We start from the raw sequence: 110,603 nt of genomic DNA, 5'->3' as shown, positions 1-110,603 counted from the left end.
GAGCTGCCCGCACCCCCGCGCCGGATCGAGGTCTATGACAACAGCCACATCATGGGCACCAACGCGGTCGGCGGCATGATCGTCGCGGGGGCCGAAGGCTGGATCAAGAACCAGTACCGCAAGTTCAACATCAAGGGCACCGAGATCACTCCCGGCGACGACTTCGGCATGATGAAGGAGGTGCTGACGCGCCGCTTCACCCGTCTGCTGAAGGACGATCCCGACCGCCAGACCGAGGCCTGGCCGGACCTGCTGCTGATCGACGGCGGCGCGGGGCAGGTTTCGGCCGTCCACGAGATCATGGCCGAACTGGGCGTCGAGGACATCCCGATGATCGGCGTCGCCAAGGGCCAGGACCGCGACCACGGCAAGGAGGAGTTCCACCGCCACGGCCAGCGCCCCTTCGCGCTGCGCATGAACGACCCGGTCCTGTACTTCGTCCAGCGCCTGCGCGACGAGGCGCACCGCTGGGCCATCGGCACCCATCGCGCCAAACGCGCGAAATCGCAGATGGCCAACCCCCTGGACGAGATCGCGGGCATCGGCGCGTCGCGCAAGCGCGCCCTGCTGCAGCATTTCGGCAGCGCCAAGGCCGTGGGCCGCGCCGGGCTGACCGATCTGCAAGCGGCGCCGGGCATTTCCGCGGCGATGGCGCAAAAGGTCTATGACCACTTCAACGCCAAGGGATGACAGGTCCGGATCACAGCTTCGCCAGCGGCGCGTTGGCCCTTTCCAACGCCCGCGGCAGGGACTAGCGTGCGGCCATGCGTTGGAACCTTCCGAATATCCTGACCCTTCTGCGTCTGCTGGCGGCCCCCGGGGTCCCGCTGATGTTTCTGTACTTCCACAGGCCCTGGGCCGACTGGGCGGCGCTGGCGCTGTTCATGGGCGCGGCGATCACCGACTGGATCGACGGCTATCTGGCCCGCGCCTGGAAACAGGAAAGCCGCTTTGGCGCCGCGATGGACCCGATCGCGGACAAGGCCATGGTGGTCATCGCGCTGGTGGTCATCACCGGGTATTCCGGGATGAACCCCTGGCTGATCCTGCCGGTGACGATCATCCTGTTCCGCGAGGTCTTCGTGTCCGGCCTGCGCGAATACCTGGGCGACAAGTCGCGCCTGCTGGCGGTGACCAAGCTGGCGAAATGGAAGACGACCCTGCAGATGGTCGCCATCTCGATCCTGTTCCTGGCCACGGGCCTGGCCTATGTCGAACACGGCCTGGCCCCCCGCGTGGGCGAGGTCGGGCTAATCTGGTCGGGCAGCTGGGCGGCGCTTGCCACCTATGCCGGCCTGACGCTGATCTGGATCGCCGCGGCGCTGACGGCCTGGACGGGCTGGGACTATTTCATCAAGGCGCTGCCCTATCTGAAGGATTCCCGTCGTGACGGTTGAGATCCTGTATTTCGCCTGGCTGCGCGAACGCATCGGCCACCCCCGCGAAACCGTGCAGACGGAGGCCGCGACCCCGCGCGCGCTGATCGCCGAACTGGTCGCACAGTCTGACGGGCATGCCGCGGCCTTTGGCGACATCGCGGCCCTGCGCTGCGCCGTGGACCAGCAGCTGACCGATCTGGACGCGCCCCTGGCCGGCGCCCGAGAGGTCGCGTTCTTCCCGCCGATGACGGGCGGCTGATGAGCGCCCGCGTCCAGTCCGACCCCTTCGATCTGGCGTCCGAACTTGCGGGCTTTGGCGCGGGGGCCGGGGCGGTCGTCACCTTCACCGGCATCGTGCGCGACGACGGCGGCCTGCTGGACGCGCTGGAGATCGAGCATTACCCCGGCATGACCGAACGCGCGCTGACCGATCACGGGCTGGCCGCCGCATCGCGCTTTGGGCTGGCCGACTGGCGCATCGTCCATCGCCACGGCCGCATCCCGGTGGGGGGACAGATCATGATGGTCGCCACCGCCGCCCGCCATCGCCGTGCGGCATTCGACGCGGCCGATTTCCTGATGGATTGGCTGAAATCCCGCGCCCCCTTCTGGAAGCGCGAGATCGCGCGCGACGGCACCACGGGCTGGGTCGCCGCCCGCCCCGAGGACGAGGACGCGCTGACCCGGTGGTGAACGTCTTCGTCATCCGAATACCCATGCCCGGCCGCCGCCCGTGATCCGGCCTGAGCTGCGCAACCTGCTGCGCACCCACTCCGAACTGCTGATCTTTGCGGCGCTGGCCTTGGCCGCGCTGTGGGTGGCGTTTTGGGGTGGCTGGTTCTTTGCGGTCCTGGGCGGGGCAGGGGCATTGGTTGCGGGCAGCCTGGCCCTGGGGGCGCTGCGCCGCACGCCGTTTCGTCGCCCCGTCGCCGCCCCCGGCGTGGTCGAGATCGTCGAGGGGGCGATCCGCTATTACGGCGCGACCGACATGGGCGGAGAGATCCCCCTGCGCGACCTGGTCGAGATCCGCCTGTTGCGGCTGGACGGTCATGCGCATTGGCGCCTGCGCAGCCAGTCGGGCGAGGCGTTGCTGATCCCCGCCGACGCGGCGGGGGCCGGGGCGCTGGCCGATGCCTTCACCGCGTTGCCCGGTCTGGACATGGGCGCGGTGTCGGCGGCACTGGCACAGGTGGCCCGACAGCAGGATGCGATGCGCACCGTTTGGCGGAGGCCGGGCTGAGGCGGCTTGACTTGGCCCGTCCGCGTTGCCACCTGTGACCGACCGGAAACCCTTGAAAGGCCTCATCGTCCATGTCCATTCCCCAGCAGGGCGGAGGCCCCATCGAACATCGTGACCAGCTGGCCGCCTATATCGCCAGCGGCGAGAAGCCGAAGGACGCCTGGCGCATCGGCGTCGAGCACGAGAAGTTCGGCTATGACGACGCGCGCAAGATGCCGCTGCCCTATGAGGGTCCCGTGTCGATCACGGCCATGCTGGAGGGGTTGCGCGACCGCTTCAACTGGACCCCGGTCCTGGAGGCCGGCAAGCTGATCGGGCTGGAGCGCGACGGCGCCAATGTCAGCCTAGAGCCCGGCGGCCAGCTGGAACTGTCCGGTGCGCCCCTTGAGACGATCCACCAGACCTGCGACGAGGTGAACGGCCATCTGGCCGAGGTCGAGGCTGTCGCCGCCGATATCGGCGCGGGCTTCATCGGCTTGGGTGCGGCGCCGATCTGGGGCCAGGATGACATGCCGATGATGCCCAAGGGGCGGTATCGGCTGATGACCGACTATATGGGTCGGGTGGGCACGCTGGGCACGCAGATGATGTACCGGACCTGCACGGTGCAGGTGAACCTGGATTTCGCGTCCGAGGCCGACATGGTCCGGAAGATGCGCGTGGCCCTGGCGCTGCAACCGGTGGCCACCGCGCTGTTCGCCAATTCGCCCTTCCTGGACGGCAAGCCCAACGGGATGAAATCCTGGCGCGCGCATATCTGGCAGAACCTGGATGCGGCGCGGACCGGCATGCTGCCCTTCGTCTTCGAGGAGGGGTTCGGCTATGAGGCCTGGGTGGACTACGTCTTGGACGTGCCCATGTATTTCGTCTATCGCGACGGGAAGTACATCGACGCCCTGGGCCAGAGTTTCCGCGATTTCCTGAAGGGCCAGCTGCCGGCCCTGCCGGGCGAGGTGCCGACCCTGTCGGACTGGGCCGATCACATGACCACCGTGTTCCCCGAGGCGCGCGTCAAGAAGTACATCGAGATGCGCGGGGCCGATGGCGGCCCGTGGCGCAGGCTGTGCGCGCTGCCTGCGCTGTGGGTCGGGCTGACCTATGATCAGGGGGCGCTGGATGCGGCCTGGGACCTGGTCAAGGGATGGGACGCCGAGACCCGCGAGGCGCTGCGCCGGTCCGCGGGCCGCGACGGCCTGCAGGCGCAGGCGGGGGGCGTGAGGATGCACGACCTGGCCCGCGAGGTCCTGGCCATTGCCGAGGGCGGGCTGAAGGCCCGCGCCCGGTCGGGAAACGACGGCCTGGTCCCCGACGAGACGCATTTCCTGAGTGCGCTGAAGGAAAGCGTCGACAGCGGCAAGGTCCCCGCCGACGAGTTGCTGGAGAAGTATCGCGGCGCCTGGAACGGCGACCTGACGCGGATCTACGACGAATATTCCTACTGATCGCCGATTGCGTCCCGCGACGTGCCGGGGGGACGTCCCGTCCCCCCGGACCCCCCTTGGGTGTCCCGCATGACGGATGCCGACGCACGCGAGTGTGAGCCGCGCCCGTCCGCGATGTCTTGATCTGGGCCGCCGGTGGTGGCACCCCGGCGAAAAAGATGCGGGGGCATGCGATGCGCGGTGATGTGATGCAATGGGTCGGCCGGTTGGTGGCCGCGGTCTTTGGGCTGGGGGTGCTGGCGCTGCTGGCGGCGGTCGTGCTGCTGATCCGGCAGGCCGAGGGGGTGCCGCCCTGGCCGATCCTTCTGGGGCTGGTGGGTCTGGTCGCACTGATCCTGCTGGCGGGGGCCTGCCTTGCACTGATCTCGATCGCGGTGTCGGCGCGGCGGGGTGTCGATGCGCTGCAGCGGTTGGGCGGCACGCTGCCCGTCGCCGCCGTCGAGCCAGAGGCCGCCCCGCCGATGCAGGGGCCGTTCACGCCCACCGGTCTGGCCGCCGCGCCCGTGCGCGCCGTGCGTCCGGGACGCGGGCTGGTCGCCAAGCGCTGAGGATTACTTGCGGCCGATCCGGGGTTCGGTACCGGCCAGGAGGCGGCTGATATTGGCATGGTGCCTGATGAAGATCAGCACCGCCATGAAGGCCGCGACCGCCGCGATGTCGGTCCGCCCAAGGCCCCAGGCGAAGACCGGGGCCAGTGCGGCCGCCAGAAGCGCGCTGAGGCTGCTGATCCGGGTGATTGCGGCGGTCAGCGCCCAGGTCGCGCAGGCGATCAGGCCCAACGGCCAGTTCAGCGCGATCACCGTCCCGAGGAACGTGGCGACGCCCTTGCCGCCCTTGAAGCGCAGCCAGACCGGGAAGCAATGGCCCAGGAAGGCCGCGCCGCCGGCCAGAATCGCCGCCGCCTCTCCGCCGAAATGGCGGGCCAGCAGGACCGCGATGGCGCCCTTGCCCGAATCCAGCAGCAGCGTGGCCAGCGCGGCGCCCTTGTTGCCCGTCCGCAGCACGTTGGTCGCGCCGATGTTGCCCGAGCCGATCTGGCGCAGATCGCCCAGGCCCAGGGCGCGCGTGATGACCAGGCCGAAGGGGACAGAGCCCAGAAGATAGCCGAAGATCGCCCAGAGGATCATGCCTGCTCTCCGAAGACGGGGGTGCCCGCGACCCAGGTGCCCAGGACGCGGCCCTGCATGCGCGCGCCGTCGAAGGGGGTGTTCTTCGATTTGGACAAAAGCGCGAAGCGGTCCAGCACGAAGGGTGCGTCGGGGTCGAACAGCACCAGATCGGCGGGGGCGCCGTCGGACAGGCGACCCGCCGAGAGGCCCAGCCTGCGCGCCGGGTTCAGCGCCATGGCGCGGAACAGCTGCGGCAGGCTCAGGCCGCCCTGATGATACAGGCGCAGGGCCGCGGGCAGCAGGGTCTGCAGGCCCACGGCGCCGGGGGCCGCGGCCTCGAAGGGCAGGCGTTTGGATTCCTCGTCCTGGGGCGTGTGAAAGCTGGCGATGGTGTCGATCAGCCCCTGGGCCACGGCATCGACCATGGACAGACGGTCATCCTCCGACCGCAGCGGCGGCGTGAAGCGGAAGAAGGTCCGGTAATCGCCCACGTCGAACTCGTTCAGCGTCAGGTGGTGGATCGAGATGCCCGCCGTCACGTCCAGCCCCGCATCGCGTGCCCGCGCCAGGGCCGGCAGGCTGGCGGCCACGGTGATCTGGTCGGCGTGATAGCGCCCGCGCGTCATCGCGACCAGGGCCAGGTCGCGGTCCAGGCCCATCACCTCGGCCATGGGGGAGACGGCGGGGATGCCATAAAGGGATGCGAACTTGCCGCTGGTGGCCACAGCCCCCGCCGACAGGGACGGGTCCTGCGGATGGCCCACGATCAGCGCGTCGAGGCCCCGCGCATAGGTCATGCAGCGGCCCAAGAGCTTGGTGTCGCGCACCACGCGCACGCCGTCGGTGAAGGCCACCGCGCCCAGATCGGTCAGGAAGCCGATCTCGACCATCTCGCGGCCTTCGCGGGCCTTGGTCAGGGCTGCCATGTGGCGGATGTGGACGGGCGCGTCGATGGCGCGGCGGGCGACGAATTCCAGCGCCTCGGGCGTGTCGATGGGGGGCGTGGTGTCGGGGCGCGCGATGATCGTGGTGACGCCGCCCGCCGCAGCGGCACGGCCCGCGCTGCGGAAGCTTTCCTTGTGACGTTCGCCCGGTTCGCCGATCTTGACGCCCCAGTCGATCAGGCCGGGCGCCAGCGCGCGGCCGCGACAGTCGATGACGGTGGCGCCTTCGGGGGCGGCTTCCTCGGGCGCGCCGCGTCCGGCGATGCGACCGTCGGTGACGCGCAGGCTGCCGATGTCGTCGGTCTGGGCCTCTGGGTCGATCAGGCGGGCGTTGCGGAAGATCAGGTCCATCACGATTCTCCGGCGGCGGCGCGGCCACGGCTGGCGCGCAGGTTGCGGGCCAGCAGGTCCAGGGCGGCCATGCGGACGGCAACGCCCATCTCGACCTGGTCCTGGATGACGCTGCGGTTGATGTCGTCGGCGATGGTACCGTCGATCTCGACCCCGCGGTTCATGGGACCCGGATGCATGACGATCGCGTCGGGCGCGGCCAGGGCCAGCTTTTCCGCATCCAGCCCGAAGCGATGGAAATATTCGCGTTCGGACGGGATGAAGCCGCCATCCATCCGCTCCTTCTGCAGGCGCAGCATCATGACGACGTCGGCGCCGCGCAGCCCCTCGCGCATGTCTTCGTACAGTTCGACCCCCATGTCCGCGACGCCCGCGGGCATCAGGGTCGCGGGGCCGATCAGGCGGATGCGGTTCTCCATCTTGCCCAGCAGGATCAGGTTCGACCGGGCCACGCGGCTGTGGGCGATGTCGCCGCAGATGGCGATGGTCAGGCGCTGCAGCCGCCCCTTGGCGCGGCGGATGGTCAGCGCGTCCAGCAGGGCCTGGGTCGGATGTTCGTGCCGCCCGTCGCCCGCGTTGATGACCGCGCAGTTGACCTTCTCCGCCAGCAGGTTCACCGCGCCCGAATGCGGATGGCGCACCACCAGCAGGTCGGGCTGCATCGCGTTCAGCGTCAGCGCCGTGTCGATCAGCGTCTCGCCCTTCTTCACCGACGATTGCGCGACGGCCATGTTCATCACGTCCGCGCCCAACCGCTTGCCTGCCAGTTCGAAGCTGGCCTGGGTGCGGGTCGAGTTCTCGAAGAACATGTTGATCTGGGTCATCCCGGCCAGCGCATCGGAATGCTTCACCGTGCGACGGTTCAGGCTGACGTAATCCTCGGACAGATCCAACAGCGACACGATCTCGTCGGGCTTGAGATGGTCGATGCCCAGAAGATGGCGGGCGCGAAAGCTCATCGGGGGCCTCCTGGGGTCGGTGTTCGCGCGATCTATCGCAGATGGGGGCAGGGGCGGCAAGCCGCGCGGACCCGCCCCGCCGCCGCCTTTCCGCCGATGCGGCGCGAAATGTTGCAGGGCGTGCAATGCCGCCCCTTGCCGCATTTTGCGGCTACGGATATGGCAGGACGATGCACAGCCGATACCGCCCCCATGTTCTTGCGACCCTGTCGTTGGGCCTGCCGCTGATCGGCAGCCACCTGGCGCGCATGGCCATCGGCGTGGGCGACACGGTCATGGTCGGCTGGTACGGGGTCGAGCCGCTGGCCGCCCTGGTCATCGCGACCAGCTTCTTCCACATCCTGTTCTTTCTGGGCATGGGCTTCGGCATCGGCGTGCTGGGCCTGATCGCCGCCCATGTCGCCGCCGGCCGAGAGACCGAGGTCCGCCGCGGGGCCCGGATGGCGCTGTGGCTGTCGGCCGGCTATGCCCTGGCCGTGATGCCGCTGATGTGGTGGTCCGAACCGATCCTGCAGGCTCTGGGCCAGACCGACACGGTCAGCGCGCTGGCGCAGGATTACCTGCGCATCGCGGGCTGGGGCCTGGCGGTGGTCCTGGGCCAGCTGACCCTGTCGTCCTATCTGGCCGCGCTGGAGCGGACGCAGGTCGTCATGTGGGTCACCCTGGCCGGGCTGCCGCTGAACCTGGCGCTGAACTGGGTGCTGATCTTCGGCAACCTGGGCGCGCCCGAACTGGGCGTGCGCGGCGCCGCCATCGCCAGCGTCACCGTCCAGGTGGTCCAGCTGCTGGCCCTGATCGCCTATGCGGGCTGGGTGCCCGTCGCGCGCAAGTACAACCTGTTCCAGCGCTTCTGGCGCCCCGACTGGCAGGCCATGCGCCAGATCGCGCGGATCGGCTGGCCCATCGGCCTGACCATGGTGGCCGAGGGCGGGCTGTTCGTCGCCTCGAACATCATGATGGGCTGGATCGGGACGCCCCAGCTGGCCGCCCACGGCATCGCGTTGCAGATCACCTCGATCACCTTCATGGCGCATCTGGGGCTCTCCAACGCCGCGACCGTCCGGGTGGGCCAGGCCAAGGGCCGCGGCGATCGCGCCTGGATGCGCGATGCGGCGGTCACGGTCGTGTGGATGTCGCTGGCCTTTGCCGCCGTGGCCATCATGCTGTACCTGCTGTTCGCCGAACAGCTGGTGCGGCTGTATCTGGACCCGACCGATCCGCAGGCCCCGCAGATCGTGGCGCTTGGCGCGATGCTGCTGATGTATGCCGCGCTGTTCCAGCTGACCGATGCGTTCCAGGTGATCGCCCTGGGCTTCCTGCGCGGGGTCCAGGACACGCAGGTGCCGATGTGGATCGCGGGCTTCAGCTATTGGGTCGTGGGCATGCCGGTGGCCTGGGCGCTGGCCTTTCCCCTGGGCTTCGGCCCCGCGGGCCTGTGGCTGGGCCTGTGCGTCGGGCTGACCTTTGCCGCGGTGCTGCTGATGCGGCGGTTCTGGCGCGGCCACGCGCGCGGGGACTGGACCCGCGCCGCGGCCACGGTCTAACCTGCCCCCAAACAGGAGCTTTTTCATGCGCGCCGTCTTCGTCCAGTTCCGCTGCGAGCCCGGCAGGACCTATCAGGTCGCCGAGGCCATCTACGACCGCGAGGTCGTCAGCGAGCTTTATTCCACCTCCGGCGATTTCGACCTGATCGCCAAGGTCTACATCCCCGAAGACCAGGATGTCGGCCGCTTCCTGTCAGACCGGCTGTTCGACATTCCGCATATCAGCCGCACCCTGACCACCATGACCTTTCGCGCGTTCTGATGCCGCCCTTTGCGCCCCTGGTGGCGGGCCTGCCCGCGACCGTGCCCTTTGTCGGCCCCGAAACCCTGGAACGCCGCCGCGGCGTGCCCTTCGCCGCCCGCCTTGGCGCGAACGAGAGCGCGTTCGGACCCAGCCCGCTGGCCGCCCGCGCCATGCGCGAGGCCGTGGGCCAGGTCTGGAAATACGGCGACGCGCCCAGCTTTGATCTGTCCCGCGCGCTGGCGACCCATCACCGCACCACCCCGGACGGCATCATGGTCGGAGAGGGCATCGACGGCCTGCTGGGCAACCTGGTGCGGATGATGGTCGCGCCGGGCGATGCGGTGGTCACCTCGGACGGGGCCTATCCGACCTTCAACTATCACGTCGCGGGCTTTGGCGGGGTGCTGCACAAGGTTCCCTATCGCGACGACGCCGAAGATCCGGACGCCCTGGTCGCGCGCGCCCATGCCACCGGCGCGCGGCTGCTTTATCTGGCCAATCCCGACAATCCGATGGGCACCTGGCACGACGGCACGGTGATCGCGGCAATGCTGGACCGGATGCCGGCCGACTGCCTGCTGGTGCTGGACCAGGCCTATGCGGAACTCGCGCCGGCCTCGGCCATTCCCGACATCGCGGCGGACGATCCGCGGGTGATCCGCATGCGGACCTTCTCCAAGGCCTATGGCCTGGCCGGCGCGCGCATCGGCTATGCGATCGGCGCGCCGGACCTGATCGCGGGCTTTGACCGGGTGCGCAACCATTTCGGGGTGAACCGCATCGCCCAGGCCGGGGCGCTGGCCGCGCTGGCCGACCAGGGCTGGCTGGCCCATGTCGTGGCCGAGGTTCAGGCCGCCCGGCTGCGCATCGCCGATATCGGCGCCGCCAACGGCCTGACCGCGCTGCCCTCGGCCACGAATTTCGTGGCGCTCGACACCCATCGCGATGGCGCCTTCGCCCGCGCCCTGATCGCCGCACTGGAGCGCGAGGGCGTGTTCGCCCGCATGCCGGGTGTCGCCCCCCTGGACCGCTGCATCCGCATCAGCGCCGCACCGATCCACGAACTGGACGTGTTCGAGGACGCGCTGCCCCGCGCGCTGGCCGCCCTCAGTCCCGCATGAAGCGGCGTCGGGCCTCCTCGGCGATGGCCTGACGCATCTGCAGCCGGGCGATCTCGGCCAGCAGGGCCGCGCGTTCCGGGCCCTCGGGCATGTCGGACAGGCGGGCCCGCGCGGCGATCACCTGCTTCTTCAGCACGATCTCGGGCGGCAGCACCCCGGCCTGCGCCATGATCCGGAACCCCGCCGCCGTGGAGTCCGTCTCGATGGGCCGGTCAGGCAGGGGCCTGCCCTCGCCCTCAATCCCCGTCAGCTTGCCCTCGGCGCGGGCCTTCAGCATCATCCGCTCGGCGATCCGCTCCAGCCAGCCCATCCGCGCCTCCCTTGCGCCTCTCTCTTGCCGTAAGAGCCGTGGCCCGGCCAGCCCGACGGGGCAGGCCGGGCCGCAGGCTCACATCGCCGCCAACTGCGCCAGCGCGGCCTGCAGGCGGGCGATGTCGTCCTCCAGCGCGGCCAGCTTGCCGGTGGTCTCCTCGATCACCTCGGCATCGGCATTCTCGACGAACTTGGGGTTCGACAGGCGCTTGGACAGGCCGTCGGCATCCTTGCGGAGCTTGGCCTCCGCCTTCTGCAGGCGCGCGGTCTCGGCCGCCACGTCGATCACGTCGCCGATGGGCAGCGCGAAACTGGCCCCCTGCACCGACACGGCGATCATCCCCTTGCCGGCGACCCCGTCGGCGGCCGGGTTCACCCGCGCCAGCCGCTCGATCAGCGGACCGTTGGCGGCCAGCGCCGCCCGGGCGGCCGCGTCTGCCTCGGTCACGACCAGGTCCAGCTTGGCGCCCGCCGGCACGCCCATCTGGGCGCGGGCGGACCGCACGCCTTCGATCAGCGCGATGACCCAGTTCATCTGCCGGTCAGCCTCTGCGTCGATCAGGCCCGCGCCCAGTTCCGGCCAGTCGCCATGGACCAGCATGCGGTCGCGGTCCCCGGTCAGCGCCCACAGCTCCTCGGTGACGAAGGGCATGATCGGGTGCAGCATGGCAAAGCACTGGTCCAGCACCCAGCCCATCGTGGCCCGCGTCTCCTCGGCGTGATCGCCGTCGAACAGCGGCTTGGCGAATTCCACGTACCAGTCGCAGACCTTGCCCCAGACGAAGGCGTAAAGCCCTGTCGCCGCATCGTTGAAGCGATAGGCGGCCAGCGCCTCGTCGACAGCCATCAGGATGCGCGCGGTCTCTCCGATGATCCAGCGGTTCACGGTATGGCTGGGCTGCGGACGCACCCCCCCGCCCCGCACGCCGTTCATCTCGGCGAACCGGGTGGCGTTCCAGATCTTGGTGACGAAGTTGCGGTTCACCTCGACATGCTTGGGCCCCAGCTTGGGGTCGCGGCCCATCGCCGCCATGCTGGTCAGCGTGAAGCGCAGCGCATCCGCGCCATAGGCATCGACCAGCGTCAGCGGGTCGATGACATTGCCCTTGGACTTGGACATCTTGGCGCCCTTCTCGTCGCGCACCAGCCCGTGGACATAGACGGTCCTGAACGGCACATCGCCCACGACCTCCAGCTGCATCATCATCATCCGGGCGACCCAGAAGAAGATGATGTCGAAGCCCGTGACCAGCACGTCGGTCGGGAAATACTTCTTCAGCTCCTCGGTCGGCTCGGGCCAGCCAAGCGTCCCGATGGGCCACAGGCCCGAACTGAACCAAGTGTCCAGCACGTCCGGGTCGCGATGCAGTGTCTTGCCGGGCGCCATGGCCTGCGCTTCTGCCTCGGAGGGGGCACAGTACTGGTTGCCCTCAGCGTCGTACCAGACCGGGATCTGGTGGCCCCACCACAGCTGGCGGCTGATGGTCCAGGGCTCGATGTTCTCAAGCCAGTTGAAATAGACCTTCTTGTGCTGCTCGGGCAGGATCTCGGTTCGGCCCGACCGCACGGCCTCCAGCGCGGGTTCGACGATGCGCTTGGTGTCCACGAACCACTGGTCGGTCAGCATCGGCTCGATCACCACGCCGGACCGGTCGCCAAAGGGCTGCATGATCGGCTTGGCGTCGATCACGGGACGGCGTTCCAGATGCTCGGCGCCGGTTTCGGGCTCGATCTCACGGTGCAGATAGGTGACGGCCAGGCCCTCGGCAGTGATCGCATCGATCACGCGCTTGCGGGCGTCGAACCGGTCCAGGCCGCGCAGGTCGTCGGGCACCAGGTTCACGGCGGTGACGTCGCCCACATCCTCGCCCGCGGCGGCGCGGGAGGCGATGGCGGCGCTGTCGGCATAGGACAGCCCGTCGGCGCGCATCGCGCCCTTGCCGTCCATCAGCGCATAGAGCGGGATGCCGTTGCGCATCGCCACGCCATAGTCGTTGAAATCATGCGCGCCGGTGATCTTGACCGCGCCGGACCCGAAATCGGGGTCGGGGTATTCGTCGGTGATGATCGGGATCAGGCGGCGGTGTTCCTTGGGGCCGACCGGGATCTCGACCAGCTTGCCGACGATGGGGGCATAGCGCGCGTCTGACGGATGCACGGCAACCGCGCCGTCGCCCAGCATGGTCTCGGGGCGGGTCGTGGCGATGCTGATGTAATCGCGCGTCTCGCGCAGGGTCACGCGGCCGTCTTCGTCGCGTTCCACGTATTCATAGGTCTCGCCACCGGCCAGCGGGTACTTGAAGTGCCACATGTGGCCCGGAACCTCGCGGTTCTCGACCTCCAGGTCGCTGATCGCGGTCTCGAAATGCGGGTCCCAGTTCACCAGCCGCTTGCCGCGATAGATGATGCCCTTGTTGTAGAGATCCACGAAGACCCGGATCACCGCGTCATGGAAATTGCCCTCCTCGCCCGCGGGGGCACCGGGGGCCCCGGACATGGTGAAGGCATTGCGCGACCAGTCCGCGCTGGCGCCAAGGCGCTTCAGCTGGTTGATGATCGTGTCGCCGGATTCCCGCTTCCAGTCCCAGATCTTGGCGGTGAAGGCGTCGCGCCCGATCTCGCGCCGGCCGGGTTCGCCCCGTTCGGCCATGCGGCGTTCGACGACCATCTGGGTGGCGATGCCCGCATGGTCCTGACCCGGCTGCCACAGCGTGTCAAAGCCCCGCATCCGGTGCCAACGGACCAGGATGTCCTGCAGCGTGTTGTTCAGCGCGTGGCCGATATGCAGGCTGCCGGTGACGTTGGGGGGCGGGATCATCACGGTGAAGGTTTCCGACCGCCGGGCATTGGCCCCGGCGGCAAAGGCGTTCCGGCGTTCCCATTCGGCCGCGATCCGGGCCTCGGCATCCGCCGCATCAAAGCTTTTGTCCATCGTCATCGCATCACCCCATCTGTTGCAGCGGGATTAGCGAATGCGGGGCCAAAGGCCAAGCCCGTCGGCACCGGGCATGTCATCCGGGGCGGTTCGCGGCCGGGCCCGTCAGCGCAGGTCCACGATGGGGGCAAAGCCGCCCCAGAACATGCGCGCCCCGTCAAAGGGCATGTCGGCCATATCGGGGTGGTCCTCGGTCATCATCGCGGCCCATGCGGCATCCGCGGTGGCACGGTCGGGCCATTCGATCCAGGACAGCACCGGGACCTCGTCGCCGGAGGCCTCTGTCGCGCGATAGAAATCGGTGCGCTTGCCGTGGGGCACGTCCTCGCCCCAGCATTCGACCAGGCGCAGCGCGCCGTGACGCTTGAACGCCGGCCAGGCCCTGGTCGCGTGATCGGCATATTCGTCGCGCTTGTCCGCGGGCACGGCCAGCACGAAGCCGGAATAATAGCTCATCGCATCCTCCCTTGCGTCGGTGGGCACAGTGTCCGCCCGCAGGGGATTCGAGGCAACAGGCGTCGCGCCTAGACGGCGCGATCCAGCTTGGTCGCCAGGTGGATCAGGCTTTCGGACGACCGCACGCCCTCGATCCCGCCGATGCGGTCCAGCGTCTCGTCCAGTTCGGTCGTCGAGGATGTGGCCAGCTGCAGCAGCAGGTCGACCCGGCCGCTGGTGGTGTGCACACGCTCGACCTGGGGCAGGGACTTGAGCCGCGACAGCACGCCGGGCTGGGCGCGGGGCTCGATGCCCAGCAGGACGGTGGCGCGGATGCGGGCCCCGCGCGCGGCCTCTCCCAGGCGCAGCGTGTATCCGGCGATGGCGCCGGTGCTCTCCAGCCGCTCCAGCCGGGCCTGCACGGTCGAGCGCGCGACGCGCAGGCGGCGGGCCAGCACCGCCACCGACATGCGCGCGTCGCCCGACAGCTGCGCCAGAATGTTGCGATCCAGATCGTCCAAAGCCGCGCCTGCCTGCCTGTTTCGTCAAAATGACATGAACTGCGTCATAATAACCGGGATGACATGCGATTCTAGCCTTTTCATCGGTGAAATCGGAACTCAAAAGCGCCATTCCGGGTTGCAGGACCGCAACCCATCATCCAGCCTTGTGCGAAAGGAACCGCAATGGGACAACAGAAGACCGTCTGGGAAAATCCGGCCGAGGTCATCCGACATCTGGCCCCGGAACATCCGGTCATGGTCTTCGCGCCGACAGTCTTGCAGGACCGTGCGCGGCAATTCATCGACGGCTTTCCGGGGCTGGTGACCTATGCGGTCAAGTCCAACCCCGACGAGGCCGTGATCCAGAACCTTGTCGCCGCCGGCATCCGCGGTTTCGACGTGGCCTCGCCCTTCGAGATCGACCTGATCGGCCGCATGGCGCCGCATGCTGCGCGCCATTACCACAATCCCGTCCGCGCCCGGTCCGAGATCGCGCACGGCGTGTCCCAGAACATCCGCGCCTGGTCCGTGGACAGCCGGTCCGAACTGGACAAGCTGTTCGATCAGGTGCCGACCCAGGTCGACGGCAAGGGGGTCGAGATATCGCCCCGCTTCAAGCTGCCGGTGCTGGGCGCGGCCTATGACTTCGGCTCCAAGTTCGGCGCATCGCCCGAACTGGCGGCCGAGCTGCTGGCAGAGGTCGCGCGCCGTGGATACGTCCCGTCGCTGACCTTCCATCCGGGCACGCAATGCACCGATCCGATCGCATGGGAAAGCTATATCCGCGTGTCCAAGGACATCTGCGACATGGCGGGCGTGCGCGCGGTGCGCCTGAACGTGGGCGGCGGTTTCCCCTCGCACCGCGTCGTGGGCGTCGAGCCCGACCTGACGTCGATCTTCCAGGAGATCGCCGACACCGTGACCGAGATGTTCGGCGCCGACGCGCCCGATCTGGTCTGCGAACCGGGACGCGGCATCGTGGCCGACGCCTATGCGCTGATCACCCGGGTCAAGGGCGTGCGCGACGGCGGCCACGTGTTCCTGAACGACGGCGTCTATGGCGGCCTGGCCGAGCTGCCGATCATCGGCAACATCGACCGCATCGAGGTCCTGACCCCCAAGGGCACCCCGCGCGAGGGCGAGGCCGGCGGCCGCGTCATCTTTGGCCCGACCTGCGATTCGGTTGACCGCCTGCCGGGTGAACTGGCCCTGCCGGACACGATCCAGGAAGGCGATTTCGTGATCTTCCACGGCGCGGGCGCCTATTCCACGGTCACGAACACGCGATTCAACGGTTTCGGCGCCATGACCAACGCGACCGTGATGCGCCTGTCGTAACGGTTTGCTCATGCCCCCATGCTAGGCTTGGGGGCATGAGCGTGACCAGACCACCCACCATCCATGTCGTGCTGATGGACGGCACCTTCGCGTCGCTGGCCGATGGCAGGCGCAGTTCCATCGGCCGCATCCACCGCCTGCTGACGGGCCAGCTGGGCGCCCTGCCGCCTGGACGCATCCGCGTCCATTACGGCATGGGACAGCAATGGACCCGCTGGCGCACGCTGCCCGATCTGGTCATGGGCCGCATCCTGGAAACCCGCATCACCGATGCCTATGGCTGGCTGGCCAGCGGCTATCGCCCCGGCGACCGGATCTTCATGCTGGGCTATTCCCGCGGGGCCTTCGCGATCCGCAGCCTGGCGGGGATGATCAGCCGCGTGGGCCTGCTGCAGGCGCAGGCGGCGACCGAACGCCACATCCGGCTGGCCTGGCGCTATTACCACCATGGGGGAACGCCGCAGGCGATGGCCGCCTTCCGGCGCAGGCGCTGTCATGCGCAGGCGCCGATCCGCATGGTCGGTTGTTTTGACACGGTGATGGCCCTGGGCCTGCGGCTGCCGGTGCTGTGGATGCTGACAGAGCCGCGGTTCCGCTTTCACGACGCGCATCTGGGGCAGGGAATCGAGCACGGGTTCCAGGCCCTGGCCCTGGATGAGACCCGCGCCGCCTTTGCGCCGCTGCTGTGGGACGATGCCCATGCGGCGGGCCGGATCGAGCAGATGTGGTTTCGCGGCGCGCATCCCGACATCGGCGGACAGCTGTCCGGGTTCGAGATGTCGCGGCCCTTGGCGAATATCCCGCTGGTCTGGATGCTGGATCGGGCCGAACAGGTCGGCCTGCCGTTGCCGCCTGGATGGCGGGGGCTGTTTCCGGGAGATGCCGCGGCGCCGTCGATCGGGTCGTGGCGCAACTGGGGCAAGGCGTTCCTGGCGCGCACGCCCCGCCTTGCCGGCCGCTACATGACCGAGGCGCTGCATCCGACGGTGCCAAGACCCGTTGCCGGGCCGGCCCGCCTGACCGGACACCTGACTGCGCACCGCCCGCCGCGTCGCAGATCGCCCGCCACCATCGCCGCGCGCTGGCGCCGCCCGCCCGTCGATCCCGCCTAAGGGGTGGTCAGGCCACGGCCTCCAGCCCGGCCTTGGGGCGCACGCCCAAGGCGGCGCAGACGTCGCGGGTCAGTTCGGGACGGTTCAGCGTATAGAAATGCAGCTGGTCCACGCCGCCCGCGATCAGCTTTTCGCACAGGTCCACCGACAGGTCGGTCGCAAGCGCACGCTGTGCGTCGGGGCCGTCCAGGGCCGCAAGCTGGAACGCCTCCTCGGCCCAGTCCGGGACGGTGGTGTTGCAGGTCGCGGCGAACCGCTTGGTCCCGGCCCAGCTTTGGACCGGCAGCAGGCCGGGGATGATCGGCGCGTCGATGCCGGCCGCGACGCATTTGTCGCGAAAGCGGAAAAAGGTTTCGGGCTCGAAGAAGAACTGCGTGATGGCGCTGGTGGCCCCGGCCTCGATCTTGCGCTTCAGCCAGGTCACGTCGGCATCGCCATCGGCGCTGTCCGGGTGCGGTTCGGGATAGGCGCCGCAGCGGATCGTCATGTCGCCGCGCGCGGCGATCGCCTCGATCAGTTCGACCGAGTTGGCGAAGCCGTCGTCATGCGGGGTGAAGCGGTCGGCCCCCTTGGGCGCATCGCCGCGCAGTGCCACGATCTGGGTGATCCCGGCATCGGCATAGGACTGCACGATCTCCATCGTCTCGGCGCGGGTGGCCTCGACGCAGGTCAGATGCGCCGCGACCTGCAACCCGAACTGGCGGTTGATCGTGGTCACGGCCTCATGGGTCAGCTTGCGGGTCGTGCCGCCGGCGCCATAGGTGACCGACACGAAATCGGGGGCCAGCGGGGCCAGCACCTTGGCGGTCTCCCACAGCTTGAACGAGGCTTCCAGCGTCTTGGGCGGGAAGAACTCAAAGCTGACGTTCGGCGTGGTCATGGCGAATCCCTTCGTGTTGGCGGCTCTTGTGCCATGAGGCGCGGCGTGAGACAAATTCATAATCTTCAACATCAACGTGAGGGCGTTTCATCATGCATCTGGAACTGCGCCATCTGCGCACCGTGCATGCGATCCACGAACAGGGCGGCCTGGCCCGCGCCGCCGAGGTGCTGAACATCACGCAGAGCGCGCTGTCCCACCAAGTCAAGGCACTGGAGGAGCAGTCGGGTGCCCAGTTGTTCGTGCGTCGCGCCAAGCCCATGCGCCTGTCCGCCGCGGGCATGCGCCTGCTGCGCCTGGCCGAACAGGTCCTGCCCCTGGTCGAGGCGACCGAGGCAGAGTTCAAGGGCGTCGAGGCCGGGCGCATCGGCCGGCTGCACATCGCGATGGAATGCCACGCCTGCTTTGACTGGCTGCTGCCGGTCTTGGACATCTTTCGCCGCGCCTGGCCCGACGTGGACGTGGACATCCGCCAGCGCCTGGCCTTTGGCGCGCTGCCCGCGCTGGTGCGCGAGGAGGTGGACCTGGTGATCTCCTCGGACCCCGAGGATCTGGCGGGCGTCACCTTTCAGCCGCTGTTCGACTATGCGCCGACCCTGGTCGTGCCGGCGGGCCATCCGCTGGCGGCCAAGGGTCATGCCGATCCCGCCGATCTGGCCGCCGAAACGCTGATCACCTATCCGATGGACCGCGCACGGCTGGACGTCTTCAGCCAGTTCCTGACGCCCGCGAACATCGAACCCGCGCGCCAGCGCACGGTCGAACTGACCGCGGTGGCGCTGATGCTGGTGGCATCGGGGCGGGGCGTCGCGGTCATGCCGGACTGGGTCCTGCGGCGCGAGGCCGCGAACCCGGAACTGGTGCTGCTGCCGCTGGGGCCGCAGGGGATCCGCCGCCGCCTGTACGCAGCAGTGCGGTCGGACGACCTGTCGCAGCCCTACATGGCGCATGTGCTGCGCCTGTCGCGCACCGAACCCCTGCGGATGCTGCGCGGCCCGTCCAGCTAGGCCGGTGCGTGATGCTTGGCTTTCCGCCGCGTCTGCCCTATGACGCGGCCAACCCCAATTCCCGGAGCACCCGATGGCAAGCGCCAATCTGAACGTGATGATCAAGGCCGCCCGCAAGGCGGGTCGCGCCCTCGTCAAGGATTTCCGCGAGGTCGAGAACCTTCAGGTCAGCGTCAAGGGCGCCGGCGATTTCGTCACCCGCGCCGACCGCGAGGCCGAACGCCTGATCAAGGAAGAGCTGATGACCGCCCGCCCCAGCTATGGCTGGCTGGGCGAGGAGACCGGCAAGACCGAGGGCGACGACCCCACCCGCCGCTGGATCGTGGACCCGCTGGACGGAACGACGAACTTCCTGCACGGCCTGCCGCACTGGGCCGTCTCCATCGCGCTGGAGCACAAGAAGGAGATCGTCGCCGCGGTCATCTTCGACGCCGCCAAGGACGAGATGTTCGTGGCCGAAAAGGGCACCGGCGCCTATATGAACGACCAGCGCCTGCGCGTGTCGGGCCGCACCAAGCTGTCCGAATCGGTGTTCTCGACCGGGATCCCGCATGCCGGGACCGGCCCGCTGCCCGCGATGATCCAGGACCTGGCCCAACTGATGCCCGTCTGTGCGGGCGTGCGCGGTTTCGGGTCCGCGGCGTTGAACCTGGCCTATGTCGCCGGCGGCCGGTTCGACGGCTATTGGGAACGCGGCACGAAATCCTGGGACGTGGCCGCGGGCATTCTGATGGTGCGCGAGGCGGGCGGTTTCGTCCACGGCATCCGCGAGGGCGACGATCCGCTGGAATCGGGTCGCCTCATCGCGGCAAATCCCACCCTGCTGGACCCCTTCGCCAAGATCATCCGCGCCCGCGACTAGGCTGCAACAGGTCAGGGTTGCAGACCGTGCAACCCTGACCCTCGCTTGACCTTGCGGAATGGCGGGCGCAACAGGGGGCAACCCTGAAGGCGCCCGCTTATGTCCGACGACCGACCGACCCAGCCCTATGCCGCATCCGCCGCCGTCGCGGCGCCGCCCCCGGTTCCGCCGCAGGGGCAGGCCCCCGTGCGCGACCGCACTGGCCTTGCCATCGCCATGATGTGCGCGGTCAGCCTGATCTTCGCCTTCCAGGACGTGTTCTCTCGCATCCTGGGCGGAGGCTATCCGCCGGTGTTGATCGTGATGATCCGGTACTGGGTCTTTGCGCTGTTCGTGATCGCGCTGGTCGCGCGCCAGCCGGGCGGGTTGAAACGCGCCATCCGCACGAAACGCCCCCTGACCCAGATCGCCCGCGGCGTGATCCTGGCGCTGGAGGTGCTGATCATGGTCGAGGCCTTTGTCCGCCTGGGCCTGATCGAGACCCATGCGGTCTTTTCCGTCTATCCGCTGCTGGTCGCGGCCCTGTCCGGGCCGGTCCTGGGCGAGGCGGTCGGCTGGCGGCGCTGGACCGCCATCGCGGTGGGCTTTGCCGGGATCATCGTGATCCTGAACCCCGGCGGCGGGGTCATCAGCATGGCGGCGCTGCTGCCCTTTGCGGCTGCGCTGATGTTCGCGCTGTACGGTCTGCTGACGCGGCACGTGTCGCGCGACGATCCGGCGATGGTCAGCTTTTTCTGGACCGGCGTGTCGGGGGCGGTGGCCATGACGCTGGTGGGCATCTGGGACTGGCAGTGGCTGGCACCGATGGACTGGGTCTGGATGGGCTGCCTGTGCGTCTGCGGCATGACCTCGCATTACCTGATGATCCGCAGCTATGAGCTGGCCGAGGCGTCGGCCCTGCAGCCCTTCGGCTATACGCAGCTGGTCTGGGTCAGCATCCTGGGCGTGGTCCTGTTCAACGAGACCCTGCGCGCCAACGTGGTGATCGGGGCCGCGATCGTCGTCGCGGCCAGCCTGTTCACTCTGTGGCGACAGCGGATGCGGTCGCGCTGAACCAGCCTTCGGGCAGGCGCGGTCCGATGAAGGGCTTGGGCCGCGGCTTGGCCGACAGGGCCAGCGTCAGCCGCGCCGGCGGGGGGGGCACCGCACCGCCGCCCGACAGGTCCCACCGGGTGACGACCGGCGCGGGCGTGCCATGGATGCGCGCACGATAGATCGGCAGCGCCTCGGCCACGCGCATGACGTAATTGCGCGTCTCGTCGAAGGGAATCATCTCGACCCAGTCCACGGGATCGGCATCGCGGCGCAGGTCGCCGAAATCGTTCAGCCAACGCGCGGACCGCCCCGGACCGGCATTGTAGCCCGCCGCGATCAGCGCCACGGACGGGCCGAACCGGTCGGCCAAGTCGATCAGGTATTGCGACCCGATCCGCGCGTTGTAGCTGGCATCGCTGGACAGGCGCGCCAGGTCATAGGGCATGCCGATCTGGCGCGTGACCTGTTCGGCGGTGCCGGGCATGACCTGCATGAGCCCCTGCGCGCCGACCGGGCTGGAGGCGGTGTGGTTGAATTCGGATTCCTGGCGCGCGATGGCCATGACCAGTTCCGGGGGCGGGCCCAGATCCTCGCGCTCCAGCCCGGTCAGGGGGAAATGCGCGACGGGCCAGATCACGCCCTGGTTCGCCGACTGCTTGGCCAGGCGCAGCCCGTGCCAGGGGGTCCCGGCCTCGTACATCAGGCGCGACATGCGGGCGATGTCGTCGGGGGCCGCGGTTTCCGCCAAGTGCAGCAGAAAGCGCTGCGCATCGTCGCGCCGTCCGCTGGCAACCAGCCACAGGCTTGCGCGAAAGATCGGATTCTCGCGCAGCGCACTGCCGCGCCAGTCGGGCAGGGTGTCGATGGCCGCGTCGGCCACGGCGTAATCGGCGGGCAGGCTGCGGCCGACCTTCTCCATCGCCAACTGACCGTAATAGGTACCGGGCAGGTCGGCCGCCGCACCAAAGGCCGTGCGTGCGGCGGCATCGTCGCCCAGGGCCTCATGCGCGCGACCCTGCCAGTAGAAGGCGCGCGACTTGCTGATCGCGGCGCCGACGACGGTTTCCAGATGGTCGAAATGCGTCAGCGCGCGGGCCGCATCGCCGGTCTTCAACGCGGCAAAGCCCGCCAGCCATTCCAGGTCGGCGTAATGGCGGTTGTCGGGCGTCAGGAAATGCGGCGTGGCCAGGCGCAGCGCGCGGTCCCAGTCGCCGTTCCGCATGGCCAGCCGCGTGTAATCCACCCGCATCGACGCCCATCGCGCCGGAACGCGCAGCGCCTCCGCGCTGGTCGAGGATTCCAGCAGCAGGGCCTGGGCGCCCTCATGCTGCTTTGCCCCCACGCGCCAGTCGAAGCGGTCCATCGCCAGGCCCGGATCGGAGCGCAGGTCGGCAAGCAGCGCCAGGATCAGGTCGTCGACGCCGGCACGGCCCGCCTGCACGGCGATCCGGGCGCGGGGCAGGGGGCGGTCGGCCTCGGGCAGGCGGGGCAGCAGGCGTTCGGCCTGTGCCCATTCCCCCGCATCCAGCATCGCGGTGATGCGCGCGGGGATCAGCGGCAGCAGTTCGGGAAAGGCGGCCAGCAGGGCGGCCTCGTCCTTGGCCGGCAGGGGTTGCGTGGTGAAGAAGGCCTGGCGGGTGCGGGCGGCATCGGCGTCGGGCAGGATCGCGGTCAGCGCGTTCAGGCCGGCCCGCGTGGTGGGGCTGCGGCCGTCGAACCACAGGCGGATGTCGTCGGGATCGGCGCCGGGGCGCAGCCGCGTCTCTCCGCGCTGGATCAGCAGGTCAAGGCCGGGCCAGTCGGAATGGTTGCGCAGAAAGCCCGCGTAATCGGCAAAATCGCCGTGGCCTGCGCGCAGGGCGTGCCAGCCGACCAGCGCCTCGCCCAGGGGGCCTGCGGCGCGGGCGGCGTCACGGGCGGTCACCCAGTCCTGGACCTGGGTCGCGGCCAGGGCCAGCGCCATCGCGCCCGGATCCTCGGCCCGTGCGGGCAGGGCCAGGGACAGGGCCAGAAGGCCCGCCATCGTCATGTCACGCAGAAGTCGCATCACCACCCTGTGTCACCGTCAAACGCCCCGCGTGCAATTCACAACCTTGGCAAGTTCGCGGCCCTTGGTTAGGGATGGCCGCGCAATTGCCTGCTTTCACCAAGGATCATCATGGAGCGTGTCATGTTCAAAGGGTCGATGCCAGCCCTGGTCACGCCGTTCACCCCGGACGGCGAGCTGGATCTGGACACGCTGAAGAAGCTGGTCGAATGGCATGTCGAACAGGGCAGCCACGCCATCGTGCCCGTGGGCACCACCGGCGAAAGTCCCACCCTGACCCATGACGAGCATCGCACCGTCATCGAGGAGGTGGTGCGTGCGGTGAACGGTCGCATCCCGGTCATCGCGGGCGCCGGGTCGAACTCCACGCGCGAGGGCATCGGCCTCTTGCAGCACGCGGCCAGCGTGGGCGCGGATGCGGGTCTGGTCGTCACGCCCTATTACAACAAGCCGACGCAGGCGGGGCTGATCGCGCATTACACCGCGCTGACGGATGCCTGCGACCTGCCGATCATTATCTACAACATCCCCGGGCGGTCGGTCGTCGACATGATGCCCGAGACGATGGGCGTCCTGGCGAAGATTCCGTCGATCATCGGGGTCAAGGACGCGACCGGCAAGCTGGAGCGCGTGAGCTGCCAGCGCATGACCTGCGGGGCGGATTTCATCCAGCTGTCCGGAGAGGATGCGACGGCCCTGGGCTTCAACGCGCATGGCGGGGTGGGCTGCATCAGCGTGACCGCGAACGTGGCGCCGCGCCTGTGCGCGCAGTTCCAGGAGGCCACGCTGCGCGGCGATTACGCGGCGGCGTTGGAGATCCAGGACCGGCTGATGCCGCTGCATCTGGCGATCTTCGTCGAGCCGGGGCTGGTGGGCGCGAAATACGCGATGTCGCGCCTGGGCCTGTGCCACGAGCGGGTGCGCCTGCCGCTGACGCCGCTGACCGAGCCTACGCGTCATCTGATCGACGCGGCGCTGGAGCATGCGGGCCTGATCTGAGTGCGTCCCGCGACGGCGGGGGGCCAGCCCCCCGCACCCCCCGGTGTCGCGCGGTGCCGGTGTCTTAGCTGAGACCCAGGCCGGCCCGCATCATCATCCGGCGCACGGGTGCGATTCCGTACAACCCGCCCAGAGCCGCGGCGCGCAGGTCGCGCAGCGGGCGCAGCTGCGCCTGGCTGGCGCGGTTCAGGGCGTCGATGGCCAGGATGCGTGCATAGGCGTCCGGGCGGCGCGTGCGGTTGTATCGGGCAAGGCTGTCGGCGCTGCCCGGGTCGGCGCGGCTGAGCTCCAGCAGCGCCGAGAGGTCGGCCAGGCTCATGTTCAGGCCCTGCGCGCCGATGGGGGGCAGGACATGCGCGGCCTCGGCGATCAGCGCGGTGCGGGGGCCGGCGAAGCGGTCGGCGATCTGGCTGACGATCGGCCAGGCGGTCAGGGGGGTCGCCTGGCGCAGGTGGCCCAGCACCCCGGCGGAGCGGTCGTTCAGCGCGGCTTCGAAGCCTGGGGCGGGCAGGGCCAGCAGCGCGTCGATGGCGGCGGCGTCGTCCATCCAGACCACGGCCGAACCGGGCTGTCCGTCGCGGTCGGGCAGGGGGACCAACGTGAAGGGCCCGCCGGAGCGGTGCACCTCGGTCGAGACGTTATGGTGGGGCTGTTCATGCGTCACGGCAAAGGCCAGCGCCCGTTGTCCATAGCGCCAGGTGCGCGTGCCGATGCCCAAGGCGCCCCGGACCGCGGAATCGCGGCCGTCCGCGCCGATCAGCAGGCGGGCGCGCAGGCGGCGGCCGTCGGTCAGGGTCACGACCGCACCTTCGGATCGGGGCAGGACCGTCGCCGTGCCGGTGCCGTGGATCACCCGGACCGATGGCAGGGCCTGGGTGCGGGCCATCAGCTCGCGCCGCATCAGCCAGTTGGGCAGGTTCCAGCCGAATGGCTGGTCGCCGATCTCGGCCGCGTCGAAGTCGCGGGTCAGGCGCGGCGTGGCGGTGGCGCCTCCGGCATCGACGATGCGCATCACCTGCAGGGCGGTCGCATGGGGGGCGAGGCGCTCCCACAGCCCGATGCGTTCGAAAAGCGCGACCGAGGGCATCAGGAAGGCGGTAGAGCGCAGGTCGGCGCCCGCCGCGTCCTCCTCTGTCACCGGGGGGGCGGGATCGACGCAGAGGACCGAGAACCCCTGGGCCCCGAACGCGCAGGCGGCGATCAGACCGGCCAGTCCGCCGCCCGAGATCAGGATGTCGATGTCGTCGATGCGCGTGTCGGTCATGGCAGGCCCCTTCGGTTCCGGGTCAGACTGCCCCGCCGCGCGGGCGGGGGAAAGGGGCGGCGCTGTCGCAGTCAGACCAGGGCGCGCAGAAATCCGGTCAGGTCATGGGTGCGGTGCTGGACATGCGGGCCGACCCCCCCGGTCAGCGCGTCGGGCCCGTGGCGACCGTCGCCCACCAGTACGGTGCGCATGCCCAGGTCGTGCGGGACGATCAGGTTGCGCGGGTCATCCTCGAAGAACGCGGCCCGCGTGGGGTCAATGCCGGACGCGGCCAGGATCGGCGCATAGGCGCGCGGGTCGGGCTTGGGGTGAAAGCCCGCCTCTTCGATGCCGTATACGGCGTCGAACAGGTCCTCGGGCAGTGCGCGGGCGGCCAGCACGCGGCGGGCATAACCCGCGTCGCCATTGGTGTGGATGATCCGCCGCCCCGGCAGGGCCGCGATGGCCGCGGCCAGGTCCGGGTCGGGGGTCAGCACCGAAAAGTCGATGTCGTGCACGTCGGCCAGATAGGCCGCGGGATCGACCTGATGTTCGGCCATCAGCCCGGCCAGCGTGGTGCCGTGCAGCCGCCAGTAATCCGCGCGCAGGCGGTTCGCATGATCCTGCGGCACGTCCAGCGCGCGCATCATCCAGGCGGTCATCCGCACCTCGATCTGCGCGAAAAGCTGCGCCTCGGGCGGGTAGAGGGTGTTGTCCAGATCGAAGATCCAGGCGGTGACATGCGAAAAATCCATGGCAGAGGCATAGCTTGCGCGCTGGCCGCTTGCAATTCGGCGCGCGCGGGCCAATCGTTCGCGGATGAAAGACGCCTATTCCCTGATCCTGACCGCCATCGAAGGCGGCACATACCGCCCCGGCGACCGGCTGGTCGAATCCGAGCTGGCCGAGCGGTTCGGCGTCAGCCGCACCCCCGTGCGCGAGGCGCTGCAGCGGCTGGAGACCCAGGCCATGCTGGTGCGCGACGGGCGCAGCCTGATCGTGGCATCGCTGGACCACAACCAGCTGGCCGAGCTGTACACCGTGCGGGCCGAACTGGAGGCGCTGGCCGCCCGCCTGGCTGCCCGCCACGCGACGCCCGAGGAGGTGCGCGTGCTGGCCCAGATGGTCGAAGAGGACCGCCGCACCAAGGGCGACCCCGAGGCGCTGGCGCGGGCCAACAAACGATTCCACCGGCAGATCCACCTGGCGTCGCACAACCGCTATCTGGTGCAGCAGCTGGACCTGGTGCATCGGACCATGGCGCTGATGGCGCGGACGTCGCTGGCCGCCGAGGGGCGGGGCGAGACCGCGCTGGCCGAACATGCCCGCATCGTCGAGGCGATCGCTGCGGGCGACGGGGCGGCGGCGGACCGCGCACTGCGCCAGCATATCTCGATGGCGTGGGAGACGCGGCTGAAGCTGGAGGCGCAGGCGGGTGGCTGAGCCGCGCCTGATCCTGACGCAGGCCGACATCGACGAAGGGGCCGCACATCTGGCGGCCGTCTGCCCGGTCTGGGCGCGTGTGCTGCCCCAGCTTGGCCCGCTGCCCTTGCGCCGCCAGCCGGACGGGTTCGCGGCGATGGCGCAGGCCATCGTGGGCCAGCAGGTCTCGGTCGCGGCGGCGGCGGCGATCTGGGGGCGGCTGCAGGCCGCGGGGCTGGACCGGGAGGCGACCCTGCGAGAGGCCCATGACGACAGCCTGCGTGCCGCGGGGCTGTCGCGTCCCAAGGCGCGCTATCTGAGGGGGATCGCCGCGGCGGGGCTGGATTGGCAGGGCCTGCGCGATCTGCCCGATGATGAGGCCATGGCGCGACTGGTGGCCCTGCCGGGCATCGGGGTCTGGACGGCCGAGATCTATCTGAAGTTCGCACTGGGCCGCCGGGATGTTTTCGCTGCGGGCGACCTGGCACTGCAGGAGGCGGCGCGCGGCATGTACGGCTTGTCCGAACGGCCCGGGCCCAAGGCGCTGCGCGCGCTGGCCGAGCCTTGGGCACCGTGGCGCGCGGTTGCGGCGCGGGGGCTCTGGGCCTATTACCGCTGGGCCAAAGGACGCGAGGGAATATCATGACCGAACCGCTGCAATCCGCCCGCCGGGGCCCCGAGAAGGCCGGATCGGTCGTCGTCTTCCTGCACGGCTATGGCGCCGACGGGACAGACCTTCTGGGCCTGTCCGAGCCGCTGGCGCCGCATCTGCCCACGACGGCCTTCTATGCGCCCGACGCGCCCGAGCCGTCGCGCAACAATCCGATGGGGTTCCAGTGGTTCCCGATTCCCTGGCTGGACGGATCGTCCGAGGTCGATGCCCGCATCAGCATGGGCCAGTCGGTGACTGCGCTGAACGAATTCCTGGACACCGTGCTGGCCGCCGAGGAGCTGACCCCCGACCGGATGGTGCTGGTGGGCTTTTCCCAAGGCACGATGATGGCGCTGCACGTGGCCCCGCGCCGCGACGTGGCCGTGGCGGGGGTCGTCGGATTTTCGGGCCGCCTGCTGACCCCCGAGGTCCTGGCGGAGGAGGCGCGGGTCAAGCCGCCGGTCCTGCTGATCCATGGCGACCAGGACGAGGTGGTGCCCTTCGACGACATGTCCCTGGCCGGCCAGACCCTGCAGGAGGCGGGATTCACCGTCTATGGCCACGTGATGCAGGGGACCGGGCACGGCATCTCTCCGGACGGGTTGTCGGTCGCGCTGGCCTTTCTGAAGGAGCATCTGCCCGACTGATCGCGGGGGCGTCACGCTGCTGTCATCCTGGGCGTCTATGGGATGGTCCGTCGGGAATAGATGCGGGGGCTTGCCAGATCACCGCCGCCAGATATAGTCGACGCAACGGATCTGACGGGCGCCCCGGTCAACCCCACGGGGCAGACGGGAAGGCGCTATGCTGGACGACCATCTTCATTCCGATTTCCGAACGCAGTTCGTGCGCGAGCCGGCCAACCTGCGCCATTTCCCGGCGCTGGTCCTGAATGCCGATTACCGGCCGCTGTCCTATTACCCGCTGTCGCTGTGGCCGTGGCAGGAGGCGATCAAGGCGGTGTTCCTGGACAGGGTGACCATCATCGCCGAATACGACCACGAGGTGCGAAGCCAGCGACAGGCGTTCCGCATCCCCTCGGTGGTGGTGCTGAAGGATTTCGTCCGACCCCAGAAGCGCGTGGCATTCACGCGCTTCAATCTTTTTCTGCGGGACGAATTCTGCTGCCAGTATTGCGGGGCCAAGGGCGATCTGACCTTCGATCATGTCGTGCCGCGGTCGCGCGGCGGGATCACCAGCTGGGAGAACGTGGTCGCGGCCTGTTCGCCCTGCAACCTGAAGAAGGCCAACCGCAGCCTGCGCCATTCCGGCATGCAGCTGCGCAAGCCCGCACGCCGACCGTCGGCGGACGAGATGCATGCGATCGGGCGGCGCTTTCCGCCGAACCATCTGCACGACAGCTGGATGGATTTCCTGTATTGGGACGCCGAACTGGACAGCTGAGCGATCAGCCGTCGTGATCGTGGCGGTCGCGGTTGTTCAGATGCACCAGCACCGCACCGCTGAGCGCCAGCAGCAGGAAGGCGATCGGGGGAACGCCCGCCGACAGCCCTGCCCACAGCGTCACCGCGGCGGCCAGGATCGTCACGGCGATCAACGCGAGGAAATGGGTCAGCGGCATGGGACACTCCTTCTCCTGACATCCAATATGGGCTGCATGGGTCGGGTTGGGAAGGCCATGCGGAGAATGCGCGACGTTTTGACGGGGACGGGGCGGGATCGCGCCGAGATCCGGCGTCTTGACCGGGGGAATCAGGCGTCCTAGATGGGGCGGCAGAGGACGACCTCCCCCTGACGGGCTGACACTTCCGGGACGGCCCGGATCATTCGGAGGGTTCAGCCATGCCATGGCTTCTTCTGTTCACGGCCGGTCTTCTGGAAATCGTCTGGGCGACGGCGATGAAATATTCGGCCGGGTTCACCCGCCCCATCCCCACCATCGTGATGGTCGTCGGCATGATCGCGTCGTTCTGGCTGCTGGCGACGGCGATGCGGTCGCTGCCCCTGGGGACGGCCTACATGGTCTGGACGGGCATCGGCGCGGTGGGCAGTTTTGTCGTGGGCGTGGTGTTTCTGGCAGAGCCCGTCACCGCGATGCGCATGGCGGCGGCGGGGATGATCGTCGCAGGCATCGTCACGATGAAGCTGGCCTCCTGACAAGTCCCGAGGGCGGGGTGCGCTTGCGTCCCGCGACGGCCGGGGGCGCTGCGCCCCCCGGACCCCCCGCCACGTCGCGCCCTGCGGACAGAAAACCGCGAAATTCCCGCGTCGGGGGTAATTTCCTTCCGTGCCGAGGGGTGATAGACGCAATGCCAGCCAAAGGAGATCCGCCATGCCCGCCTATCGTTCCCGCACCACCACCCATGGCCGCAACATGGCCGGCGCACGGGGCCTGTGGCGCGCGACAGGCGTGAAGGACAGCGATTTCGGCAAGCCGATCATCGCCATCGTCAACAGCTTCACCCAGTTCGTGCCCGGCCATGTCCACCTGAAGGACCTGGGCCAGCTGGTCGCCCGCGAGGTCGAGGCGGCGGGTGGCATCGCCAAGGAATTCAACACCATCGCGGTCGACGACGGCATCGCCATGGGCCATGACGGCATGCTGTACTCGCTGCCCTCGCGCGAGGTCATCGCCGATTCGGTGGAATACATGGTCAACGCGCATTGCGCCGACGCGATGGTCTGCATCAGCAACTGCGACAAGATCACGCCGGGCATGCTGATGGCGTCGCTGCGCCTGAACATCCCCACCGTCTTCGTGTCGGGCGGGCCGATGGAGGCCGGCAAGGTCGTGCTGCAGGACGGTCGCGTCAAGGCGCTGGACCTGGTCGATGCCATGGTCGCGGCGGCCGATGATTCGGTCAGCGACGAGGATGTGCAGGCGATCGAGCGGTCGGCCTGCCCGACCTGCGGGTCCTGTTCGGGGATGTTCACGGCCAATTCGATGAACTGCCTGACCGAGGCCTTGGGCCTGTCCCTGCCGGGCAACGGATCGACCCTGGCAACCCACGCCGACCGCAAGCGGCTGTTCGTCGAGGCGGGCCACCTGATCGTCGACCTGGCCAAGCGCCATTACGAGGGTGACGACTTCAGCGTCCTGCCCCGCAACGTGGCCAGCTTTGCCGCCTTCGAGAATGCAATGACGCTGGACATCGCGATGGGCGGGTCGACCAACACCGTCCTGCACCTGCTCGCCGCGGCGCACGAGGCCGAGATCGACTTTACCATGTCCGACATCGACCGCCTGTCGCGCAAGGTGCCGGTGCTGTGCAAGGTCGCGCCCGCGAAATCGGACGTGCACATGGAGGACGTCCATCGCGCCGGCGGCATCATGGCCATCCTGGGTCAGCTGGACCGCGCCGGGCTGCTGGACACCTCGGTGGGCAGCGTCCATTCCGGCACGCTGGCACAGGCGCTGGACCGGTGGGACGTGTCGCGCACGACCGCGGCGTCGGTGCACGACTTCTTCCGCGCGGCGCCGGGCGGGGTGCCGACGCAGACCGCGTTCTCTCAGGCGAACCGCTATGACGACGTGGACCTGGACCGCGAGACGGGCGTGATCCGGTCGTCGGAGCATGCGTTCTCGCGCGATGGCGGGCTGGCGGTGCTGTATGGCAACCTGGCCGAGGATGGCTGCATCGTGAAGACGGCGGGGGTGGACGATTCGAACCTGACCTTCGAGGGGCCCGCGCATATCTTTGAAAGCCAGGACGACAGCGTCAGCGCCATCCTGACCGGCAAGGTCAAGGCCGGAGAGGTCGTGCTGATCCGCTATGAAGGACCGCGCGGCGGGCCGGGGATGCAGGAGATGCTGTATCCGACCAGCTATCTGAAATCCAAGGGCCTGGGCAAGGAATGCGCGCTGGTGACCGACGGGCGGTTCTCGGGCGGGTCTTCGGGGCTGTCGATCGGCCACGTCTCTCCCGAGGCGGCCGAGGGTGGCACGATCGGCCTGGTCGAGCAGGGCGACCTGATCCGCATCGACATCCCGAACCGCAAGATCGAGTTGGTGGTCGACGACGCGACCCTGGCCGCCCGCCGCGCCACCCGCGATGCGGAAGGCTGGAAGCCCGCCAAGCCGCGCAAGCGCAAGATCACCACGGCCCTGCGTGCCTATGCGGCGATGACCACCAGCGCGGCAAAGGGTGCCGTCCGGGTGATCCCGGAGTAAGTGGCGGGGCGCCGGTCACCTGGCGCCCTCCAATTCGCCGATCAGCGCCTCCATCTCGGCGATCTCGCGGCGCTGCGTCTCGATGATGCCATCGGCCAGCGCGCGGACACGGGGATCGGTGATCTTTGCCCGGGTGCTGGTCAGGATGGCGATGGAGTGATGCGGGATCATCGCCTTCATCCAGGACACCTGGTCCACCGTCGCCTGACTGCGCACCATCGCGACGCCCAGGCCAAGGACGACGGCCGCCCCCGCCAGGGCCGCGACATTGGCGCGGCGGTTCGCGAACATCCCCCACATCGCGGCCAGCATCACGATGGCCATCCCCCCCCCCATATACAGGGCCATCCAGGCGCGGGTCTGAATGAACCAGACATGCGACAGATTCCAGGTGTTCAGATACATCATCGCGAACATCGCAACGGTCGAGACGGCGATGGTCGCCAGAAAGCGGGCATGGGTCATGGCATGGCCTTTCATAAGAAGTGCCTGCCCCCAACAGGGGACCCACGCCGATGTTCCCTCAGCCCAAGGGACCGGGGCGGCGTTCCTCGGACAGCATCACGTTCGCCTCGACCTGGCCCACGCCGGGCAGGGTCATGATGCGTCGGCGCAGGATGCGTTCGAAATCGCTGATGTCGCGGGCGGTGATTCGCAGCCGGTAGTCGAACTGGCCCAGGACGTGCTGGACCAGCTGCACCTCGGGGATGGCGGTGACGGCGCGTTCGAAATCCTCAAGCCCGGTGCGGCCCTTGGCGGCCAGCTTGATCCCCAGGAACACGGTCACGCCAAAGCCGAGCGCGGCCGGGTCCAGCACCACGCGCCGGCCGGCGATCACGCCCTGATCCGTCAGCCGCCGGATGCGCCGCCACGCGGCAGGCTGGCCGATGCCGACCGCGCGCCCGATATCGGCGGCGCTGGTGGTCGCGTCGCGTGCCAGCGCCCGCAGGATGGCCAGATCGGTCGCGTCCAGGTCGGTCACAGGGCCAGGTCCTCGCTGTCCTTGATGGTCGCGACTAGCATCAGCGCGTCCAGTTCGGCGATATGCGGCAGGGTCAGGATGCGGTCGCGATAGACCTGCTGCCAATGCGCCATGTCACGGGCGATGACCGAGGCGCGCCAGTCGACGCTGCCCAGGAAGGACTGGATCTCTATCACCTCGGGGACCTGGCGCAGGGCTGCGACGAACTCGTCGAAGGCGCGCGGGTTGGTCTTGTCCAGCGTGAAGCGCAGGCTGACCTCGACCGCCCAGCCCATCGCGCGCCAGTCGATGCGGGCCTGCACGCCGCGCAGGATGCCCGCCTCGCGCATGCGCTCCATCCGTCGCCACAGGCTGGCCGCGGTGACGCCCGCGCGTTCGGCCAGCGTCGCATTTGCGGCGGCGGGATCGGCCAGAAGCTGGCGCAGGATGCGGCGATCGGTGGGGTCGGGCATGAAAGTCATGAGATTGGCATTATCATGGCATGATCTTTTCGCAAGATGCCTGAACCATTGATCGAATGCGGAGGTTCGAACCCGGTCCACAGGTTAGAACGGTATCAGCAAATCGAAAGGACTTCCCCATGCGCGTTTACTATGACCGCGATTGCGACGTGAACCTGATCAAGGACGCCAAGGTTGCGATCCTGGGCTATGGCAGCCAGGGCCATGCCCACGCCCTGAACCTGCGCGACAGCGGTGCCAAGAACGTCGTCGTGGCCCTGCGCGAGGGCAGCCCGTCCGCCAAGAAGGCCGAGGGCGAGGGCCTGAAGGTCATGGGCATCGCCGAAGCCGCCGCCTGGTGCGACGTCATCATGTTCACCATGCCCGACGAACTGCAGGCCGAGACCTACAAGAAGTACGTCCATGACAACCTGCGCGAAGGCGCGGCGATCGCCTTTGCCCACGGCCTGAACGTGCATTTCGGCCTGATCGAGCCCAAGCCCGGCGTCGATGTCATCATGATGGCGCCCAAGGGCCCCGGCCACACGGTGCGCGGCGAATACACGAAGGGCGGCGGCGTGCCCTGCCTGGTCGCGGTGCATCAGAACGCCTCGGGCAAGGCAATGGATATCGGCCTGTCCTACTGCTCGGCCATCGGTGGCGGCCGGTCGGGCATCATCGAGACCAACTTCCGCGAGGAATGCGAGACGGACCTGTTCGGCGAACAGGCGGTCCTGTGCGGCGGCCTGGTCGAACTGATCCGCATGGGCTTCGAGACGCTGGTCGAGGCCGGCTACGAGCCCGAAATGGCGTATTTCGAGTGCCTGCACGAGGTCAAGCTGATCGTCGACCTGATCTACGAGGGCGGCATCGCGAACATGAACTACTCGATCTCGAACACGGCCGAATACGGCGAATACGTGTCCGGCCCGCGCATCCTGCCCTATGACGAGACGAAAGCCCGCATGAAGGCCGTCCTGCGCGACATCCAGACCGGCAAGTTCGTGCGCGATTTCATGCAGGAGAACGCCGTCGGCCAGCCGTCGTTCAAGGCGACGCGCCGCATCAACGACGAGCATCAGATCGAACAGGTCGGCGCCAAGCTGCGCGAGATGATGCCCTGGATCTCCAAGGGCAAGATGGTCGACCGCGCGCGCAACTGATCTGTCGAAGCCGGGGGTTTCACACCCCCCGGACCCCCGTGGGGTATTTGGGCAAAGAAGATGTCATTCTCCTTTGTCCAAATACCCTGGGGGGAGTCCGAAGGACGGGGGGCAACGCCCCCCTTCCTCATGCCTGCAGCTTGTCCTGCGTCTTCGTCTGGAAATCCGACGCGTCATGGCGTTCATGCAGCTGTTTCGCGGGATCGCCGGACACGTTGTTCACCATGATGCCACGCTGAACCGCCGGGCGCGCCGCGATCTCGGCCTGCCAGCGATGCAGGTTGCGATAGCTTTCGGCATCCAGGAAGGTCGCCGCATCGCCGTAGGCGCCCCCCGTGATCAGTCGCCCGTACCACGGCCAGATCGCCATGTCGGCGATGGTGTAGTCGTCGCCCGCGATGAAGCGGCTATCGGCCAAGCGCTTGTCCAGCAGGTCAAGCTGACGCTTGACCTCCATCGTAAATCGGTCGATCGCGTATTCGATCTTGGTGGGTGCATAGGCGTAGAAATGCCCGAAGCCGCCGCCCAGATAGGGGCCCGCGCCCATCTGCCAGAACAGCCAGTTCAATGTCTCGGTTCGTGCGGCGGAATCCGTGGGCAGGAAGGCTCCGTATTTCTCGGCCAAGTAAAGCAGGATGGATCCTGATTCGAAGACCCTCTGCGGGGGGCTGACCGAATGGTCCATCAGTGCGGGGATCTTGCTATTCGGGTTCGCCGCGACGAAGCCGCTTCCGAACTGGTCGCCGTCACCGATCTTGATCAGCCACGCGTCATATTCAGCGTCATGGCCGGCCTCCAGCAGCTCCTCCAGCAGGATCGTGACCTTCTGCCCGTTGGGCGTTGCCAGCGAATAAAGCTGCAGCGGATGCTGGCCCACGGGCAGGTCGCGGTCATATTGGGCCCCGGCGGTGGGCTTGTTGATGCTGGCGAACTGGCCGCCATTCTCCTTGCCCGGGGTCCAGACCTTGGGCGGGGTATAGTCGTCACTCATCGGGATGTCCTGTGATTGCGTCGGATCAGAGATGTGGGCGGGCTTGCGGAACATCAACCGGGGGCTTGCGATGTTCTTATTATGTTCTATAATTGCAAGATGCTTCCGCCCCGTGATCCCGACCAGCGCATCAAGGCCCGTGGGGCCGACACTCGCCCCGCGGGGCGGTACGAACAGCAGGTCAGGACCCGCGAAGCCGACGACTGGGACATCGCCGAGGATCAATCCCTGCTGCGGACCGAGGTAACGGTCGAGCGCCCGCGCAGCATCATCACCCGCAATACCTCTCCGGACATCAGCTTCGACCGGTCGATCAATCCCTATCGGGGGTGCGAACATGGCTGCATCTACTGCTATGCGCGGCCGACGCATGCTTGGCTGGGCCTGTCGCCGGGTCTGGATTTCGAGACGCGGATCACCGCAAAGCCCGATGCGGCCGACCTGCTGGCGCGCGAACTGGCGCGGCCCAGCTATCGCCCCGCGCCGATCGCCCTGGGCACGAACACCGATCCCTATCAGCCGGTCGAAAAGCGGCTTGCGATCATGCCCGGCATCCTGCGGGTGCTGCGCGATTGGAACCACCCGGTGACATTGGTGACGCGGGGCCAGACAGTCCTGCGCGATCTGGACCTGTGGGCGGAACTGGCGGCACGCGATCAGGCCTCGGTGGGTGTCAGCATCACCACGCTGGACGCGGATCTGGCCCGCACGCTGGAACCGCGCGCGCCGGCACCCGCGACCCGTCTGCGGATGATCCGCGATCTGTCGCGCGCAGGCGTGCCCGTCCGCGTGATGGTCGCCCCGGTCATCCCCGTCCTGACCGAGCCCGAGATCGAGGCGATCCTGACCGCCGCGCGCGAGGCCGGAGCAACCACCGCCACGATGATCCCCCTGCGCCTGCCGCATGAGGTGGCGCCGCTGTTTCGCGATTGGCTGGAACGGCACCGGCCGGGGATGGCCGCGCATGTGATGAACCGCGTGCAGGACATGCGCGGCGGGCGCGACAACGACCCGCGTTTCGGCCACCGGTTTCGCGGAGAGGGCCTGCACGCGCAACTGGCCCAGCAGCGGTTCCGGCTGGCGCGAACCAGGTTGGGGTACCGCACGGGCGGGCCGGCGCTGGACTGTTCGCGGTTCGGGCCGCCGCCCAAGGCCGGGGACCAGCTATCGTTGTTCTAGTGGCGGCGGTCGTCCTCGCCGCAGCTGCTGAAGGCGCCCAGCTGTGCGGTGATCCGGTCCAGCGCGGGGCGGGGGCCGCGGGGCCGGGTCTCCAGCGCCTCGTGCATCGCGCGCAGATGCGCGGGTATGGTCCCGCAGCAGCCGCCGATGATCCGCACGCCCAGGTCGCGCGCAAGGCAGGCGTAATCGGCCATCAGCTCGGGCGTGCCGTCGTAATGAATATGGCCGTCCTGCAGATGCGGCACGCCCGCATTGCCCTTGGCGATGGTCGGGCGTTCATTGCCCGATGCGGCAAGACCGGTGACCGACCGCAGCAGGTCGGACGCGCCGACGCCGCAATTAGCGCCATAGGCCACGGGCGGATTGGGCAAACGTTCCACCGCGGCGGCCAGCTGTCCCGGCGTCACGCCCATGATCGTGCGGCCCGCGGTGTCAAAGCTGAGGCTGCCGCACCAGGCCATGCCGGCCAGGCGCGCGGCCTCGGCCGCGGCGCGCAGCTCCTCCAGCGAGGAGAGCGTCTCGACCCACAGGATGTCGGCGCCGCCGTCGCGCAGCGCCTCGGCCTGTTCGTGGAACATCTGGACGGCACGCGCATGGGTCAGGCTGCCCATCGGGGCCATGAATTCGCCGCTGGGGCCCATGCTGCCCGCGACGATGACGATGCGGCCCGCGCGGTCGGCCTGATCGCGGGCGATCTCGGCTGCGCGGCGGTTCAGTTCGGTGACGCGGGCGGCTGCGCCGTGGCGCGCCAGGCGGCTGGCATTCGCGCCAAAGCTGTTGGTCAGGAACAGATCGGACCCGGCCTCGATCGCGCTGCGGTGCAGGGCGGCGATGCGGTCGGGATGGGTGGCGTTCCAGATCTCGGCCGGGGTGTCGGCGTCCAGGCCCATGTTGAACAGGGCGGTCCCCGTCGCGCCGTCGGCCAGCACGTGCGGGCGGGTCTGCAGCATCAGGGACAGCGCGTCGGTCATCACCACTTCCTTGGCCACGGCCAAGGGGGCCGGGGCGATGTCGGGTCCAGTCATCAGGTCCATGTCGGGATGTGTCACAGCAAGGAGAATTTTGACAGGAACGAATGAAAAACCGCGCCGGTTTCCCGGCGCGGCAAAAAAGTCTGCGCTTGATCCGGTGGGATCAGTTGCGGTCGCGGTCGTCGCCTTCGCCGTCATCGGCACCGCCGATGTCGTCGAACAGTTCGGCGATCTCGAACTCGGCCTCGGCGTCGGCTTCGGCGGCCATGTCCTGGATGGACTTGCCCTGCGCCTGCAGCTCTGCCTCTTCGGCCGAGCGGGCGACGTTCATGGTGATCGTCGCCTCGACTTCCGGGTGCAGCACGACGGTGACGTCATGCAGGCCCAGGTCCTTGATCGGCTCGCGCAGGACGACCGACTTGCGGTCGACGGTGAAGCCGGCCTCGGTCGCGGCCTCGGCCGCGTCACGCGTGGTGACCGAGCCGTACAGCGCGCCCGAATCGGATGCGGAACGGATGACCACGAAGGTCTGGCCGTCCAGCTTGTCCGCGATCTTCTGGGCTTCGGCCTTCGACTCCGCGTTGCGGGTCTCCAGCTGCGCCTTCTGACCTTCGAACGCCTTGATGTTGGCTTCCGACGCGCGCATCGCCTTGCCCTGGGGCAGGAGATAGTTGCGTGCGAAGCCTTGCTTGACGTTCACGACTTCGCCCATCTGGCCCAGCTTGGCCACACGTTCCAGCAGGATGACTTGCATCGTTCAGGTCTCCTTACTTGACGACATAGGGCAGCAGGGCCAGGAAACGCGCGCGCTTGATGGCACGGGCCAGCTCGCGCTGTTTCTTGGCCGAGACGGCGGTGATGCGCGAGGGCACGATCTTGCCGCGTTCGCTGATGTAGCGCTGCAGCAGGCGGGTGTCCTTGTAGTCGATCGCAGGTGCGTTATCGCCCGAGAACGGGCAGACCTTGCGACGACGGAAGAAGGGTTTGTTGGCCATTCGTCAGATCCTCTCAGTTCCGCTCGCGGCGTTCGCCGCGGTCGCCGCCACGATCACCACGGTCGCCGCGATCGCGGTCGCCACGGTCGCCCCGGGGACGGTCGCCACGGTCACCGCGCTCGCCACGCTCTTCGCGCTTCTGCATCTGGACCGAGGGGCCTTCCTGATGCTCGTCCACGCGGATGGTCATCACGCGCATCACGTCATCATGCAGGCGGGCCAGGCGTTCCATTTCCAACACGGCACCCGAGGGGGCGTCGGTGCGCAGGAAGGCATAGTGGCCCTTGCGGTTCTTGTTGATCTTGTAGGCCAGGGTGCGCACACCCCAGTATTCGTGCTCGACGACCTTGCCGCCATTGTCGGCGAGAACGGTCGAGAAGTGTTCGATCAGCCCTTCGGCCTGCGTGTTCGACAGGTCCTGGCGGGCGATCAGCACATGCTCGTACAGAGGCATGGCGATCCTTTCGGTTTGAATGCGCATTTCATCGACGGGCCGTCCCTTCCGCACCCGTCACGAGAGGCTGCGCCGTTACAGTCAAGCTCAGGCGGAAGGATGGCGTGTCATAGCAGCGAACCGCGCGGATGCAAGGGTTTTCGCCCCCGGCCGCGTCCGGCGCCCCTTGCGCCCGTCCATGCGCGCGGCCAATCTGGCCGCCGGCACGACAGGGGGAGCGGCGATGGCGCTGGAAGATGCGAAGACCCAGGTGGATCAGGCCTTCACGCGCGACAGCCTGCGCGGGCTGTCCTTCGAGAACGCCTTTGGCGGGGCCACCAGCTTTCTGCGCCGCCGCTATACCAAGGACCTGGGCGGCGTCGACGTCGCGGTGACGGGCATCCCCTTCGACCAGGCGGTGACTCACCGGCCCGGCACACGCTTCGGACCGCGCGCGATCCGCGAGGCGTCCAGCCTGCAGGCCTTCGATCCGCCCTATGGCTGGGGCTATGATCCAATGGCGGTGCTGGACGTGGTCGATTACGGCGACATGGCGTTCGATTACGCCAATGTCCGCGAGGTGCCCGCCCGGATCGAGGCGCATGTCGGCGCGATTCTGGATGCGGGTGCGGCGCCGATCACCCTGGGGGGCGATCATTTCATCACGCTGCCGATCCTGCGCGCGGTCGCGGCGCGGCGGGGGCCCGTGGCACTGATCCAGTTCGATGCGCATTCCGACACATGGGTCGACGACGACCCGGACCGGATCGACCACGGCACGTTCCTGTACAAGGCGATCAAGGCGGGGATCGTGGCCCCGGCGGCCAGCGTGTCGATCGGCATCCGCACCGACAATCCCGACACGCTGGGCGTGACCATCCTGGATGCGCCGTCGGTGCATCGGGACGGGATCGAGGCGACGCTGTCGCGGGTGCGGGCGGTGGTCGGCGACCGGCCCTGCTATGTGACTTTCGACATCGACGCGCTGGACCCGGCCTTTGCGCCGGGCACCGGCACCCCGGTCTGGGGCGGGCTGGCCAGCTGGCAGGCGGCGGCGCTGCTGCGCGGGCTTGCGGGGATCGACCTGATCGGCGGCGACGTGGTCGAGGTCTCTCCGCCCTATGACACGACCGGGGCCACGGCGATCGCGGGCGCGCATGTCGCGCTGGAGCTGATCGCGCTGTTCGGCTGGTCGCGGCGATGAGTTGCGTCCCGCGCCGCGCCGGGGGGCTGCGCGCCCCCCGGACCCCCCCGGCGTCGTGCCGGAATGCAAGGGCGCTTGTACGGTCCGGGGCCGGGGGGTAAGCCGCATCCATGTTGCCCCAGGACCGCCTTGACCAGATCGCCGCCCGCTTCGAGTTTCTCGAGGCGCAGCTGAATGCCGGCCCCGCCGCCGACCAGATCGCCAGGATCAGCCGTGAATATGCCGAGCTGAAGCCGGTCGTGGCCCAGATCGACCGCTGGCGCGCCGCCCAGGACGGGCTGGTCGAGGCCCGTGCCCTGCTGGCCGATCCCGAGATGCGCGACCTGGCCGAGGACGAGCTGCGCCGTCTGGGCGCATTGCTGCCCGCGCTGGAGCAGGACCTGCGGCTGGCGCTGCTGCCGCGCGATGCGGCGGACGCGCGCCCCGCGATTCTGGAGATCCGCCCCGGAACCGGGGGCGACGAGGCCGCGCTGTTCGCGGGCGACCTGCTGGAGATGTACCGCCGCCACGCCGAGGCCCAGGGCTGGCAGTTCCAGACGCTGGAGCTGACCCGGACCGAGCTGGGCGGCATCAAGGAGGCCATCGCCCGGATCGAGGGCGAGGGCGTCTTTGCCCGCCTGAAATACGAATCCGGCGTGCACCGGGTGCAGCGGATCCCCTCGACCGAATCGGGCGGGCGCATCCATACCAGCGCGGCCACCGTGGCCGTCCTGCCCGAGGCCGCCGAGGACGTCGAGATCGACATTCCCGCGACCGACATCCGCATCGACACGATGCGCGCGTCCGGCGCGGGCGGCCAGCATGTCAACACGACCGATTCGGCCGTGCGCATCACCCACCTGCCCACCGGCATCGTCGTCACCAGCAGCGAGAAGTCGCAGCACCAGAACCGCGCCAACGCGATGGCCGTGCTGCGCGCCCGTCTCTATGACATGCAGCGCGCCGCCGCCGATGCCGAACGATCCGCCGACCGGCGCGCGCAGGTCGGCAGCGGCGACCGCAGCGAGCGCATCCGCACCTATAACTTTCCGCAGGGCCGCATGACCGACCACCGCATCAACCTGACGCTTTATGCCCTGGACCGGGTCATGGCCGGCGACCTGGCCGAGATCATCGACGCGCTGACCGCCCATGACCAGGCCGCCCGCCTGGCCGAGGCGCAGTGAGGCTGTCGGACGCCCAGGCCCAGGGCACGGCGCTGCTGCGCGCGGCGGGCATCGCGGGCGCGTCGCGTGATGCCGACCGCATCCTGGCCGCGGTGCTGGAGATAGAGCCGGGCCAGCTGCGCATCACCGACGACCGCGCGCTGACCGACGATCAGGCGACGCAGTTCAACCGCGGCATCGCGGCCCGCGCCCTGCGCCAGCCCGTGGCCCAGATCACCGGTTTCCGCGATTTCTGGGCGCATCGTTTCAAGGTCACGCGCGACACGCTGGACCCGCGCCCCGAGACCGAGGCGCTGGTCGAGGCGGCACTGGCGCGGCCCTGGCGGCGGGTGCTGGACCTGGGGACGGGGACGGGGGCGATCCTGATCTCTCTTCTGGCGGCGCGTCCGGGGACGACGGGGCTGGGAACCGACATATCCGAGGCCGCGCTGCAGGTTGCGCGTCACAATGCCCGGCGGATCGGCGTCGACGCGCGGTTCCGCCAGGCCGACTGGCTGGACGGGGTCGAGGGGCCGTTCGACCTGGTCGTGTCGAACCCGCCCTATATCGCGGCGATCGAGATGGCGCTGCTGGACCCCGACGTGCGCGACTGGGAACCCCGCCATGCGCTGACGGATGAAGGCGACGGGCTCGGCGCCTATCGCACCATCGCGGCGGGCGTGCGCGGCCTGCTGTCGCCAAAGGGCGCCGCCCTGGTCGAGATCGGACCGACCCAAGGCGCGGCGGTCGCGGCGCTGTTCCGGGCGCAGGGCGCGCAGGTCCGCGTGCTGCCCGATCTGGATGGACGCGACCGGGTGGTGCTGGCGGATTTCGCGCCCGCTGCGGCGGTTTGACGCCCATTTCGGCGTGGTTTTCGCAGTTTTCCCTTGTCTGGCCCGTCATTGCATGGTTAGTCGGCAGCGTGCGACAGGCCCTAGCCGTCGCATGGGTCAGCCTGACAACTGCCGATACCGAAGGGGTGCATCTGGTGCGCCGCGGTTGGGCAAGGCAGGGCTGAACGGAGTGGTCACAGCCCCCGTATCCGTCCGACACCGCCGTCCAGTTCACGCTGGCATCCCGACGCCCGGAAACATTACAGACAAGACTGATGAGATCATCAAAATCCCGCTCGCGTAGCAAATCGAACCGCCAGCGCACGCTGGGGAACATCACCAATCGCGTCTTTGACAGCTCGGGGCCCGAGGGCAAGGTGCGTGGCACCCCCCAGCAGATCATCGAGAAATACCTGACGCTGGCGCGCGACGCGCAGCTGTCCCATGACCGCGTCGCGGAGCAGAGCTTTCTGCAGCACGCCGAGCATTACACCCGCATGCTGGGCGAAGCGAACCGCGAGATGGCCGAACGCCAGGGCCGCCCCGACGATGACGGCTATCAGAGCAACATCGGCAGCCATGGTTATCACCAGGGTGGCCAGAACGGCGGTCAGAACAACGGTGGCCAGAACAACGGTGGCCAGAACAGCGGCGATCGGAACAATGGTGGCCAGAACGGCAACCAGGGCCAGCAGGGCGAGGGCAACCAGCGCCGCGACCATCAGCAGCGCGACGGCGGACAGCAGCGGGACCAGCAGCGCGATGGCGGACACCAGCCCCGCGACGGTCAGCGCGATCACCAGGCCCGCGATGGTCAGCCCCGTGACAACCAGGGTCGCGACAGCCAACCCCGCGATAATCAGAATCGTGACAATCAGGCCCGTGACAATCAGGCCCGTGACAATCAGGGTCGTGACAGCCAGCGCGACAACCAGCCGCGTGAGCAGCGCCTGCGGTCCGAGCCGCGCCAGGACGCGCGCGTCGAGCCGCGTCAGGACCCGCGTCCCGACCTGTCCGAGGAGAACGCGCCGCAGTTCCTGCAGCAGCCCAGCCTGCCCGAGGTGATGCCTGCCACTGAGGACGACGGCGGCGCCGCCGTCCGCACGCCCGAGGCGGAAGCCCCGGCCAAGCCCGCACGGACCCGCGTCTCGCGTCCCCGCGCGCCGCGTGCCGTGGCCGAGGACGGGACGCCCGCGCCGACCCGCAGCCGCCGCAAGCCCGTGGCCGAGGCCGAGCGTCCGGCCCCTGTCCGCCCCGAGGGCGATCAAGACTGATCCGGGCCGATCATCGGAAAGATGGGAAAGGGCGCGCCAGATCGGCGCGCCCTTTGTCGTGATCGGTCAATGACCGCCGTCAAGTTGGAGTGTACGCCGCGTCGATGCCAGCCCGATGGCGCGGGATCAGCCTTGCCGGGCCGCCTGAAGCGCGCGGGCCAGGGCGCAGAAGCGTTCAAGCTCGATTTCCTCGGCGCGGGCGGTGGGGGGGATGCCGACGCTGTCCAGCAGCGCCTCGATCTGGGGGTGCAGGCCTTTCAGGCTGGCGCGCAGCATCTTGCGGCGCTGGTTGAAGCCGGCCCCCGTGATCTGTGACAGGATCGCCGCATCGGCGGGGAAGCGCGGCTGGGGCAGGGCGGTCAGGTGGACGACCGCGGAATGGACCTTGGGCGCGGGCACGAAGGCCTCGGGCGGCAGGGACATCACGATCTGCGCGTCCGCCCGCCACTGCGCCAGCAGCGCCAGCCGGCCATAGGCCTTGGAGCCGGGGCGGGCCACGATGCGTTCGGCCACCTCGCGCTGGAACATCAGCGTCAGCGATTGCCAGAAGGGTGGCCAGTCCCGGGGCGTCAGCCAGCGGATCAGCAGTTCGGTTCCCACGTTGTAGGGCAGGTTCGCGGCCACGCGGATCGGCGGTGTCAGGTGCGCCAGCGGGTCGATCTGCAGCGCGTCGCCGGTGATGACCGTCAGGCGGCCGGGATAGGCGTCGGCGATCTGTTCCAGCGCGGGCAGGGCGCGGGGGTCCTTTTCGATGGCCAGCACGTGGCGTGCGCCGCAGGCCAGCAGGCCACGGGTCAGACCGCCGGGGCCGGGACCGACCTCGAGGACGTCGCATCCGGTCAGGTCGCCCGCCTGCCGCGCGATCTTGTGCGTCAGGTTCAGGTCCAGGAGGAAGTTCTGGCCCAGCTGCTTTTTCGCGCGCAGGTCATGGGTCGCGATCACCTCGCGCAGGGGGGGCAGGTTGTCGATCATCGCGAGGTCCTGGGGGCGGGGGCGCGCCAATGGGTATTTGGGCAAAGGAGAAACCTCATGCCCGGCTGTCCGCCATGGAGCGCGCCAGACGCAGCGCGGCGATGGTCGAGGAAGGATCGGCCAGCCCCTTGCCCGCGATGTCGAAGGCGGTGCCGTGATCGGGCGAGGTGCGGATGAATGGCAGGCCGAGCGTCACGTTCACGCCGCCGTCGAAATCAAGCGTCTTGATGGGGATCAGGCCCTGGTCGTGATAGCAGGCGACGGCCGCGTCATAGCGCGCCCGCGCGGTGGCATGGAACAGCGTGTCCGCCGGATGGGGGCCGGTGACGTGCAGGCCCTGATCGCGCAGACGGGCGATCAGGGGGGCGATCATGTCGCGGTCCTGGGTGCCCATCATGCCGCCTTCGCCCGCATGGGGGTTCAGCCCCGCAACCGCGATGCGCGGGGTGGGCAGGCCGAAATCGCGGATCATCGCGGCATGGGTCAGGCGGATCGCCTGTTCCAGTGCCTGTTCGGTCAGGGCCGTGGGCACGTCGGCCAGGGGGATGTGGATCGTCGCGGGCACCACACGGCAGGGCGGCGTCACCGTGGTCGAGGCCAGCATCATCGCCACCGGCACGTCGCGGGCCAAATGCGCCAGGAATTCGGTATGGCCCGGGAAGGCGAAGCCCGCGCCGCGGATCAGGGCCTCCTTGCTGATGGGGGCGGTGCAGATCGCGGCCACGCGGCCCGCCATCGCCAGATCGACCGCGCGGGCGATGACCGCGACGACATCGGCCGCATGGGCGGGGTCGGGGCGGCCGGGCGTGGCGGGGCCTGCGAAGTCATGGCGCAGCACCGGCAAGTGGCCGGGCGGAACGGCATCGTCGGGGTCCGCGACCGGGGTCCAGGCGGTGGTCGGAGGTAGGTGGTGCGGATCGCCCATCCAGACCAGGTCCACGCCCGCGGCCAGCGCCAGCGGCGCCAGTTCGGGGCCGATTCCCGCGGGTTCGCCGCAGGTCAGCAGGATGCGCGCCATCAGGGCCGCCGGATGATCGCGTCGGCCCGCAGATCGGCCAGCAGCCCCTCGGCGGCGGTGTTGATCTTGGCGTTGAACAGCCTGTCGCGGACGGCCTCGCGCGAGGGGATGCCCTGGACTTCGGGCTGGGGGATCGCGGCCTCGACCCCGTCATCGGGCAGGGCGGTGGTGGCCACCTGAGCCTGGGCGGCCAGCGCGGGCTGGCGCGAGCATAGAATCACCAGATCGGCCACCGCGCCCGACGGGACCACCCCGGCCTCGTTGGCGTCCAATGAGGCCAGGCGCGCGCCGATCATCTGCGGGATCGCGCCTTGGGACACGGTCTGGCGCTGGATCTGGGCGGCGGCCTCAGGGCCTGCCTGGACGTAAAGGTCGTCGCAGCTGGTGGCCCGCGCGGCCAGGCTGGCCGCATCGGTGACCGAGGCCAGCCGCAGGGTCATGTAGTCCAGCACCTGTTCCCGCGCGCCCGGGCGCAGCGTGCCTTGGGCGTCGCGCAGGAAGAACAGGACCACCGCGCCTTCGACCGGCAGGGGCGGCGTGGTCTGGCCGGGCTGCAGGCCGGCGATGATCGGACGCAGGCTGGGCGGCAGGTTGTCCAGCGCCAGCAGTTCCAGCCGCCCGCCCGCCTCGGCCGAGGGGGTCGCCGAATATTGCCGCGCAGCTTCGGCGAACTGGGCCTCGGTCGGGCGCGAGGCGGCGATGCGTTCGGCCAGCTGCAGGGCCTGTGCCTCCTGTCCCGGAGGGGCGGGGATGATCAGCTCCGACAGCAGGACGCGGTCGATGATCGGCGTCTCGATCACGCGCTGCAGCTCCTGGTCGACCTCGGCGTCGGTGACGTTGACGCGGGGCAGCAGGCGGGCGCGCACGACGTCGCGCCAGACGGTGCCGGCCTCGACGAAATCGCGGAACACGCCTTCCTCGATGCCGGCGCGTGCCAGCTGGGCGATGAAGCCTGCCGCGTCCAGTCCCGCGCGGCCTGCGAATTCCTCCAGCCCGGCCTGCAGCCCCTCGGGGGTGATCTCGACGCCGATCTGGCGGGCGGCCTGGATGCGCAGGCGGTCGTCGACCAGTGCCCGTTCGGCAGCGGTGGCACTGGCGTCGGGGGCGCCGATCACCTGCATGAACCGCATCCGCTGATCGACCTCATAGCGGGTGACGGCGCTGTCGTTCACATAGACGACGGGCGCGAACAGGTTCTGCGCCGCCGCCGGCGCCACGGCGCCCGTGGCGATCATCGCCGCCAGGGCGATACCCGAAAGAAATTGCCGCATGTCTGCCCTCATCTGGTCCTTGGCCCGCAGGTTAGCGCATGCAGTTGCGGCGCGCCACCGTGCCGGGGCCGTCTTCTTGTGCGCCGAACCCGCCAAGGCGGACCGACAGGTCGAAGCTGGTTTCCGCGCGCAGCAGGTCGCTGCTGCTGAAGCGCCGCGACAGGCCGCTTTCCAGCGTGATGCATTCGTTGCGATAGGCCACGCGCAAGGCCGCGCGCTGTGCCCGGTCGGCGGCGAAATCATACCGCGTCTCGGCCTCGCCCCACCAGCCGTCCGCGATCTGCCATCCGACATTGGCGGCCAGTTCGCTGGCGTTGACGACGCGACCCTCGTCCTCGTCGCGGTCGATCCAGATGTAGCCGGCCGACAGGTTCAGGTCCGGGCGCAGCCAGCCCACCCGCAATTCGTTGCGCGAGATGCGCGCCGAATCGTCGAACAGCGCGCGGTTGGCCACGGCCAGCCCGCCGCCATTGTCGAAGTTCGCGGCCAGCAGCCAATCCGAGCTGCGCCCGCCCAGGGGGCTGTCGGCGGCAAAGTTGTCGGCATCGCGTGCGCGCAGCACGCGCCCGCCGGTCACCCCGATCGACCAGCCTGTCGGATCGATCCGCGTCCAGGTGGCGCCGATATTGGCGCGCAGCCCGGTCTCGCGCACGTCCCAGCCCGGAAAGCGGTTGTCCGAGAACAGGTTGCCTTCGTCGAACTCGATCAGGCGGCTGTCCTCGTTCGGGATGTCCTGGTCGCGGCCGCGCGGCGAATAGAGGACCTGGACCACCGGCTCGACGATATGGGTGGCGCCGCCCGTGCCGCCGGCCAGGGGCCAGCGCAGTTCGAACCCGACCTGCGGATCGACGCGGGTCACGACGTCGTCGAACTGGTCGTCCTGCGCGATGCGGTACAGATCCGCGTCCAGCCCGGCCAGGGCGGCCGCGACGATCCCGCCGGGCAGGATCTGGTTGCGCCGCCAGTCCAGGCCCACGGATGCGCGCGCCACGTCGCGACCGACCAGGTCGCTGTCCGACGGGCGGCGATGGGCATGGGCCGACCATTCCAGCAGCGCCTCGCCGCCGATCAGACGTGGCGTCAGGCGGCGCATCCAGATGGCGTCGGCCACCTGCGCCGGAGAGGTCGCGTTGTCCTCGTCCTCGCGCAGGGTCTCATAGTTGCCGACGCGGCCCCAGAACAGCTTGTCGCGGCGCACGCGTTCGACGCTGACGCCGCTCCACAGGCGGTCGGCATCGGTGACGCCGTAATCCAGCAGATAGGCGCGGTCGCTGGCATGCTGGACCTGCAGCGCCAGGCGATAGTCGCGCGGCAGCAGGAACTGGGCCGCGCCGAACAGATAGCCGCGCGTCTCGCCCGGGCGCAGGTCGTCGCGGCTGATCGCGCCGTTCCATTCCGTGGCCCCGGTTGTGAAGGCCTGGCGATAGCGCAGCTCCAGCGTGCGGGTGCGGCTTTCGCTGACATAGGGGGTGACGGTCAGGTCGGTGCTGTCGCCCAGGGTCTGGAAATAGGGCAGCTTGACCCCGAACCCCAGGCCCGATGTCGTACGGATCTCGGGGCGCAGAAAGCCCGAGCGGCGCTCCACCGACGGGTCGGGCGCGGTCACGGGGAAGGGCACATAGGCCAGCGGCACGCCGAAGGCGCGCAGCTGCGGGCGGTCGAAGGTGATCAGCCGCGTGTCGGCGTCGTGGATGATGCTGCGGGCGCGGATCTCCCACAGGGGCGTCGGATCGGTCGCGCAGATCTGGCAGCTGGAGGCCACGACATTGTCCAGCTGGCTGATCCGTCCGTCCTCGCGCCGCTCCAGCCGGGTCGAGGCCAGCTGCAGTTCGCGGGCCAGCACCAGCCGCGCGCCCAGGACGATGCCGTCCTGCAGTTCGCTGTCCAGCTGGGCGCTGTCGGCGATCAGGATGGCGTCGGTCTCAGGGTCGGCGGCGCCGGGGCGGGACAGGTGGATCGGCCCCTCGATGGTCAGATCGCCGCTGTCACCGTCCACGACGATCCGGTCGGCAACCAGCCGGGCGCCCTGGTGCCAGACCACGACGCCGCCGGACGCGGTCAGGGTCTGGTCGCCCGCGACGTCGATCCGGTCGGCCAGCAGCGTGGCGGCCCCGGACTGCGGATCGCGCGGCCCGCCGCCGGGCAGGGTCACGTCGGCATCGGGTCCCACAACCATCGGGTTCTGGGGCGAGGGGGTGCGGTCGGCCACGGGCGCGCTGCCCAAGGCCACCGATTCGGGCGCCAGGGCCGTCACGCCGCTGTCGGCGGACATGCTGCCCGGCATGCCCGTCAGCGGCTGCACGCCCATGCCGTCATCGGCATCGAACATCGACTGGGCGGCCAGCGGACCGGACAGCGCGATCAGCGCCACCCCAGCCCGCAGCAGGCCCCGGCTTACCATGCGCGCGCTCATCCGTCCTCCCGTCTCAGGATCAGCCCCAGGGCCAGCATCGCGCCGACCAGGGGCGGCGTCCAGGCCGCCATCGCGGGCGGGATCTGCCCGTTATCCCCCAGAACCTGCGCCAGGTTGCGCAGAAAGAACAGCGCGATCCCCGCGCCGAACGCCATCAGCACGGCACCGCCGGTGTTGCGGCCCCGCACATGCTGCATGGTGAAGGCCGCGGCGATCAGCACCATCGCGGCCATCAGGAACGGGCGTGCCAGTTCGGTCTGGAACCAGACCTTGTGCCGGGCGGCGGAAAAGCCCGCGCGTTCCAGCCCGGCGATGAACTGCGGCAGCTGCCAGACCGGCACCGATTCGGGACGACCGAACCCCTCGCGGATGCGCTGGGCGGTCAGGTCCGACGCCAGGGTCATCGCGGCGCTGCGGGTCACGGCCGCCTGCGGATTGGGCTGATCCAAGGGAAAGTCGCTGACATCGCGCAGGTCCCAGGCCCCGGGGGTCAGCCGCGCCTCTCGGGCCTCGATGCGGCGGATCGGACCGGCCTCGGCGCCGAAGACCAGGAAGCTGGCGTCATACAGGGTCACGGCATCGGGGCTGGCGCGGCTGGCGCGGATCACGATCTGGCCGGCCTCCTCTCCGCCCTGCTGGACGGCCTGGCGCAACCATACGGCGCTGTCGCCCAGGCTGACGGTCTGGCTGCCGGCGCGGTCGATCTCGGCCACGGCGTCGTCGTAAAGCGAGCCAGTGGCGGCGACCAGCGGGTTCAGCAGACCAACGGTCAGCGCCCCCAGCACGATCGCGGTGGCCACCGGGGCGCGCACCACGCGCAGCGCGGACCGGCCCGATGCGCGGATCGCCACCATTTCCGAACTGCGGGCCAGGCCCAGGAACAGCGTGATCCCGGCCAGCACCGTCATCAGCGGCAGGATGGAATAGAAGCTGCCGGCGATGTTCAGCCCGGCCAGCCGCGCCGCCCCGCCCAGGCCGATGTCGCGGCCCGAAAAGCGGCGGATGATCTCGATCATGTCGATCAGGAACAGGATCAGCAGGAACACCCCCGCGATCATCAGAAAGGCGCGCAGGAAGCGGCGCGCGACGTAAAGAGCCAGGATCATCGGGCGACCTCGCGTGGTCCGCGCGGTCGGGCGGCCAGCCACAGGAAGGCCAGGCACAGCCCCGCGCCCAGGACGGCGGGCAGATACAGGAGCGGCCACAGCGCGGCATCGCGGCCAACCTGGTTCGCGGCCGCGTTGGTCAGGAACTGCACTGCGATCAGCGACAGGGTGGCCCAGCCCACCTGCCGCCACACCCCGAACCGCGAGAACCCGCCGATCAGCAGCGTGGCAAAGCCCAGCATCGCGGCGATCGGCGACAGCAGCGGCTGGGCCAGGCGCTCATGCGCCTCGCGCTGGGCGTCGGCGGCGGTCGCGCCGGTGGCCTCCAGGACGGCCGGGTCGGCCTGCAGCAGCGCCAGCGTGCCGAAATCGCGCAGGTCGCGGCCCCGGCTGCCGCCGCCCGCGAACATCGCCCCCACGTCATAGCTGAATTCGTCGAAACGGGTCACCGACAGGACCGGGCCGTCGGGGCCGGGGCGCAGGTTCTGCGCCATGCCCTCCAGCAGGATCAGCACCGGGCCGGTATCGTTCCGGACGACCAGCGCCTCCTGCGCGGTATAGGTGACCTGGTCGGCGGGATCGCGCGAATCCTCGATGAACAGGTCCAGCAGGCGACCGTCGCCCGCCACGTCGCGGATGAACAGCGTGACCCCGCGCGCCGGGTACTGGAAGCTGCCGGGGCGCAGGAACTGCGCGGTCACGTTTTCGGCAATCTCGGCGCTGCGGTCGGCCAGGCGGGCGCGGGCGATGGGCACCAGCCCGTGAACCAGCACTGCCACCATCACGCCGACGAAGACGCCGAAGATCAGCACTGGCCGCGCCAGCCGCCACGGCCCCAGGCCCGCCGACTGCATCGCCACCAGTTCGGATTCGCCGGCCAGGCGGTTGGTGCCATAGGCGGTCGCCGCGAATGCCGCCACCGGCAGCACGACCGAGATGACCAGCGGCAGCGTCAGCGCCGTGAACTCCAGCACCACCAGGGCGGTCTGGCCGTCGTTCAGCAGATCGTCGAACAGGCTGACCGCCCGGTTGATCCAGTAGACGGAGACCAGCACCAGGGCAAAGAACCCGAACAGCGTCAGCAGCTGTCCCAGGATGTATCGGTCGATGCGCGGCATGGATGGTCCTTGGCGTGACGTTCCGTCCTGCTTAGCGGCAAGGGCGGCTCTGGAAAAGGGCCGGGCGGGGGTCTAGGGTCGGCGCAACCAGACGTGAGGACCGTTTTGCAATGACCCAACCTGTCGAAATCAACTTCACCGAGGTCGCGCTGGACAAGCTGGCCGATCACCAGGGCCGCGTGGCCCTGATCATGACCGACGCGTCCAAGCTGCCGGGCAAGCTGCCCCGCGTGATCCGCGACGCCGCGACACGCGCGTTGGCCTCCAAGGCGGGCCGCGCGCTCAAGCCCGGTCAGGCGCTGGAGCTGGCCTTTCCCGCGGGCATGGCCGCCGACGCGCTGATCCTGGTCATGCTGCCCAATTCCGCCACCCAGGCCGAGGCACGCCGCGCGGGGGCCGCCCTGGGCGCCAAGCTGGGCACCGGGCACACGCTGGTTCTGGCGGGCAGCCACAAGCAGGCCGGACAGATCGCGTTCGGGCTGGCGCTGCGCGGCTATGATTTCTCGGTCTACAAGACCAAGCCCGCGACGCCGGACGCCGCCCCGGCCCAGGCCGAGGGGCTGATCCCCGAACAGCAGGCCGGACAGGACGACGCCGTCCTGGGCGATGCGCAGGCGACCGAGGCCCCCGACAGCGCCGATGCGCCCATCGGCGACAAGGCCCGCGTCACCGTGATGGTCAAGGACCCCGAGGCATTGGCGAAATCCGCCCAGGACGCCGCCGCGGTGGCCGAGGGCGTGTTCTTCACCCGCGACCTGGTCAACGAACCCGCCAACGTCCTGACCACCACCGATTTCGCCGACCGCCTGCTGGCCATGCAGGAGATCGGCCTGGACGTCGAGGTCCTGGACGAGGACCAGCTGGCCAAGCTGGGCATGCGCGCCCTGCTGGCCGTGGGCCAGGGCAGCGAATCGCCCTCCAAGGTCGTGGTGATGCGCTGGAACGGCGGCGGCGACGAGGCGCCGCTGGCGCTGGTCGGCAAGGGCGTCGTCTTCGACACCGGCGGCATCTCGATCAAGCCGGGCGCCGGCATGGAGGAGATGACCATGGACATGGGCGGCGCGGGCGTCGTCGCGGGCACCATGCGCGCCCTGGCGCTGCGCCGCGCCAAGGCCAATGTCGTGGGCCTGGTCGGCCTGGTCGAGAACATGCCCGACGGGCGCGCCTATCGTCCCGGCGACATCCTGAAGTCGATGAAGGGCGACACGATCGAGGTCGTGAACACCGACGCCGAGGGCCGCCTGGTGCTGGCCGACGTCCTCTGGTACGCGCAGGAAACCTATCGCCCCCGTGCCATGATCGACCTGGCGACCCTGACCGGTGCGGTCATCATCGCGCTTGGCCATGACAATGCGGGCGTCTTCTCGAACGACGACATGCTGGCGGGCCAGATCCTGTCGGCCGCCAAGTCGGAGGGAGAGGGCGCATGGCGCCTGCCCCTGGGCGCGGCCTATGACGGGCTGATCAACTGCCGCCTGGCGGACATGAAGAACTCGGGCGGGCGCGCGGCGGGCTCGATCACCGCGGCGCAGTTCCTGCAGCGCTTCGTCAAGGAGGGCCAGCCCTGGGCGCATATCGACATCGCGGGCGTGGCCCTGCCGCCGGGTGGCACCGACCTGGCGCCCAAGGGCGCGTCGGGCTGGGGCGTGATGACGCTGGATCGCCTGGTGCGCGACGGCTTCGAGGACGCGTGAGCCCCGCGACGTCTGCGGTGCACGTCTCGTGCACCGCCTGCGCACGCCCCGGACGCCCGCGATCGTCGGCGTCCGGGGCGACGGCACCCCTTGCCGGCGGGCGTGCCGCCATCGCCGGGGTGCTGCGCTGACATGGGCAAGGCGCTGTTCTATCACCTGACCCGGTCCCCGGCCGAGGCGCTGCTGCCGGTCCTGCTGACCAAGGCTCTGTCCGCGGGTTGGCGGGTCGAACTGTCGGCCCCCGACCCGGATCGTCTGGACCGGCTGGACCAGCAGCTGTGGCTGGGCGACGGCTTCCTGCCGCATGGCCTGTCCGGCGGCCCCCATGACGCGCGACAGCCGATCCTGCTGACCCTGCCCGATCAGCCCGCCGCCAACGACCCGTCCTGCCTGATGGCGCTGGACGGCGCCCCGGTTGCGCCCGATCGCGCGCAGGCCGTGCAGCGGACCTGCATCCTGTTCGACGGGGGCGACGCGCAGGCGCTGGAACGCGCCCGCGCACAATGGCGCGAGCTGACCGCCGCGGGCGTCGAGGCAGAATACTGGTCCGAAGAATCGGGCAAGTGGGAACGCAAGCGCTAGGGCAGGACGGTCATGTCCGTGTGCTGGCCTTCCGGGGGGTCAGGGGGGCTGGCAGCCCCCCTGCCACCGTCCGCGACGACGTCCTTCAGGCGCTGGCATGTCCCGCCAGGCGGGCGTGCAGGTCCGACCGCGCCAGATCGGATTTCGGCCCCTGCAGCACCGCGCGCCCGCGTTCCATGACTAGGAACCGGTCGCCCAGATCCCAGGCAAAGTCAAAGAACTGCTCGACCAGCACGATCGCCATGTCGCCCCGGTCGCGCAGCCCGGCGATCACCCGCCCGATCTGGGCGATGATGTTTGGCTGGATCCCCTCGGTCGGCTCGTCCAGCAGCAGCACGCGGGGTCTGGTGATCAGCGCGCGGGCGATGGCAAGCTGCTGCTGCTGGCCGCCCGACAGATCGCCGCCCCTCCGATGCGCCATTTCGGCCAGCACCGGAAAGCTGTCGAAGATCGCATCCGGGATGCGCCTGTCGCCGCGGGGCAGGCAGGCGAACCCGGTCTCAAGGTTCTCGCGCACCGTCAGCATCGGAAAGATCGCCCGCCCCTGCGGGACATAGCCCACGCCCATCCGCGCCATCCGCTGCGCCGACAGCCGGCCCAGGGGCTTGCCGTCCCAGGTGATGTCCCCGCCAGACCGGGGGTGCCTGCCGGCCAGCAGGTTCATCAGGCTGGTCTTGCCCACGCCGTTGTTGCCCATCACGCAGGTGACCTCTCCGGGGCGCGCCACCAGGTCGATCCCGTGCAGGATCTGGCTGCCGCCGTAATGCAGGGTCAGGTTCTTGGCCTCGATCATCTCATCGCCCCAGATAGACGTCGATGACGTCGGGATTGCGGGTCACGTGGTCCAGGCTGCCCTCGGCCAGCACGGACCCCTGGTGCAGCACGGTCACCTTGCAGTTCAGGCGGCGCACGAAATCCATGTCGTGTTCGACCACCACCACGGCACGCGTTTCCGCCAGCCGGCACAGCAGCGTCGTGGTCTGTTCGCGTTCCGCCAGGGTCATGCCGGCCGCGGGTTCGTCGACAAGCAGCAGCCGCGGGTCGGATGCCAGCAGCATCCCGATTTCCAGCCACTGCTTCTGGCCGTGGCTCAGCTCTCCGGCCGGGCGGGACAGCTGGTCGGCCAGCCCGACCTCGGTGGCCAGCTCGCTCACGCGGTCCCGCGACGCAGCCGTGGGCCGCCAGCCCAGCACCGCGAACGGGCTGCGGTCGGCCTTCAGCGCCATCACCAGGTTGTCGGCGACCGACTGGTCCTCGAACACGGTGGGGCGCTGGAACTTGCGACCGATCCCCTCGCGGGCGATCTGCGCCTCGGAGAGCTTCAGCAGCGATTTCGAAGTGGCCCCCCACAGCACCTCGCCCGTGTCGGGGCGCGTCTTGCCGGTCACGATGTCCATGAACGTCGTCTTGCCCGCGCCGTTCGGCCCGATCACCGCGCGCAGCTCGGCCGCGTTGATGGAAAAGGACAGGTTGTTGATCGCCTTGAACCCGTCGAAGGACTTGCTGATCCCGCTGACCTCCAGAAGCGCGCTCATGCCCGGTCTCCCTTGCGGCTGAACAGGTCGAACACCCCGGCGATGCCCTTGGGCGCGAACAGCGTGACCAGCACGAAGGACAGGCCCAGCAGCACCTGCCACCAGTCGACCCAGTTGACCACGTATCCCGGCAGGTGGATCGACGGTGCCCGCCCGCCGGTGAACCAGCTGGACAGAAGCGACACGACCACCGCGCCGATGACCGCGCCGTACAGCCGTCCGCGCCCGCCGATCGCCACCCAGACCGCCAGATAGATCGAGGCGATGGGCATCATTTCGGCCGGGTTGATGATCCCGGCTTGGGGATAGTACAGCGCCCCGGCGATGGCGGTGATCATCGCGGCCAAGGTGAAGACGACCAGCTTGAACCCCTCGACCGGATAGCCCAGGAAACGCACCCGCGTCTCGTCGTCGCGGATGGCGCGGGTGACGCTGCCGAACTTGCCGCTGACCAGCCAGGCGGCCAGGGCATAGAACAGCGCCAGCGCCGCGGCCGAGGCCCACAGGAACCACACCGACAGGGTCGCCTGGCCCACATGGTCCAGCCCCGGCAGGTTCTGCAGGCCCGACAACCCGTTGTTGCCCCGGAACCCGCTGTCGTTCTGGAACAGCCACAGCGCCAGGGCCAGCGTCATCGCCTGAGTCAGGATCGACAGATAGACGCCGTTGACGCGGCTGCGGAAGGCCAGCCAGCCGAAGACCAGCGCCAGAAGCCCCGGCACCGCCACGACCAGCAGCAGCTGCAGCCACAGCGAATGCGCAAAGGACCAGACCAGCGGCAGGTCGGACGACCCGACCACGCCGAAGATCTGGTTGGTGACCGCGTCGCGGACCTCCTGCGGGGTGGGGGGGATGGGCGATTGCGCCAGCTGCGGCGCGACGATGGCTTCGGTGCGCGCATACATCAGCCATTGCCCGATCATGTAGCCGCCAAGCGCGAAGAACGCCATCTGGCCCAGGGACAGGATGCCCAGGTATCCCCAGACCAGGTCCATCGCGACCGCCGCCAGCGCCAGGCACAGCGTCATGCCCAGGATCTTGACCGTCGATGTCGGCAGCGCGCCGGTGCCATAGGCCTGGCTGGTCAGCGTGACGGCCAGTGTCAGCACCGCCAGCACGGCCAGCATCGCCAGGACCGAGGGGTTCCTCAGGATAAAGGGGGTTCGGGTCATGTCTTACGCCTCGGCCGCGCGACCGCGCTGCGGGATGATCCCGCGCGGCCGGAACTGGATGAAGATGATGATGAACAGGATCATGAAGGTCTGGGCGGCCAGCGTGTTGGCGGGGTTCATGAACTCGATCACCTTGGACAGTCCGCCGATCAGGGTGGCCCCCGCCAGCGTGCCCCAGATGTTGCCCACGCCGCCCACGACCACGGTCATGAAGCTTTGAACGATGTATTGCTGGCCGATTTCCGACGTGACCTGCGCGAACAGACCGATCGCCACGCCCGCGATCCCCGCGATGCCGGATCCCAGACCGAAGGTCATCATGGCGATGCGGTCGGGGTTGATGCCCATGGATGCCGCCATGCCGGGGTTCTGGGTGACCGCGCGGACCTCAAGGCCCAACCGGGTGCGCTTCATGATGAACAGGAACAGCCCCAGAAACAGCAGTGCCAGCACGAAGATCGCCACCCGGATCGCGCTGATGCCGATGACGTCGTTCACGGTGATCGACCCCTCCAGCCAGGCGGGCGCGGTCAGGGGACGGGCCTGGGTGCCGAAGATGTTCTTGGCCAGCTGCTGCAACGCGATGGACACGCCGAAGGTCGCCAGCAGCGTCTCCAGCGGGCGGTTGGCCAGGTGCCGGATCACCAGACGGTACAGAACCACCCCCGCCAGCGCGGTCACCGCGAAGGCCAGGGGCAGCGCCACCACCAGCGACAGCGTGCGGTCCGCGATGACGGTCTGGACCGTGTAGGCGGTATAGGCGCCCATCATGATGAATTCGCCATGCGCCATGTTGATGACCCGCATGACGCCGAAGGTGACCGCCAGCCCGATGGCCGCCAGGAAATAGATGGATGCCAGCGACAGCGCGTCCAGCCCCAGGTCGATACCGGTCATCGCGCCAAGGCGCACCTGGGCGCGGATCTGGGCGGCCTTGGCCGCGTCCGTCACGGCGGGGTCGGGTTCGGCATAGACCTCGAAGAAGCGGCTGGCATCCAGAGCGGCCTGAATTTCGGTTTCCGTCGCGGCGGGGGGAACGGCACCTGCCGCCTCCAGCGCCTGATAGGCACGGTCGCGGGCGGCCTGGTCGGACAGCTGGTCGACGGGCACGCCCGCCACCGCCCCGTCGATGATGTTGGCGGCCAGCGCCGCGCGCTGATCGGCACCCGACAAGGGCGGCTGCAGCAGGTCCTGCTGGACCAGCTGGGCCAGGGCCGCCTCGCGCGACAGGCCCGCATCGCCGGGGGTCAGTTCGCGCGCGACATTGGCGCCGGGCGGCGTGTCGGGAGCCACCACCGCGCGGGTCACCAGAAGCGGGTTCAGCGCGGCGCGGAAATCCAGGCCGACGTCGCCCGCCATCTCCTCGATCGCGGCGACGCGGGCGGCGCTGTCGGGGTCGTGCTGGATGGTCAGCAGGCGTTCCAGCCGCGCCTTGCGCGCCGCCAGCACCGGGTCGGGATCGTCCAAGGCCGCCCGCAGCAGCGGCAGCTGGTCGGGTGCCGCGCCGCGTTCCAGCGACTGCAGCGCGGCCGCCCGCCGCGCGGGGTCGGGGTCGCTCAGCGCGCCCGCGGCCAGCGCCGCCTCGATCACGCCGCGCACGCCGGAATTGGGGCGCAGCATGCGCGGATCGGCCCCCGCGACCGCATCGCCGGTCACAGCGTCCGTGGCCGTGTCGTCGTCCATGATCAGAACCTGGCCGGTTTCCGTCAGGCCCAGGCTGCGGTCGGCCCAGGCCTGCAGCATCGCCAGGCCCTCGGGGCCGGTCGCCGCGATCTGGTCGACCAGCGGCCCGACCGTCTGGCGCGAGGGGCGTTCGATCTGGTCCAGGTTCGCGTCGATGACGGCCTGCAGGGCCGGGTTGGCCTGGGCCGACCACGGCAGGATCAGCGCAAGCGCGCAGGCAAGAAGACGATGGCGGATCACGGGGGCTTCCTTCGCACGAAGGGCCGGGCGGCGCGGGGCCGCCCGACCGTCACGTCAGTAGTTCGACTGGACCTGGACGCAGCTGTCCGTTTCCGTGTTGAACATGCCGCAGTCCTTGCCCGGCCAGTCGGCGTCCAGCACCGCCGATTCCGGCAGGAAGTCGGTCCAGGCATCGCCCGGCACGGGGTCGGTCTGGCTGACGATGTCGAACTGGCCGTCCTCGCGGATCTCTCCGATCAGGACGGGCTTGGTGATGTGGTGGTTGGGCAGGACGGTGGCCGTGCCGCCGGTCAGGTTCGGCACCTCGACGCCGACGATCGCGTCAAGAACCGGGTCCACCTCGGTGGTGCCCGCAGCCTCGACCGCAGCGACCCAGGCGTTGAAGCCGATGACGGTGGCCTCCATCGGGTCGTTGGTCACGCGGTCCGCATCGCCGGTGAAGGCCTTCCACTCCTCGATGAAGGCGGTGTTCGCGTCCGATTCGGCGGTCTGGAAATAGTTCCAGGCCGCCAGGTGGCCGACCAGGTTGGCGGTATCCAGGCCCGACAGCTCCTCCTCGCCCACGGAAAATGCCATGACCGGGATGTCGTCCGCCGACACGCCCGCCGCCGCCAACTCCTTGTAGAAGCCCACATTCGCGTCGCCGTTGATGGTGGACACGACGCCGACCTTCTTGCCGCCCGCGCCAAGCGCCACGACATCGGCCACGATCTTGGACCAGTCGGAATGCCCGAAGGGGGTGTAGTTGACGAAGATGTCCTCGGGTGCGGTGCCGTTATCCTTCAGATAGGCGTCCAGGATGTTGTTCGTGGTGCGCGGATAGACATAGTCGGTGCCCAAGAGCGCCCAGCTTTCCACGCCCAGCTCGTCGCGCATGTAGTCGACGGCGGGGATCGCCTGCTGGTTCGGGGCGGCGCCGGTATAGATCACGTTCTTGGACGATTCCTCGCCCTCGTACTGGACGGGATAGAACAGAAGGCCATTCAGCTCCTCGATCACAGGCAGGACCGACTTGCGGCTGACGCTGGTCCAGCAGCCGAAGATCGCGTCCACGTCGCTGACGGTCAGCAACTCGCGCGCCTTTTCGGCGAACAGCGGCCAGTCGGATGCCGGATCGACGACCACCGCCTCCAGCGGGCGGCCCAGCACGCCGCCCTTGGCGTTCTGCTGTTCGACCAGCATCAGGACGGTGTCCTTCAGCGTGGTCTCCGAGATCGCCATGGTGCCCGACAGCGAATGCAGCACGCCGATCTTGATCGGCTCGCCCTCCTGGGCATGGGCGGCGTGGGCCAGCGTCAGGGCGCTGGTCAGCATCAGGATCTTGGTCAGCTTGGTCATCGTTACCCTTTTCCCCCCGGCGCGTCGGCCGGTGTCCCTGTTGTCCTTGGGAAGGCGCGCGGCCTTCGCATGTGCAGAAAGAGGGGAAAATCGGGCAGTTGGACAGGATTTCAGCAGTCCCTGCGCGCCCCGCGCAGGCAGTGGCGCGGACTTCGGCAGTGGGCGGGGCAAATGCCCGCCCGCCGGGCAAAGTTACGCCGCGCGCGGCGTCAGGCCGCCCTGTTCGACCAGGAAATCGACGATCTGCTGCACGCCGCGGCCGTGACGCAGCTGGGCCATGACCACGGGACGGGGTCCCCGTGCCTCATGTGCATCCTTTTCCAGCAGTGCGGCATCGACGCCGACATGCGGGGCCAGGTCTGTCTTGTTCACCACCAAGAGGTCGGACCGCGCAAGGCCCGGGCCGCGCTTGCGGGGAATGTCCTGCCCCGCGGCCGTGTCGATTACATAGATCGTCAGGTCGGCCAGTTCCGGGCTGAAGGTCGCGGCCAGGTTGTCGCCACCCGATTCGATCAGGATCAGCTCCAGATCCGGGAAGGCCGCGTTCAGATCGGCGATGGCGGCGAGGTTGATGCTGGCATCCTCGCGGATGGCGGTGTGGGGGCAGCCGCCGGTTTCCACGCCGCGGATGCGTTCGACAGGCAGGACCTGGGCGCGCATCAGTGCCTCCGCATCCTCGCGGGTATAGATGTCGTTGGTGACGACGGCCATCGACAGGCGCGGCGCCAGCGCGCGGGCCAGCTGTTCGGTCAGCGTCGTCTTGCCGGCGCCGACGGGACCGCCGATGCCGACGCGGAGAGGGCCGTTATTGCTCATGAGCGGAAGATCCTTGTGGTCATGGTTTCGTGGGCCATCGCGGTGATGTCGGCGCCCCAGGTGGCGCTGGTCAGATCGTCGGGCGTGGCCGTGACGGCGCAGGCGGCGCGGTCCAGAATGCGCGGCTGCAGCGCGGCCAGTATCCGCTGTCCCTCGACCGGGCCCAGGGGCAGGAACCGCACCGCCGCGCTGATCAGCGCCGCCGCCTGCGCCTGCAGGAAGGCCGCGATGATCTCTGCCGGAGGCAGGGGCAGGGCGGCGCAGGCGCGGCCCATGGCGACGGGCAGGGCCACGGGCGGCTGCGGCGACCCGGTCAGCGCGGCCATGTTGGCGGCGAAGGCCGCGCCCTGCTCAGCGGTCTCGGCCAGGCGCTGGCTGCTCATGCAGGCCGCGCCGGCCAGGTCGTCCAGGTCGGCATGGTCGGCATCAGGCCGCAGGGCCAGCGACAGCAGCACCGCATCGGACCAGCCCGCGCCGTGATCCAGCCAATCGGCCAGCCATTGCGGCAGTGTCGCGCGCGTTACCCAGCCCACGTCCATCGCGTATTCCAAGCCCTGCGACCAAGCAAAGCCGCCCACCGGAAAGGCGGGCGACAGCAGTTGCGACAGCTGCAGGCGGGCGGCCTCAGGCGTGGTCATGCGCGTGGCTGTGGCTCTCGGCATGCGCATGGGAGTGGCTGTGGCTTTCCGCGTGGGAATGCGTGTGTTCGCCCGCGCCATGGGGATGGTGCGTGGCGGGACCGTGATCGTGGCCGAAGGTGCGGCCATGGCCATAAGCGCCGCCTTCGGGACGGAAGGGCATGTCCTTGCGGCACATGTCCGCGCCCAGCTGCTTCAGCATGGCCTCCAGCACGTGATCCTGGCGGATGACCAGGCGGTCGGCCTCGATCCGGCAGGGGGTGTGGCGGTTGCCGATGTGCCAGGCCAGCCGGGGCAGGTTGCCGCGGATGACCAGCACCGGTTCCGGCGCGGCGCGCACGACGACCTGGCGGCCGTCGGACAGCTCGAACGCGTCGCCGTCGTCCAGGCTGGTGACCTCGGGCAGGTCGACCATGAAGTCGCCCCCCTCGCAGGACAGCCGCTTGCGGCGCAGCAGGCGGCCTTCATAGTCCAGGCTGACCTCGGCGTCGAAGGGCGCGGGGGCGTTGCGGATGATGGAATGTGCGGTTGCGATCATGGTGGGGTCCTCCCTCTCAGAAGAGGAAATAGCGCTGTGCCAGCGGCAGTTCCGTCGCGGGCTCGCAGGTTAACAATTGTCCATCGGCCCGGACCTCGTAGGTCTCGGGATCGACCTCGATTGCGGGCATGGCGTCGTTCATCGCCATGTCGCGCTTGCCGATGTCGCGGGTGTTCTCGACCGCGATCAGGGTTTTGGACAGCGCCTCTCCGGCCCCGGCCTCCAGACCGGCACGCGACAGGAACAGCGCCGAAGCGCGGCGGTTGTGCCCCCACATGGGTCGTGAAAAGATCGGCTGCACCGGGATCGAGCCGTTCGGGTCGCCCATCTGCGCCACGCTGATCTGCCCGCCGACCAGCACCATCTCGGGTTTGGCCGCAAAGAAGGCGGGCGACCACAGGACCAGATCGGCGCGCTTGCCCGGGGTGATCGACCCGATATGGGCGCTGACCCCATGCGCGATGGCCGGGTTGATCGTGTATTTGGCGATGTATCGCCGGGCGCGGATGTTGTCGTTCTGGCCCTGTTCGTCAGGAAGGCGTCCGCGCTGCTGGCGCATCTTGGACGCGGTCTGCCAGGTGCGGATGATCACCTCTCCGATCCGGCCCATCGCCTGGCTGTCGGATGAGATTACCGAAAACGCGCCTAGATCGTGCAGGATATCCTCGGCCGCGATGGTCTCCTTGCGGATGCGGGATTCGGCAAAGGCCACGTCCTCGGGCACTCGGCGATCCAGGTGGTGACACACCATCAGCATGTCCAGATGCTCCTCCACCGTGTTGGCGGTATAGGGGCGCGTGGGGTTGGTCGATGACGGCAGCACGTTCGCCATGCCGACCATGCGGATGATGTCGGGGGCGTGCCCGCCGCCCGCGCCTTCGGTGTGATAGGCGTGGATGGTGCGTCCGCCGATGGCGGCCATCGTGTCCTCGACAAAGCCCGATTCGTTCAGCGTGTCGGTGTGGATCATCACCTGCACGTCCATCGTGTCGGCGACGCTCAGGCAGGTGTCGATGGCCTTGGGCGTGGTGCCCCAATCCTCGTGCAGCTTCAGCGCGCAGGCGCCCGCGCGGATCTGCTCCTCCAGCGGCGCCGTGATCGACGCATTCCCCTTGCCCGCGATGCCGATGTTGACCGGCAGGTCGGCGCAGGCCTCCAGCATGCGGGCGATGTGCCAGGGGCCCGGCGTGCAGGTCGTGGCCAGCGTGCCATGCGCGGGCCCGGTGCCGCCGCCCAGAAGCGTCGTGACGCCCGAATGCAGCGCATGGTCCACCTGCTGCGGGCAGATGTAGTGAATGTGGCAGTCAAAGCCGCCGGGGGTCAGGATGCGTCCTTCGCCCGCAATGATCTCGGTGCCGGGGCCGATGATCAGGGTCACGCCGGGCTGGGTGTCGGGGTTGCCGGCCTTGCCGATGCCCGCGATCATGCCGTCGCGGATGCCCACGTCCGCCTTGACGATGCCCTGGTGGTCAAAGACCACGACGCCGGTGATGACCGTGTCCATCGCGCCGCCCGCGCGGGTGATCTGGCTTTGGCCCATGCCGTCGCGGACGACCTTGCCGCCGCCGAACTTGACCTCCTCTCCGGGGATGGTCAGGTCGCGTTCGACCTCGATGATGATTTCCGTGTCCGCCAACCGGATGCGGTCGCCTTTCGTGGGGCCGTAAAGCGCCGCGTAATCGGCGCGGGACAGGGTGGTCACAGCGCACCCCCGATCTGACCGCGAAAGCCGTGCACGATGCGGTCGCCGGCATAGCCCACCAGCGTGACTTGACGCGACTGGCCCGGCTCGAACCGCACGGCGGTGCCTGCGGGGATGGCCAGCCGCATGCCGCGCGCCGCCGCGCGGTCAAAGTCCAGCGCGGCGTTGGTTTCCGCGAAATGGTAATGGCTGCCGACCTGGATGGGCCGGTCGCCGGTATTGGCGATCATCAGCGTGATCGTCGCGCGTCCGTCGTTCAGCGCGATGGTGCCCTCGGCGGGCAGGATCTCACCCGGAATCATGTCATGCCACCGTCAGCGCCAAGCCCGCCAGCGCGGTGCCGCCGCCCAGCACGCGCAGCTCCAGCCCCCGCGACAGCAGGCGGCCAAAGGCGATGCCGCCCAGATGCAGCGCCATGGTGGCCAGCGCAAAGCCCGCCGCATAGAGGGGCAGGCCGGTCGCCGGACCCTCGGCCCCATGCGCCCAGCCATGGGCCGCGCCGAAGACCGCGACCATCGGGACCAGCGCCGCCATCGGCAGGCGCGCGGCCATCGCAACCAGCACGCCCAGGATCACGACCGAGGCCAGGATCATCGGCTCGACCGCGGGGAACCCCATGCCGCCCGCGCCCATCGCGCCGCCCGCCAGCATCGCGCCCACGAAGGTCATGGGCAGCGCCCAGACCGCGCGCCCGCCCAGCTGCGCGGCCAGCAGGCCAAGCGCCACCATCGCCAGCAGGTGATCGGCCCCGCCGACCGGATGGGCCAACCCGTGCATGAACTGCGCCTCATCGTGGACATGGCCGGGATGGGCCAGCGCGGCCGAGGGCAGCAGGATGGCGGCAAGCGTCAGGCGTTTCATCAGGGCGTTCATTCTGCGGCCTCGCGGATGGGGTGGTGGACGGTGACCAGCTTGGTCCCGTCGGGAAAGGTCGCCTCGACCTGGACGGATTCGATCATGGCGGGGATGCCGGGCATGCACTGACCTGCCGTGATCACGTGGGCGCCCGCCTGCATCAGGTCGGCGACGGATCGTCCGTCGCGCGCGCCCTCGACCACGAAATCGGTGATCAGGGCGATCGCCTCGGGGTGGTTCAGCTTGACGCCGCGCGACAGGCGGCCGCGTGCCACCATGGCGGCCACCGAGACCAGCAGTTTCTCGCGTTCGCGGGGGGAAAGGTTCATCGTCAGACCTGCCAGATGCGGGGAAGGGGATCGGGGCGCAGGACGCGCAGCAGTCGGTTGATCTGCCGCCGCAGGGGCCAACCATCGGCGGCCAGCAGGCGGATGACCAGGCGGCCGGGGGGCGCGCTGGCGGCGGCCGTCACGCCGGGCTCGTCCAGAACGGCGCGGGCGGCGACCAAGCGGTCGGGCGCGTCATCCGCGATCATCGCCAGCGTGGCCAGCGCCGCGGCACCCGCGGTCAGGGCCGGGCCGCTCAGGCGGGCCAGCGCGTCATCGTCCAGCCCCAGCGCATCGTGGTGGATCACCCGGCCCGCGCGGCGCACCACGCGGCGGTCGCGCAGATGCAGCCGCGTCGGGCGTTCGCCCATGGCCAGGCGGCCCAGGACCAGCATCTCCAGCAGCAGGCAGCCCGCGCCGGGGGCCAGATCGACGGTCGTGTCCCGCTCCAGCCGAGCGTCGTCATAAAGGATCGTCTCCTGCGGCAGCCAGTCCAGCCAGCCGCCGGCCCCGACCGTCACCACGACGGAGGCCCGCGCAGGCGCGCCCGTCGCGCGATAGGCGCGTTCTGCGGTCTGGGTCGTGGCCAGGGCGCGCGTACCCGCCCGCAGATCGACACCAAAGGACAGCCCGTCGCCCGATGCCAACCCGCCCGCGGTGTTCAGGAACACGATCTCGGGCAGGCCCGCGGTCATGCGGGGCAGCATCGCCTTGGCCGACCCGCGTTGGGCCAGGTCGATCAGGCCGCGCGGCCCCATGACCACATGCGCCGCCCCGTGGCTGCGCTGCATGCGGATGGATGGGGCACCGGTGTCGAGCATGGGGGCAAGGGGCGCCGGACATCGGGCAAGGTCAATCACCGCCCCCGGCCATCCTGCACCCGCCAAGGGCAGATCGCCCGCATGTGCCCACGGTTTGGGCAGCGTGCCCGTTTTCGGGGCGGATGTCAGGCGGGCTGCTGGGCCAGCGCGTGCAGCAGGCGGCGGCGGGCGGGAGGGATGGCGCGGATCTCGACCCCGGTGAAGACATGCATGGTCATCAGCGCCGGATCGACGACGGCATGGTCGCTGACCCAGCCCCCCATTGCCAGATAGCTGCGCAGCAAGGGCGGCATCGTCTCTGCCGCGCGGCGGGGGTCGGGCTGGCGCAGGCGCAGGGCGCGGGCAAAGCGGAACACGGTCGGCGCCTTGACGCGCGGCCACCAGCGGCGTGGCGCCAGGTGGCGGTCCTTGAGCATGGCAAAGGCCTCGGCATGGGTCTCGGGGTCGAGGCCGCTGAAGCTGGAACAGCCGAACAGCATCTCGACCCCGGTCTCCTCGATAAAACGGGTCAGCGCGCCCCAGGCCAGGCGGATCACGTCCGGGTCGTGGCAGTCGGGATGCAGGCAGAACCGCCCCATCTCGACCATCGGACCGTCGAATCGGCCAAGCGCGGCCAGATCGTAGAACTGCGCCGAATAGCTGCGCGCGATCTGGGAACCGTCGGCCAGTGGCAGAAATCGGAAGCTGCAGACCAGCCGGTCGTCCCGCAGATCGTGGATCAGCATGTGGCGGCAGTCGTCGTCCAGATGGTCCGCGTCCAGTGACTGTCCGTCGTCGGACCGGCCCGTGCGCGCGACGAAGGCCAACCAGCGCAGCCGCTGTGATTCGCGCAGATCGCCCGGCGTTTCGGCTAGGCGGGCACGATAGCGGCCCTTGCAGAACGGTTGCATCGCGCGACCCCCGGTCAATGTCACCCGCAGCATAGGCCGATCATGTGTCGAAATCACGACCGGGCGTGCATCCGCGCACGTAAAAGTTGCATGCCCTGCCGCGCGATGCGGCAGGGGTTCAGTCCATGCGGTCGCCCAGCACGTCCTCGACATAGATGCGGCGGACCAGATGCATGACCACGATCAGCAGCGGCGTGGCCAGGATCACCGCGACCAGCCCGAACAGTGCACCGACCGCGACGATGGCCAGCACGGTCAGGGCCGGGGGCAGCTGGACCGCGTATTTCTGGATCATCGGCATCAGCACCTCGCCCTCGAAGACCTGGATGACGGTGAACAGCAGCGCGACGTAGATGGCCGTATCCAGCCCCTGCGGCGCCGCCACGACCACCGCGATCGCGCCCGAGAAGAACGGCCCGATGATCGGAACGATGTTGGTCAGGCCCGCAATCACCGCCAGGATGAAGGCCAGCGGCACGTCCAGCAGGTAAAGGCCGATCCCGGCCAGCACGGCGACGATGCCCATGTCCAGCGCTTGGCCCGCCATCCAGCGGCCCAGCTGTTCGCCCAGCTCGTCCATGATCTGCGCCGCCCGCGCGCGGCGGGGCAGGGACACCAGGCGCAGGGCGCCGCCGCGATACAGGTCCGCCTCCATCGCGATGTAGAGCGACAGGATCAGCAGCAGGAAGGCCGAGGACAGGCTGCCCAGGACCGAATTCAGGCCGCCCAGGACCATGCCGAACACGTCGGGCAGGCGCTGCGCCAGCTGCATGGCGTTGTCCTCTCCGGCGGCGGCCTCTCCGCGCTGGATCACCGTGTCGGCGACGGGCCACGATGACGCCCAGTCCTGGATGGCCTGCCACGAGCCGGGCAGGGCATCGGCCAGCTGACCGAACTGGTCCCCGACGGACGGTCCGGCCAGCCGCACCAGCAGGGCCAGCACCGCGACCACCCCCAGCAGCACGACCAGCACGCCCAGCTTGACGTTCAGGCCCAGAAGCCGGTTCAGCCCCCGTGCGCCGGCGCGCAGCGCGATGGCGATCAGGATCGCCGCAAAGGACATCAGCAGCAGGTTCGACCAGAACCAGGACGCCGCCAGCAGCACGGCCAGCGCCAGCGTGGCCACGATGGTGCCGGTGGTCAGGGATCGCCGGGCCGTCGGCGGGGCGGGCGCGGGGGCCGGGGAAAGCTGCGTCATGGGGTCTCCTGCAGGGTGCACGGGGACAAGGCGCCGATGCCGCCGGGGGTTCCGCCCTGCGCGCGCGCCTTGCCGGGGGCGGACAAGCCTGCTAACCGGGCGCGGATTTCCTTTCATGCGGGCCCGGCCCGCGCATCAGACAAGGTGAAGACCATGGCCATCGAACGCACCCTCTCGATCATCAAGCCCGACGCGACCCGCCGCAACCTGACCGGCAAGATCGCCGCCAAGTTCGAGGAGGCCGGCCTGCGGATCGTCGCGTCCAAGCGCATCCACCTGTCGCCCGCCCAGGCCGGCAAGTTCTACGAGGTCCACAAGGACCGTCCCTTCTATGGCGAGCTGGTCGAGTTCATGGCCTCCGAGCCGGTCGTCGTGCAGGTCCTGGAAGGCGAGAACGCCATTGCCAAGAACCGCGAAGTGATGGGCGCCACCAACCCGGCCAACGCCGACGAGGGCACCATCCGCAAGGAATTCGCGCTGTCCATGGGCGAGAACTCGGTCCACGGTTCGGACGCCGCCGACACCGCCAAGGAAGAGATCGCATTCTTCTTCTCGGGCCTGGAACTGGTCGGCTGATCGGGTCCACCGACCCTGACGTTTGAAAAGGGGCCCCCGGTGGCCCCTTTTTCTTTGCGCCGCCAACGGCTATGCCCATCTGCAACGCAATGATCACAGGGGGGACCGCCATGCGGGCATTCGTGTTTCCGGGGCAAGGCGCCCAGACCATCGGCATGGGCCGCGAACTGGCCGAGGCCTATCCGGCGGCGCGCGCCGTCTTCGACGAGGTGGACGAGGCCCTGGGCGAGAGCCTGTCCGCGCTGATCTGGGAGGGGGACGCCGACACGTTGACCCTGACGCAGAACGCCCAGCCCGCGCTGATGGCCACGTCGATCGCGGCGTTCCGCGCGATGGAGGCCGAGGGCCTGACCATCGCGAATGCCGATTTCGTCGCGGGCCATTCACTGGGCGAGTATTCGGCGCTGTGCGCGGCCGGGTCGCTGACGCTGGCCGACACCGCGCATCTGCTGCGCCTGCGCGGTCAGGCCATGCAGGAGGCCGTGCCGGTGGGCGTCGGCGCGATGGCGGCGATCCTGGGCCTGGACTTCGAGACCGTCGACCGTATCTGCCGCGAGATCGGGGGCGACGAGGTCGTGCAGGCCGCCAATGACAACGACCCTGCGCAGGTCGTGATCTCGGGGCACAAGGGGGCCGTCGAGGCTGCGGCCGAGGCGATGAAGGCCGCGGGTGCCAAGCGGGCGCTGATGCTGCCGGTGTCGGCGCCGTTCCATTCGGTGCTAATGCAGCCCGCCGCGGCGGTCATGGCCGATGCGCTGGCGGGCGTGGACATCCAGCCCCCCGCAGTGCCGCTGATCGCCAACGTGCGCGCCGAGGCCGTGACCGAGCCCGGCGCCATCCGCCGCCTGCTGGTCGAGCAGGTGACCGGGACCGTGCGCTGGCGCGAGTCGATCGCCACGATGGCCGAGGGCGGCGTCACCGAGTTCTGGGAGATCGGCGCGGGCAAGGCCCTGTCGGGAATGATCAAGCGGATCGCCAAGGACGTGACGGTGCGCAACGTGGGCACTCCTGCCGATGTGGCGGCGCTGAAGGGCTGACCGGCGGACCGGGGCGCCGCCCCGGACCCCGGGGGTATTTGGACAAAGAAGAAGAGGCTTGGGATGTTCGATCTGACGGGAAAGACCGCGCTGGTGACGGGCGCGTCGGGCGGGATCGGCGGCGCGATCGCCGAGGCGCTGCATGGGGCGGGGGCCACGGTGGCGCTGTCCGGGACGCGCGAGGCGCCGCTGCGCGCGCTGGCCGACCGACTGGGCGAGCGGGCGCATGTCGTGACCGCGAACCTGGGCGATGCGGAATCGGTCCTGGCGCTGCCGAAGGCCGCGGCCGAGGCGATGGGGTCGATCGACATCCTAGTCAACAATGCCGGAATCACGCGCGACAACCTGTTCATGCGCATGTCGGATGACGAATGGGCGCAGGTGCTGGACGTGAACCTGACCAGCACCTTCAAGCTGTCGCGCGCGGTGCTGCGCGGCATGATGAAGGCGCGGTGGGGGCGGATCGTCAACATCACCTCGGTCGTGGGGGCCACGGGCAATCCGGGGCAGGGCAACTATGCCGCCGCCAAGGCGGGCGTGGTCGGCATGTCGAAATCGCTGGCCTACGAGGTCGCCAGCCGCGGGATCACGGTGAACTGCGTGGCGCCCGGTTTCATCGAGACGCCGATGACCGAAAAGCTGACCGACGACCAGAAGGGCAAGATCCTGACCCAGATCCCCGCCGGCCGCATGGGCAGCGCCGAGGAGATCGCCGCCGCGGTCCTGTACCTGTCCAGCCCCGAGGCCAGCTATGTCACCGGGGCCACGCTGCACGTCAATGGCGGCATGGCGATGGTCTGACCCGGCGTCCGCGGCCGGGATTGCGCGCACGAAACCGTGCGAAATCGGTTGCATGAGGGTTCATGGGTGCTATATCCCCGCCTTTAGCAGCAGGGGAACCGCCCTGTGCTGAACCGGACCGCGTGTCCGTGCAAAACTTGGGCGGATGCCCGCGAGAATGAGGATATGACATGAGCGATATCGCTGATCGCGTGAAGAAGATCGTGGTCGAGCATCTGGGTGTCGACGAGGACAAGGTGGTCGAATCCGCTTCGTTCATCGACGACCTGGGTGCCGACAGCCTCGACACCGTCGAGCTAGTCATGGCGTTCGAGGAAGAGTTCGGGATCGAGATCCCCGACGATGCCGCCGAAACCATCCAGACCGTCGGCGACGCGGTGACCTTCATCAAGGGCGCGGTCTGATCCACGCTTTTGGCCGCGCCCCGGTGCGGCAGGATTTGCGGCGCCCCCGAAAGGGAGGCGCCGTTTTTCATGGCCGGGTGGGGGATCAGCGGCCGAGCTTGGCGTGCACCTCGTCCAGGTCGACCTCGCCCAGGGGCATCTTGTTGTCCGGATCGTCGAAGTCGTAGCGGAACAGCCGGAAGTCGTCCTTGTAGATCTCCCAGATCAGGTGCCGCGACAGGTCGTCGAAATAGTCGCTGACCTTGTGCGCGCGCTTGGGGCCGTGGCCTTCGGATTCGTTGAACCGGGGCACCTGGTCCAGGTCGATCGCGACCTTGGTGTCGGCGGCGGCCAGCACCTTTGCCATGCCCTCGTTGAACGCCTCGGTGAAGAAGATCTGGTCGTAGCGCCCGCCGTTCACGATGAAGGTCGAGATGTGGCCCGACATGGCCGACCAGTGGATGTCGGGCTCCATCGGCTTGCGGAACCGGACGGTGTCGCGCGCGAACAGCAGAAAGCGGCGGAAACTGGCGATCTGGTCGAATTCGAAGCCGTTGTCGGGGCTGCCCACGTCGATGCCGTAACGCTGCACCAGCTGCGGGACCAGGTTGCCGCGATAGCGGCGGCCGTTGCGCTGGATGCCCGCGATCTTGTCGAAGAACGACGACAGCAGCCGGGCATAGGGGTTGCGCACGCAGGTGAAGGTCACGCCCGAACGCGCCCGGACCGCCCGTTCGATCGGATCGTGGCTGTGGTCCTGGGCCCATTTGTGCAGCCCGTCGGTCGAATCGTGGATGTCCCCGTCGAAGAAGCGGCCATGGTCGGAATGGAACATGATCTGGCCGATCGTCGAGCAGGCGCATTTCGGCACCACCCGATAGATCAGGCTTTCGCTTTCCGTCATCCAGACACCGGGGAAACCCATCGTGACATCCACTTCGCTTGCGATCAACGGGTCAGAGGCCCTGGCGTCGGGCCGTCCTGCTTGTCCCACCGACAAAAAAGGTTACACATTCAAACCAAAACCCGCAGACATATTCAACGCCTTACGTCAAACTGCACCTATTTGGCCCCGGGGGACCGTCCAGCGCATGGCACGCATCGCCTTCATCCTGCTGATGCACAAGGACCCGCAGGGTGTGATCGATCAGGCGCGGCGTCTGACGGCGACGGGGGATTACGTGTCGATCCATTTCGACAAGCGTGCCCCGCGGGCGATGTTCCAGCAGATCCGCGATGCGCTGGACGACCATCCCCGCGTGACCTTTGCGGCGCGTCGGCGCAGATGCGGATGGGGGGAATGGTCGCTGGTCGCCGCCACCCTGGAGGCTCTGCGCGCGGCCGAGACGGCGTTTCCCCAGGCCACGCATTTCTACATGCTGTCGGGCGACTGCATGCCGATCAAGTCGGCGGAATTCGCGTACAATTATCTGGATGCCGAAGATTGCGACTACATCGAAAGCTTTGACTTCTTCAACAGCGACTGGATCAAGACCGGCCTGCGCAAGGAGCGGCTGATCTATCGCCACTGGTTCAACGAACGCGACCACAAGGCGCTGTTCTATGCCAGCCTGCAGCTGCAGCAGCGGCTTGGGTTGACGCGGCGGGTGCCCGACGACCTGCAGGTGATGATCGGGTCGCAATGGTGGTGCCTGCGCCGCCAGACGGTCGAGGCGATCCTGGACCTGATCCGCGCGCGCCCCGAGATCGTGCGCTTCTTCAGCACCACCTGGATCCCGGACGAGACGTTCTTTCAGACCCTGGTGGCCCATGTCGTGCCGCGCCAGCAGATCCGCACCCGCACGCTGACCTTCCTGATCTTCAGCGATTACGGGATGCCGATCAATTTCCACAACGACCATTACGACCTGCTGCTGCGCCAGGACTACCTGTTCGCCCGCAAGATAAGCCCCGAGGCGCAGGAACTGCGCGCCCGGCTTGGCGCGCTGTGGCAGGCCACGGGGCAGGATTTCACCATCTCGGCCGAGGGGCGGCGGCTGTTCAGCTTTCTGACCGGCCGCGGGCGCATCGGGCGCCGCTTTGCCCCGCGGTTCTGGGAGACGGACGGAAGTCTGGGCGCCGAACGCGTGGTCCAGATCGTGGTGGCCAAGAAATGGCACGTCGCCAAGCGGCTGACGGCCGCCATCCGCGCCGCCACGGACATTCCTGCGGTCGATTACGTGTTCAACGAACAGGACGCGCACCTGCCGGACATGGGCGGCGTGGCGTCGACCGTGGACAAACGCGAGCGTCACCGCCGCGCGCTGGTCAAGCTGATGTTCGAGCAGTTCGGCAGCGACCGGCTGGTGTTCTGCGTCGATCCGTCGGCGGTCAGCCTGATCGCAGATTTCGACGCCGACCGGGCGCAGACACGGGTGCTGTTCGTGGAAAGCCGGTTCGACGACGATTACGTCCGCGGCCATATGGGCAGGGTCGGCCTGGTCAGCCCGGACGCCCCGTCCGACATCGTCCACCGCTTGCTGCCCATCGTGCGCAACGACCTGCAGCACGAGGCGGACCGCCTCAGGGAGGCGGGGTTCCGCCATCTGGCGACCATTTCGGAATCCGCAGGGCCCGATCGCAACGCCGCGGCGCTGGCCGCGTTCCTTGGGGTGCCCGAGCCGCAGGCCCGCGCCCTGGCGGAGACGCCGCATCTTTTTGCCGACTGAAGGAAGACATTCATGGCCTATGACGACAGCAACATCTTTGCCCGCATCCTGCGCGGAGAGATCCCCAACGACACCGTGGCCGAGAATGATCACGCCCTGGCGTTCCGTGACATCGCGCCCAAGGCGCCCAGCCATGTCCTGGTGATCCCCAAGGGCCGCTATGTCGCCTTCGACGATTTCGCGGCCAACGCGTCCGAGGCCGAGATCGCGGGCTTCATGCGGCTGTGCGCCCAGGTCTGCGCGCTGGAGGGGGTGGGCCTGGATCGGGGCAACGGGTTCCGCGCCATCACCAATGCAGGCCATGACGGCGTGCAGGAGGTGCCCCATTTCCACCTGCACATCATGGGCGGGTCGATCATGGGGCCGATGATCGGGGCGCGCGGCTGATCTAGTCGCGGGTCAGTTCGACGAAGACGTCCTCCAGGTCGGGCTGTTCGGCGGCGACGTCCAGGATCGGCACGCCCGCGGCGCGCACCGCGTCCAGGATCTGGTCGGCGCGCAGCCGCGACGGAGGATAGGTGATCGCCAGCCGCCCATCGGGCCGAGTCTCTGGGCGCGCGCCCGCGGGCAGGGGCGGGTGCGGGACCGCGCCGCCCGTGTCCAGCACCAGCGTCTTGCCGTCAGTCCGCGACAGCAGGTCCTGGGTCGATTGGCGGACCACCACCTGGCCGTGGTTGATGATGGCGATCTCGTCGCACATCTGTTCGGCCTCCTCCAGGTAATGGGTGGTCAGGATGATGGTCATGCCCTGTTCGTTCAGGCGGCGGACATTCTTCCACAGCATCTCGCGCAGGGTGATGTCGACGCCCGCGGTGGGTTCGTCCAGGACCAGGATGTGCGGGCGATGGACCAGCGCCTTGGCCAGCAGCAGCCGCCGCTTCATCCCGCCTGACAGGTTCCTGGCATAGGCGTTGGCCTGGTCGGTCAGGCCCACCAGTGCCAGCAGCTCATCGGTCCAGCGTTCGGATTTCGGCACGCCGTAAAGGCCCGCCTGGACCTCCAGGCTGGCGCGAGGGGAAAAGAACGGGTCCATGTTCAGTTCCTGGGGCATGACCCCGATGGCGGCGCGCGACTGGCGCGGGTTCACGTCCTGGTCGAACCCCCAGATGGAAACCTTTCCGGCGGTCTTGTTCACCAGCCCCGCCAGGATGTTGATCATCGTCGACTTGCCCGCGCCGTTGGGGCCCAGAAGGCCGAAGATGCTGCCGGCGCGGATGGTCAGGTCGACGCCCTTGAGCGCGTCCTTGGCCGGGGCGTTGCCTTGGGCGGCATAGGTCTTGCGAAGACCGGTGATCTGGATGGCGTCGGGCATGGGGTGATCCTTGCAGAGCTTGCGAAGGCAGGCGGCGCTGCGCTAATGGGGTTAGACCAGATGATGCACGCCGCCACAAGAAGGCCAGCCATGACGCAGCACGTGACGCCCGAGACCCCCCTGTCGACCGAAACCGGGCCAGAGGCCACGACCCGCCCCGCCCCCGTGACCGAGGTGGTGACCCGCTGGCGCGTCAGCTGCGACGGCGATGATGCAGCTGGCCTGGGCCATCCGCGCGTCTGGCTGGCGATCAGCCCGGACATGGGGTTTGTCGATTGCGGTTATTGCGACAAGCGCTTCGTGATCGACCGCGATCACGCCCACGACGACCATTGACCCGCCGAGGATCGTCCCGACCCGCGTCGGTTTGCCGCCCCCATCGAGGGGGCCGTCAAACCGGGGCGGCCTTGCCGCCCGGCGCGTCCCCGCGGGTCTTGCCCTTGCCCCGGCAGCGGTCCGAGCAGTAGCGGACATTGTCCCAATCGCGTTCCCATTTCTTGCGCCAGGTGAAGGGCAGGCCGCAGGCCGCGCAGATCTTGGTCGGCAGGTCGGATTTGCGGCGCATCTTGGGCATGACGGTTTCCTGGGGGCATCGCGCTGGAAGATCGGTCCCGGTCGTGGCACAAGGCGGCCCTGACCAGCAAGGAAAGGTGATCATGGGCGAGCGTTTCGGCAAGGGCTGTCATCTGCATCTGATCGACGGATCGGCCTTCATCTTCCGCGCCTATCACGCGCTGCCGCCCCTGACGCGCAAGTCGGACGGGCTGCCGGTGGGCGCGGTCGCGGGGTTCTGCAACATGCTGTGGCGCTATGTGCAGACCGATGACGGGCATACCGCGCCGACCCATGCGGCGGTGATCTTCGATCATTCCTCCAAGACCTTCCGCAACGAGATCTATCCCGCCTACAAGGCGCAGCGCCCCGAACCGCCCGAGGACCTGCGCCCGCAATTCCCGCTGACCCGCGACGCGACCCGCGCCTTCAACATCGCCTGCATCGAGACCGAGGGCTATGAGGCCGACGACATCATCGCGGCCATGGCCTGCGCCGCGCGCAACGCCGGGGGCACGGCCACGATCATCAGCAGCGACAAGGACCTGATGCAGCTGATCGGCGACGGCGTCGACATGCTGGACCCGATCAAGAACAAGCTGATCGGCCCCGACGAGGTCTTCGAGAAGTTCGGCGTCGGCCCCGACCGCGTGGTGGACGTGCAGGCGCTCGCGGGCGACGCGGTCGACAACGTGCCGGGCGCGCCGGGCATCGGCATCAAGACGGCGGCCCTGCTGATCCAGGAATACGGCGATCTGGAGACGCTGCTGTCGCGCGCCGAGGAGATCAAGCAGCCCAAGCGCCGCCAGACCCTGATCGAGCATGCAGACCAGATCCGCGTCAGCAAGCGTCTGGTGCAGCTGGATTGCGACACGCCGCTGGACGTGACGCTGGAGTCGCTGGAGGTGAAGGCCCCCGATGCCGACCGCCTGCTGGCCTTCCTGTCCGAGATGGAGTTCCGCACGCTGACGAACCGCGTGGCGGAATCCCTGGGCGCCGAGGCCCCGGCCGTGCAGGCGGCCCCCGCCAGCGAGGCGCCCGCGGCCCCCGATCAACCCGCCATCGACATGGGCCTCTATGAGACCGTGACCACGCCCGAGGCGCTGGACGCATGGATTGCCGCGATCCGCGAGGCGGGGCAGGTCGCCATCGACACGGAAACCACGAGCCTGGACGAGATGCAGGCCGATCTGGTCGGCATCAGCCTGGCGGTCGCGCCGGGGCGGGCGTGTTACATCCCCCTGGGCCATGTCGCGGGGGGCGACGATCTGTTCGGCCAGTCCGCGCGGGTGGCGGGGCAGATGGACCCCGCCGCCGTCCTGGCCGCGCTGAAGCCGGTGCTGGAGGATGCCGCGATCCTGAAGATCGGGCAGAACCTGAAATACGACTGGAAGATGCTGGCCCGCCACGGGGTCCAGATGGCCCCGATCGCCGACACGATGCTGATGTCCTATGCGCTGAACGCGGGCACGCACAATCACGGCATGGACGAGCTGGCCGAACGCTATCTGGGCCACAAGTGCATCCCCATCAAGGAGCTGATCGGTTCAGGCAAGAGCCAGATCCATTTCGGCCAGGTCGCCATCGACAAGGCCGCGCCCTATGCGGCGGAGGATGCCGATGTCACGCTGCGCCTGTTCCAGCATTTCGCGCCGATGCTGCCGGTGGAGAAGGTCTCGACCGTCTATCACACGCTGGAACGCCCGATGATTCCGGTCCTTGCCCAGATGGAGATGGCGGGCATCCGCATCGACACCGATGTGCTGAAGCGCATGTCGAACGCATTCGCGCAGAAGATGGCCGGGCTGGAGGATGAGATCCACGGCCTGGCGGGGCAGAGCTTCAACATCGGCAGCCCCAAGCAGCTGGGCGAGATCCTGTTCGACAAGATGGGACTGAGCGGCGGCAAGCAGGGCAAGACCGGGGCGTTTTCCACCAGCGCCGACGTGCTGGAGGACCTGGCCGCCGAAGGACACGACCTGCCCGCGCGGGTGCTGGACTGGCGCCAGATCAGCAAGCTGAAATCGACCTATACCGACGCGCTGCCCACCTATGTGAATGCGGAAACGGGGCGGGTCCATACCAGCTATTCGATCACCGGGGCGCAGACGGGGCGGCTGTCCTCGACAGAGCCGAACCTGCAGAACATCCCGATCCGCACCGAGGAGGGCCGCCGCATCCGCCAGGCCTTCATCGCGCCCGAGGGGTTCAAGCTGGTGGCCCTGGACTATAGCCAGATCGAGCTGCGGATCCTGGCGCATGTGGCCGACATCCCGGCGCTGAAGCAGGCCTTCCGCGAGGGGATCGACATTCACGCCATGACCGCCAGCCAGATGTTCGGCGTCCCCGTCGAGGGGATGGACCCGATGATCCGCAGGCGGGCCAAGGCGATCAATTTCGGCGTGATCTACGGCATCTCGGGGTTCGGGCTGTCCAGAAACCTGCGCATCCCGCGGGCCGAGGCGCAGAGCTTCATCGACACCTATTTCGAACGCTTCCCCGAGATCCGCGCCTATATGGACAAGACCGTCGCCGACGCGAAGCAGGACGGATACGTCACCACGCTGTTCGGGCGGCGCATCAACACGCCGGGCATCAACACCTCGGGGCCGGCGGCCGGAGGCGCGCGTCGCGCGGCGATCAACGCGCCGATCCAGGGGGCTGCGGCCGATATCATTCGCCGCGCGATGATCCGCATGCCGGACGCCATCGCCGACCTGCCCGCGCGGATGCTGCTGCAGGTGCATGACGAACTGGTCTTCGAGGTGCGCGAGGATGCGGTGGACGACCTGATCGCCCGCGCCCGGACCATCATGGAGGCCGCGCCCGAACCGTCGGTGCGGCTGTCGGTGCCCCTGGTCGTGGATGCGGGGCAGGGAATGAACTGGGCCGAGGCGCACTAACCCCAAGCGTCGCTCCGGCCGGCGCTTCGTGACAGGCGAACGATTCGGTTCGCCTGTCGTTGCGCCGCGCACCCCATGGGCCTATCCTGCGATCACCATGCGCGCCCCCGTTCCGACCCAGGTTCAACCGTCAAGCCCCCTGCAAGGCGGTGCGCGCTGCGGCGACTGCCCCATCCGCTATCGCGCCGTCTGTGCGCAATGCGAGGGCGACGAGCTGGCCCTGCTGGAACGGATGAAGTTCTATCGCAGCTTCGAGGCCGGCCAGCCGATCGTCTGGGAGGGCGACCGGATGGATTTCGTGGCCTCGGTCGTCAGCGGGGTGGCGACGCTGACCCGGACGCTGGAGGACGGGCGCGCCCAGATGGTGGGCCTGCTGCTGCCCAGCGATTTCCTGGGCCGGCCGGGGCGCGACACGGCCGCCTACAACGCCACCGCCGCGACGGGGGTGGTGCTGTGCTGTTTCCGGCGCGGGCCGTTCGACCAGCTGATGCAGCGCATCCCGCATCTGGCACACCGCCTGCTGGAGATGACCCTGGACGAGCTGGACGCGGCGCGCGAATGGATGCTGCTTCTGGGTCGCAAGACGGCACGTGAGAAGATCGCCTCGTTCATCGCCATCATCGCGCGGCGGCAGGCGGCCTCGCAGAAGCGCCGCCCGGCGGGCCGCATCGTGCTGGAGCTGCCTTTGACGCGCGAGGCGATGGCCGCCTATCTGGGCCTGACAATCGAGACGGTCAGCCGCCAGATGACCGCCCTGCGCCGCGACGGCATCATCGAGATCGTGGGCAAGCGTGGCGTCACCCTGACCGATTACGCCCGGCTGATCGCCGAATCGGGCGGGACGGGCGACGACGGGGCGACCGCCTGAGGGCGGCGCTTTTCATCGCGTGCTCGCTCTGCTAAGTGGCAGCTTCCCGGTCGCAGCCTACCCGGGTCACAAAAACAAGGGTTCAAACATGCACACTGCACTTGTCTGCTCGGGCGGGCTGGATTCCGTCTCGCTTGCCCATGTCCTTGCGTCCCAGGGGCGCCTGTCGCGCATCGTCAGCTTTGATTACGGCCAGCGCCATCGCAAGGAGCTGGATTTTGCCCGCGCCTGCGCCCTGCGGCTGGGCGTGCCGTTCCACCTGGTCGACCTGTCGGGACTGGGCGCGGCGCTGTCGGGATCGGCGCTGACCGACGATCTGGCCGTGCCCGACGGCCATTACGCCGAAGAGACGATGCGGGTGACGGTGGTTCCCAACCGCAACGCGATCATGCTGACGGTGGCCTTCGGCATCGCTGCCGCCAATGGCGACGCGGCGGTGGCGGCCGCGGTCCACGGGGGCGATCACTTCATCTATCCCGATTGCCGGCCCGGTTTCACGGATGCCTTTGCTGCCATGCAGCGCGCGGCGCTGGAGGGGTATGCCGATGTCGCGCTGGACGTGCCCTTCGTTCACCGCACCAAGGCCGACATCGTGACCGCGGGCGCGGCCGCGGGCACGCCCTTTGCGCAGACCTGGTCCTGCTACAAGGGCGGGGCGCGCCATTGCGGACGCTGCGGCACCTGCGTGGAGCGGCGCGAGGCGTTCCACCTGGCGGGCGTGGCCGATCCGACCGAATACGACGATGCCGATTTCTGGCAGGCGGCGGTGGCCGCCCATGCCGCGGGGGGCGCGTGATGTTCCGCATCAGCAAGGAGTTCCATTTCAGCGCGTCGCACCGCCTGGACCATCTGGCGCCCGACCATCAATGCGCGCGGCTGCACGGGCACAACTATATCGTCGTGGTCGAATTGGCGGCGCCGGATCTGAATGCCGACGGCTTCGTGCGCGATTACCACGAACTGGCGCCGCTGAAGGCCTATGTCGACGGGACGTTCGACCACCGGCACCTGAACGACGTGCTGGACGTGCCCTCGACCGCCGAGAACCTGGCGCGGCATTTCTTTGACTGGTGCCGGGCACGCTGGCCCGAGACCAGCGCCGTCAAGGTCAGCGAGACGCCCAAGACCTGGGCCGAGTACCGGCCATGAAACCCCTGCGCATCGCGGAAATCTTTGGCCCCACCATCCAGGGGGAGGGCGCCCTGATCGGACAGCCCACGGTCTTTGTCCGGGCAGGGGGGTGCGATTACCGCTGTTCGTGGTGCGATTCGATGCATGCGGTGGACAGCGCCTTTCGCGACAGCTGGGCCGCGATGCAGACCGCCGAGGTCTGGGCGCAGGTGCGCGCGCTGTCGGGCGGGCGGCCGTTGACGGTATCCATTTCCGGCGGCAATCCGGCCATCCAGGACTTTGGGCCGCTGATCGCGACGGGCCGGGCCGAGGGCTACGGCTTCGCACTGGAGACGCAGGGATCGGTGGCGCGCGACTGGTTTGCGGACCTGACGCTGCTGGTGCTGAGCCCCAAGCCGCCCTCCAGCGGCGAGACGCCCGACCCGGCGGCCTTCGAGGCCTGTCTGGCGGCGGCGCAGGGCACGCGGACGGTGCTGAAGATCGTCGTCTTCGACGATGCCGATTATGCCTGGGCGCGCGATTGGGCGGGGCGGTATCCGGACCTGGACTTGGTCCTGCAGCCGGGGAACCCGGAGGTCGACCCGGACGTGCCCGTCGCGGCGCAGGATGTCGCGGACCGGCTGCTATGGCTGGTCGACAAGGTGATGGCGGACGGCTGGTTCCGGCCCCGTCTGCTGCCGCAGCTGCATGTCCTGCTGTGGGGCAACCGGCGGGGCGTCTGAGTTGCGTCCCGCGACGGCGGGGGGACTGGCCGTCCCCCCGCACCCCCCTGCGCGCATCCCCGCAAGGCGGCGTACGCCTTCAACGCGCCAGGAAGACCGGCACGCGCGCCTGTTCCAGCATGTTGCGCGTCGCACCGCCCAGGATCGCCTCGCGCAGGCGGGAATGACCATAGGCGCCCATCACCACCATGTCGGCATCGACCTCTATCGCGCGGCGGTTGATCTCGTCGCTGATGCGGGGGGCGGTGCGGGCCAGCACCGCGATCTGGGCGTGGACGCCGTGCCGCGTCAGCATCTGCGTCAGCGCCCCCCCCGGATCGGAGCGTTCCGGCCCGCTGCTGCGCGGATCGATGCAGGTCACCTCGACCATCTCGGCGGCGCGCAGCAGGGGCAGGGCGCGGCGGATGGCGGCCAGGGCCTCGGCGGACTGGTTCCAGGCGACCAGGATGCGGCGGGGCGCGGCAACCGGCTCGCAGCCCTGCGGCAGGACCAGGACGGGGCAGGCCCCCTCGAACAGCGCGGCCTCGGTGATCAGTTCGGCGTCGCCGGGCTGGCCCTTGGCATAGGGGCTTGCCAGGATCGCCAGGTCCGAGAACCGCGCCCGCAGGCCCACCAGCGATGCAATGCCCAGGGACTGGGTCACCGCGGCCTCGCAGGACCAGCGCAGGTCGTGGGACGCGGCCATGCGGTCGCGCACCTTTCGGTCCAGCGCATTGGCATCGGTCAGCGCGCTGTCGATCGCCTCCTGCCATCCATAGGACGTGCCGCCGGGAAAGAAGTACCCGGCCTGGCTGTGGTCTATGCCCAGGCAGAGGATGTCCAGATGCGCGTCATGCGCCGCGGCAAGCGCCGCGGCATCGTCCAGCTGCGGCACCTGGGACGGGTGGCTGAGGACTGTCAGGATCGTCTTGTAGGCCATGATCGCCTCCTGTTGCGGATAAGCCATCGTAGCGGTGCGGAGCGGGCGGCGCCTTGATCCTGATCAAACCCCGCGCGATGCGGAGCAGCGAAGGGACGCCGTCAATCGTGCCGCGGGGATCCATCAGGACGCTTGTCACGGCCGCGCGTTGGCCCTAGCAGCGCGCCGGCCCTGGTCGCGGGCAATGCGGGGCGCAGCGCTGCCAGCAATTAAGGAGCGATGCAGGAGTGCCGCGTCATCACGGATCCTGCCGTTCCGACGACGGTGGCGGCATGGGCACAGACCTGCCGCCTGGTTCATGACCTTGGTCCGGGGCCGTTCCGCATGTCGCGTGTGGCGGCAGGCCGGTCCGGACCCGGCGGATGACCCGGTCACAGACCCGAACGGGCCGCCCCGCCGCCGGGCTATGCGACCAGTTCGCCGTGCAGCGAGTTGCGCTGGCTGCCGATGATGCGCACGGGGCGCAGGTCACCGACCTGGACGCGGTCGGTGTCGACGAAGACGGAATGCAGATAGTCGGACTTGCCGATCATCTGCCCGGCCTCGCGGCCCGCCTTCTCGAACAGCACGTCGACGGTGCGACCGATCATGCCGTCCTGGACCGCATGCTGCTGACGGGTCAGCAGGGCCTGCAACTCCTGCAGGCGGGCGTCGGCCACGGCGGCGTCGACCTCGGGGCGGTCATAGGCGGGGGTGCCCGGACGCGGCGAATACTTGAAGCTGTAGGCCATGCCGAAGCCCACCTGTTCGATCAGGCGCAGGGTGTCGGCGTGATCCTGGTCCGTCTCTCCGGGAAAGCCGACGATGAAGTCGCTGGTCAGCAGGATGTCGGGACGCGCCGCGCGGATGCGGTCGATCAGGCGCAGATATTGGTCCGACGTGTGCTTGCGGTTCATCGCCTTGAGGATGCGGTCGCTGCCCGACTGCACGGGCAGGTGCAGATAGGGCATCAGCTGGGGCACGTCGCGATGCGCCTCGATCAGGTCATCGGCCATGTCGTTGGGATGGCTGGTGGTATAGCGGATCCGCAGCAGCCCGTCGATCTCGCCCAGGGCGCGGATCAGGGCGCCGAAACCGCCCGGGCCCCCATGCCAGCCGTTGACGTTCTGGCCCAGCAGGGTGATCTCGCGCACGCCGCGTCCGACCAGGTCGCGGGCCTCGGCCAAGATGCGTTCGGCGGGGCGGCTGACCTCGGCGCCGCGGGTGTAGGGCACCACGCAGAAGGCGCAGAACTTGTCGCAGCCCTCCTGCACGGTCAGGAAGGCCGCCGGCGCGCGACGGGTCGCGCGGGGGGCGGGCAGGTGTTCGAACTTGTCTTCCTCGGGGAAATCGGTGTCGATGGCGGGCGCCTCGCCGCGCACCATGGCGGGCAGGCGGTGATAGGTCTGCGGCCCGACGACCAGATCGACCAGCGGCATCCGGCGGATGATCTCGGCCCCCTCGGCCTGGGCCACGCAGCCCGCGACACCGACCTTCAGGTCGGGGCGCGCGGCCTTCAGCGGCTTCAGCCGGCCCAGGTCGCTGTACAGCTTTTCGGCCGCCTTCTCGCGGATGTGGCAGGTGTTCAGCAGGACCATGTCGGCGTCCGACTGATCCTCGGTCAGGACATAGCCCTCGGCGCCCATCGCCTCGGCCATGCGCTGGCTGTCATAGACGTTCATCTGGCACCCGTAGGTCTTGATGAACAGTTTCTTCGCGGCCGGGTTATGGGCGGTCATGTCATGCCTGTTCCTGAAGGTCGCGCAGCGATACAGGAAATGCAGGCTTTTGGAAAGGCACGGGATGGAGAGCGACCTGACCACCATCCGCAACATCGGCCCCGCCACCGCGCAGGCGCTGATCGCGGCCGGCGTGCCGGACGCGGCGGCGCTGCGGGCGATGGGGGCGGACGCGGCCTATCGCGCCCTGATGGACGCCGGAGAGCGTCCGCATTTCATCGGATATTACGTGCTGCACATGGCGCTGCAGGGGCGGCCGTGGAACGACTGCAAGGGCGCCGAAAAGGCCGCCCTGCGCGCGCGGTTCGACGCGCTGGTGGGCGATCGCCGCCCGATGACGGCGCTGGAGGCGGCGCTGGACCAGATCGGCCTGCGCCGCCCCTGACGGCCTACTGACCGGCGTTCTTGGTTTCGAACATCAGGCCCTTGGCGCTGCGTTCGGGAAAGCCCGGCCAATAGCTGTGGGCCGCATCGGGCGTGCCCGCGTCATCGACCGACCAGACCCCGTCCTCGGCATCGGGCACCAGGTCCAGGAAGGCGCCGCGATCCTCTCCCTTCAGGTGCTGGTCCAGGAAGGCCGTGGTGAAATGCTGCAGGACGTTGTTCATCCGAACGCTGTCCCAGACCGGATCGGCATAATGGTCGAAAGGCGCGCGGCCCAGGGATTCCGAGAAGGCCCACGCCTCGGCCGGGGCGGGGATCGGGGCGGCGGCGTTGTGGTTGGCATGATCGAAGGTCAGAAGGTGCCGTGTCGCCGCGGTCGTCTGATCGAATATCTGCCGGATCGCGTCATAGATCGACACGTCGTCATCGCTGCCCGCGACCAGCAGCAGCGGCTTGGTCATGCCGGCCAGCCCGTCCGCGTCCCAGAACTCGTGCTGGCGGCCCCAGGGGGCAATGGCCACGATGGCCTTGACGCGCGGATCGACCAAAGCGGCGTGATCCTCGCTGCCCGCGGCCAGCCGGGACAGCAGCTTCTGCGGCGGGATGAAGCGTTCGGGCTCGGTCCGGTCGATGGCGGTCTGCGACAGGCCCGCGCCGCCAAAGATCATCGCACCGTATCCGCCCATGGAATAGCCCACGACGGCCGCCGTGTCGGCATCGGTGATCGCGCCGATCTCGTCCTCCAGCCCGGCCATGCTGTCCAGCAGGAACCGCTGGTCCACCGCCCGGTTCACCAGGGTCGAGGCAAACGCCCCCATGTCGTCGTACGTGCTGTCGGGATGGTCGGCGGCGACCACGACATAGCCCTTGGAGGCCAGGTTCTCGGCCAGGTGGCTCATCAGATAGCGGTTGCCGGGATAGCCGTGCGACAGGATGACCAGCGGGAACGACCCCTCGGCCGGTGCTGCGTCGCGGGCGGCGCTGCCGGTCAGGGTGGTGGGCGTGACCCCGTCGCGCAGGATCGTGTCATAGGTGGTGCCGGGTTCGGTGCCGTCGGCCGCAGGATACCAGATCTCTGCCTGCAGGGTGCGTTCCGCGGTGGGGGGCGTGCCCGTGGAGGTGGTCGCGATCACGTCGATGCGGTCCGGGTCGGTGAAGCTGGCGGCGCGCACGCCGACCGGATGCGGGCCGCGCGCGGCCAGCTCCGGCGCGTCGGGGCGGATCAGGTCGATGCGGTTTTCGGACAGGGCGGGGGCGGCGCAGGCCAGGGTGGCGGCAGCGGCCAGCATCAGGTGTCTCATGGGGGCTCCTCCGGCGGTTCGGGCGAACTGTGCCCCGGTTGCACGATCTGCACAAGCGTCCCCCATTGAACGCCGCCCGGCGCCCGGCTAGCCTGCCCCCAAGATCCGGCAAGGAGACCGACCATGACCACCCCGCAAAGCTGGGAAGCACGCGCCGACGAATACTCGCTGTACGGCTTCACCGACCTGCCAAGCGTCCACAAGCGCGGCGCCGTCGTCCTGACCCATGGCGAGGGCCCCTATGTCGTCGACGTGAACGGCAACCGCTATCTGGATGCCAATTCGGGCCTGTGGAACATGGTCGCGGGCTTTGACCACAAGGGCCTGGCCCAGGCCGCCAAGGATCAGTACGACCGCTTTCCGGGCTATCACGCGTTCTTCGGGCGGATGTCCGACCAGACCGTGATGCTGTCCGAGAAGCTGGTCGAGGTGTCGCCGTTTTCGCGTGGCAAGGTGTTCTACACGAACTCGGGCTCCGAGGCGAACGACACCATGGTCAAGATGCTGTGGTTCATGCATGCCAGCGAGGGCAATCCGCAAAAGCGCAAGATCCTGACGCGCTGGAACGCCTATCACGGCGTGACCGCGGTGTCGGCCAGCATGACGGGCAAGCCCTATAACGAGGTGTTCGGCCTGCCTCTGCCGGGCTTCATCCATCTGACCTGCCCGCATTACTGGCGTTTCGGAGAGGAGGGAGAGACCGAGGCGGCGTTCACGCAGCGCCTGGCGCGCGAGCTGGACGAGACGATCCAGCGCGAGGGCGCGGACACCATCGCGGGCTTTTTCGCGGAACCCGTGCAGGGCGCGGGCGGGGTCATTCCGCCGTCCGAGGGGTATTTCCAGGCAATCCTGCCGGTGCTGAAAAAGCACGGCATCCCGATGATCGCGGACGAGGTGATCACCGGGTTCGGACGTACGGGCAACACCTGGGGGTCGGTGACCTATGATTTCGTCCCCGACGCGATCATCAGCTCCAAGAACCTGACGGCGGGGCTGTTCCCGATGGGCGCGGTGATCCTGGGGCCGGAACTGACCGACCGCCTGCAGGCCGCCATCGACAAGATCGAGGAGTTCCCGCACGGTTTCACCGCGTCGGGCCACCCGGTGGGCTGCGCGATCGCGCTGAAGGCCATCGACGTGGTGATGAACGAGGGGCTGGCGCAGAACGTCATCGACCTGGCTCCGCGCTTCGAGGACGGGCTGCGGCAGCTGGCGCAGAACCCGAATATCGGCGAATATCGCGGCGTGGGCTTCATGTGGGCGCTGGAGGCGGTGCGCGACAAGGCGACCAAGACGCCCTTCGAGGGGCATCTGTCGGTCAGCGAGCGGATTGCCAACACGTGCACCGACATGGGCCTGATCTGTCGTCCCCTGGGGCAGTCGATCGTGCTGTGCCCGCCCTTCATCCTGACGCCCGCGCAGATGGACGAGATGTTCGAGAAGCTGGACAAGGCCTTGGGCAAGGTCTTTGCCGAGCTGGCCTGAGCGAGGGGCGGGGATGGGTTTCGGAACGATCGCCAGATGATACCCGCACGCTATGCCCCGATCCTGTTCGGCTTCTTCCTGTCGGGGCTGATGTCGTCGCTGGTGTCGGGGATCGCCACGGTCCGGGCGGTGGGTCTGTCCGACGGGGTCGCGGGGCTGTGGCTGGGGAACTGGCTGTCCAGCTGGGCGGTGGCCTTTCCCGCGGTGCTGGTGGTGGCCCCGGTGACGCGGCATCTGGTCGCGCGACTGACGCGGGCCTGACAACGACCCTGTCGGCGGTTGCGCATGGCGCGGGGGTCGCCTGCGGGTCGTAAGAACTTGTCCGGACGACCGTGCGCGGCGATCGCGCCCCGGGCCGCGGGCCCGTGCTATCGCGACAGCCGCATCGGTTGACCCGTGGTAACCTGCGGTCCATCCGCGGTCATGCGGATCGCGACGGCGCCGCTGCGGCGGAGGCGTGTCGGGTCCAGCAGCAGGCACCGTGGCGTGCCGTCGACGTCGACGGGTTCGGTCGCGACCACGATGCGGTCGGGACGACAGGCGGCGGCGGCGCGGGCCCCCGACCCCTTTCCGGTCAGGTGCCAGACCTGCCAGCCACCGGACAGGGCCGTCAGCCGGTCGCGGCGGTCGCCGGTCCAGGCCGGGCGGGCGGCGGCGGTTTCCTGGTCGGCCATGTCGCCGTCCTCCTGCAGCCAGGTCGAGACGACGAAGGCGCCGCCAGAGGGCTTCGAGATGGCGCGGCCCTCGGGGGTCATCAGGCCCACGGCCTCACCCTCCGGCGCGATCAGCAGCAGCGGGCGGCGGGCAGTCATCCACAGCGCGGCGGCGGCGATCAGCAGCGTCATCGCCAGCACGAAGCCTGCCTGCGTCAGCACCCCACGCCGCGCCGCGGGGCGCCAGCAGAGGATGCCCAGCACAGCGCCAAAGCCCATCAGCGGCACCACGGCGGCGGGCGGCTTGGCCACACCGGTCACCGCCCCGCCCAGATCGGCCACGAATCGCGCGACCCACAGCATCCATTCCGTGCCGATGCCCATGACCCACAGGGCCGGCGCCTCCAGCCCGACCAAGGCCAGGACGGCGCCGATGACGCCCGCGGGCATCACCAGCGTGCCCATGACCGGCACCGCCAGCAGGTTCGCCAGCAGACCGTATTGCGCCATGCGGTTGAAATGCGCCGCGGCGATGGGCGATGTCGCCACGGCGGCGATCAGCGACGACACGATCAGCATCGCCACCGGGCGCAGCCACCATGGCAGGCGCGGGGACACCCGCGCCCAGGGGCCATAGACCAGGATCAGGGCCACGGTGGCGGCAAAGCTCATCTGGAAGCCGGCGCTGACGACGGCCTCGGGCGAGTAGATCAGCACGATGGTCGCGGCCAGGGCGACCGTGCGCAGGGAAATTGCCCGCCTGTCGGCGATGATCGCGCCCAGCATGACGGCGACCATGATGAACGACCGTTCGGTCGCGACCCCGCCGCCGGACAGCCACAGATAGGCGGCCGCCGCCGCCAGCGCGATGCCGGCCGCCCATTTGTGCATCGGTCGCGCCAGGCCGATCCCCGCGCCCTGCACCCCCACCAGGACCATGCGCATCGCGCCATAGACGAAGGCCGCCAGCATTCCCATGTGCAGCCCCGAGATCGAGATGATGTGGTAGAGGTTCGAGGCGCGCATCACCTCGTTCGTCTCCTCGGCGATGCCGGAGCGGTCGCCGGTCATCAGGGCCGAGGCCACCGCGCCGGCCTGTCCGCCGACGCGGTCCTGGATCGCGGCGCTGATCGACATGCGCGCCCGGTGCGCCCACCACACGCCCCCCTGCGGCGGCGCCACGGCCATGATCGGCGTGCGCGAATAGCCGACGGCGCCCAGGCCGTCGAACCATGCGAACATCCGAAAATCGAAGCTGCCCGGAGACGACGGCGCCGGGGGCGGGCCCAGATGCCCGGTCAGCATCACGCGCTGGCCCAGGGGCGGCAACACGTCGTCGCCCATCAGCGACAGGCGCACCCGCGCGGGCGTGCGGTCGGGCGACAGGTCATGCAGCACGACGCCGTCCAGCGTCAGGCGCATCCGGTCGCGCCCCGACCGGTCGATCTGGATCACCCGCCCCTCGACCGGGCCGTAATAGCGCCATTCCAAGACCGGGGCCGCGACATGCGCGGCGCGGAACGCGATCAGGCCGGTGCCGGCGATCACGAAGGACAGCGCCAGTGCGGCCAGATGGACGGCATCGGCCTGAGGCCAGCCGATCCGGCCTCGGTCGGCCCAGAGGGGCGCGTGGCGGGCGATGGTCAGCGACAGCGCCAGCAGGCAGGCCATCACCGTCCAATGGGCCGCGCCGAACAGCGTCGGATGCAGGAACCACAGCCCGATCCCGGCGGACAGGCAGACCGGCACCCAGGGAAACAGTCCCGCGCGCAGCGCCGCGGCGGGGCGCGCGGCGGCCACGGGGCGGGGTGCGGTCTGGGGCAGGGGGGGCGCGACCGCCCCCGATTGGGGCAACATCCTTGTCCTTTCGCGACCCGGTGACTATCACTTGGCCGCAAGATGGCACGGGGATGCTTACCAAAGCGTTAACGCCGTGCCGCGCCAGACCCTGCCCGAAGGCCGCCATGACCCAGATCGTTACCCGTTTCGCCCCCTCTCCCACCGGATACCTGCATGTGGGCGGCGCCCGGACGGCGCTGTTCAACTGGCTGTTCGCGCGGGGGCGGGGCGGCAAGTTCCTGTTGCGGATCGAGGATACGGACCGCGCCCGGTCAACCCCCGAGGCCACCGCGGCGATCCTGAAGGGCCTGACATGGCTGGGCCTGGACTGGGACGGCGAACCCGTCAGCCAGTTCGAACGCAAGGACCGCCACGCCGAAGTCGCCCGCCAGATGCTGGACCAGGGCACGGCCTACAAGTGCTTCTCCACCACCGACGAGATCGCGGCCTGGCGCGAGGCGAAACCGCGCCAGCCCTTCCTCAGCCCGTGGCGCGATGCGACCGACCTGCCCGACGCGCCCTATGCGATCCGCCTCAAGGCGCCGCGCAACGGAGAGACGGTGATCGACGATCAGGTGCAGGGCGCGGTGCGCGTCGCCAACGACCAGCTGGACGACATGGTGCTGCTGCGCAGCGACGGGACGCCCACCTATATGCTGGCCGTGGTGGTGGACGATCACGACATGGGCGTGACCCACGTGATCCGGGGCGACGACCACCTGACCAACACCGCGCGCCAGATCCAGATCATCGACGCGATGGGCTGGCCGCGCCCGACCTATGCCCATATCCCGCTGATCCACGGAGAGGACGGAAAGAAGCTGTCCAAGCGTCACGGCGCGGTGGGGCTGCACGAATTTGCGGCGCTTGGCTATCCGCCGGCGGCGATGCGCAACTATCTGGCGCGGCTTGGCTGGAGCCATGGCGACGACGAGCTGTTCGACGATGCCCAGGCCCGCGAGTGGTTCGGGCTGGAGGGGATCGGACGCGCGCCCGCGCGCCTGGACTTCAAGAAGCTGGAGCATGTCAGCGGCCACCATATCGGGCGGATGCCGGACGATCAGGTGCTGGCCGCGCTGCAGGATTACCTGTCGGAAACCGGCGCGCCTGCGCTGACCGACACGCAGCGCAGCCGCATCCTGACAGCGATGGGCGCATTGAAGGAAAAGGCGAAAACGCTGCCGGGACTGCTGGACCAGGCGCGGTTTGCAATGATCGAACGCCCCGTCACGGTCGAGGAGAAGGCGGCGCGCAACCTGGATACGGTATCCCGTGGTATGCTGAAATCATTGACTGCTGCGGTGCAGAATGCTAGCTGGACCCGAGACGATCTGGAGGAGGCGGCCCAGCAGGTTGCCACGGAAAACGGTGTCGGACTGGGCAAGATCGCGGCACCGCTGCGCGCCGCCCTGGCCGGAACGAGCGCCACCCCCAGTGTGTTCGACATGATGACTGCGCTTGGCCGCGACGAAACGCTGGCCCGGCTGCAGGACCAGACCGATTTGGCAGGCTGAAGCCTGCCCTCACATGCCAGGGCTGTCTGACGGGTTTACGCGACGGACCGCCCGGCCTTAGCCGGAAGGACGCCTTTGCATGGCCGACAAGACCGCTAAACTGCACCTGAACGGGCAGGACTATGAACTGCCCATCCTGTCGCCCACCAAGGGCCCGGACGTTCTGGACATCCGCAAGCTGTATGGCCAGGCGGACGTGTTCACCTATGACCCCGGCTTCACCTCGACCGCCAGCTGCGATTCGACGATCACCTTCATCGACGGGGACAAGGGCGAGCTGTGGTATCGCGGCTATCCGATCGAGCAGCTGGCCGCCAAGTCCTGCTATCTGGAGGTCTGCTATCTGCTGCTGTACGGCGAGCTGCCGACCGAGGCGCAGATGGACGATTTCCGCGCCCGCGTCACGCGCCACACGATGGTGCATGAGCAGATGCACAACTTCTTCCGCGGCTTCCGTCGCGACGCGCATCCGATGGCGACCATGGTCGGCGTCGTGGGCGCCATGTCGGCCTTCTATCACGACTCGACCGACGTGAACGACGAGTGGCAGCGCGAGGTCGCGGCGATCCGCCTGATCGCCAAGCTGCCCACGATCGCGGCGATGGCCTATAAATATTCGATCGGCCAGCCCTTCGTCTATCCGCAGAACGACCTGGATTACGCGTCGAACTTCCTGAACATGTGCTTCTCGGTCCCGGCCGAGAAATACGAGGTGAACCCGGCCCTGGCCCGCGCCATGGACCGCATCTTCACCCTGCATGCGGATCACGAGCAGAACGCGTCGACCTCGACCGTGCGCTTGGCGGGATCGTCGGGGGCGAACCCGTTTGCGTGCATCGCGGCGGGCATCGCCTGCCTGTGGGGCCCCGCCCATGGCGGCGCCAACCAGGCCTGCCTGGAGATGCTGCGCGAGATCGGCACCGTCGACCGGATCCCGGAATACATCGCCAAGGCGAAGGACAAGTCCGACCCGTTCAAGCTGATGGGGTTCGGCCATCGGGTCTACAAGAACTTCGACCCGCGCGCGACGGTCATGAAGGAATCGGCCGACGAGGTCCTGGACCTGCTGGGCGTGGGCGACAACCCGACGCTGCAGGTCGCCAAGGAGTTGGAGAAGATCGCGCTGGAGGACGAGTACTTCATCGAGAAGAAGCTGTACCCCAACGTCGATTTCTATTCGGGCATCATCCTGGAGGCGATGGGCTTCCCCACGTCGATGTTCACGCCGATCTTCGCGCTGTCGCGCACGGTGGGCTGGATCGCGCAGTGGAAAGAGATGATCGGCGATCCGCAGAACAAGATCGGCCGTCCGCGCCAGCTGTATGTCGGCAGCGACCGCCGCGACTATGTGGACCTGAAGGCGCGCTGAGCGTCCTGACAGATCAGGCATGGGGGTCCCTTCGGGGGCCCCTTTTTCGTGGTTGCGCGGGGGGACGCGCGGTGGCAAGGGACCGGACATGAGCGAGATCGAACAGACAGGCGCGGCCCGGCTGGCGCTGGTGACGGGGGCCTCTCGGGGGCTGGGGGCGGCGCTGGCCGAGGGGCTGGCGGCGCAGGGCTATCACGTGCTGGCGGTGGCGCGGACCGTGGGCGCGCTGGAGGAGCTGGACGACCGCATCCGCGCGGTGGGCGGCCAGGCGACATTGGCGCCGATGGACGTGACCGAGCCGGAGGCGATGAAGCAGATGGTGCAGGCCATCACCGGCCGGTGGGGCGGCCTGGACCTCTGGGCGCATTGCGCGGTTCATGCGGCGCCGATGTCGCCGGCGCCCCATATCGAGGGGCGCGACTGGTCCAAGTCGATGCTGGTCAATGTCGAGGTCGCCCGCGGCCTGATCGCCATGCTGGAGCCGCTGCTGCGCCAGCGCCGGGGAACGGCGCTGTTCTTTGACGATGCGCGGGGCGGGCAGAAGTTCTTTGGCGCCTACGGCGCGTCCAAGGCCGCGCAGATCGCGTTGGCGCGCAGCTGGCAGGCCGAGACGGTGCAGACCGGCCCGCGGGTGCTGATCGATTCGCCGGCGCCCATGCCGACCGCCGTCCGCGCGCGGTTCCATCCAGGCGAGGATCGCGGCGCGCTGGCACCGTGCAGGGAAGAGGCGGCGCGCATCCTGTCGCTGTTGTGAGGTTTGCGTCCCGCGGCGGCGCGGGGGGCTGCCTGCCCCCCGCACCCCCCGGATGTCACACTTGGCCGAGCGGTTCGGTCGCCGCCGTCAGCCAGTCCAGATCCTGCCCCTGAAGATCGGGCGACAGGCTGATCCGAACCTGGGCGTGATAGGCGTCCAGCCAGGCGACATCGTCGGCCGACAGCGCGGCGCGGTCGATCAGGCGGCGGTCGATGGGGCACAGCGTCAGCGTGTCGAAGCCCAGCATCTGACGGCCCGGTTCGGCATCGGCCTGGGTCACGACGATCAGATTCTCGATCCGGATGCCGAAGCTGCCTTCGCGATAGTAGCCGGGCTCGTTCGACAGGATCATGCCGGTTTCCAGCGGCACGTCGCTGACGCGGCTGATCCGCGCCGGGCCTTCATGCACGCAAAGTGCCGCGCCGACGCCGTGGCCGGTGCCGTGATCGTAGTCCAGACCCTGCGACCACAGGAACTGACGCGCCAGGGCGTCCAGATGCCCCCCGGTCACGCCGGTCGGAAAGCGCGCCCGCGACAGGGCGATCATGCCGCGCAGCACCGCGGTGAACGGCCCGACCGCGTCCGGGCGCGGATCGCCCAGGGGCACGGTGCGGGTGATGTCGGTGGTGCCGTCGGCGTATTGGCCGCCGGAATCGATCAGCAGCAGGTCGCCCGCAGCCAACCGACGGTTGGTCGCTTCGGTCACGCGGTAATGGACGATGGCGCCGTTCGGACCGGCGCCCATGATCGTGTCGAAGCTGATGTCGAGGATGCCCAGATCACGGCGCAGCCCCTCCAGTTGGCGGACCACGTCGATCTCGGACAGGGCGGCGGGGTCCTGACGGTCAAGCCATGCCAGCAGGCGCACCATGGCCACCCCGTCACGGTGATGGGCGCTGCGCATGCCCGAAAGCTCTGCCGCGTTCTTGCGAGCCTTGGGCAGGACGGCGGGGTCGGGGCCTGCGACGACGGTGGTGCCCGCGGTCTCCAGGATGCGGAACGCGGCCTCGGGCGCGGAGCCGGGATCGAGGCGCACGGGGCCTTCGAGGTCGGTCAGCGCCGCGGACAGCGCGTCATGCGGCAGGATGTGGACATGATTGCCCAGATGCGCGCGCAGGTCGGCGTCGAACTTGGCCGGGTCCGCGAACAGCGCCAGATCGCCGCTGTCCGACAGCACCGCAAAGGATTGCACCACCGGGTTCTTGGGCAGGTCGCTGCCGCGGATGTTCAGCAGCCAGGATATCGAATCGGGCAGCGTCAGTAGCGCCGCTGCTTGGCCCTGCGCCTTGAGATCGGTGGCCAGGCGGGTGCGTTTCTGTGCCGCGCTCTCTCCGGCGATGGCGTCGGGGTGGATGCGGGCAGGGCCCACGGGCGGGGCGGGGCGGTCGGGCCAGATAGCGTCGACCGGATTGTGGTCCAGCGCGATCAGGGCGATGCCGGTGTCGGTCAGCGCGCCCTCCATCCCGGCGATCTCCTTGCGGGTGTGCAGCCAAGGGTCGAAACCCACGCGCCCGCCTTGGGGCAAGGCCTCGGCCAGCCAGGCGGAGGGACGCGTCTCGGGCCAGGGCACCGGGGTGAAATGACCAAGGTCGATCTGGCTGCGCACCTGCACGCGATAGCGGCCGTCGATGAAGACGCCCGCTTGGTCAGCCGTCACGATCGCGAATCCTGCGCTGCCGGTGAACCCGGTCAGCCAGGCCAGTCGGGCGTCGGCATCGGCCACGTATTCGCCCTGATGCACATCGGCCCGCGGCACGATGACCGCGTCCAGCTGTTCGCGGGCCATCAACTGGCGGAGGGCGGTCAGGCGGGCGGCATGATCGCCACCGCCCGCCGGGTCATCGAAGGTCTGAAAGCTCACAGCGCGATGGCCTCCATCACCTTGGGTTCGATCACGTCGACGCCGGGCAGGGCGTCGATCAGCACCTGCGCCGACTGTTCCAGCAGGGGGAAGGTCTTGTAATGGCAAGGGATCACGGTCTTAAAGTCGAAATAGCGCTTGGCCGCATAGGCCGCGCGCGACATGTCCATGGTGAAATGCCCGCCCGCGCACAGGATGCCGATGTCTGGCTTGTGCAGGTCGCCCATCCATTCCATGTCGGCCATGATGTCGGTGTCGCCCGAGACATAGATCACATGCCCGTCGCCCGCGATCATGTAACCCGATTCGTGGCCCGCATAGACAGGACCGTCCGGCCCGCTGATCGAGCTGGAATGCGTCGCGTTGACCATCGTCACCTGCGCGCCGCCCAGATCGACCGTGCCGCCCTTGTTGAAGCCGATGCCCTCGATCTTGTCGGTCTTTTCCCAATGGCCGATCAGGTCGAAGATGCCCACGACGGGGATCTTCAGCTCCTTGGCCAGGGCCAGCGTGTCGCCGGTATGATCGCCATGGCCGTGGGTGATCAGGATATGCGTGGCGCCGTCGATGGCCTCGGCGCGCCGGTCGTCGGGAAAGACGGGGTTTCCGCTGAACCAGGGGTCGATCAGGATCACGGCCTGTTCGATCTGCAGACGAAAGCCGGAATGGCCAAGCCAGGTCAGTTTCATGGGGTCTCCTTCGCGCTGTCGCGGCAGGTTAGCGGCCGCGTCCGGTCGTGACCAGAACCCCCGGCGGGGTCAAAGGTTGCCGGTCGCGGGTGCCGCATCGTCCAGGCGAAGGCGCAGGCGTTCCCGCCCGCCCCAGGTCGACAGCTCCAGCTTGCCGGCCAGGTGGAACCGCCGCCCCTTGGCGCCGATCAGGCCGGGACCAAGCGGGCCGTCCATCGCGCCCCAGGCCACGGCCTCCATCGGGGGGCTGCCGGGGCTGCGGAACTGCAGGCGCAGGTGGCGGTCGCCCATGGTCGCGGCGCTGTCGATCAGCTGGTCGGAAAACGCAAAGCGCGGCGCGGGGGCGGCCTGCCCGAAGGGACCGGCATCCTCCAGCATGCGGTACATGGGCGCGGTGGCACCCGACGGCTCCAGGAGGCCCGAAATGCGCAGGTCGCCCGACCCGGTGCGGCCCGCCAGATCGCGGGCGATCAGCTCGGCCAAGCGGTCCATCGCGGCGGGGATCTTTGCCTCCTCGACGGTCAGGCCTGCGGCCATGGTGTGCCCGCCGCCCTTCAGCAGCAGACCCTCATGCGCAAGACGCTGGATCGCACGGCCCAGATCGACGCCGGGGACCGACCGGGCGCTGCCCTTGCCGATGCCGTGATCGACACCGATCACCACGGATGGCAGATCGGTCGCCTCCTTGACGCGGGCGGCGACGATGCCGACCACGCCCGGATGCCAGCCCGCGCCCGCGGCCCAGGACAGGCGCGCATCGCCCCGCGCCTCGGCCTGGGACAGGGCCTCAAGGCGGACGGCGGCCTCGATCGCGCGGCGGTCGCTGTTCAGCGCGTCCAGCTGACGGGCCAGCTGATCGGCCTGCGAGGCGTCGCGGCAGGACAGGCACAGCGCGCCCAGATCGGCGCGACCCACGCGCCCGCCCGCATTGATGCGCGGACCCAGTAGGAAGCCCAGGTGGAACGCGCTTGGCGCGCCGTCCAGCCGGGCGATGTCGGACAGCGCGACCAGACCCGCCCGCTGCCTGCGCGCCATCACGGCCAGCCCCTGGCGGACAAACGCGCGGTTGACGCCGACCAGCGGCGCGACATCGGCGACCGTGGCCAGCGCGACCAGATCCAGCATCGCCATCAGGTCGGGCTGCGGCAGGCCCCGCTGGCGCAGCACGCGACCGGCCTGCACCAGCGTCAGGAACACCACGCCCGCAGCGCACAGATGGCCCAGGGCGCCGTCCTCGTCCATGCGGTTGGGGTTCACGACGGCCAGCGCGGGGGGCAGGGTCTCTCCGCCCAGGTGGTGGTCCAGGACGATCACGTCGCAGCCCGCGGCGGCGGCCAGCGCGTCATGCGACAGCGTCCCGCAGTCGACGCAGACGATCAGGTCGTGCGCCGCCGCCAGCGCGGTCATGGCGGGGACGTTGGGGCCGTAACCCTCATCGATCCGGTCGGGGATATAAAGCGTCGCCTGGCGCCCGTGCTGGTGCAGCCAGTCGATCAGCAGGGCGGCCGACGATCCGCCGTCGACATCGTAATCGGCAAAGATCGCGATGCGCTGGCCGTTGACGGCGGCATCGACCAGCCGTTCGGCGGCGACGTCCATGTCGCGCAGGGTCAGCGGGTCGGGCAGCAGGTCGCGCAGCTTGGGCGCCAGGAACCCGGCCGCCTCGGCGGGCGGCACGCCGCGTTCGGCCAGCACGCGGGCCACCGGCAGGGGCAGGGCCGCCTGCTGGGCCAGTCCTTCGGCCAGCCGTTCCAGATCGGCGGGCGGTCCGATCCACCGCCGCCCGGTCAACGAGCTGTCGATGCCCAGAAATGCCGTCATGTGTCTTCTTTGTCCAAAGGCCCCGGGGTCGTCCCGGGACGGGACAGGGGGGCGCGGGGCCCCCCCTTACCTCACTTCACCGGGTTGCGATAGGTCATGCGCCGCACCGATCCGGTCTTGGACCGCATCAGGATGGTCTCGGTCGTCAGGTATCCCGGCTCGCGCTTGACGCCGGCGACGATCGAGCCGTCGGTGACGCCGGTCGCGGCAAAGATCACGTCGTCGGTGACCAGGTCGTCGCGGGCATAGATGCGGTCCAGGTCGGTGATCCCGGCCTTCTTCGCGCGTCCGCGTTCGTCGTCGTTGCGGAACATCAGGCGGCCCCACATCTGCCCGCCCATGCATTTCAGCGCCGCCGCGGCCAGGACGCCCTCGGGCGCGCCGCCCGAACCCATGTACATGTCGATGCCGGTCAGCTCGGCCTCGGCGCAGTGGATCACGCCGGCCACGTCGCCGTCGGTGATCAGGCGGATCGCGGCGCCGGTCTGGCGGACCTCGGCGATCATCTCCTCATGGCGCGGACGCTCCAGGATGCAGACGGTGATGTCTCCGTCCTCGCAGCCGCGGGCGCGGGCCAGGGCGCGCACGCGTTCGGCCGGGCTCATGTCCAGGCTGACGACATCCTTGGGATAGCCCGGCCCCACGGCCAGCTTGTCCATATAGACGTCGGGTGCGTGCAGCAGCGTGCCGCGCGGCGCCATCGCGATGACGGTCAGCGCGTTCGGCATGTCCTTGGCGGTCAGCGTGGTGCCTTCCAGCGGGTCCAGTGCGATGTCCACTTCGGGGCCCTCGCCGGTGCCGACCTCCTCGCCGATGAACAGCATCGGCGCCTCGTCGCGCTCGCCCTCGCCGATGACGACGACGCCCTTGATGTCCAGCATGTTCAGCTGGTCGCGCATCGCGTTTACCGCGGCCTGATCGGCGGCCTTCTCGTCGCCGCGGCCGATCAGCCGGGCCGAGGCATGGGCCGCCGCCTCGCTGACACGGGCCAGGCCCAGGGACAGCATCCTGTCGTTGAAATCCTTCGGCGCGGTCATGTCCCTCATCCCTTCGTGCTGCAGGTTGAGGGCTTTCTAGGGGGCGGGGCAGGGGGCAGCAAGCCTGACGGCGCTAACGGTCGGGGCTTTCCGACAGTTCCAGCGCCAGGGCATGGATCCGCGGCACGATGTCGCCCAAGGTCGCGTGGACCAGACGATGCTGCTGGATCCGGGTCAGCCCGGCAAAGGCGGGGCTGGCCATGCGGATGCGGAAATGGCTTTCGCCGCCATCGCGAAAGCCGGAATGGCCGCGATGATCCTCGCTTTCGTCCAGCACCTGCAGGGCCGTGGGCTGCAGGGTTGCCAGCCGTTCGGTCATCTGGTCCGCGATCATCCGCATATCCTTTCCGTCAAGGGGTTTCATGTCCCGTCAGATAGCCTAAACTGCTCGCCTTGAGTCGCAAAGGTGCCCCAGGATGAGCAAGAACGACCCGTTCGGTTTCGACATTTCCGCCGCCAAGGACAAGAAGCGCAAGACCAAAGGGCGGCGCGGCATGTCGGGGGCGTTCGAAACCTCGACCCGCACCTGCGAGCGCGAGGGATGTGACGAGCCCGGACAGTACCGCGCCCCCAAGAACCCGCGCAACCTGGATGACTATTTCTGGTTCTGCAAAGAGCATGTCCGCGATTACAACGCGAACTGGAATTACTTTCAAGGCCAGTCCGAGGAGGAGTTCCAGCAGTTCATCGACAACGCGACGGTCTGGGAACGCCCCACCAAGCCCTTCGGTCGCGCCGCGGCCGAGGACAAGTGGGCCCGCCACGGCGTCAGCGACCCGCTGGAGATCCTGGGTGCGAACGGCACCGCGCCGGAATCGCGCGCCCAGTCCAGCGCCCGCAAGCTGCCGCCCACCGAGCGCCGCGCGCTGGACATCCTGGAGGCCAAGGACCACTGGACCCGCGCCGAGATCCGCAAGCAGTACAAGTCGCTGGTCAAGGATCTGCATCCCGACATGAACGGCGGCGACCGGTCGGACGAGGATCGCCTGTCCGAGGTGGTCTGGGCCTGGGATCAAATCAAGGACAGCCGGTTCATCCGCGACTAGGGTCGCGGGGGGACACCGTCAGGCCGCGCGCCCCCGGCGACGCGGCAACAGGGCAAAGCCCAGAACCAGCAGCAGCAGCGCCACGACCGGGACGTTCCCGGTCGCAAGCCACAGCGTCGCGGGCAACGCGCCCGGCAGCGCCGCGTCGATCTTGCCCGGCTGGTTCAGGGGCAGGCTGGCCAGGATGCGCCCACGCGCATCGACCACCGCGCTGACCCCGGTATTCGCCGCGCGGACCAGCGGCAGCCCCGTCTCGATCGCGCGCAGGCGGGCTTGGTCCAGATGCTGGTACGGTCCCGACAGGGTGCCGAACCACGCGTCGTTGGTCGCCTGCAGCAGCCAGCCGGGGCGCTGGTCCAGATTGCGCAGATGCTGGGGAAAGATCGCCTCATAGCAGATCAGCGGCTGGAAATCCGGGACGCCGGGCGCGGACATGATCTGCGGGCCGGGACCGGCGGAATAACCGTTGCCCTGCCGCGCGGCAAAGGCGCCGATGCCCACGCGGGCCAGCGCGTCGCCCCAGGGGACGTATTCGCCGAACGGCACCAGGTGGAACTTGTCATAGACCTGGGTGACCTGGCCGCCCGGCGCGATGGTCGCCAGGCTGTTGAAGAAGCGGCTGCCCTCGCGCCGCTGGATGCCCATGACCAGGGGGGCGCCCGCCGCCTGCGACATCATCGGCAGGACCGCGTCCGCGTCCTCCAGAAGGAAGTTCACCGCGGTTTCCGGCCAGATCACCAGATCGCGGGGGCCGGGTTCGGCGGACAGGTCCAGCAGGCGTTGGAAGAAGACCGTGGACCATTCGGGGTCCCATTTCAGATGCTGCGCCGCATCGGGCTGCACGATCCGCAGGGTCATGGGGCGGTCGGCGGGCATCGGTGCGGCCAGCCGCATCGTCCCCGCGATCCACGGACCTGCCAGCAGGGCCGCGGCCAGGGCTGTCGCCATCACCGCGCGCCCGCGCAACAGGACCGGCAGTGCGGCCAGCGCCATCGTCAGCGTGCCAAGGCCCAGGGCCCCGGTCCACGCGGCCATCTGGGCGACGGGCGTGTCGATCCATGCGTGGCCGATCTGGGCCCAGGGAAAGCCGGTGAAGATCCAGCCGCGCAGCCAGTCCGACAGGACCAGTGCCGCAGCGATCGCCGTGGCCTGCGCAGCGGGACCGCGGGCCAGACGGGCGGCCGCGCCGGCCGGCACCGCCCAGAACAGGGCACCCCCAAGCGCCATTAGGATCAGCGCAAAGGGCGCCATCCAGCCGTGGCGGGCAATGTCGACCAGGAAGGGTTCGGTGATCCAGGACAGTGACAGGGCGAACCAGCCAAAGCCCGTAGCCAGCACGTGCCAGAACACGGCGGCGGCGGGCAGGGGCGACAGGCGCCAGATCAGCGCGGCCATCGCCAGCGGCGTCGCGGCCCAGATGCCCAGGGGCGCAAGGCCCAGGGCGGCGATCAGGCCCAGGGCCAGATCGGGCAGAAGACTGCGCAGGGGCGGACGGCCCCCGCGCAGTCGGGATAGCGGGCGAGGCGTGCGGCGCATCACGCCTGCGCGTCAGCGTCCTTGGGCTGCGCGTCGGCGTCGGCCTTCTTGCGGCGGGTACGCTTGGGCTTTTCCGGCGCGTCCGTCGCGGCATCGGCGGCGGGTGCATCGGCGGTCGCGGCCTTGCGGCGACGGGTGGGCTTGGGCGCATCGACCGAGGCTTCGGCGGGGGCCTCTGCCGCATCGGTGGCGGGCTTGCGGCTGCGCGTCCGCTTGGGCTTGGGCGCTGTCTCCTCGACCGGCTCGACGGCGGGGGCTTCGGTTTCGGCCGTCTCGGCCTTCTTGCGGCCGCGGGTGCGCTTGGGCTTGGGTTCCGCAGCGGGTTCGACCGCCGGTGTCTCTGCCTGAACGGGCGCTTCGGCCACGGGCTGCGCGTCCTGAACGGCGTCGGCCGGTACGGTCTCGGGCTGCGTGGCCTCGGGTTGGGCTTCGACGGGGGCTTCGGTCGCCGTCTCGGCCTGCGCCTTGCCGCGACCGCGGCCGCGCGACCGGCGTGCGGGCTTGGGGGCGGGATCGGCGGCGGGGGCCTCTGCCACGGTCTCGGTCGGGGCGTCATCCGACAGGCCGACGCTGCGCAGTTCGACCAGCATGAACTGGGGGATGTGATCGCCCATGCCCATCACCTGCGACCCGCGGTTGTCCTGATCGCGACCACGGCGTCCGTCGCGACGGTCGCCGCGGCGGTCGTCACGACGATCCTCGCGGCGTTCGTCCTTGCGGGTCTCCTCGCGGCGCGGCTGCTCGGCGCGTGCTTCGGGTTCGGGGCGGGGTTCAGGCTGCGCTTTGGGCTCCATGCGGGCCTCCGGTTCGGCTGCGGTCGCGACGGGTGCGGGGGGCGCTGCGGCTTCCGCCTCGGGGCGGGGTTCGTCGCGACGGCGGCGACGGCCGCGTTCGCGCGATCCGCCCTTGCGATCCTCCGTGGCGTTGCCTTCGGCCTTGCGGTCGTCGCGCGCGGGCGCGTCGCCACCGGCAAATCCTGCCGGTGCCTCGACCCGCGGCAGCGAGGATTTCAGCAACTGCTCGATCGCGGCCAGATACTTGTCGTCGGACGGCACGGCGATGCTGATCGAGGTGCCAAGACGGCCCGCGCGGCCGGTGCGCCCGATGCGGTGGACATAGTCCTCGGCGTGGCTGGGCAGGTCATAGTTGAAGACGTGGCTGACCGCCGGGATGTCCAGGCCGCGCGCCGCGACGTCGGATGCGATCAGCAGGCGCAGCTTGCCGTCGCGGAACGATTCCAGCGTGCGGGTCCGCTGGCTCTGGTCCAGGTCACCGTGAATCGGGGCCGCGTCGTATCCGTATTTCGCCAGCGACTTGGCGACGATGTCGACGTCCGTCTTGCGGTTGCAGAAGACGATGGCGTTGGTCAGCCCCTCGCCCTCGGCGTCGATCAGGGCGCGCAGCAGGTCGCGCTTCTGCTTGGCGGCCATGTCGCGGCGGGTGGGGGTCAGCTGGATCAGGCGCTGCGTGATCGTCTCGCTGGCCGAGGCCTGGCGCGCGACCTCGACCCGTTCGGGCGAGTGCAGGAAGGTGTTGGTGATCCGCTCGATCTCGGGGGCCATGGTGGCGCTGAAGAACAGCGTCTGGCGGGTGAAGGGCGTCAGCTGGAAGATGCGCTCGATATCGGGGATGAAGCCCATGTCCAGCATGCGGTCGGCCTCGTCGACGACCATGATCTGAACGCCGGTCAGCAGCAGCTTGCCGCGCTCGACATGGTCCAGCAGGCGGCCCGGGGTGGCGATCAGCACGTCCACGCCGCGGTCGATCAGCTTGTCCTGTTCGCCGAAGCTGACGCCGCCGATCAGCAGCGCCTTGGTCAGGCGGGTGTGCTTGGCATAGGTGTCGAAATTCTCGGCCACCTGGGCGGCCAGTTCACGCGTGGGGCACAGCACAAGGCTGCGCGGCATGCGCGCGCGGGCCCGGCCACGGCCGAGCAGCGTGATCATCGGCAGGGTGAAGCTGGCGGTCTTGCCGGTTCCGGTCTGCGCGATCCCCAGCACGTCGCGGCCTTCCAGGGCGGGCGGGATCGCCCCCTGCTGGATGGGCGTCGGCGTCTCGTAGCCGGCTTCCAGCACGGCCTGCAGCACTTTGGGGTCCAGCTTCAGATCAGAGAACTTGGTCATTCGGGGCTTTCCATTAAGCCGCGCCCGTTCTGGCGCGATGCGTTCCAAGCCGCGCGCCCGTCTGGCGCAGTGGCGGCTAAGTTGGGACGCAAACACGGACGCCCCGCCTTGATGCCTGCCGGATGCAGGCCCGCATCGCGTAGACCAAAGGCGCTGCCGCGTCAATCTTTTGCGTCGTCCGTCCCGCCGGCGGGGCGGTGGCGCGGGGCTTTCGGTTGACCTCTCCCCGTCCGAAAGGGTAACCCCCGGGGGTCAATCAGGAAGCCCATGATGAACCTTTTCACCGATTTGCGCGGCGTCGTCGTCGAGGCGCTGGACCAGATGGCCGCCGCAGGAGAGCTGCCCGCAGGCCTGGATACCGCCAATGTCACGGTCGAACCGCCCCGCGACCCGGCGCATGGCGACATGGCCACCAATGCCGCGATGGTGCTGGCCAAGCCCGCCGGCATGAAGCCGCGCGAGATCGCCGACCGCCTGGCCGCGCGCCTGACCGACCCCCGCATCAGCGCGGCCGAGGTCGCGGGCCCCGGTTTCCTGAACCTGCGCCTGTCGCCGGTGGTCTGGCAGGGCGTGATCCGGTCGGCCCTGCAGGCCGGCACCGAATTCGGGCGGTCCGACCTTGGGGCGAATGCCAAGGTCAACGTCGAGTTCGTCAGCGCCAACCCCACCGGTCCGATGCATGTGGGCCATGTCCGCGGCGCGGTCTTCGGCGATGCGCTGGCGCGGCTGCTGGCGTTCTCCGGCCATGACGTCACGCGCGAATACTATATCAATGACGGCGGCGCGCAGGTCGACGTGCTGGCCCGCTCGGCATACGAGCGCTATCGCGAGGCGAACGGGCTGGAGCCCGAGATCCGCGAGGGGCTGTATCCCGGCGACTATCTGATCCCCGTCGGAGAGGCGCTGAAGGCCAAGTACGGCGACAGCCTGCTGGACCGCCCCGAGGCCGAATGGCTGGAGGAGATCCGCGAATTCGCGACGCAGGCGATGATGGAGCAGATCCGCGGCGACCTGGCGATCCTGGGCGTCGAGATGGACGTCTATTCCAGCGAGAAGGCGCTGTACGGCACCGGGCGGATCGAGGATGCGATCGCGCGCCTGGACACGCAGGGCCTGATCTATCGCGGCGTGCTGGAGCCGCCGAAAGGCAAGCTGCCCGAGGACTGGGAGGCGCGTGAGCAGCTGCTGTTCCGGTCCAGCGCGCATGGCGACGACGTGGACCGGCCGATCCAGAAGTCGGACGGGGCCTGGACCTATTTCGCGCCCGACATCGCCTATCACTGGGACAAGATCGACCGCGGCTTCGAACAGCTGATCGACGTCTTCGGCGCCGATCACGGCGGCTATGTCAAGCGGATGAACGCGGCGGTCAAGGCGCTGTCGAACGGCCGCGTGCCGCTGGACGTCAAGCTGATCCAGCTGGTCAAGCTGTACAAGAACGGCGAGCCGTTCAAGATGTCCAAGCGCGCGGGTACCTTCGTGACCTTGCGCGACGTGGTCGAGGAGGCGGGGGCCGACGTCACGCGCTTCATCATGCTGACGCGCAAGAACGACGCGGCGCTGGATTTCGATTTTGCCCGCGTGCTGGAACAGTCCAAGGACAACCCGGTCTGGTACGTCCAGTATGCCAGCGCCCGCGTCCATTCCGTGCTGCGCCGCGCGACCGAGGCCGGGATCGCGGTCGACGATTCGACCCTGGCGGATGCCGATCTGTCCGTCCTGTCCCACCCGGCCGAGCTGGAGCTGGCCCGCAAGGTCGCCGAATGGCCGCGCCTGGTCGAGAACGCGGCCCGCGCGCACGAGCCCCATCGCGTGGCGTTCTTCCTGTATGAACTGGCATCCGACCTGCATTCGCTGTGGAATCGCGGCAATGACGACATGTCGCTGCGATTCATCCAGGATGGCGACGCGGTCACAAGCCAAGGAAAAATTGCGCTGGTCCGGGCGGTTGGCGTTGTTATTTCATCTGGTCTCGCTATTCTTGGCGTCACTCCGGCGGAAGAAATGCGCTGACCGAATGCGTCGCCGCCGGGGAAGGCTGAGAGCAGGCAAAAGTTAATCCGGGACAACCGGCGGGCAGGCGAACATGGCAGTGATGGACTTCCGCGAAGGCGGCTACGTTTTCTCGCGTCACAAGGTGAAGCGCGAATTCTCTTACGATCAGAACGGACAGCCGGCAGCGGCTGCCGGTCAGGCACAGCACCCCGGGCAGGCCGACGGCCTGCCGGCGCGGCTGGCGCGGGTGACCCATTACATGGGCGCGGTCGCATCGGTGGCGCTGATGGTCGGGTTGATGGCCTGGGGCTGGCAGCTGGTGTCGCGCGACGTGTCGGGCGTGCCCGTCATCCGCGCCGTCCAGGGCGAGGCCCGCACCACCGCCGAGGATCCGGGCGGTCAGCTGACCAACCATACCGGACTGGCCGTGAATTCGGTCGCCGGCGGGCAGGTCCTGTCGCCGACCGAGCAGGTCGCGATCGCGCCGGCACCGGTGGACCTGTCCGCCGATGACGTCGCCATGGGAGAATTGGGCGCCACCGCCCGCGAACCCTCGAACCCGTCGGAGACGCCGTTGACCTTCGCGGGCGAGCCCATCGTGCCGCTGTCCGACAGCGAGGCCCGCGCCCTGGCCGAGGCCGAGGCGGCCGCCGCCGCGGAACGCGCCCTGGCCGATCACGCCGTCAACCAGGCCGCGATCATCGACGCCCCCGCCAGCGAGGGTGCGGTGACCGAGGTCGTCACCGATGAGAACGGCCTTCCGGCACAGTCCGCAGCCATCGCCGAGGCGCTGGCCCAGGCCCAGGCCGAGGCGAACCCCGCCGTGGTCGTTGCATCGGCCCGCCCCACGCCGCGCCCCCGCGTGACGCAGGTCGCCGCGGCACCCGCACCCGTCGCCGCGCAGACCGCCCTAGCGCAGGCCCCGGCGCCGGCCCCCGACCGTCCCGCGGCGGCACCCACGCCGGCCCCGGCACCCGCCGCAGCGCGCAGCGCCAGCGGTCCCGTCGTGCAGGTCGGCGCGTTCGACAGCGACTCCATCGCCAATGGCGAATGGCAGCGGCTGGCGGGGCGCAATGGCGGCCTGTTCTCGGGCAAGTCGCCGGTCATCCAGGAACATCAGTCGAACGGCCGCACCTTCTGGCGGCTGCGGGTCGCGGGCTTTGATTCGCTGTCCGAGGCGCGGCAGTTCTGTTCCGCGCTGCAATCCTCGGGGACCGACTGCCTGGCGCTTGGCGGCTGAGGCCGTGCAGAACGCAACCATTCTGGGCGGCGTGGGCGGTCTGTCCCTGACGCCGGACGAGGCCGCGTTCTTTCGCGAGGCCGACCCCTGGGGCTTCATCCTGTTCGGACGAAATGTCGACGCCCCCGATCAGCTGCGCCGCCTGACCGCGCAGCTGCGCGAGGCCGTGGGCCGCGACTGCGTGATCACCATCGACCAGGAGGGCGGGCGTGTGCAGCGCATGCGCGCGCCCCATTGGACCGACTGGCCGGCGCCGCTGGACCAGGCGCGGGCAGGACCGCAGGCGATGTGGCTGTACTATCACCTGATCGGGCAAGAGCTGCGGGCCGTGGGCATCGATTCGAACTGCGCCCCCACGTTGGACGTGGCGCAGGACAGGACGCATCCCTTCCTGCGCAACCGCTGCTTGGGCACCGACCCTGACCGCGTGGCCGAACTGGGCCGCGCGGCGGCGGACGGGTTGCTGGCCGCGGGCGTTCTGCCGGTGGTCAAGCACATGCCCGGCCATGGCCGCGCGCAGGTCGACAGCCATCACGGCCTGCCCGTGGTCGACGCGACCGAGGCCGAACTGGACGCGGTCGATTTCGCGCCGTTCCGGGCGCTGAACGATCTGCCGATGGGCATGACCGCGCATATCCGCTTTCCGGCGCTGGATGACGGGCCCGCCACGGCCTCGCGCCGGATGATCGGGCTGATCCGCGACCGGATTGGGTTCGACGGCCTGCTGATGACCGACGACATCACGATGAACGCGTTGTCGGGGACGCAGGCCGAACGCGCGGCCGCATCCATCGCGGCGGGCTGCGATCTGGTGCTGCATTGCAACGGCACGATCGACCAGATGGCGCCTGTGGTCGAAGCCGCCGGTCCGATGACGCGGGACGCCATGCGCCGCGCCGATGCCGCCCTGGCCCGCAGACAGACGCCGGCAGAGGCCGACATCGCCGCCCTGACCGATCAGTGGCGGGTGCTGAGCGCTTGACAGGCAGGCGCGGGGACATGACCCTTTGCGCCCGTGCCAAGGAGGCTTCGTGGCCAGACAGGTTCCCTATCTTCAGCCCGTCGCCGATGCCGATGTCGCGCAGCGGCGCGCGGACGAGGCGCTGATCGTCGATGTCGACGGCTATGAGGGGCCGCTGGACCTGCTGCTGACGCTGGCGCGCACGCAAAAGGTGGATCTGCTCAAGATTCGGGTGCTGGACCTGGCCGAACAGTACCTGGCCTTCGTCGAGAAGGCCCGCGCCCTGCGGATCGAGCTTGCGGCCGACTACCTGGTCATGGCCGCTTGGCTGGCCTTCCTGAAATCCCGCCTGCTGCTGCCCCCCGACCCCGAGGCCGAAGGTCCCTCGGCCCAGGACATGGCCGCCCATCTGGCCTTCCAGCTGGAGCGTCTGGCCGCGATGCGGCAGGCGGCGGCGCAGCTGATGGGCCGCGACCGGCTTGGCCTGTCGCGCTTCGCCCGCGGCGCCCCCGAAACCGTCGCGCGCACCCGCCGCACCCAATGGCAGGCGGGGCTGATCGACCTGATGCGCGCCTATGCCCGGCTCAAGACGCGCGACGAGTTCCGCCCCTATGCGTTCGACCGGCATGACATCTTCACGATGGAACAGGCGCTGGACCGGTTGCGGCGGATGATCGGGTTCACCGGCCAGTGGACCGACCTGTCGGTGTTCCTGCCCGACGGCTGGTCGGACGACCCAAAGCGGCGGCGCAGCGCCACCGCCGCGACCTTTGCCGCCTCGCTGGAGCTTGCGCGCCAGGGCCGGCTGGAGATACGGCAGGCGCAAACCTTCGCGCCCATCCATTACCGGCAAAAGTCCCATGACGACCACAGCTGACCCCACCTCTCCGGCGCTGGACGAACAGGCCCGCATGGTCGAGGCGATCCTGTTCGCGGCCGTGCAACCGATGAGCCTGCGCGATCTGACCGCGCGGATGCCGCAGGGCTGCGACCCGGCCGCGGCGGTGGCCCGGCTGCGCGCGACCTATCAGGGGCGCGGCGTGGTCTTGGAACGCATCGGCGACGCCTATGCCTTTCGGACCGCGCCCGACCTGTCGTTCCTGATGCAGACCGAGACGGTGGACACCCGCCGCCTGTCGCGCGCCGCCATCGAGACCTTGGCGATCATCGCCTATCATCAGCCGGTCACCCGGACCGAGATCGAGGAGGTGCGCGGCGTCGCCCTCAGCCGCGGCACGCTTGACCAGCTGATCGAGATGGAATGGGTGCGTGTCGGCCGCCGCCGCATGACGCCCGGCCGTCCCGCGACCTATATCGTGACCGAGGCGTTTCTGGACCATTTCGGCTTGGAATCGGCGCGCGATCTGCCAGGGCTTGCGGAACTGCGCGCGGCGGGGTTGCTGGAATCGCGCCCGCCCGCCGATGGTCTGGGCCTGCCCCTTGTCGGCGGGGATGCGGACCCCGATATCGACCCCGAAGAGTTGTTCGAGGACGAGTAAGCGATGAACGCCAACCAGCTGATCAGCATGTTCACCCGCCTTGTCGCGCGCCGTGCGATGACCTGGGGCATCAACAAGGGGCTGGGCACCCTGTCGCGTGGCAAGACCGGGTCCGGCAAGACGGGTTTCGGCAAGGCAGGGTTCGGCAAGTCGGGGTTGGGCAAGCGCCGCAGCGATGCGCAGATGCAGGACCTGGCGCGCAAGATGCGGACCCTGTCGCGGCTGACGCGTCGCTGAGGCTGGGCTTTCCCCGCGACCCGCGCTAGGGCTGCGCGATGGACAACACCCCTTTCGAGATCTTTCTGGTAGCCACCCCCGGCCTCGAGGCGCCGCTGGCGGCCGAGGCCAAGGGCCTTGGCTGGACCGGCGTGATCCAGCCCGGCGGCGTCACCATCATGGGCGGCTGGACCGATGTCTGGCGCGCGAACCTGATGCTGCGCGGTGCCACGCGCGTGTTGGCCCGCATCGGCGGGTTCCGCGCCATGCACCTGGCCCAGCTGGACAAGCGCGCCCGAAAGTTCCCTTGGGCGGACCTGCTGCCCCGCGACCTGCCCGTGCGGGTCGAAAGCATCTGCCGCGCCTCCCGGATCTATCATGCCGGCGCTGCGACGCAGCGCATCGAACGTGCCATCACCGAAGAACTGGGCGCCCCCCTGGCCACGCCGGAGGATCGCGGCCCGTCGATCACCGTCAAGGCGCGGATCGAGGACGACCTGGTGACCTTCAGCCTGGATACGACAGGCGAATCGCTGCACAAGCGAGGACACAAGGAGGCCGTCGCCAAGGCCCCCATGCGCGAGACCATGGCCGCGATGTTCCTGGCCGAGATGGGCTTTGACGGCAGCCAGCCGGTGCTGGACCCGATGTGCGGATCAGGCACCTTCGTGCTGGAGGCTGCCGAGATCGCCCTGGGCCTTCTGCCCGGCCGCAGCCGCGGCTTCGCGTTCCAGCGATTTGCGAATTACGACGCAGCTGCATTCGCCAAGATGAACGCTGCACCCGCGCCGCGCGACCTGTCCCTCCGGTTCCTGGGTTTCGACCGTGATCCCGGCGCGATCCGCATGAGCGAGGCGAATGCCGCCCGTGCGGGCGTGTCCGCGGTGACGCGGTTCCAGGCCGGGCAGGTGACCGACCTGCAGCGCCCCGACGGCCCGCCGGGCATCGTGATCGTGAACCCGCCCTATGGCACCCGGATCGGCAACAAGGGTCCGCTGTTCGGCCTGCACGGCCAGATGGGCACGGTGTTCCGCGATCGGTTTCGGGGGTGGCGCATCGGCATCGTCACGTCCGAGGCCGGACTGGCCAAGGCCACCGCCCTGCCATGGAAGGCACCGGGTCCGATCGTGGCCCATGGCGGGCTGAAGGTCCGCCTGTGGCAGACCGGGCCGCTTTAGCGAAACTGCTTGGCCAGCTTCAGGCCCTGACCCTGATAGTTCGACCGGATCCCCTCGCCGTAAAGGCGCTGCGGGCGGGCGCCCATGCGTTCATAGACCAGGCGGCCGACAGTCTGGCCGTGCTCCAGCACGAAGGGCGCCTCGTGGCAGCGCACCTCGAGGACGCCGCGTGCCCCGTGCCCCTCATCCCCGATGCCGAAGCCGGGATCGAAGAAGCCCGCGTAATGGACCCGGAATTCCCCCACCATCGCCAGATAGGGCGCCATCTCGGCCGCGTAGTCGGCAGGGATTGCTACCGATTCGCGGCTGACCAGGATATAGAAGGCGCCGGGGTCCAGGATCAGGCGGCCCTCGGTCGTGCGCAGCTCATCCCAGAACTCGGCCACGGGATAGGCGCCGATGCGGTCCAGATCGATCACCCCGCTATGCGGCCGGGCGCGATAGCCGACCAGATCGCCCTGCGCAGGACGCAGATCGACCGAGAAGCCCAAACCGTGATCGATCAGCACCGGCGCACCGCCCACCAGCGGTTGATCCGCATGCAGCGCGGTCAGATCGGCGTCCGACAGGACGGCCTGACCCCGGCGCAGGCGCAGCTGGTTCAGGCGCATGCCAGGCCGCACCAGCACCGAAAAGCTGCGCGGGCAGATCTCGGCGTAAAGCGGTCCGTCGTAACCCTCGGGCAGGCGGTCGAATTCGGTGCCGTCATCGGTCACCAGCCGCGTCAGCAGGTCCAGCCGCCCGGTCGATGACTTGGCGTTGGCGACCGCCGACATGCCCGCAGGCAGGGCGATCCGCTCCTGCAGCGGGATCAGGTAGACGCAGCCGCGTTCCAGCACGGCGCCGTCGGACAGGTCCATCTGGTGCATCTGGAAATCGGCCAGCCGGTCCGCGATGCGCCGCCCGCGCCCGGCCAGAAAGCTGGCACGCAGGCGATAGGCGGTGCGGCCAAGCCGCAGGTCCAGGCTGGCGGGCTGGATCTGTTCGAGCGTGACGGGGGCGTCGGCGCGGATGACGCCTTGGTCGATCAGATCGCGGATATCGCTGTCGGGCAGAACGCCATTCATGTCGCAAGCCCCTGATGCGGGTGGGGGATAAGGGAAACGCCCACCCTTGTAAAAGGATGGGCGTTTTCGGAATGGTCGGGCCGGAGAGATTCGAACTCTCGGCCTTCCGCCCCCCAGACGGACGCGCTAACCAGGCTGCGCCACGGCCCGACGCGCATGCTATAAAGCGATCCGGCAGGCCAGCACAAGGGCCTGGGCGCGGAAAACTTTGACAAATCGCATGCGGGGATCAGGACAGGCTCAACATGGCTTGCGCCAGCCGCATGACGGCAGGCTTGGCGCGCGGCCAGCGGCGATCGGCGGGTGAAATCTGCTGCAGATGACGCGCCATATCGCTGAGGCGTGCCAGCCAGACGGGCGGTTGCGGTGGAGGGCTGACAGGGGCGATGCGTGCGGGTGCGGGGGCAGGGGGCGCCGTCTCGGACTGCGGGGAAAGCTGCTGTGCGCCCCGCCTGCGGACGGATTGTCCGCGGTCGGTGGCGATCTGGCGAATCGCTCCGCGAATCGTCAGCCCGTCGTCGCGCAGCAGGGCACAGATGCCCGCTGCCATCTCGACATCGGCGGGGCGATAGTAGCGTCTGCCGTCGGGGCGCTTCATCGGCTTCAGCGCCGAGAATTGCGTCTCCCAATAACGCAGGACATGCGGCGCGACGCCGATCAG

General features: G+C 69.0%; 112 protein-coding genes, 1 tRNA gene and 1 pseudogene (2 of these 114 cut by a window edge). 56 read left to right on the top strand and 58 right to left on the bottom strand.

Features of this window, described 5'->3' with window-relative positions; all coding sequences use genetic code 11:
• The 7 genes from uvrC to LZ686_RS07640 form a co-directional block, all read left to right on the top strand.
• A protein-coding gene (gene uvrC / locus LZ686_RS07670) for an excinuclease ABC subunit UvrC (RefSeq protein ID WP_349547423.1) crosses the window boundary here: on the top strand, positions 1–690 show its final stretch. It extends 1,161 nt beyond the left edge of the window; the window shows 690 of its 1,851 coding nt (coding positions 1,162–1,851); the start codon falls outside the window, past its left edge; its stop codon occupies positions 688–690.
• Between the two features lie 74 nt (positions 691–764).
• Positions 765–1,397, top strand: coding sequence for a CDP-diacylglycerol--glycerol-3-phosphate 3-phosphatidyltransferase (gene pgsA / locus LZ686_RS07665; RefSeq protein ID WP_045981072.1), 633 nt, complete (start codon positions 765–767; stop codon positions 1,395–1,397).
• Positions 1,387–1,638 carry a molybdopterin converting factor subunit 1 gene (gene moaD / locus LZ686_RS07660; RefSeq protein WP_349547422.1) on the top strand — a complete coding sequence of 84 codons (252 nt, stop codon included), beginning with the start codon at positions 1,387–1,389 and terminating at the stop codon, positions 1,636–1,638. Before pgsA ends, moaD begins: the two co-directional genes overlap by 11 nt.
• On the top strand, positions 1,638–2,072 hold the full coding sequence (locus tag LZ686_RS07655) for a molybdenum cofactor biosynthesis protein MoaE (protein ID WP_045981074.1): 435 nt from the start codon (positions 1,638–1,640) through the stop codon (positions 2,070–2,072). The genes moaD and LZ686_RS07655 overlap by 1 nt, the downstream gene beginning before the upstream one ends.
• A gap of 40 nt (positions 2,073–2,112) precedes the next feature.
• Positions 2,113–2,619, top strand: coding sequence for a hypothetical protein (locus LZ686_RS07650; protein WP_295169400.1), 507 nt, complete (start codon positions 2,113–2,115; stop codon positions 2,617–2,619).
• A gap of 71 nt (positions 2,620–2,690) precedes the next feature.
• Entirely contained in the window at positions 2,691–4,061 is a 1,371-nt protein-coding gene (locus tag LZ686_RS07645) for a glutamate--cysteine ligase (protein ID WP_349547421.1), read from the top strand.
• Between the two features lie 173 nt (positions 4,062–4,234).
• Positions 4,235–4,609, top strand: a complete 375-nt coding sequence (locus LZ686_RS07640) for a hypothetical protein (protein ID WP_045981077.1) — start codon at positions 4,235–4,237, stop codon at positions 4,607–4,609.
• 3 nt (positions 4,610–4,612) lie between these two features.
• Here the strand turns inward: LZ686_RS07640 and plsY are convergent, their stop codons facing one another.
• From plsY to LZ686_RS07625, 3 genes are read right to left on the bottom strand one after another with little or no spacing between them, the layout of a single operon-like run.
• Positions 4,613–5,188, bottom strand: a complete 576-nt coding sequence (gene plsY, locus LZ686_RS07635) for a glycerol-3-phosphate 1-O-acyltransferase PlsY (RefSeq protein WP_349547420.1) — start codon at positions 5,186–5,188, stop codon at positions 4,613–4,615.
• On the bottom strand, positions 5,185–6,465 hold the full coding sequence (pyrC, locus tag LZ686_RS07630; RefSeq protein ID WP_349547419.1) for a dihydroorotase: 1,281 nt from the start codon (positions 6,463–6,465) through the stop codon (positions 5,185–5,187). Before pyrC ends, plsY begins: the two co-directional genes overlap by 4 nt.
• Positions 6,465–7,424, bottom strand: coding sequence for an aspartate carbamoyltransferase catalytic subunit (locus tag LZ686_RS07625; protein WP_045981080.1), 960 nt, complete (start codon positions 7,422–7,424; stop codon positions 6,465–6,467). The genes pyrC and LZ686_RS07625 overlap by 1 nt, the downstream gene beginning before the upstream one ends.
• 170 nt (positions 7,425–7,594) lie before the next feature.
• On the opposite strand from LZ686_RS07625, the gene LZ686_RS07620 reads away from it, so the two are divergent.
• From LZ686_RS07620 to LZ686_RS07610, 3 genes are read left to right on the top strand one after another with little or no spacing between them, the layout of a single operon-like run.
• The gene (locus tag LZ686_RS07620; RefSeq protein ID WP_046000005.1) at positions 7,595–8,968 is read left to right on the top strand and encodes an MATE family efflux transporter; all 1,374 of its coding nucleotides are present in this window, start codon (positions 7,595–7,597) and stop codon (positions 8,966–8,968) included.
• 25 nt (positions 8,969–8,993) lie between these two features.
• Positions 8,994–9,230: an Lrp/AsnC ligand binding domain-containing protein gene (locus LZ686_RS07615; RefSeq protein WP_045981082.1), complete on the top strand. Its 237-nt coding sequence runs from the start codon at positions 8,994–8,996 to the stop codon at positions 9,228–9,230.
• Positions 9,230–10,333, top strand: a complete 1,104-nt coding sequence (locus LZ686_RS07610; RefSeq protein WP_349547418.1) for a pyridoxal phosphate-dependent aminotransferase — start codon at positions 9,230–9,232, stop codon at positions 10,331–10,333. Before LZ686_RS07615 ends, LZ686_RS07610 begins: the two co-directional genes overlap by 1 nt.
• Here the strand turns inward: LZ686_RS07610 and LZ686_RS07605 are convergent.
• From LZ686_RS07605 to LZ686_RS07590, 4 genes are all read right to left on the bottom strand, one after another.
• Positions 10,320–10,643, bottom strand: a complete 324-nt coding sequence (locus tag LZ686_RS07605; protein ID WP_045981084.1) for a DnaJ family domain-containing protein — start codon at positions 10,641–10,643, stop codon at positions 10,320–10,322. The two genes, LZ686_RS07610 and LZ686_RS07605, sit on opposite strands and share 14 nt — an antisense overlap.
• A 78-nt stretch (positions 10,644–10,721) precedes the next feature.
• Positions 10,722–13,583, bottom strand: coding sequence for a valine--tRNA ligase (locus LZ686_RS07600; protein WP_349547417.1), 2,862 nt, complete (start codon positions 13,581–13,583; stop codon positions 10,722–10,724).
• Positions 13,584–13,685: 102 nt separating this feature from the next.
• Entirely contained in the window at positions 13,686–14,036 is a 351-nt protein-coding gene (locus tag LZ686_RS07595; protein ID WP_349547416.1) for a DUF1428 domain-containing protein, read from the bottom strand.
• A 68-nt stretch (positions 14,037–14,104) separates the two neighbouring features.
• Complete coding sequence (locus tag LZ686_RS07590; protein WP_045981087.1) at positions 14,105–14,536, bottom strand: Lrp/AsnC family transcriptional regulator; 432 nt, start codon at positions 14,534–14,536, stop codon at positions 14,105–14,107.
• A gap of 165 nt (positions 14,537–14,701) precedes the next feature.
• Here LZ686_RS07590 and LZ686_RS07585 point away from each other — a divergent pair, with 165 nt between their 5' ends.
• Together LZ686_RS07585 and LZ686_RS07580 are read left to right on the top strand one after the other, a co-directional pair.
• Positions 14,702–15,856, top strand: coding sequence for a type III PLP-dependent enzyme (locus LZ686_RS07585; RefSeq protein ID WP_045981088.1), 1,155 nt, complete (start codon positions 14,702–14,704; stop codon positions 15,854–15,856).
• Between the two features lie 35 nt (positions 15,857–15,891).
• Positions 15,892–16,968 carry a T6SS phospholipase effector Tle1-like catalytic domain-containing protein gene (locus tag LZ686_RS07580; RefSeq protein ID WP_349547415.1) on the top strand — a complete coding sequence of 359 codons (1,077 nt, stop codon included), beginning with the start codon at positions 15,892–15,894 and terminating at the stop codon, positions 16,966–16,968.
• A gap of 7 nt (positions 16,969–16,975) precedes the next feature.
• On the opposite strand, the gene metF is transcribed toward LZ686_RS07580, so the two are convergent.
• Complete coding sequence (gene metF / locus LZ686_RS07575; protein ID WP_045981089.1) at positions 16,976–17,848, bottom strand: methylenetetrahydrofolate reductase [NAD(P)H]; 873 nt, start codon at positions 17,846–17,848, stop codon at positions 16,976–16,978.
• Positions 17,849–17,940: 92 nt separating this feature from the next.
• Between metF and LZ686_RS07570 the strand changes: the two genes are divergently transcribed.
• The 3 genes from LZ686_RS07570 (at position 17,941) to LZ686_RS07560 (ending at position 20,770) form a co-directional block, all read left to right on the top strand.
• Positions 17,941–18,855 (top strand): LysR family transcriptional regulator, encoded by a 915-nt coding sequence (locus LZ686_RS07570; RefSeq protein ID WP_045981090.1) that lies wholly within the window; start codon positions 17,941–17,943, stop codon positions 18,853–18,855.
• Between the two features lie 73 nt (positions 18,856–18,928).
• Positions 18,929–19,717 carry an inositol monophosphatase family protein gene (locus LZ686_RS07565; RefSeq protein ID WP_045981091.1) on the top strand — a complete coding sequence of 263 codons (789 nt, stop codon included), beginning with the start codon at positions 18,929–18,931 and terminating at the stop codon, positions 19,715–19,717.
• Positions 19,718–19,816: 99 nt separating this feature from the next.
• The gene (locus LZ686_RS07560) at positions 19,817–20,770 is read left to right on the top strand and encodes a DMT family transporter (protein WP_127897861.1); all 954 of its coding nucleotides are present in this window, start codon (positions 19,817–19,819) and stop codon (positions 20,768–20,770) included.
• Here LZ686_RS07560 and LZ686_RS07555 read toward each other — a convergent pair.
• Positions 20,736–22,799 carry a lytic transglycosylase domain-containing protein gene (locus LZ686_RS07555; protein WP_349547414.1) on the bottom strand — a complete coding sequence of 688 codons (2,064 nt, stop codon included), beginning with the start codon at positions 22,797–22,799 and terminating at the stop codon, positions 20,736–20,738. The two genes, LZ686_RS07560 and LZ686_RS07555, sit on opposite strands and share 35 nt — an antisense overlap.
• Before the next feature lie 123 nt (positions 22,800–22,922).
• Here LZ686_RS07555 and dapA point away from each other — a divergent pair, with 123 nt between their 5' ends.
• Positions 22,923–23,798, top strand: a complete 876-nt coding sequence (gene dapA, locus LZ686_RS07550) for a 4-hydroxy-tetrahydrodipicolinate synthase (protein ID WP_045981115.1) — start codon at positions 22,923–22,925, stop codon at positions 23,796–23,798.
• 64 nt (positions 23,799–23,862) lie between these two features.
• Here dapA and LZ686_RS07545 read toward each other — a convergent pair whose 3' ends face one another.
• Both LZ686_RS07545 and LZ686_RS07540 read right to left on the bottom strand, forming a co-directional pair.
• A complete protein-coding gene (locus LZ686_RS07545) occupies positions 23,863–25,062 on the bottom strand; it encodes a UbiH/UbiF family hydroxylase (protein WP_349547413.1) in 1,200 nt (399 codons plus the stop codon).
• Between the two features lie 71 nt (positions 25,063–25,133).
• Positions 25,134–25,796, bottom strand: a complete 663-nt coding sequence (locus LZ686_RS07540) for a pyrimidine 5'-nucleotidase (RefSeq protein WP_045981093.1) — start codon at positions 25,794–25,796, stop codon at positions 25,134–25,136.
• Positions 25,797–25,860: 64 nt separating this feature from the next.
• Between LZ686_RS07540 and LZ686_RS07535 the strand changes: the two genes are divergently transcribed.
• From LZ686_RS07535 to LZ686_RS07520, 4 genes are all read left to right on the top strand, one after another.
• Complete coding sequence (locus tag LZ686_RS07535; protein WP_045981094.1) at positions 25,861–26,484, top strand: GntR family transcriptional regulator; 624 nt, start codon at positions 25,861–25,863, stop codon at positions 26,482–26,484.
• Positions 26,477–27,109, top strand: a complete 633-nt coding sequence (locus LZ686_RS07530; RefSeq protein WP_349547412.1) for a DNA-3-methyladenine glycosylase family protein — start codon at positions 26,477–26,479, stop codon at positions 27,107–27,109. Before LZ686_RS07535 ends, LZ686_RS07530 begins: the two co-directional genes overlap by 8 nt.
• Entirely contained in the window at positions 27,106–27,762 is a 657-nt protein-coding gene (locus LZ686_RS07525; protein ID WP_045981096.1) for an alpha/beta hydrolase, read from the top strand. The genes LZ686_RS07530 and LZ686_RS07525 overlap by 4 nt, the downstream gene beginning before the upstream one ends.
• A 157-nt stretch (positions 27,763–27,919) precedes the next feature.
• Positions 27,920–28,519 carry an HNH endonuclease gene (locus tag LZ686_RS07520; protein ID WP_045981097.1) on the top strand — a complete coding sequence of 200 codons (600 nt, stop codon included), beginning with the start codon at positions 27,920–27,922 and terminating at the stop codon, positions 28,517–28,519.
• A 4-nt stretch (positions 28,520–28,523) separates the two neighbouring features.
• Here LZ686_RS07520 and LZ686_RS07515 read toward each other — a convergent pair whose 3' ends face one another.
• Positions 28,524–28,697 carry a TMEM199/VMA12 family protein gene (locus tag LZ686_RS07515; protein ID WP_164871395.1) on the bottom strand — a complete coding sequence of 58 codons (174 nt, stop codon included), beginning with the start codon at positions 28,695–28,697 and terminating at the stop codon, positions 28,524–28,526.
• 221 nt (positions 28,698–28,918) lie between these two features.
• Between LZ686_RS07515 and LZ686_RS07510 the strand changes: the two genes are divergently transcribed.
• Positions 28,919–29,233 carry a DMT family transporter gene (locus tag LZ686_RS07510; protein WP_045981098.1) on the top strand — a complete coding sequence of 105 codons (315 nt, stop codon included), beginning with the start codon at positions 28,919–28,921 and terminating at the stop codon, positions 29,231–29,233.
• Positions 29,234–29,408: 175 nt separating this feature from the next.
• On the top strand, positions 29,409–31,247 hold the full coding sequence (ilvD, locus tag LZ686_RS07505; protein ID WP_148911285.1) for a dihydroxy-acid dehydratase: 1,839 nt from the start codon (positions 29,409–29,411) through the stop codon (positions 31,245–31,247).
• Between the two features lie 15 nt (positions 31,248–31,262).
• Here ilvD and LZ686_RS07500 read toward each other — a convergent pair whose 3' ends face one another.
• The 3 genes from LZ686_RS07500 to LZ686_RS07490 are packed head-to-tail and all read right to left on the bottom strand — an operon-like array spanning position 31,263 to position 32,681.
• Positions 31,263–31,712: a DUF305 domain-containing protein gene (locus LZ686_RS07500; RefSeq protein WP_349547411.1), complete on the bottom strand. Its 450-nt coding sequence runs from the start codon at positions 31,710–31,712 to the stop codon at positions 31,263–31,265.
• A 58-nt stretch (positions 31,713–31,770) separates the two neighbouring features.
• Positions 31,771–32,229, bottom strand: a complete 459-nt coding sequence (locus LZ686_RS07495; RefSeq protein ID WP_045981100.1) for an Lrp/AsnC family transcriptional regulator — start codon at positions 32,227–32,229, stop codon at positions 31,771–31,773.
• Positions 32,226–32,681 (bottom strand): Lrp/AsnC family transcriptional regulator, encoded by a 456-nt coding sequence (locus LZ686_RS07490; RefSeq protein ID WP_349547410.1) that lies wholly within the window; start codon positions 32,679–32,681, stop codon positions 32,226–32,228. The genes LZ686_RS07495 and LZ686_RS07490 overlap by 4 nt, the downstream gene beginning before the upstream one ends.
• A 128-nt stretch (positions 32,682–32,809) precedes the next feature.
• On the opposite strand from LZ686_RS07490, the gene ilvC reads away from it, so the two are divergent.
• Positions 32,810–33,832 (top strand): ketol-acid reductoisomerase, encoded by a 1,023-nt coding sequence (gene ilvC, locus LZ686_RS07485; RefSeq protein WP_045981101.1) that lies wholly within the window; start codon positions 32,810–32,812, stop codon positions 33,830–33,832.
• 127 nt (positions 33,833–33,959) lie between these two features.
• Here the strand turns inward: ilvC and yghU are convergent, their stop codons facing one another.
• Positions 33,960–34,823 carry a glutathione-dependent disulfide-bond oxidoreductase gene (gene yghU, locus LZ686_RS07480; protein ID WP_349547409.1) on the bottom strand — a complete coding sequence of 288 codons (864 nt, stop codon included), beginning with the start codon at positions 34,821–34,823 and terminating at the stop codon, positions 33,960–33,962.
• 99 nt (positions 34,824–34,922) lie between these two features.
• Here yghU and LZ686_RS07475 point away from each other — a divergent pair, with 99 nt between their 5' ends.
• Positions 34,923–36,002, top strand: coding sequence for a PA0069 family radical SAM protein (locus tag LZ686_RS07475; RefSeq protein ID WP_349547408.1), 1,080 nt, complete (start codon positions 34,923–34,925; stop codon positions 36,000–36,002).
• Here the strand turns inward: LZ686_RS07475 and bmt are convergent.
• From bmt to rpsF, 4 genes are all read right to left on the bottom strand, one after another.
• On the bottom strand, positions 35,999–36,973 hold the full coding sequence (gene bmt, locus LZ686_RS07470) for a betaine--homocysteine S-methyltransferase (protein WP_349547496.1): 975 nt from the start codon (positions 36,971–36,973) through the stop codon (positions 35,999–36,001). The genes LZ686_RS07475 and bmt overlap by 4 nt on opposite strands.
• Before the next feature lie 163 nt (positions 36,974–37,136).
• Positions 37,137–37,727, bottom strand: coding sequence for a 50S ribosomal protein L9 (gene rplI / locus LZ686_RS07465; protein ID WP_127897869.1), 591 nt, complete (start codon positions 37,725–37,727; stop codon positions 37,137–37,139).
• Positions 37,728–37,740: 13 nt separating this feature from the next.
• The gene (rpsR, locus tag LZ686_RS07460; RefSeq protein ID WP_042247758.1) at positions 37,741–37,968 is read right to left on the bottom strand and encodes a 30S ribosomal protein S18; all 228 of its coding nucleotides are present in this window, start codon (positions 37,966–37,968) and stop codon (positions 37,741–37,743) included.
• 13 nt (positions 37,969–37,981) lie between these two features.
• Complete coding sequence (gene rpsF / locus LZ686_RS07455) at positions 37,982–38,422, bottom strand: 30S ribosomal protein S6 (RefSeq protein ID WP_045981105.1); 441 nt, start codon at positions 38,420–38,422, stop codon at positions 37,982–37,984.
• Between the two features lie 223 nt (positions 38,423–38,645).
• On the opposite strand from rpsF, the gene speB reads away from it, so the two are divergent.
• From speB to LZ686_RS07435, 4 genes are all read left to right on the top strand, one after another.
• The gene (speB, locus tag LZ686_RS07450; RefSeq protein WP_349547407.1) at positions 38,646–39,605 is read left to right on the top strand and encodes an agmatinase; all 960 of its coding nucleotides are present in this window, start codon (positions 38,646–38,648) and stop codon (positions 39,603–39,605) included.
• Between the two features lie 110 nt (positions 39,606–39,715).
• Positions 39,716–40,771 (top strand): peptide chain release factor 1, encoded by a 1,056-nt coding sequence (prfA, locus tag LZ686_RS07445; RefSeq protein WP_046000018.1) that lies wholly within the window; start codon positions 39,716–39,718, stop codon positions 40,769–40,771.
• Positions 40,768–41,604 (top strand): peptide chain release factor N(5)-glutamine methyltransferase, encoded by an 837-nt coding sequence (gene prmC / locus LZ686_RS07440; RefSeq protein ID WP_046000019.1) that lies wholly within the window; start codon positions 40,768–40,770, stop codon positions 41,602–41,604. Before prfA ends, prmC begins: the two co-directional genes overlap by 4 nt.
• 254 nt (positions 41,605–41,858) lie before the next feature.
• Complete coding sequence (locus tag LZ686_RS07435; protein ID WP_349547406.1) at positions 41,859–42,857, top strand: DUF4167 domain-containing protein; 999 nt, start codon at positions 41,859–41,861, stop codon at positions 42,855–42,857.
• A 126-nt stretch (positions 42,858–42,983) separates the two neighbouring features.
• Here the strand turns inward: LZ686_RS07435 and rsmA are convergent, their stop codons facing one another.
• Genes rsmA through lptF form a run of 6 tightly spaced genes read right to left on the bottom strand, consistent with a single transcriptional unit; the run spans position 42,984 to position 50,755 of the window.
• Positions 42,984–43,829 (bottom strand): 16S rRNA (adenine(1518)-N(6)/adenine(1519)-N(6))-dimethyltransferase RsmA, encoded by an 846-nt coding sequence (rsmA, locus tag LZ686_RS07430; RefSeq protein ID WP_045983591.1) that lies wholly within the window; start codon positions 43,827–43,829, stop codon positions 42,984–42,986.
• Positions 43,830–43,884: 55 nt separating this feature from the next.
• Positions 43,885–44,850 carry a 4-hydroxythreonine-4-phosphate dehydrogenase PdxA gene (gene pdxA / locus LZ686_RS07425; protein WP_349547495.1) on the bottom strand — a complete coding sequence of 322 codons (966 nt, stop codon included), beginning with the start codon at positions 44,848–44,850 and terminating at the stop codon, positions 43,885–43,887.
• Positions 44,847–46,118, bottom strand: coding sequence for a peptidylprolyl isomerase (locus tag LZ686_RS07420; RefSeq protein ID WP_349547405.1), 1,272 nt, complete (start codon positions 46,116–46,118; stop codon positions 44,847–44,849). Before LZ686_RS07420 ends, pdxA begins: the two co-directional genes overlap by 4 nt.
• A 31-nt stretch (positions 46,119–46,149) precedes the next feature.
• Positions 46,150–48,531 (bottom strand): LPS-assembly protein LptD, encoded by a 2,382-nt coding sequence (locus tag LZ686_RS07415; RefSeq protein ID WP_349547404.1) that lies wholly within the window; start codon positions 48,529–48,531, stop codon positions 46,150–46,152.
• Positions 48,528–49,637, bottom strand: coding sequence for an LPS export ABC transporter permease LptG (gene lptG, locus LZ686_RS07410; protein ID WP_046000023.1), 1,110 nt, complete (start codon positions 49,635–49,637; stop codon positions 48,528–48,530). The genes LZ686_RS07415 and lptG overlap by 4 nt, the downstream gene beginning before the upstream one ends.
• Positions 49,634–50,755: an LPS export ABC transporter permease LptF gene (gene lptF, locus LZ686_RS07405; protein WP_349547403.1), complete on the bottom strand. Its 1,122-nt coding sequence runs from the start codon at positions 50,753–50,755 to the stop codon at positions 49,634–49,636. The genes lptG and lptF overlap by 4 nt, the downstream gene beginning before the upstream one ends.
• A 110-nt stretch (positions 50,756–50,865) precedes the next feature.
• Here lptF and LZ686_RS07400 point away from each other — a divergent pair, with 110 nt between their 5' ends.
• Positions 50,866–52,449 (top strand): leucyl aminopeptidase, encoded by a 1,584-nt coding sequence (locus tag LZ686_RS07400; protein WP_349547402.1) that lies wholly within the window; start codon positions 50,866–50,868, stop codon positions 52,447–52,449.
• 132 nt (positions 52,450–52,581) lie between these two features.
• Positions 52,582–53,031, top strand: a complete 450-nt coding sequence (locus tag LZ686_RS07395; RefSeq protein WP_349547401.1) for a DNA polymerase III subunit chi — start codon at positions 52,582–52,584, stop codon at positions 53,029–53,031.
• 85 nt (positions 53,032–53,116) lie between these two features.
• On the opposite strand, the gene urtE is transcribed toward LZ686_RS07395, so the two are convergent.
• The 15 genes from urtE to LZ686_RS07320 all read right to left on the bottom strand — a co-directional run bounded on the left by urtE (position 53,117) and on the right by LZ686_RS07320 (position 66,783).
• The gene (urtE, locus tag LZ686_RS07390) at positions 53,117–53,824 is read right to left on the bottom strand and encodes an urea ABC transporter ATP-binding subunit UrtE (RefSeq protein WP_046000027.1); all 708 of its coding nucleotides are present in this window, start codon (positions 53,822–53,824) and stop codon (positions 53,117–53,119) included.
• Between the two features lies 1 nt (position 53,825).
• Positions 53,826–54,566, bottom strand: coding sequence for an urea ABC transporter ATP-binding protein UrtD (gene urtD / locus LZ686_RS07385; protein WP_127897878.1), 741 nt, complete (start codon positions 54,564–54,566; stop codon positions 53,826–53,828).
• On the bottom strand, positions 54,563–55,738 hold the full coding sequence (urtC, locus tag LZ686_RS07380) for an urea ABC transporter permease subunit UrtC (protein WP_304614290.1): 1,176 nt from the start codon (positions 55,736–55,738) through the stop codon (positions 54,563–54,565). Before urtC ends, urtD begins: the two co-directional genes overlap by 4 nt.
• A gap of 3 nt (positions 55,739–55,741) precedes the next feature.
• Positions 55,742–57,661 carry an urea ABC transporter permease subunit UrtB gene (urtB, locus tag LZ686_RS07375; RefSeq protein WP_502921989.1) on the bottom strand — a complete coding sequence of 640 codons (1,920 nt, stop codon included), beginning with the start codon at positions 57,659–57,661 and terminating at the stop codon, positions 55,742–55,744.
• Positions 57,662–57,715: 54 nt separating this feature from the next.
• A complete protein-coding gene (gene urtA, locus LZ686_RS07370) occupies positions 57,716–58,975 on the bottom strand; it encodes an urea ABC transporter substrate-binding protein (RefSeq protein ID WP_349547493.1) in 1,260 nt (419 codons plus the stop codon).
• A gap of 216 nt (positions 58,976–59,191) precedes the next feature.
• Positions 59,192–59,815 (bottom strand): urease accessory protein UreG, encoded by a 624-nt coding sequence (ureG, locus tag LZ686_RS07365; RefSeq protein ID WP_304614291.1) that lies wholly within the window; start codon positions 59,813–59,815, stop codon positions 59,192–59,194.
• Positions 59,812–60,453, bottom strand: a complete 642-nt coding sequence (locus LZ686_RS07360) for an urease accessory protein UreF (RefSeq protein ID WP_349547400.1) — start codon at positions 60,451–60,453, stop codon at positions 59,812–59,814. Before LZ686_RS07360 ends, ureG begins: the two co-directional genes overlap by 4 nt.
• The gene (locus LZ686_RS07355; RefSeq protein WP_349547399.1) at positions 60,440–60,991 is read right to left on the bottom strand and encodes an urease accessory protein UreE; all 552 of its coding nucleotides are present in this window, start codon (positions 60,989–60,991) and stop codon (positions 60,440–60,442) included. The genes LZ686_RS07360 and LZ686_RS07355 overlap by 14 nt, the downstream gene beginning before the upstream one ends.
• A 16-nt stretch (positions 60,992–61,007) precedes the next feature.
• Positions 61,008–62,693: an urease subunit alpha gene (gene ureC, locus LZ686_RS07350; RefSeq protein WP_349547398.1), complete on the bottom strand. Its 1,686-nt coding sequence runs from the start codon at positions 62,691–62,693 to the stop codon at positions 61,008–61,010.
• A complete protein-coding gene (locus LZ686_RS07345) occupies positions 62,690–62,995 on the bottom strand; it encodes an urease subunit beta (protein WP_045981756.1) in 306 nt (101 codons plus the stop codon). The genes ureC and LZ686_RS07345 overlap by 4 nt, the downstream gene beginning before the upstream one ends.
• 1 nt (position 62,996) lies before the next feature.
• On the bottom strand, positions 62,997–63,554 hold the full coding sequence (locus LZ686_RS07340; RefSeq protein WP_349547397.1) for a HupE/UreJ family protein: 558 nt from the start codon (positions 63,552–63,554) through the stop codon (positions 62,997–62,999).
• Positions 63,555–63,562: 8 nt separating this feature from the next.
• Entirely contained in the window at positions 63,563–63,877 is a 315-nt protein-coding gene (locus LZ686_RS07335) for an urease subunit gamma (RefSeq protein WP_349547396.1), read from the bottom strand.
• 2 nt (positions 63,878–63,879) lie between these two features.
• A complete protein-coding gene (locus tag LZ686_RS07330; protein WP_349547395.1) occupies positions 63,880–64,695 on the bottom strand; it encodes an urease accessory protein UreD in 816 nt (271 codons plus the stop codon).
• 125 nt (positions 64,696–64,820) lie between these two features.
• Positions 64,821–65,585, bottom strand: a complete 765-nt coding sequence (locus tag LZ686_RS07325; RefSeq protein ID WP_046000337.1) for a GNAT family N-acetyltransferase — start codon at positions 65,583–65,585, stop codon at positions 64,821–64,823.
• A 118-nt stretch (positions 65,586–65,703) separates the two neighbouring features.
• On the bottom strand, positions 65,704–66,783 hold the full coding sequence (locus tag LZ686_RS07320) for an AI-2E family transporter (protein ID WP_273744401.1): 1,080 nt from the start codon (positions 66,781–66,783) through the stop codon (positions 65,704–65,706).
• 153 nt (positions 66,784–66,936) lie between these two features.
• Between LZ686_RS07320 and ndk the strand changes: the two genes are divergently transcribed.
• From ndk to LZ686_RS07300, 4 genes are all read left to right on the top strand, one after another.
• Positions 66,937–67,359, top strand: a complete 423-nt coding sequence (gene ndk, locus LZ686_RS07315) for a nucleoside-diphosphate kinase (RefSeq protein ID WP_045981761.1) — start codon at positions 66,937–66,939, stop codon at positions 67,357–67,359.
• A 110-nt stretch (positions 67,360–67,469) separates the two neighbouring features.
• Positions 67,470–68,396 (top strand): ACP S-malonyltransferase, encoded by a 927-nt coding sequence (gene fabD / locus LZ686_RS07310; protein WP_139598494.1) that lies wholly within the window; start codon positions 67,470–67,472, stop codon positions 68,394–68,396.
• A gap of 63 nt (positions 68,397–68,459) precedes the next feature.
• Positions 68,460–69,197, top strand: a complete 738-nt coding sequence (fabG, locus tag LZ686_RS07305) for a 3-oxoacyl-ACP reductase FabG (protein WP_045981763.1) — start codon at positions 68,460–68,462, stop codon at positions 69,195–69,197.
• Between the two features lie 170 nt (positions 69,198–69,367).
• Positions 69,368–69,601 carry an acyl carrier protein gene (locus LZ686_RS07300; protein ID WP_042251881.1) on the top strand — a complete coding sequence of 78 codons (234 nt, stop codon included), beginning with the start codon at positions 69,368–69,370 and terminating at the stop codon, positions 69,599–69,601.
• Positions 69,602–69,686: 85 nt separating this feature from the next.
• Here the strand turns inward: LZ686_RS07300 and LZ686_RS07295 are convergent, their stop codons facing one another.
• The gene (locus LZ686_RS07295) at positions 69,687–70,505 is read right to left on the bottom strand and encodes a sulfotransferase family protein (protein WP_045981788.1); all 819 of its coding nucleotides are present in this window, start codon (positions 70,503–70,505) and stop codon (positions 69,687–69,689) included.
• 166 nt (positions 70,506–70,671) lie between these two features.
• On the opposite strand from LZ686_RS07295, the gene LZ686_RS07290 reads away from it, so the two are divergent.
• Positions 70,672–72,249, top strand: a complete 1,578-nt coding sequence (locus LZ686_RS07290) for a DUF5928 domain-containing protein (RefSeq protein WP_349547394.1) — start codon at positions 70,672–70,674, stop codon at positions 72,247–72,249.
• A gap of 12 nt (positions 72,250–72,261) precedes the next feature.
• Positions 72,262–72,636: an HIT domain-containing protein gene (locus tag LZ686_RS07285; RefSeq protein WP_045981765.1), complete on the top strand. Its 375-nt coding sequence runs from the start codon at positions 72,262–72,264 to the stop codon at positions 72,634–72,636.
• 1 nt (position 72,637) lies between these two features.
• Here LZ686_RS07285 and LZ686_RS07280 read toward each other — a convergent pair whose 3' ends face one another.
• Positions 72,638–73,561 (bottom strand): ABC transporter ATP-binding protein, encoded by a 924-nt coding sequence (locus tag LZ686_RS07280; protein WP_045981766.1) that lies wholly within the window; start codon positions 73,559–73,561, stop codon positions 72,638–72,640.
• 90 nt (positions 73,562–73,651) lie between these two features.
• Between LZ686_RS07280 and LZ686_RS07275 the strand changes: the two genes are divergently transcribed.
• Entirely contained in the window at positions 73,652–73,897 is a 246-nt protein-coding gene (locus tag LZ686_RS07275; RefSeq protein ID WP_045981767.1) for a zinc-finger domain-containing protein, read from the top strand.
• 55 nt (positions 73,898–73,952) lie between these two features.
• Here the strand turns inward: LZ686_RS07275 and LZ686_RS07270 are convergent, their stop codons facing one another.
• On the bottom strand, positions 73,953–74,135 hold the full coding sequence (locus LZ686_RS07270; protein WP_042251866.1) for a DUF2256 domain-containing protein: 183 nt from the start codon (positions 74,133–74,135) through the stop codon (positions 73,953–73,955).
• Between the two features lie 82 nt (positions 74,136–74,217).
• Between LZ686_RS07270 and polA the strand changes: the two genes are divergently transcribed.
• From polA to queE, 5 genes are all read left to right on the top strand, one after another.
• On the top strand, positions 74,218–77,016 hold the full coding sequence (gene polA / locus LZ686_RS07265) for a DNA polymerase I (protein ID WP_349547393.1): 2,799 nt from the start codon (positions 74,218–74,220) through the stop codon (positions 77,014–77,016).
• Positions 77,017–77,113: 97 nt separating this feature from the next.
• Positions 77,114–77,884 (top strand): transcriptional regulator FnrL, encoded by a 771-nt coding sequence (fnrL, locus tag LZ686_RS07260; RefSeq protein ID WP_045981770.1) that lies wholly within the window; start codon positions 77,114–77,116, stop codon positions 77,882–77,884.
• A gap of 88 nt (positions 77,885–77,972) precedes the next feature.
• Positions 77,973–78,680: a 7-cyano-7-deazaguanine synthase QueC gene (queC, locus tag LZ686_RS07255; protein WP_349547392.1), complete on the top strand. Its 708-nt coding sequence runs from the start codon at positions 77,973–77,975 to the stop codon at positions 78,678–78,680.
• Positions 78,680–79,033 (top strand): 6-carboxytetrahydropterin synthase QueD, encoded by a 354-nt coding sequence (gene queD, locus LZ686_RS07250; protein ID WP_045981772.1) that lies wholly within the window; start codon positions 78,680–78,682, stop codon positions 79,031–79,033. The genes queC and queD overlap by 1 nt, the downstream gene beginning before the upstream one ends.
• Positions 79,030–79,737 carry a 7-carboxy-7-deazaguanine synthase QueE gene (gene queE / locus LZ686_RS07245; protein WP_127897896.1) on the top strand — a complete coding sequence of 236 codons (708 nt, stop codon included), beginning with the start codon at positions 79,030–79,032 and terminating at the stop codon, positions 79,735–79,737. Before queD ends, queE begins: the two co-directional genes overlap by 4 nt.
• A 79-nt stretch (positions 79,738–79,816) precedes the next feature.
• Here queE and LZ686_RS07240 read toward each other — a convergent pair whose 3' ends face one another.
• Complete coding sequence (locus LZ686_RS07240; protein WP_148911337.1) at positions 79,817–80,656, bottom strand: universal stress protein; 840 nt, start codon at positions 80,654–80,656, stop codon at positions 79,817–79,819.
• Positions 80,657–81,060: 404 nt separating this feature from the next.
• Positions 81,061–82,374, bottom strand: coding sequence for a tRNA (N6-isopentenyl adenosine(37)-C2)-methylthiotransferase MiaB (gene miaB, locus LZ686_RS07235; RefSeq protein ID WP_349547391.1), 1,314 nt, complete (start codon positions 82,372–82,374; stop codon positions 81,061–81,063).
• Positions 82,375–82,438: 64 nt separating this feature from the next.
• Here miaB and LZ686_RS07230 point away from each other — a divergent pair, with 64 nt between their 5' ends.
• Entirely contained in the window at positions 82,439–82,759 is a 321-nt protein-coding gene (locus tag LZ686_RS07230) for a TfoX/Sxy family protein (protein WP_046000048.1), read from the top strand.
• Positions 82,760–82,763: 4 nt separating this feature from the next.
• Here LZ686_RS07230 and LZ686_RS07225 read toward each other — a convergent pair whose 3' ends face one another.
• Positions 82,764–84,059, bottom strand: a complete 1,296-nt coding sequence (locus LZ686_RS07225) for an alpha/beta hydrolase family protein (protein ID WP_349547390.1) — start codon at positions 84,057–84,059, stop codon at positions 82,764–82,766.
• Positions 84,060–84,182: 123 nt separating this feature from the next.
• Between LZ686_RS07225 and LZ686_RS07220 the strand changes: the two genes are divergently transcribed.
• Together LZ686_RS07220 and LZ686_RS07215 are read left to right on the top strand one after the other, a co-directional pair.
• Complete coding sequence (locus LZ686_RS07220) at positions 84,183–85,544, top strand: aminotransferase (protein WP_045981777.1); 1,362 nt, start codon at positions 84,183–84,185, stop codon at positions 85,542–85,544.
• A gap of 36 nt (positions 85,545–85,580) precedes the next feature.
• Positions 85,581–85,805 (top strand): DUF2798 domain-containing protein, encoded by a 225-nt coding sequence (locus LZ686_RS07215; protein WP_046000050.1) that lies wholly within the window; start codon positions 85,581–85,583, stop codon positions 85,803–85,805.
• Between the two features lie 107 nt (positions 85,806–85,912).
• On the opposite strand, the gene LZ686_RS07210 is transcribed toward LZ686_RS07215, so the two are convergent.
• Positions 85,913–88,054 (bottom strand): ComEC/Rec2 family competence protein, encoded by a 2,142-nt coding sequence (locus LZ686_RS07210; protein WP_349547389.1) that lies wholly within the window; start codon positions 88,052–88,054, stop codon positions 85,913–85,915.
• Between the two features lie 107 nt (positions 88,055–88,161).
• Between LZ686_RS07210 and gltX the strand changes: the two genes are divergently transcribed.
• The 3 genes from gltX to LZ686_RS07195 all read left to right on the top strand — a co-directional run bounded on the left by gltX (position 88,162) and on the right by LZ686_RS07195 (position 91,673).
• Positions 88,162–89,550, top strand: a complete 1,389-nt coding sequence (gene gltX, locus LZ686_RS07205) for a glutamate--tRNA ligase (RefSeq protein WP_349547388.1) — start codon at positions 88,162–88,164, stop codon at positions 89,548–89,550.
• Positions 89,551–89,629: 79 nt separating this feature from the next.
• On the top strand, positions 89,630–90,919 hold the full coding sequence (locus LZ686_RS07200; RefSeq protein WP_349547387.1) for a citrate synthase: 1,290 nt from the start codon (positions 89,630–89,632) through the stop codon (positions 90,917–90,919).
• Positions 90,920–91,007: 88 nt separating this feature from the next.
• Positions 91,008–91,673, top strand: a complete 666-nt coding sequence (locus LZ686_RS07195) for an SDR family NAD(P)-dependent oxidoreductase (protein ID WP_349547386.1) — start codon at positions 91,008–91,010, stop codon at positions 91,671–91,673.
• 55 nt (positions 91,674–91,728) lie between these two features.
• Here LZ686_RS07195 and LZ686_RS07190 read toward each other — a convergent pair whose 3' ends face one another.
• The 5 genes from LZ686_RS07190 to LZ686_RS07170 form a co-directional block, all read right to left on the bottom strand.
• Positions 91,729–93,534 (bottom strand): aminopeptidase P family protein, encoded by a 1,806-nt coding sequence (locus LZ686_RS07190; RefSeq protein ID WP_349547385.1) that lies wholly within the window; start codon positions 93,532–93,534, stop codon positions 91,729–91,731.
• Positions 93,531–94,223, bottom strand: coding sequence for a metal-dependent hydrolase (locus LZ686_RS07185; RefSeq protein ID WP_295165868.1), 693 nt, complete (start codon positions 94,221–94,223; stop codon positions 93,531–93,533). The genes LZ686_RS07190 and LZ686_RS07185 overlap by 4 nt, the downstream gene beginning before the upstream one ends.
• A gap of 69 nt (positions 94,224–94,292) precedes the next feature.
• Positions 94,293–96,044, bottom strand: coding sequence for a single-stranded-DNA-specific exonuclease RecJ (gene recJ / locus LZ686_RS07180; RefSeq protein WP_349547384.1), 1,752 nt, complete (start codon positions 96,042–96,044; stop codon positions 94,293–94,295).
• 71 nt (positions 96,045–96,115) lie between these two features.
• Positions 96,116–97,081, bottom strand: coding sequence for a class II fructose-bisphosphatase (glpX, locus tag LZ686_RS07175; RefSeq protein WP_046000057.1), 966 nt, complete (start codon positions 97,079–97,081; stop codon positions 96,116–96,118).
• A 73-nt stretch (positions 97,082–97,154) separates the two neighbouring features.
• Complete coding sequence (locus tag LZ686_RS07170; protein WP_042252842.1) at positions 97,155–97,415, bottom strand: BolA family protein; 261 nt, start codon at positions 97,413–97,415, stop codon at positions 97,155–97,157.
• Between the two features lie 82 nt (positions 97,416–97,497).
• Here LZ686_RS07170 and LZ686_RS07165 point away from each other — a divergent pair, with 82 nt between their 5' ends.
• The gene (locus LZ686_RS07165; protein ID WP_042252844.1) at positions 97,498–98,127 is read left to right on the top strand and encodes a J domain-containing protein; all 630 of its coding nucleotides are present in this window, start codon (positions 97,498–97,500) and stop codon (positions 98,125–98,127) included.
• 18 nt (positions 98,128–98,145) lie between these two features.
• Here LZ686_RS07165 and lnt read toward each other — a convergent pair whose 3' ends face one another.
• Together lnt and LZ686_RS07155 are read right to left on the bottom strand one after the other, a co-directional pair.
• Complete coding sequence (gene lnt, locus LZ686_RS07160) at positions 98,146–99,663, bottom strand: apolipoprotein N-acyltransferase (RefSeq protein WP_349547383.1); 1,518 nt, start codon at positions 99,661–99,663, stop codon at positions 98,146–98,148.
• Positions 99,664–100,235: 572 nt separating this feature from the next.
• Positions 100,236–101,786 (bottom strand): annotated as a pseudogene (locus LZ686_RS07155) (DEAD/DEAH box helicase); the annotation flags it as partial.
• A 270-nt stretch (positions 101,787–102,056) separates the two neighbouring features.
• On the opposite strand from LZ686_RS07155, the gene argS reads away from it, so the two are divergent.
• From argS to LZ686_RS07120, 7 genes are all read left to right on the top strand, one after another.
• Entirely contained in the window at positions 102,057–103,799 is a 1,743-nt protein-coding gene (argS, locus tag LZ686_RS07150) for an arginine--tRNA ligase (protein ID WP_349547492.1), read from the top strand.
• 73 nt (positions 103,800–103,872) lie between these two features.
• On the top strand, positions 103,873–105,021 hold the full coding sequence (locus LZ686_RS07145) for an SPOR domain-containing protein (RefSeq protein WP_064503546.1): 1,149 nt from the start codon (positions 103,873–103,875) through the stop codon (positions 105,019–105,021).
• A 4-nt stretch (positions 105,022–105,025) separates the two neighbouring features.
• The gene (locus tag LZ686_RS07140) at positions 105,026–106,003 is read left to right on the top strand and encodes a glycoside hydrolase family 3 N-terminal domain-containing protein (protein WP_349547382.1); all 978 of its coding nucleotides are present in this window, start codon (positions 105,026–105,028) and stop codon (positions 106,001–106,003) included.
• Positions 106,004–106,052: 49 nt separating this feature from the next.
• The gene (locus LZ686_RS07135; protein ID WP_148911323.1) at positions 106,053–106,859 is read left to right on the top strand and encodes a segregation and condensation protein A; all 807 of its coding nucleotides are present in this window, start codon (positions 106,053–106,055) and stop codon (positions 106,857–106,859) included.
• On the top strand, positions 106,843–107,481 hold the full coding sequence (scpB, locus tag LZ686_RS07130) for an SMC-Scp complex subunit ScpB (RefSeq protein WP_295165862.1): 639 nt from the start codon (positions 106,843–106,845) through the stop codon (positions 107,479–107,481). The genes LZ686_RS07135 and scpB overlap by 17 nt, the downstream gene beginning before the upstream one ends.
• A 3-nt stretch (positions 107,482–107,484) precedes the next feature.
• A complete protein-coding gene (locus tag LZ686_RS07125; protein ID WP_194886356.1) occupies positions 107,485–107,718 on the top strand; it encodes a hypothetical protein in 234 nt (77 codons plus the stop codon).
• A 38-nt stretch (positions 107,719–107,756) separates the two neighbouring features.
• A complete protein-coding gene (locus LZ686_RS07120; protein WP_349547381.1) occupies positions 107,757–108,875 on the top strand; it encodes a THUMP domain-containing class I SAM-dependent RNA methyltransferase in 1,119 nt (372 codons plus the stop codon).
• On the opposite strand, the gene LZ686_RS07115 is transcribed toward LZ686_RS07120, so the two are convergent.
• The 3 genes from LZ686_RS07115 to LZ686_RS07105 all read right to left on the bottom strand — a co-directional run.
• Positions 108,872–109,942 (bottom strand): 2'-deoxycytidine 5'-triphosphate deaminase, encoded by a 1,071-nt coding sequence (locus tag LZ686_RS07115; RefSeq protein ID WP_349547380.1) that lies wholly within the window; start codon positions 109,940–109,942, stop codon positions 108,872–108,874. The two genes, LZ686_RS07120 and LZ686_RS07115, sit on opposite strands and share 4 nt — an antisense overlap.
• A gap of 72 nt (positions 109,943–110,014) precedes the next feature.
• Positions 110,015–110,092: transfer RNA gene (locus LZ686_RS07110), tRNA-Pro, on the bottom strand.
• Between the two features lie 79 nt (positions 110,093–110,171).
• Positions 110,172–110,603: the 3' portion of a MerR family transcriptional regulator gene (locus LZ686_RS07105; RefSeq protein WP_349547379.1), read on the bottom strand. 48 nt of this gene lie beyond the right edge of the window; only the last 432 of its 480 coding nucleotides appear in the window; its start codon lies beyond the right edge, outside the window; its stop codon occupies positions 110,172–110,174.

It is taken from the genome of Paracoccus sp. NFXS7 (genome assembly GCF_040148865.1).
GTDB classification, from domain to species: domain Bacteria; phylum Pseudomonadota; class Alphaproteobacteria; order Rhodobacterales; family Rhodobacteraceae; genus Paracoccus; species Paracoccus marcusii.
The sequence above is the reverse complement of the archived record's forward strand: the minus strand, read 5'-3'. Positions and strand labels throughout refer to the sequence as shown.

Excerpts from the sequence above, each read along its gene's own strand:
- pgsA (WP_045981072.1), top strand. The coding sequence starts at position 765 with ATGCGTTGGAACCTTCCGAATATCCTGACCCTTCTGCGTCTGCTGGCG.
- LZ686_RS07655 (WP_045981074.1), top strand. The coding sequence starts at position 1,638 with ATGAGCGCCCGCGTCCAGTCCGACCCCTTCGATCTGGCGTCCGAACTT.
- LZ686_RS07645 (WP_349547421.1), top strand. The coding sequence starts at position 2,691 with ATGTCCATTCCCCAGCAGGGCGGAGGCCCCATCGAACATCGTGACCAG.
- LZ686_RS07640 (WP_045981077.1), top strand. The coding sequence starts at position 4,235 with ATGCGCGGTGATGTGATGCAATGGGTCGGCCGGTTGGTGGCCGCGGTC.
- plsY (WP_349547420.1), bottom strand. The coding sequence starts at position 5,188 with ATGATCCTCTGGGCGATCTTCGGCTATCTTCTGGGCTCTGTCCCCTTC.
- pyrC (WP_349547419.1), bottom strand. The coding sequence starts at position 6,465 with ATGGACCTGATCTTCCGCAACGCCCGCCTGATCGACCCAGAGGCCCAG.
- LZ686_RS07625 (WP_045981080.1), bottom strand. The coding sequence starts at position 7,424 with ATGAGCTTTCGCGCCCGCCATCTTCTGGGCATCGACCATCTCAAGCCC.
- LZ686_RS07620 (WP_046000005.1), top strand. The coding sequence starts at position 7,595 with ATGCACAGCCGATACCGCCCCCATGTTCTTGCGACCCTGTCGTTGGGC.
- LZ686_RS07615 (WP_045981082.1), top strand. The coding sequence starts at position 8,994 with ATGCGCGCCGTCTTCGTCCAGTTCCGCTGCGAGCCCGGCAGGACCTAT.
- LZ686_RS07610 (WP_349547418.1), top strand. The coding sequence starts at position 9,230 with ATGCCGCCCTTTGCGCCCCTGGTGGCGGGCCTGCCCGCGACCGTGCCC.
- LZ686_RS07605 (WP_045981084.1), bottom strand. The coding sequence starts at position 10,643 with ATGGGCTGGCTGGAGCGGATCGCCGAGCGGATGATGCTGAAGGCCCGC.
- LZ686_RS07600 (WP_349547417.1), bottom strand. The coding sequence starts at position 13,583 with ATGACGATGGACAAAAGCTTTGATGCGGCGGATGCCGAGGCCCGGATC.
- LZ686_RS07595 (WP_349547416.1), bottom strand. The coding sequence starts at position 14,036 with ATGAGCTATTATTCCGGCTTCGTGCTGGCCGTGCCCGCGGACAAGCGC.
- LZ686_RS07585 (WP_045981088.1), top strand. The coding sequence starts at position 14,702 with ATGGGACAACAGAAGACCGTCTGGGAAAATCCGGCCGAGGTCATCCGA.
- LZ686_RS07580 (WP_349547415.1), top strand. The coding sequence starts at position 15,892 with ATGAGCGTGACCAGACCACCCACCATCCATGTCGTGCTGATGGACGGC.
- metF (WP_045981089.1), bottom strand. The coding sequence starts at position 17,848 with ATGACCACGCCGAACGTCAGCTTTGAGTTCTTCCCGCCCAAGACGCTG.
- LZ686_RS07570 (WP_045981090.1), top strand. The coding sequence starts at position 17,941 with ATGCATCTGGAACTGCGCCATCTGCGCACCGTGCATGCGATCCACGAA.
- LZ686_RS07565 (WP_045981091.1), top strand. The coding sequence starts at position 18,929 with ATGGCAAGCGCCAATCTGAACGTGATGATCAAGGCCGCCCGCAAGGCG.
- LZ686_RS07560 (WP_127897861.1), top strand. The coding sequence starts at position 19,817 with ATGTCCGACGACCGACCGACCCAGCCCTATGCCGCATCCGCCGCCGTC.
- LZ686_RS07555 (WP_349547414.1), bottom strand. The coding sequence starts at position 22,799 with ATGCGACTTCTGCGTGACATGACGATGGCGGGCCTTCTGGCCCTGTCC.
- dapA (WP_045981115.1), top strand. The coding sequence starts at position 22,923 with ATGTTCAAAGGGTCGATGCCAGCCCTGGTCACGCCGTTCACCCCGGAC.
- LZ686_RS07545 (WP_349547413.1), bottom strand. The coding sequence starts at position 25,062 with ATGACCGACACGCGCATCGACGACATCGACATCCTGATCTCGGGCGGC.
- LZ686_RS07540 (WP_045981093.1), bottom strand. The coding sequence starts at position 25,796 with ATGGATTTTTCGCATGTCACCGCCTGGATCTTCGATCTGGACAACACC.
- LZ686_RS07535 (WP_045981094.1), top strand. The coding sequence starts at position 25,861 with ATGAAAGACGCCTATTCCCTGATCCTGACCGCCATCGAAGGCGGCACA.
- LZ686_RS07525 (WP_045981096.1), top strand. The coding sequence starts at position 27,106 with ATGACCGAACCGCTGCAATCCGCCCGCCGGGGCCCCGAGAAGGCCGGA.
- LZ686_RS07520 (WP_045981097.1), top strand. The coding sequence starts at position 27,920 with ATGCTGGACGACCATCTTCATTCCGATTTCCGAACGCAGTTCGTGCGC.
- LZ686_RS07515 (WP_164871395.1), bottom strand. The coding sequence starts at position 28,697 with ATGCCGCTGACCCATTTCCTCGCGTTGATCGCCGTGACGATCCTGGCC.
- LZ686_RS07510 (WP_045981098.1), top strand. The coding sequence starts at position 28,919 with ATGCCATGGCTTCTTCTGTTCACGGCCGGTCTTCTGGAAATCGTCTGG.
- ilvD (WP_148911285.1), top strand. The coding sequence starts at position 29,409 with ATGCCCGCCTATCGTTCCCGCACCACCACCCATGGCCGCAACATGGCC.
- LZ686_RS07500 (WP_349547411.1), bottom strand. The coding sequence starts at position 31,712 with ATGACCCATGCCCGCTTTCTGGCGACCATCGCCGTCTCGACCGTTGCG.
- LZ686_RS07490 (WP_349547410.1), bottom strand. The coding sequence starts at position 32,681 with ATGCCCGACCCCACCGATCGCCGCATCCTGCGCCAGCTTCTGGCCGAT.
- ilvC (WP_045981101.1), top strand. The coding sequence starts at position 32,810 with ATGCGCGTTTACTATGACCGCGATTGCGACGTGAACCTGATCAAGGAC.
- yghU (WP_349547409.1), bottom strand. The coding sequence starts at position 34,823 with ATGAGTGACGACTATACCCCGCCCAAGGTCTGGACCCCGGGCAAGGAG.
- LZ686_RS07475 (WP_349547408.1), top strand. The coding sequence starts at position 34,923 with ATGCTTCCGCCCCGTGATCCCGACCAGCGCATCAAGGCCCGTGGGGCC.
- bmt (WP_349547496.1), bottom strand. The coding sequence starts at position 36,973 with ATGACCGACGCGCTGTCCCTGATGCTGCAGACCCGCCCGCACGTGCTG.
- rplI (WP_127897869.1), bottom strand. The coding sequence starts at position 37,727 with ATGCAAGTCATCCTGCTGGAACGTGTGGCCAAGCTGGGCCAGATGGGC.
- rpsR (WP_042247758.1), bottom strand. The coding sequence starts at position 37,968 with ATGGCCAACAAACCCTTCTTCCGTCGTCGCAAGGTCTGCCCGTTCTCG.
- rpsF (WP_045981105.1), bottom strand. The coding sequence starts at position 38,422 with ATGCCTCTGTACGAGCATGTGCTGATCGCCCGCCAGGACCTGTCGAAC.
- speB (WP_349547407.1), top strand. The coding sequence starts at position 38,646 with ATGGCGCTGGAAGATGCGAAGACCCAGGTGGATCAGGCCTTCACGCGC.
- prfA (WP_046000018.1), top strand. The coding sequence starts at position 39,716 with ATGTTGCCCCAGGACCGCCTTGACCAGATCGCCGCCCGCTTCGAGTTT.
- LZ686_RS07435 (WP_349547406.1), top strand. The coding sequence starts at position 41,859 with ATGAGATCATCAAAATCCCGCTCGCGTAGCAAATCGAACCGCCAGCGC.
- rsmA (WP_045983591.1), bottom strand. The coding sequence starts at position 43,829 with ATGATCGACAACCTGCCCCCCCTGCGCGAGGTGATCGCGACCCATGAC.
- LZ686_RS07420 (WP_349547405.1), bottom strand. The coding sequence starts at position 46,118 with ATGCGGCAATTTCTTTCGGGTATCGCCCTGGCGGCGATGATCGCCACG.
- LZ686_RS07415 (WP_349547404.1), bottom strand. The coding sequence starts at position 48,531 with ATGAGCGCGCGCATGGTAAGCCGGGGCCTGCTGCGGGCTGGGGTGGCG.
- lptG (WP_046000023.1), bottom strand. The coding sequence starts at position 49,637 with ATGATCCTGGCTCTTTACGTCGCGCGCCGCTTCCTGCGCGCCTTTCTG.
- lptF (WP_349547403.1), bottom strand. The coding sequence starts at position 50,755 with ATGCCGCGCATCGACCGATACATCCTGGGACAGCTGCTGACGCTGTTC.
- LZ686_RS07400 (WP_349547402.1), top strand. The coding sequence starts at position 50,866 with ATGACCCAACCTGTCGAAATCAACTTCACCGAGGTCGCGCTGGACAAG.
- LZ686_RS07395 (WP_349547401.1), top strand. The coding sequence starts at position 52,582 with ATGGGCAAGGCGCTGTTCTATCACCTGACCCGGTCCCCGGCCGAGGCG.
- urtE (WP_046000027.1), bottom strand. The coding sequence starts at position 53,824 with ATGATCGAGGCCAAGAACCTGACCCTGCATTACGGCGGCAGCCAGATC.
- urtD (WP_127897878.1), bottom strand. The coding sequence starts at position 54,566 with ATGAGCGCGCTTCTGGAGGTCAGCGGGATCAGCAAGTCCTTCGACGGG.
- urtC (WP_304614290.1), bottom strand. The coding sequence starts at position 55,738 with ATGACCCGAACCCCCTTTATCCTGAGGAACCCCTCGGTCCTGGCGATG.
- urtA (WP_349547493.1), bottom strand. The coding sequence starts at position 58,975 with ATGCTGACCAGCGCCCTGACGCTGGCCCACGCCGCCCATGCCCAGGAG.
- ureG (WP_304614291.1), bottom strand. The coding sequence starts at position 59,815 with ATGAGCAATAACGGCCCTCTCCGCGTCGGCATCGGCGGTCCCGTCGGC.
- LZ686_RS07360 (WP_349547400.1), bottom strand. The coding sequence starts at position 60,453 with ATGACCACGCCTGAGGCCGCCCGCCTGCAGCTGTCGCAACTGCTGTCG.
- LZ686_RS07355 (WP_349547399.1), bottom strand. The coding sequence starts at position 60,991 with ATGATCGCAACCGCACATTCCATCATCCGCAACGCCCCCGCGCCCTTC.
- LZ686_RS07345 (WP_045981756.1), bottom strand. The coding sequence starts at position 62,995 with ATGATTCCGGGTGAGATCCTGCCCGCCGAGGGCACCATCGCGCTGAAC.
- LZ686_RS07340 (WP_349547397.1), bottom strand. The coding sequence starts at position 63,554 with ATGAAACGCCTGACGCTTGCCGCCATCCTGCTGCCCTCGGCCGCGCTG.
- LZ686_RS07335 (WP_349547396.1), bottom strand. The coding sequence starts at position 63,877 with ATGAACCTTTCCCCCCGCGAACGCGAGAAACTGCTGGTCTCGGTGGCC.
- LZ686_RS07330 (WP_349547395.1), bottom strand. The coding sequence starts at position 64,695 with ATGCTCGACACCGGTGCCCCATCCATCCGCATGCAGCGCAGCCACGGG.
- LZ686_RS07325 (WP_046000337.1), bottom strand. The coding sequence starts at position 65,585 with ATGCAACCGTTCTGCAAGGGCCGCTATCGTGCCCGCCTAGCCGAAACG.
- LZ686_RS07320 (WP_273744401.1), bottom strand. The coding sequence starts at position 66,783 with ATGACGCAGCTTTCCCCGGCCCCCGCGCCCGCCCCGCCGACGGCCCGG.
- ndk (WP_045981761.1), top strand. The coding sequence starts at position 66,937 with ATGGCCATCGAACGCACCCTCTCGATCATCAAGCCCGACGCGACCCGC.
- fabD (WP_139598494.1), top strand. The coding sequence starts at position 67,470 with ATGCGGGCATTCGTGTTTCCGGGGCAAGGCGCCCAGACCATCGGCATG.
- fabG (WP_045981763.1), top strand. The coding sequence starts at position 68,460 with ATGTTCGATCTGACGGGAAAGACCGCGCTGGTGACGGGCGCGTCGGGC.
- LZ686_RS07300 (WP_042251881.1), top strand. The coding sequence starts at position 69,368 with ATGAGCGATATCGCTGATCGCGTGAAGAAGATCGTGGTCGAGCATCTG.
- LZ686_RS07295 (WP_045981788.1), bottom strand. The coding sequence starts at position 70,505 with ATGGGTTTCCCCGGTGTCTGGATGACGGAAAGCGAAAGCCTGATCTAT.
- LZ686_RS07290 (WP_349547394.1), top strand. The coding sequence starts at position 70,672 with ATGGCACGCATCGCCTTCATCCTGCTGATGCACAAGGACCCGCAGGGT.
- LZ686_RS07285 (WP_045981765.1), top strand. The coding sequence starts at position 72,262 with ATGGCCTATGACGACAGCAACATCTTTGCCCGCATCCTGCGCGGAGAG.
- LZ686_RS07280 (WP_045981766.1), bottom strand. The coding sequence starts at position 73,561 with ATGCCCGACGCCATCCAGATCACCGGTCTTCGCAAGACCTATGCCGCC.
- LZ686_RS07275 (WP_045981767.1), top strand. The coding sequence starts at position 73,652 with ATGACGCAGCACGTGACGCCCGAGACCCCCCTGTCGACCGAAACCGGG.
- LZ686_RS07270 (WP_042251866.1), bottom strand. The coding sequence starts at position 74,135 with ATGCCCAAGATGCGCCGCAAATCCGACCTGCCGACCAAGATCTGCGCG.
- polA (WP_349547393.1), top strand. The coding sequence starts at position 74,218 with ATGGGCGAGCGTTTCGGCAAGGGCTGTCATCTGCATCTGATCGACGGA.
- fnrL (WP_045981770.1), top strand. The coding sequence starts at position 77,114 with ATGCGCGCCCCCGTTCCGACCCAGGTTCAACCGTCAAGCCCCCTGCAA.
- queC (WP_349547392.1), top strand. The coding sequence starts at position 77,973 with ATGCACACTGCACTTGTCTGCTCGGGCGGGCTGGATTCCGTCTCGCTT.
- queD (WP_045981772.1), top strand. The coding sequence starts at position 78,680 with ATGTTCCGCATCAGCAAGGAGTTCCATTTCAGCGCGTCGCACCGCCTG.
- queE (WP_127897896.1), top strand. The coding sequence starts at position 79,030 with ATGAAACCCCTGCGCATCGCGGAAATCTTTGGCCCCACCATCCAGGGG.
- LZ686_RS07240 (WP_148911337.1), bottom strand. The coding sequence starts at position 80,656 with ATGGCCTACAAGACGATCCTGACAGTCCTCAGCCACCCGTCCCAGGTG.
- miaB (WP_349547391.1), bottom strand. The coding sequence starts at position 82,374 with ATGACCGCCCATAACCCGGCCGCGAAGAAACTGTTCATCAAGACCTAC.
- LZ686_RS07230 (WP_046000048.1), top strand. The coding sequence starts at position 82,439 with ATGGAGAGCGACCTGACCACCATCCGCAACATCGGCCCCGCCACCGCG.
- LZ686_RS07225 (WP_349547390.1), bottom strand. The coding sequence starts at position 84,059 with ATGAGACACCTGATGCTGGCCGCTGCCGCCACCCTGGCCTGCGCCGCC.
- LZ686_RS07220 (WP_045981777.1), top strand. The coding sequence starts at position 84,183 with ATGACCACCCCGCAAAGCTGGGAAGCACGCGCCGACGAATACTCGCTG.
- LZ686_RS07215 (WP_046000050.1), top strand. The coding sequence starts at position 85,581 with ATGATACCCGCACGCTATGCCCCGATCCTGTTCGGCTTCTTCCTGTCG.
- LZ686_RS07210 (WP_349547389.1), bottom strand. The coding sequence starts at position 88,054 with ATGTTGCCCCAATCGGGGGCGGTCGCGCCCCCCCTGCCCCAGACCGCA.
- gltX (WP_349547388.1), top strand. The coding sequence starts at position 88,162 with ATGACCCAGATCGTTACCCGTTTCGCCCCCTCTCCCACCGGATACCTG.
- LZ686_RS07200 (WP_349547387.1), top strand. The coding sequence starts at position 89,630 with ATGGCCGACAAGACCGCTAAACTGCACCTGAACGGGCAGGACTATGAA.
- LZ686_RS07195 (WP_349547386.1), top strand. The coding sequence starts at position 91,008 with ATGAGCGAGATCGAACAGACAGGCGCGGCCCGGCTGGCGCTGGTGACG.
- LZ686_RS07185 (WP_295165868.1), bottom strand. The coding sequence starts at position 94,223 with ATGAAACTGACCTGGCTTGGCCATTCCGGCTTTCGTCTGCAGATCGAA.
- recJ (WP_349547384.1), bottom strand. The coding sequence starts at position 96,044 with ATGACGGCATTTCTGGGCATCGACAGCTCGTTGACCGGGCGGCGGTGG.
- glpX (WP_046000057.1), bottom strand. The coding sequence starts at position 97,081 with ATGACCGCGCCGAAGGATTTCAACGACAGGATGCTGTCCCTGGGCCTG.
- LZ686_RS07170 (WP_042252842.1), bottom strand. The coding sequence starts at position 97,415 with ATGATCGCGGACCAGATGACCGAACGGCTGGCAACCCTGCAGCCCACG.
- LZ686_RS07165 (WP_042252844.1), top strand. The coding sequence starts at position 97,498 with ATGAGCAAGAACGACCCGTTCGGTTTCGACATTTCCGCCGCCAAGGAC.
- lnt (WP_349547383.1), bottom strand. The coding sequence starts at position 99,663 with ATGCGCCGCACGCCTCGCCCGCTATCCCGACTGCGCGGGGGCCGTCCG.
- argS (WP_349547492.1), top strand. The coding sequence starts at position 102,057 with ATGAACCTTTTCACCGATTTGCGCGGCGTCGTCGTCGAGGCGCTGGAC.
- LZ686_RS07145 (WP_064503546.1), top strand. The coding sequence starts at position 103,873 with ATGGCAGTGATGGACTTCCGCGAAGGCGGCTACGTTTTCTCGCGTCAC.
- scpB (WP_295165862.1), top strand. The coding sequence starts at position 106,843 with ATGACGACCACAGCTGACCCCACCTCTCCGGCGCTGGACGAACAGGCC.
- LZ686_RS07125 (WP_194886356.1), top strand. The coding sequence starts at position 107,485 with ATGAACGCCAACCAGCTGATCAGCATGTTCACCCGCCTTGTCGCGCGC.
- LZ686_RS07120 (WP_349547381.1), top strand. The coding sequence starts at position 107,757 with ATGGACAACACCCCTTTCGAGATCTTTCTGGTAGCCACCCCCGGCCTC.
- LZ686_RS07115 (WP_349547380.1), bottom strand. The coding sequence starts at position 109,942 with ATGAATGGCGTTCTGCCCGACAGCGATATCCGCGATCTGATCGACCAA.